Consider the following 115,343-nt stretch of genomic DNA (forward strand, 5'->3'; position numbering starts at 1 on the left):
CGGCCGCGCCCGCCGGATCTCTGCCCCGTACTTTCGTTCATCATTCAGCTCCGAAGGTGAGAACGAGCTGCGGCCGGGAGGCCGCGGATCCTGCCTCGCTCGACCAGATGCGCAGACTGTCCGTCCCGCCGCTGGTCAGGGCGAGTGAGTAGGAGGAGCCCAGGGCCCCGCCCAGTGCCGGCGCGGAGAGCTCCACCGCGTGGTCGGTGGAGACGGCGGTAGCGCCGGTGATCGTCCCGAGCACGGACGCGGCGAGCGCCGGCCGGGAGTTGTAGGTGACCGTCGACTCGGTCCAGGCACCGGTGACCGGCACCACGTCGTGGCTTTCGGCGGAGCCCGCCGTCGGATCCGACGACGTACGGAACTGGAGACGGGCAGCTTTGAGGACCTGCCCGGCCGGGGCGGCGGGCAGCGGGAAGCGCAGATAGCTCAGATAGGCCGTCGTGCCCCGGGACGCCAGTTGCTGGTCGTTGTAGTTCGTGTTCGCCGCCACGCTGTTGACGTAGGCGTCCTCCTCGGGCAGGACGCTCACCGTGGTGTCGCCCGGCGGGGCCGGCTCCTGGGCCAGTTCGTGGTGGGCGGCCACCTGGGCGGCGGTCAGCGCCGAGGGGTAGATCGCCGTCTCGTCGACCTGGCCGGCGAAGTAGGTGCCGGACGGGCGGTTCGGCCAGGCGTTGTTCATCGCGTCCCCGCCGACCCGCCAGTACCCGTTGTACGAGCGGTTGCCGGCCGTGGCGTTGGAGCCGACCCGCACCCCGTCCACGTACAGGGCCATGCCGCCCGGCCCCTGCGTGGCGACGGCGTGGTGCCACTGACCGTCGTTGTAGCTCCCCGAACTGGTCAGGGTGGGGCGGCTGTTGGTGCTGCCCGCCTGGACGCCGAAGGCGAGGCGGCCATTGTTCGTGAGGTAGAGCAGCTTGTCGGAGATCGAGCTCGTATGGCCCTGGGCGGTACCGATGTTGTTGCCGAACCCGACGATCCGCCCGCCGCTCGTCGACGTCGTACGGAACCAGGTCTCGATGGAGTACGGGGTGGGCGAGGTGTAGCGGTGCAGCCGGTCGCTGTACACGTACTCGTCGCTGCCGTTCAGCGCGAGCGCGGCCGATCCCGCGACCGCCGAGGGCGTGCTCCGGTACGTGGGGGTGTTCACGTACACCCCGCCGTTGTCGCTGTCGGAGGCGTCGGCGGCGAACGCCCCGCCGGGCTCGTCGTAGCGCCAGTACAGATCCGCCCCGTCGGCCAGCACCCGCTCCCGGTAGGGGGAGGCGGAGGACGCCGCCGTCACGGAGACGGCGGGGGACTGGGCGCTGGTGTTGCCCGCGCCGTCGGTCGCCGAGACCCGGTAGGAGTACGTCCGGCCGGCGACCACGTTCCGGTCGGTGAAGGTCAGCTGCGGACGGCTGAAGAAGAGCGACGAGCCGGTCGTGGTGTGCACCGGCGTCGAGCCGCCGTCGCGGTACACCCGGTACGTCAGCAGGCTGTCGTCCAGGTCCAGCGAGGTGCGCCAGCTCACCCGCACCTCACCGGCGCGCGGCGCGGACGCGGACACGGCGGGCAGGCTCGGGGAACCGGTGTCCGGGGTGTTCGCGAAGCGGGTCAGCGCCTGCTGCTGCACACCGTTGACGGTGGTGAACTCCCCGCCCACCCACAGGAAGTCGCGGCCACCGCGTGAGGAGATCGTCAGGGCGCGCGGACCGACCGGCTCCCCGATCCCGTCGTTGGTGTCGGGCAGCCAGCCCAGCAGGTCCGGATCGTCCACCCGCTGGGCGGTGAGGTGCTTGCGCGTCTGGTTGGGGAAGCCGCCCATCGTCGAGCAGTCGTGCACATGGCTGGCCGCGTAGAGCACCTCCTTGTACACGCGCAGCGCCTGCGTCGCCCCCTGGCAGGTGTCCCGCCAGCGCTGGCCGAAGCCGTCCAGCTCCATCGCGAGCCGGCCGTCGAAGGAGTTCCCGCCCCGGCCCTCACCGGCGGCGTACCAGCCGCCGGACGCGGAGTCCGTGACGATGTCCTTGATGACGGCGGTGGACGGGATGAAGTTGTTCGGATAGCCGCGCGTCACGGCCCCGGTGGTGGCCGCGGTCACCGCGAGGGCGTGCGAGTTCGCCCCGCCCACGGTGAAGAAGTCGCCGCCGATCAGCACCGATTCCCCGTCCGGCGTCACCCGCACGGTCCGGCCCGGGTCGTCCGCGTCCGGATTCCACCCGGTCACCGCACCGGCCGGGGTCACCGCGCCGAAGAACCGCCGGGTCGTCCCGTTGATCGACTGGAAGTCGCCGCCCGCGTACACCGTGCCGTTCGCCGCCACATCGAGCGCGCGCACCGTCGCGGAGAAGTTCGGCGAGAACCCCGCCCGCCGGGTGCAGGTGGCGGTGTCGACGGCGACCAGCCCGTTGGCGCTCGTCCCGTTGACCGCGTTGAAGTAACCACCCACGTACAGCGTGGACTTGTCCGGGGAGACGGCCAGCGCCCGCACGGTCGCGGTGCCGCTGCTCCGGGTGAAGGAGAGCGAACAGGCGGTCGGCACCCCGGTCTCGGCGTTGAACGCGGCGAAGTTGACGGTGGACGCGGAGCCGCCTCCCGACGGGGTGCCCGCCGGGCGGACGGAGGAGAACGTGCCGCCCGCGAAGACGACCCCGTTCGCCTCCGCCAGCGACCACACGATCCCGTTGGTCTGGTACGTGGGCAGATGGTCGGCGGTGAAGCCGACGGGATCGGTGAGTGCCGCGGCCGGGGGCGCGGCGGCCACCGGGGCGAGCACCCCGGCGGCCAGCGCGAGGGCCGCGACGGTCGCGATGCGCGCGCGACGGCCCGGCCTCTTCATCTGTCCACCCGAACGGCGGCCCCGGTCAGCTGGTCGTCCAGCTGCCGGATGTCGGCGTCGACCATGATCCGGGCCAGCTCCCGCGACTTCACCTCGGGCTTCCAGCCCAGCAGCTCCTCGGCCTTGGAGGCATCGCCGATCAACGCGTCGACCTCGCTGGGGCGTTCGTACTTCGGGTCGTACCGCACATGCTCGCGCCAGTCGAGGCCCGCGTGCTCGAAGGCGAACTCCAGGAACTGCCGGACGCTGACACCCTCGCCGGTGGCGACCACATAGTCGTCGGGGGTGTCGCACTGCAGCATGCGCCACATGGCGTCCACATACTCCGGTGCGTACCCCCAGTCCCGGACCGCGTCCAGATTGCCCAGGTGCAGCCGGTCCTGCAGCCCGGCCTTGATCCGGGCGACGCCCCGGGTGATCTTCCGGGTCACGAAGGTCTCGCCCCGGCGCGGCGACTCATGGTTGAAGAGGATCCCGTTCACCGCGAACATGCCGTACGCCTCGCGGTAGTTGACCGTGGCCCAGTAGGAGTAGACCTTCGCCACGCTGTACGGGCTGCGCGGGTGGAACGGGGTCTTCTCGTTCTGCGGGGGCGGGCTGGCGCCGAACATCTCCGAGGACGAGGCCTGGTAGATCCGGGTCCGGATGCCGCTGGCCCGGACCGCCTCCAGGAGCCGGATGGTGCCGAGCCCCGTGACGTCACCGGTGTACAGCGGGGCGTCGAAGGACACCCGCACATGCGACTGCGCGCCCAGGTTGTAGACCTCGTCGGGCTGGATGTCGTGCAGCAGGTTCACCAGCGCGACACCGTCGGACAGGTCCGCGTGATGCAGGACGAAGGAGCGCTCCGGCTCCTCGGGACCCTGGTAGATGTGGTCGATCCGCTCGGTGTTGAAGCTCGACGAACGCCGTATGAGCCCGTGCACCGTGTATCCCTTGTCGAGCAACAACTCCGCCAGATACGAACCGTCCTGGCCGGTCACTCCGGTGATGAGCGCGGTCTTCGCCACGATTCCCCCTTCTCTGCTGATCGCCTCGACGGCGACGTTCACCGACATATCGGAATTGGAGCGTTCTGCGGCAAAACATCACCGCAGTCCCTTTCTGCTGGCACAATCCGAGCCATGACGACCGAACTCCCCGTCCCGCCCCAGGAATCCGCCCGTTCCCTACTGCGGCCCGGCTCCCGCATATTCGTCGCGGGACACCGCGGCCTCGTCGGCTCGGCGGTGGCCCGCCGCCTCGCCGACGACGGCCACGAGGTGCTCACCCGCGGCCGCGACCTCCTCGATCTGCGCGACGCCGCGCGGACCGGGACGTATCTGAAGGAGGTCCGCCCGGACGCCGTGGTGCTGGCCGCCGCCAAGGTCGGCGGGATCATGGCCAACAGCACGTATCCCGTGCAGTTCCTGGAGGACAACCTGCGCATCCAGCTCAGCGTGATCGCCGGCGCGCACGCGGCCGGGACCGAGCGGCTGCTCTTCCTCGGCTCGTCGTGCATCTACCCCCGGCTCGCACCCCAGCCGATCCGCGAGGACGCGCTGCTCACCGGCGAACTGGAGCCCACCAACGAGGCGTACGCGCTGGCCAAGATCGCCGGCATCGTCCAGACCCAGTCCTACCGGCGGCAGTACGGCGCCTCCTACATCAGCGCCATGCCCACCAATCTCTACGGGCCCGGCGACAACTTCGACCTGGAGACCTCGCACGTCCTGCCCGCGCTGATCCGCCGCTTCCACGAGGCGAGGCGGGACGGGTCCCCCGAGGTGACTCTGTGGGGATCCGGGGCTCCGCGCCGTGAGTTCCTCCATGTCGACGACCTCGCCGCCGCCTGCGTCACCCTGCTGGAGGCCTACGACGGCGACGAACCCGTCAACATCGGCTGCGGCGAGGACCTCACCATCCGCGAACTCGCCGAAACAGTAAGGGAAGTGACGGGCTATCCGGGAAACATCGGCTGGGACACGTCGAAGCCCGACGGGACGCCCCGCAAGCTGCTCGACGTGACCCGCCTCTCCTCCCTCGGCTTCACACCGCGGATCCCGCTGCGCGACGGCATCGCCCGCACCTATGCCTGGTGGCTCGGGCAACTCCCGCCCGGACAGTGACCGTTCGCCGCCGCCGGGAGACCTCTCGCGGCGGCGCACCGGTGATCCTCCTCGCATCCGCACGCCCGCCGCCCCTCAGTACGCCCCGCGGCCGTCGGCGACGGCGCGCACAGTGCGGGCGAGGAGTCCCATGTCGGCGGCCACCGACCAGTTGTCGACGTACCACAGGTCGAGCGAGACGGTCTCCTGCCAGCTCAGATCGGAGCGGCCGCTCACCTGCCACAGGCCCGTGAGCCCCGGTTTCACGGCGAGCCGGCGGTGCTCCCGCTCGTCGTAGCGCGAGGCCTCCTCCGGCAGCGGCGGACGCGGCCCCACCAGCGACATATGGCCCAGCAACACATTGACCAACTGCGGGAGTTCATCGACCGAGGTGCGCCGCAGCAGCCGCCCGACCGGGGTCACCCGAGGATCGCTGCGCATCTTGAACAGCGGGCCGTCGACCTCGTTGACCTGGGCGAGCTGCGCCTTGAGCTCCTCCGCGTCCGCCACCATCGTGCGGAACTTCCACATGGTGAACGGCCGGTTGTGCTGCCCCTGGCGGACCTGCCGGTGGAAGACCGGGCCCCGTGAGGACATCCGGACGCTCAGCGCCACCGCCAGTAACAGCGGTGCCAGCGCCAGCAGTCCGAACAGGGCGCCCGCACGGTCCAGCACGCTCTTCAGCACCGACTGCGGGCCCCCGCGCAACGGCGGTGCGACGTGCAGCAGGGTCAGCCCGGCCGCGGTGACGGGACGCACCCGCTCGGCCGCCACCCCGGACAGCTCCGAGACCACGGACAGGGCGACGCCCCCGTCGTGCAGTCCCCAGCCGAGCCGCCGCAGCCGGTCGCCGGTCAGCTGGGGTCCGGGAGCCACCAGTACCAGGTCCGCCGCATGGGCGTAGACCCCGCCGAGCACCGTGCTCACGTCGTCGTCGGCCGGGCAGGACGCGAGGCGCCCCGGCACCTGCACCCCGTCGAGCTCCAGCCGCGCGGTGCCCACCGGAATGGCGGCGACCACCCGATAGTCGTGATCCGTACGGGAGTTGAGCAGCTCGGCCGCCCGGTCCACGCCCGCCGCCTCACCCACCAGCAGCACCTGGCGGACCCGGTCACCCCGCCGCAGCCCCGCGACCACGGTGGCGACGAGCAGCCCGGGCGCGACGGCGACGACGGCCGTGGCCGGGTCCACCGGGCTCCCCGCCGCCGTGTGCAGCACGGCCAGCAGCCCGATGAGCACGAGCCAGTCCCCGACGGCTCCGACCGCACCGCCCGGCTCGGTGTCCGGCCGGTCCGTGTACCGCCCCCGGGCCCCGCGCAGCCCGGCCCACATCAGCCCCGCCACCACGGCGGCCGCCACCGGACGGGGCTGGTCGCCCGCGCGCAGCAGCAGCCAGGCCGGACCGGCCAGGGCCAGCAGGTCGGTCAGTGCGGCGAGGGCCGGGCCGGGCGCCCGCTTCCGCCGGGCCGGTGCCCGGTCGGCCGGGTCGCGCTGTGCTGTCGGGGCCCGCCACAGCTGTTCCAGGGCCGCCGTGCGATTCCGGGAGGCGGCGGTGCGGGGGCGCGGCGCGCCCCGGAGCCCCACCGGCCCGGATAGGTCGGTATCAGGTATTTCGACATGCCCCATGAACCCCCCAGTCACAGTCGCACCCCCACAAACGGGACGCATCCGTCGATCCCATGGACTGACGGATGCGCCCTCGCTCGGTGCACGATATCCACACACGTGCCATTTCGCTGGAGTTCTCGTGAAGTTCAGACGGCTCGGTCCAGACACCTCCGATCGGCCGGAACCATGCGATGTCGCCTTGTGTGTACGGATGTTGATGGAGCGGCAGATGGGTAAGCGCTTGTGCCGGCCGGTGGCGACGCGCGGCCCGCGGTGGCCCAGGCTCCGGTGCGCCGCCCCGGGAACGTGCGAACCCCCTGGCGGGCGTGTGCCCGGCCAGGGGGTTCGCACGATCCCCGCCGTGTCCGGGCGGGGCGGTGAGGGTCGCTGCGGGGTTGCTACGGAGTCAGAACGCGCCCTCCGTGCGCCTCCTCGCACGCCGGTGGACCAGCAGCCCGGCGCCAACGAGCGCCGCTGCTGCGAGAGTTACCGACATCACAGTGGCCCCGGTGGCGGCCAGGCTGCCGCCGCCGGATGTGGGGGTGGCACCGGTGCCGCCCGCGACGCCACCGCCGACGGCGGAGCCGGATCCGCCGACCGCGGAGCCGGAGCCGGAGCCGGAGCCGCCGGCCGTACCGGTGGAGCCGGAGCCGCCGCTCGACTGCGTACCGCTGTCACCGCCGCCACCTGTTGAGTCGTCACCTCCCGTGTTGCCACCGCCGTTCGAGGCATCTCCGGTGCCGCCGGTGTCGCCGGTGTCGCCGCCCGTGTCCCCGCCGCCCGTGGCCGCGCCGACGGAGAGTGTCACGGCGGTGGTCCGGGTGGTGCCGACGTCGTTGCGGAACTCGGCGCGGTAGCGGTAGCCGTCCTGTGCCGTCCGCGCGGTGAACACGAGGGCGGGCCCGTCCGCGCCCTCGACGTCCTTCCAGGTCTGCGAGTCGTCGGTGCTGACCTGCCACCGGACCGTGGGCTCCGGGGTGCCCTCCGCCTCGGCGGTGAGGGTGACCTCCTCGCCGTCCTTCGCCGTGACGTCGGCGGGCGCGCGGGTCACCAGGGGCGAGACCTGCCGGACCAGTTTGGTGATCTTCCCCTCGGCGGGGCTGGTCACGAAGACCGTGGCGCCGCCCAGCTCGACGGCGAGCGAGGCCGCGCCGGACTGCGAGTGGTTGCCGGGCAGCGACACGTCCTTCGCGGCCACGGCGAAGTCCTCGCTGCCGTACACGGTCAGCGTGCCGTTGTTGTCGTTGGCCGGGTCGGAGAGGTTTCCGCCGTCCTGCCAGACGACGAAGGCCAGGCCGCTCCGCGGGTCGAACGCGGCGTCGCGGGCCAGGTCCTCGCCGACGAGCGTCCTGACCAGCGTGCCCGCGGCGTCGAAGACCAGCACGGACCGGTTGACCCCGACCCACACCGCGCCGGTGGCCGGGTCGGTCTCGGTGAATCCGGCCGTCCCCTGCGCACCGGGCAGCTCGAAGGAGCCGGTGACCTCGAACGACGCGAGGTCGACCCGGTGCAGTTTCCCGGCCGCGAAGTCGCTGTACCAGAGCGCGCCCCGCTCGGGATCGGCGGCGAACTGCGTGCCGCCCGGCAGGGTGAGACTCCGGGTGGCCTCGCCGGTCGCCCGCTCGATCTCGGAGAGCTTCGCGCCCTGGGCGACCAGCACCGTCTCCGGAGTCGTACCGGGGGCGATGTCGGTGATCGTGGACCCGGCGAGCCAGACGCCCGAGGCCGCCTCGTCACCCGCCTTGGCGCTCCCGACGCCCCGCAGCGGGTAGTTGTAGACGACGCCGTCGCCCGGCAGCGGCCCCGAGATGCGGGCGGCCGTCGAGGCGCGCAGCTCGCCGGTGGAGCCGGGAGCCAGGCTGACCCAGCTCTCGGGCGTCCCGTCCTCGGGGTTCAGCACATACAGCCCGCGCTCGTCGACGTCGGCCGTGTCGGGGAGGTTGTCCGCCCCGACGTACAGCTTCTTCGATTCGGGGTGCAGCAGCAGGTCCAGCGGCTTGCCGGCCGAGGTGAAGTCGGCGGCGGCCTGGTAGGAGACGGTCCCCGCGGGCACGTCGACGCCCTCGCCGCCCGGTTCGCCGGGCTCCTGGCCCGCGAAGGCGACGGGTATGCGGACGTCCTGCGCACGGTCGCCGGCCGCGCGGTGGTCGGCGCGGGTGACGACGGAGCAGGACACCTCGGCGCAGTCGAGGCCGTCGCCCTTCGCGGTGACCTCGATCTCCACGTCGAACGTTCCGCCGGGCCCGAAGGCCAGCGCGAGATCGCCCTCGTACGGGTCGCCCGGGGGCACGATCCACTGCGAGGTCTTCGAACCGCCGCTCATGTCCGCGCCGCCGAGGCAGGGGGAGGGCACCCGGTTGTCGCCGTTGTCCTTGCAGAGGGCGACGTAGATGCCGGTGGTGAGCCCGTACCCCTCGCCGGTGACCCGGACCTTCTCCCCGGCCGGGTCGAGTCCGGTGGTGGCCGAGACCGTGAGCTTCTGTCCCTGCGGACCGGTGGCGGTCCTCGGGGTGCCGGCGTCGGCGCTGACCGCCGCGCCCGCGGGGATCGCCGCGAGCAGCAGGGCGGCGACGGCGGCCGTACCCGCCCGGCGTCTCAGTGTGCCGCGGCCGCTCGGCGGGGTGCCGGGAGCGGTGCCCGGAGTGGATGTCATGTGATTCCTCGTCACGACGCGTGGGAGCCCGGCCCCGGCACGAGCTGCCGGGACCGGGCGAATGGCTGGGCTGCTGAACGGAGTTGCGTGGTGCTACACGAAGTCGATGGGAGCGTGGACGTCGTACGCGCGGTTGTTGGTGTCGGTGTGGTCGGCGCGGGTCACGACGGCGCACTCGACGGTGTCGCCGCAGACGTTGCCGCCGCCGAGATCGGCCTTGACGTGTATCTGGACGCTGAAGGTGCCGCCCGCGCCGAAGGGCGAGGTGTTGGGGAGGCCGCCGCCCAGGTCGGACACCCAGTGCGAGGCGCCGGTGGTGCCGGACTCGTCCTGGCCGCCGAGACACGGCGAGGGCTTGTTGTCGCCCTGCGCCCCGTCCACCACGCACAGGCTCACGTACACACCCCGGGCGGTGTTGTAACCGCTGCCGGTGACGGTGATGTTCGCGCCCCCGGCGGCCGCGGTGTCGGGCGCGGTGAGCGACAGGTTGTAGGTGGTACCCCCGTCGGTGACCGTACGGGTACCGGTCGCGGCGGCGGCGGGGGAGGCGAAGGTCACGGCCAGCGCGGCGGCGGCGAACGCGGCGAGGCCCGTGCGGGCGACGGTACGGGTGGAGGGAACAGCACTCATGAGATGAGCACCTTTCTCGGCATCGGTAACCAGAACCACGGACACCCAGTCGACTTAGGTAAGGCACACCTAAGTCGATGTCTGTTGGGTTGTCAACAAAGTGGCCGGTCCCGGCCGCAGGGCGGTGGGAGTCAGCCGGATCCGGCCGGAACGGTCAGCCGGATCCGGCGGGAGGGAGGGCCTGCTCGGTCCAGATGGTCTTCCCGGTCGGGGTGTACCGCGTGCCCCACCGCTGGACGAGCTGCGCCACGATGAACAGGCCGCGCCCGCCCTCGTCGTCCTCCGCGCTGTGCCGCAGATGCGGAGAGGTGTGGCCGGTGTCCGCGACCTCGCACACCAGGGTGCGGTCCCGGATGAGGCGCAGTCCCAGGGGCCCGCCCCCGTACCGGACCGCGTTGGTGACCAGCTCGCTCACGACCAGCTCGGTCGCGAACGACAGCTCCTCCAGGCCCCAGGCCGTCAGTTGCCCGGTGGCCAGCTCGCGGGCCCGGCCCACCGACACCGGTTCGGCGGTCAGCTCCCAGTCGGCCACCCGTTCCGCGTCCAGCTCGCGGGTGCGGACCAGGAGCAGGGCCGTGTCGTCGGCGCTGGTGCCGCCGGGCACCAGCTCGGACACCGCCCGGTCGCACAGCTCCTCCAACGACGCGGAACGGTCCCCGAGCACCCGGCCCAGCGCGTCGAGGCCCTGGCCGATGTCGTGGTCCCGGGCCTCGACCAGACCGTCGGTGAACAGCGCCAGCAGGCTGTCCACCGGCAGGTCGATCTCCATCGACTCGAACGGCAGACCGCCCAGCCCCAGCGGCGGCCCGGCGGGCAGGTCCGGGAACGACACCCGGCCGCCGGGATCGACGATCGCCGGCGGCAGATGCCCGGCCCGGGCCATGACGCAGCGCCGGGAGACCGGGTCGTAGACCGCGTACAGACAGGTCGCCCCGGTGGTCACGTCGTACGTCTCGACGGCCCCGCCGTGGACGTCCGACCGCTCCTCCGCGGGCTGCCCCACCAGGTCGTCCAGCCGGGTCAGCAGCTCGTCGGGGGCCATGTCGAGCTGGGCGAAGGCCCGGACGGAGGTGCGGAGCCGGCCCATGGTGGCGGCCGCCTGGAGCCCGTGCCCGACCACGTCCCCCACGACGAGCCCGACCCGGGTCCCGGACAGCGGGATCACGTCGAACCAGTCCCCGCCGACGCCGGTCACATCGTCCGCCGGCAGATAGCGGTAGGCGGTCTCGACCGCGGACTGCGGCGGCAGGTGATGGGGCAGCAACTGCCGCTGGAGGGCGAGGGAAGCGGTGCGCTCGCGGGTGTAGCGGCGCGCGTTGTCGATGCAGACCGCGGCCCGGGCCGCCAGCTCGTCGGCCAGGGCGACCTCGCCGTTGTCGAACGTGTTCGCCCTGTCGGGGGCGAGCGCCCGGGCCGGGGCTTCGGGGCCCACGCCGCGGTCGAAGGTGACGAGCCCGAGGATGCCGCCCCCGGCCCGCAGCGGGACGACGAGGGCGCCCTCGTCGAGCACGAGCCCGCCGGAGGAGAGGCTGCGGTGCTGCGGGGAGCCGGGCGGATAGACGACCGGCGGATACGGCCCCCGGGGCCCGCCGGGGTTCCCGGAGCCCTGAGCCGTCACGGGGAGGCCCACTCCGGGGGTGTCCGCACCCGGCGGACCGGTCTCCGGGAGGCCGGGGTCCGGGGCGCGGGCCCCCGGTTCCGAGCGTTCCGCGACCCGCAGCAGGGACATGTCCGCCGGGCTGCCCACCGCCGCCGTCTCCCCGGTCACCGCCGCCCGGGTCACATCCACCCGGACGGTGGTGGCGAAGTCCGGCACGGCGACCTCGGCGATCTCCTCGGCGGTGGTGGCCACGTCCAGGACCGTGCCGATCCTGCGGCCCGCCTCGACGAGGAGGGTCAGCCGCTCCTGGACCCGGTAGCGGTCGGTGATGTCGAAGGCGTCCTCGCACACGCCGAACACATGCCCGTGGGCGTCCTCCAGCCGGTAGTAGGCGCAGGACCACAGGTGGTCACGCCCCGGGTCGCTGGGCGGCTGCCCCCGGAAGTGCAGGTCGAGGATCGGCTCCCCGGTGTCGAGCACCTGGTGCATGACGCCGTCGAGCGTCTGTGGGTAGCCGGGGTTGACGAAGGTGCCCCCGGAATACAGCTCGTCGGCCCGCTTGCCCCGGAACGCGGCCAGTGGCTGCCCGATCTCCCGTTCGAAAGCGGTGTTGCTCCAGGTCAGCCGCAGGTCGGTGTCGTAGATGGCCAGGCCGACGGGCGACTTGGTGGCCACCCCCTGGAGCAGGGCGAGCCGCGACTCCCAGTCCCGCAGCGCCCCCACCTCGGCCGCCACCAGGATCCGGTCCGGAGCGCCCGGCGCCGCGCCGTCCGCGCTCCCGCCCGGCAGCGGGCAGGTCGCCGTCGCCACCAGCAGCTCGCGGCCGTCCCGGGCGCGGGCCAGGTGGATCGCGTTGCCGACGAGGGACGGCGGCCCGAGGCCGGGACCCGTGGTTCCGGCGGCACCGGCTGCTCCGCCCGGTACGCCGGCCGGAGCTGCGCCCGGTACTCCGGCCGGGGGAGTGCCGCCTACCGGGTGGACCGAGAGGAACGCGCTCAGGGGCCGCCCCAGGACATCGGCGGGACGGTAGCCGAGGAGCTCGGCGGCCGCGGGGCTCCAGCCGATGACGGTGCTCTCGGCGTCCAGGACCACCGTGGCCGCCCTGGTGATGTCCAGGGGGCCACGGAAATCGGCGCTCTCCGCCGCACTCGCCGCGCTCACGGCGCGACCCCGGCCCGGTTCATTACCCTCAGAATCCGCCCTGCCCGGGACCGGCACAACCGCGGTGACCCGGGCCGGGCCCGCCGGGCATCGGGGTCAGCGCACCCCGTCGGGCCGGAACTGCACGCTGACGCGCGGCCCGACGCCCCGCGCGGTCTTGGGGATCGCGTGCTCCCAGGTGCGCTGGCAACTGCCGCCCATGACGATCAGGTCGCCGTGGCCGAGCGGCCTGCGGACGGGGGCGGGGCCGGGGCGGCGCGGCCGCAGCGCGAGGTGCCGGGGAGCGCCCAGCGAGAGGATCGCGACCATGGTGTCCTCGGTGCTTCCCCGGCCGATGGTGTCCCCGTGCCAGGCGACCCCGTCCCGCCCGTCCCGGTAGAAGCACAGCCCCGCCGTGGTGAACGGTTCGCCCAGCTCGGCCGCGTAATGCTCGCCGAGCTCGGTACGGGCGGCCTCCAGGGCCGGATGCGGCAGGGGATCGTGGCGGCCGAAGAAGGCCAGCAGCCGGGGGACGGCCACCACGCGCTCGTACATGACGCGCTGCTCGGCCCGCCAGGCGACGTCGCGTACCAGCGTCTCGAACAGCGTGTCCGCGCCCCGGAGCCACTGCGGCAGTACGTCGATCCAGGCCCCGTGCCCCAGATCGGTACGCCGCAGTCCGCTCAGGGGGCGGGTGCCGACCTCGGTCTCCTGGTCGAAGAGGGAGCTCTGCAGGTGTACGGCCATGGGGAGAGCGTAACGCTATTCGAGCATGTGTACGAATAGTCAGGCGGTGACGGGGAGAGGGCCTTCCTTGATCAGATCGGCGCACTTCTCGCCGATCATCATCGTGGTGATGCACGGATTGACCGTCGGCAGGAACGGCATGACGGACGCGTCGGCCACCCGCAGCCCCCGGACCCCCTTGACCCGCAGCTGCGGGTCGAGCGGCGAATCCACGTCCTCCACCGGGCCCATCCGGACGGTCCCGGCCGGGTGGTACACGGTGTTGTGCGTCTCACGGATGTAGTCGAACAGCTCCGCGTCCGTGGTCGTGCCGGGCCCCGGAGCCAGTTCCGTACCCACCCAGTCCGCCATCCGGGGCTGCGCCGCGATCTCCCGCGCCAGCCGCAGCCCGTACGTCATCACCCGTACGTCGTGCTCGTCGGTGAAGTAGCGCGGATCGACCCGGGGCTTGTCCCGGAAGTCCCGGGTCCGCAGCCGCACCGTGCCCCGGGACCGGGCGCGGGTGACGTTCGGGGTCAGGCAGAACGCGTTGTCCGAGGTCGGGTAGCCGCGCCGGTAGGTGTTCAGGTCGAACGGCACCGAGCCGTAGTGGAACATCAGGTCCGGCCGGTCGAGCCCCGGCTCGGTGTCCGCGAAGATCCCGATCTCCCACCACTGGGTGGAGGTGGTGACCATGGGCCGCTTCGCCTCCCACATGATCACGCCCTCCGGGTGGTCCTGGAGGTGCGAGCCGACCCCGGGGGAGTCCACCCGTACGTCCACCCCGGTGTCCCGCAGATGCCCGGCCGGGCCGATGCCGGACAGCATCAGGAGCTTCGGGGAGTCGATCGCGCCGCAGGAGACGATCACCTCGCGCCGCGCGTGCACCGCCCCGCTGTGGACGGTGTCGGGCTCCAGGTACTCCACCCCGGAGCACCGGTCCCCGTCGAACAGCAGCCGCTTCGCCTGGAGCCCCGTCCGTACCTCCAGGTTGGGCCGCTTTCCCAGCACCGGGTGCAGATACGACACCGAGGCCGAGGAACGGGTGCCGTCCTCGCGGGCGTTGATCTGGAACCAGTGCGCGCCCCGGATCACCGTGGAGCCCGTGTTGAACGGCACGGTGGGGATGCCCGCCGCCGCGCAGGCCTCCAGCAGAGCCGTACCGCACGGGTCGCGGGGCGGCACGGTCCGGATGGTGACCGGACCGGAGCGGCCGTGGTGGTCGCCGGGCGCGTCGTTCGTCTCCAGCCGCTGGTAGAGCGGGAAGCAGTCCGCCGCGCTCCACCCGGTGCAGCCCAGCGCGCCCCACTCGTCGAGGTCCTCGGCGGGGGCCCAGAAGGCGATGCACGAGTTGTGCGAGGAGCAGCCGCCGAGCACCTTGGCGCGGGCGTGCCGCATGAAGCTGTTGCCGCTCTCCTGCGGCTCCACCGGATAGTCCCAGTCGTAACCGGACTCCAGCAGCGCCATCCACCGCTCCAGCCGCAGGATGCTGTCGTCCCCGACATCCGAGGGACCCGCCTCCAGTACGCAGACGGTGACGGAGGGATCCTCGGTGAGCCGGGCGGCGATGACCGCACCGGCCGTACCGCCGCCGACGACGACGTAATCGAACACGGGTGCAGGGCTTGATGCGGGCATCGGGTCTCCAGAATTCGACCGGCCGACGGGAACGGGGGAGGAGCGGTGGGGCGTCCCGGGCCCCGTACCGCTGTCCGGATTCACTCGAACCACCGCTGGGGAACCGCCGCGACATTGCGCCAGATGTGCTTGGCCTCCTGATACTCCGCGAGACCGGCCGGACCCAGCTCGCGGCCGAAGCCGGACTGCTTCATGCCGCCCCACTCCGCCTGCGGTACGTAGGGGTGGAAGTCGTTGATCCACACGGTGCCCGCGCGCAGCCGCGAGGCCACCCGGTGGGCGCGCCCGCCGTCCTGCGTCCAGACCGCCCCCGCCAGCCCGTACACGGTGTCGTTGGCCAGCCGGACCGCGTCGTCCTCGTCCCGGAACCGCTCGACCGTGAGCACCGGACCGAACGACTCGTCCCGCACCACGGACATCGAGGTGGCGCACTCGTCCAGCACGGTGGGCAGGTAGTAGAAGCCGCCCGCCAGCGCCGGATCGTCGGGCCGCGCGCCCCCGCAGCGCAGCACCGCGCCCTCGGCGATGCCCTCGGCCACATACGCCTCGACCTTGTCCCGGTGCGCGGCGGAGATCAGCGGCCCGCTGCGCGCGTCCTCGTCGAACGGCCCGCCGAGCCTGATCCGGCGGGCCCGCGCCACCAGCTCGTCGGTGAACCGGTCGTGCAGCTCGTCCTGTACGAGGAGCCGCGCCCCGGCGGAGCAGACCTGCCCCGCGTGCAGGAAGACCGCCGTCAGCGCGTAGTCGACGGCGGTGTCGAAGTCGGCGTCGGCGAAGACGATGTTGGGATTCTTGCCGCCCAGCTCCAGGGCGACCTTCTTCACGGTGGGCGCGGCGGCGGCCATGATGCGCCGCCCGGTGACGAGCCCCCCGGTGAACGACACCATGTCCACGCGCGGATCCTCGGTCAGCGGTGCGCCCACGACACCCCCCGCCCCGAGCACCAGATTGGCCACCCCGTCCGGCAGCCCGGCCTCGGCCAGCAGCCCCATGAGCAGGATGGCGGTGTGCGGGGTCAGCTCACTCGGCTTGAGGACGAACGTGTTGCCGGCCGCGAGCGCCGGGCCGACCTTCCAGGCGGTCTGGAGCAGCGGATAGTTCCATGGCGTGATGAGCGTGCACACTCCGACGGGCTCGTGGACGATACGGCTGTCCGTGTCCGCGTTCCCGGTGTCGACGACCCGGTCGGTGCCCCCGGCGCCGGCGAGGCTGCCGAAGTACCGGAAGCAGTTCGCGATGTCGTCCATGTCGTAGGCGCTCTCGACCAGCCGCTTCCCCGTGTCCAGCGACTCGGCCCGCGCGAAGACGTCCTTGTCCCGCTCCAGCAGCTCCGCCACCCGCAGCAGCAACCGCCCCCGCTCGGCGGCGGGCGTCCCCGGCCAGGCCCCGTGGTCGAAGGCCCGCCGGGCCGCGGCGACGGCAGCGGCGGCGTCCTCGGCCCCGCCCTCGTCGACCGTGGCCACCAGCGTGCCGTCGGCCGGACAGCGGATCTCCCGCGTCCGCCCCTCGGCGGCAGCGGTCCACTGGCCATCGATGAACAGCTCCGGCATGGGTTCCTCCTGTACGGGGCTGGGGCGGACGCCCCGCCGGATGCGGGCCCCGGCGGTGACCGGCTCCCAGCGTGGCGACGTCAGCACAGACAGTAAGGGGGGCCGGTCGGGTACGCAGCGCGGGCGGGGCCGACCGGAGCACACGGTGGCGGGGGCCGGGAGCCGAGGGGCGCACCCGTTCGCCGCCGGATGCCCTGGCCCACAGGCCGGGCGCTCCTCCTCGATAGGATCCCGTCCGGGCCCTGACCGCAGGTCACGGGCCGGTCAACAGGCCCTGATACAGGGTGATTTCGCCCGGTCGCGCCGTCGCGGCAACAGCGTGCGACGCAACGGCGACCGGTACACCGAGTGAGTGGAGCGCCAGTCATGCGTGGAGGCAGCATCGCCGTGGTCGGCGGCAGCATAGCGGGGTGTGCCGCGGCCCTGGCCGCGTCGCGCGGGGGAGCCGAAAGGGTCACCGTCCTCGAGCGTGCCGATGCCCGGCTCCGTGACCGAGGGGTGGGGATCGCCCTCCACAGCGACCGGTACGACGAGCTGCGGGAAGCCGGGTACGTCGCGCCGGAGATGCCGTGGGCGCCGCTGACCCGGCGGGTGTGGAGCGTACGGGACGGCGAGGCCGAGCACGGCAGGGCCGTCGGCGAGCAGCCGTTCCCCTTCCGCGCCTACAGCTGGGGCTCCCTGTGGAGCGAGCTGCGCCGCCGGGTGCCCGAGGGGGTCTCCTACCGGTCCGGGGCGGTGGTCGCCGGGGTGGAGCCGGACGCCGACGGGGTGACGCTCCGGCTCGCGGACGGGCAGCGGGAGCACTTCGACGTCGTGATCGGGGCGGACGGATACCGCTCCGTCGTCCGCGAGGCCATGTTCCCCGGCGCGGACGCCACGTACGCCGGATACATCGGCTGGCGCGGCACGTCGCCGGACGTCGCGGACCTCCCGTCGGACGGCGAGGACGCGCACAACATCGTCTTCCCCGGCGGCCATTGCATGATCTACCGCATCCCGGACGGCGTGGGCGGGCACCTGCTCAACTGGGTGCTCTACACCGCGCCTCCGCGGACGGACGGCCTCCACCCCGACCTCCGGACGCCCACCTCCCTCCCGCCGGGCCGGCTCAACTCCGAGCTCACCGCGCGTCTGCGGGCCCTGGTCGCCGACAACTTCCCGCCGTACTGGGCCGCCAGGGTGCTCCGGACCCCCGCCGAGACCACCTTCATCCAGCCCATCTACGACCTGGAGGTGCCGCACTACACCTCGGGCCGGATGGTGCTCGTCGGCGACGCCGCCAGCGTCGCCCGGCCGCACATCGGTGGCGGCAGCGTGAAGGCGCTCCAGGACGCCACCGCCCTGGAGGCCGCCTGGAAGGCCGGGAGCAGCTGGAAGGAGGTCCTGGAGCGTTACGACGCCGGGCGCGGGCCCGTCGGGTCCGCCATGGTCGCGCTCGCCCGCCGGATGGGCGGCGCGCAGGTCGAGAACACACCGGACTGGTCCGCCATGGGGCAGCCCGAGTTCGATGCGTGGTGGCAGGACCAGAACAAGGGCTCCGACCGGCGCAGCGGCTTCGGCGGCCACAGCATGAAGGCCGGGTAGGGGGCGGGCAGGGGCCGGGCGCCGCGGATTTTTTCCGCTCGCGCCTCAGGCCGCCGTCGCCGTCGCCGTCAGCTCCAGCGCCGCGTGCAGCGCGGTGGCGTCGGCGCGGGCTTCCTCCCCGGTCATGCGCAGCGTCATCCGCCCCGAGGTGAGCACCGTGAGCGCCCGGGCGGACTCGACGGCCTGCGCCGGGCTGGGGGACACCAGCAGTACGGCGATGCCCTCGTCCGCCAGCGTGGCCACCAACTCGTGTACCTGGCGCACGAGTACGGGCGCGAGTCCCTCGGTCGGCTCGTCGAGCAGCAGCACCCGGGGCGAGCCGAGGAGTGCGCGGGCCAGCGCCAGCATCTGCTGTTCGCCGCCGGACAGATCCGTACCCCGGTTGCCCCGCCGCTCGCCCAGCCGGGGCAGCAGTTCCAGAACGCGCGCGGGGGTCCACACGCTGGGGCGCGTCGTGTCCCCGCGGCGCGGCGGACGGTAGGAGAGCCGCAGATGCTCGTCGACGGTGAGCCCGGCGAACACCCGACGGCCCTGCGGTACGAGCCCGATCCCGGCGCGGGCGATCCGGTGCGCGGGCCGGCCCGTCACATCGCGGCCGTCCAGGGTGACGGTTCCGGCGCTCGGGCGCATCAGCCCGGCGACGGTGTGGACGAGGGTGGTCTTGCCGGCGCCGTTGTGGCCGACGAGGGCGTGGACCGTGCCGGCGGGCACCGACAGGTCGAGGCCGTGGAGGACGGTGCCGCCGTGGTAGCCCGCGGTCAGGCCGGTGAGTTCGAGCATCGGGGGCCGGTCATCCTCTCGCTTCGGTGACGGACGCCGCTTCGGCGGCGGACCGGGCGGGCCCGTGGTACGCGTCGCGGACCTCGGGATGCGCCAGCACTTCCTGGGTCGGGCCGGTGAGCAGCACCTTCCCGGCAGCCAACACCGTTACGGTCGCGGCGAGTTGCGCGACCACCTCGACATGGTGCTCGACCAGGATGACCGCGACGCTTGCCGGCAGACCGCCGAGGATGCCGAGCAGCCGGCCGATGTCGCCGTCGGTCAGTCCGGCCGCGGGTTCGTCCAGGAGCAGCAGCCGGGGGTTGCCCGCCAGCGCGGCGGCGAGGTCGAGCATGCGGCGCTGCCCGTGCGAGAGCGTGGCGGCCGGCCGATGGGCGAGGTCCGCGAGGCCGACGGTCTCCAGATGACGGCCCGCGGACTCGGTGTGCAGCCGGTAGCGGGACGGGCGGCGCCAGGCCCCGCGGCGCTTCGGGTGGTGCGGCCAGCCGGCCAGGACGATGTTGTCCAGCACCGACAACTCGGCTATCACCGACGGCTGCTGGAAGCTGCGGGCGATGCCGAGACGGCTCCGCCTGGCCGTGGACGTACGGGTGATGTCGGTGCCGTCCAGGACGATCGTGCCGTGGTCGGGCCGGTCCGTGCCCGCGATGAGGTTGAGCAGGGTGGTCTTGCCCGCGCCGTTGGGGCCGATGACGGCGTGCCGGGCGCCCGCCGGGAGCCGCAGGCCGACGTCGTCGACGGCGGTGAGCGTGCCGTATCTGCGGGTGAGCCGGGTGAGGTCCAGGACGGGGGGCGTCGCCTCCGGTGCCGATGCCGGTGCCGATGCCGGTTCCGGGGCCGCGGGGGTCGGTGCGGGTGTCATGGGGAGACCTTCCCGGTGGGGGCCGAGGCGGGAGCGGGCGGCGGATGATCCTCGCTCCGGGGAGCGTCGGAGGACGGCCCGCCCCCGCCGCCGGATCCGCCGCCGCGCAGACCCGCCAGCCCGCGCGGCAGCAGGTACACGGTGGCGACGAACAGCACGCCGAGCAGCAGCGGACCGTGGCCGGGCCAGGAACCGGCGACCCAGTCCCGGGTGGCGACGATGAGCCCGGCGCCCAGCAGCGCCCCGACCACGGACGTCGTACCGCCGATGACCACCGCCAGCAGGGCGAACGCGGCGATCTCGAACCCGACGTCGGCGGGGGAGAGGTACTGCTGGACGGTCACCATCAGCGAACCGCCCACACCGGCCAGCGCGCCCGCGCAGACATGGGCCACCAGCAGGTACCGCCCCACCGGATGGCCGGAGGCGCGCATCCGCGCCTCCGCGCCCCGGGTGCCGGTCAGCAGCTTCCCCGCCGGGGAGCGCAGGACGAGCAGGGTGACAGCGACGGCGACGGCGGCGACGACGAGCGCGTAGGTGTAGAGCTCGCTCTCCTCCAGCATCCCCTCCCCGCCCCACAGCGCCTGCGTGGCCGGGAAACCGACGAGACCGTCGGCGCCGCCGGTGACGGACTTGAGCTGGTTGACGACCGCCCCGGTCAGCTCGCCGACGGCGAGCGTGATCATCAGGACGGTGGTGCCGCGGGCCCGGATCACCGCGGGCCCCACCACCGCGGCGAAGACCGCGGCGGCGAGCGCCGAGAGGACGATCTGGACGGGGCCCACGGTCCAGCCCGCGTCCGCGAGGTTCGCGGTGGCGTACGCGCCCACGGCGAACGGAGCGGTCTGCCCGAGGGTGGGCAGTCCGGCGTAGCCGGTGAGGATGGTGACGCTGACCGCGAGCAGCCCGAGGGCCAGTGCGGAGCCGGCCAGCGAGATGCTGTACGCGTCGAGCAGGGCCGGCAGGGCGATCAGCACCACGAGCAGGACGAGCAGCGGAGCCGCCTGCCGCCACGCGGACCCGCCCGGCAGCCGGCCGGTCCACGCCGGCAGGAGGCTCCTGCCCGCGCGGGGCACGGCGACGGCCCGGTCCGCATCCGGCGCCCCGCCCACCTTGACGGCCCCCGACACCTCCGCTGCCGGTCCCGGTCCCGTTCGCGCCGCCCCGCGCGGCCGGCGTCGCAGGCGGCCGGCGAGGTGGCTCCGGAGCCGGGCGACCGGATCCGGAGCAGGGCCCTCGGGGCCGTGCGCCGTCGCCGGTTCCGCGAAGCGGGAGCGCAGCACCAGCACCGCGGCCATCGCGGCGAAGAGCAGATACGGCGCCAGCTCGGGCGCCACCGAGACGCCCAGCGTCTGCACCTCGCCCACGGCGATCGCCGCGAAGAAGGTCGCCCACAGCGAGCGCAGCCCGCCGAGCACGACCACCACGAGCGACAGCATCAGCACGGTCTCGGACGTACCGGGCCCGGGGCCGATGATCGGCGCCCCGAGCACGCCCGCCGCCCCGGCCAGCGCACCCGCCGCCGCGAGGACGCCGGTGTGCACCGCCCGGGGACTGTGGCCGGTGGCCGCGAGCATCTGCGGATCGTCGGCGGCGGCCCGTACCGCCGCACCCATCCGGGTCCGGGTCAGCACCCAGGTCCCGAACGCCGCGAGCAGCACGGCCATCACGATGAAGCAGAGCCGGTAGGCGGGGTAGCGGTGCCCCAGCAGCGTCACCGAGGAGTCGAGCGCCTCGGGTACGCGTACGGGTAGTTCGTCCGCCCCGAAGAACTGGATGAGCAGATCCCCGCCGATCAGGGCGAGCCCGAACGTCAGCAGTGCCTGCGCCAGATGCCCACGCCGGGCGAGCGGAGCCGTCGCTGCGGACAGCCCCGCCCCGGCGACGCACGCCGCCGCGGTCCCGGCGGCCAGCCCGAGGGCGAGCCCGCCCCAGGTCCCGTCGCTCAGCTCGGCCCCCGTATAGGCGCCGATCGCGTACAGCGTGCCGTGCGACAGATTCAGCACACCCGCCGTGCCGAAGGCGAGACTCAGACCGGCGGCGACCACGAACAGCAGCAGCCCGAAGGCCACTCCGTCCACCGCCGGAATGAGGTGGGCATCCAGAAGATCCATGTCAGCTGCCGAGCGTCGCCAGGTCCTGGACCATGACGTTGGCCAACTGGGAGCCGTCCGGCCGCACCTGGCGCAGGTACCACGTCTGCACCGGCGAGTGCGCCTTGTCGCCGAACTCCCAGGCGCCGCGCGGGCTGTCGATCTGGCCGAGACCCGCGATGGCCTTGTTGATGGTCTGCGACGTCACGTCGCCGTCCTTCGCCGCGTCGGCGATCGCCTTGTCCAGCACGGCGGCCGCGTCGTACGACGCCATCGCGTAGGTGGTGGGCTGGGTGTCGTGCTCCGCCGTCCAGTCGGCGGCGAACGTACGGTTCGCCTCGTTGTCGAGGTCGGCCGCGTAGTTCAGGACGGAGTAGATGTCCTTCGCCGCGGGGCCCTGGGCCTGGAGAACGCTGCCCTCGGTGACGAAGGCCGTGTACAGCGGCAGATCGGCGATGTCCGACTGGGCGTACTGCTTGGCGAAGTCGATCGCGGCCTTGCCGGCGTAGAAGCAGTACACCGCCTTGGCGTCCGTCTTGGCGATCTCCGCGAAGTACGGCATGAAGTTGGTCGTCTTCGGGAACGGCGTCCAGGTGGTCTTGCCGTCCGGATTGGCGAGCTTGCCCTTCACCCGCTTGAACTCGTCGGTGAATCCGCGCAGTTCGTCGTGACCGCCCTGGTAGTCGGGGCCGATCGCGTAGACCGGCCCGTCGACCTTCTCCTTGATGTACGGGGCGATGGCCTTGCCCGGTTCGTCGGAGAGGAAGCTCGTCGTCCAGACGTACTCGATGTCCTTGACCGGAGGCCGGGCGTTCGACCCCAGGAAGGGGATCTTGGCCTGCTGGATCAACGGCAGCACCGCGTTGACCGAGCCGCCGCCGACGAGCCCCGTCAACACGTCGACCTTGTCCTTCTTGACCAGCTTGGTGGCCGCGGGCACGGCGGTCGGCGGGCCGTCGCCCTCGTCCGCCACGATGAGCTCGACCTTGCGGCCGCCCAGCTTGTTGTCGTGGGTGTCCAGATACAGCTTGAAGCCGTCCCGCAGCTCCGTGCCGACCGGCTCGTAGGTGCCCGACAGGGAGGCCACGAGACCGATCTTCACGGTGTCGTCGCCGGCGCCGCTGTCGCCGCTGCACCCGGTGACGGCCGCCAGGCCGAGGGCGAGGACGGCAGCGCCGGCCGGCCGGAATCTGCTGCGGCAGGGACGGGACGGTGCGAAGAAGAACATGAGGGCTCTCATCAGGGGTGGAGGGGAGGAACGGGGATGGCGGGAGCGCCGGCCGGTGCGGCCGGGCCGGGGATCAGCGCGGCGGCTGCGGGATCGAGTCGCGGACCTGGGGGGACAGCGAGTCGCCGACCTGGTTGATCAGTTCGGACATCATGTAGCTGACCTCACCGATGTCCGCGTCCCTGGTGGTGGTCACGAGCAGCGAGGCGCCGCTGGAGACGGCCATCGAGAACATGTAGCCGCCCTCCATCGCGGTGAGGCTGTGCTCCACGGGGTCGGTGTTGGTCAACTGGGCGGCTGCGGACAGCAGGTTGACGACGCCGGACGCGATGGCGGCCAGCCGCTCGGCGTCGTCGCGTTCCACGCCGGTGTATGCCAGCGCGAGTCCGTCCACGGACACGGCTATCGCCTGGGTGACTTCGGGGAGGCGCCCGGCGAAATCGCTCAGGATCCAGCTCAGGTCGGAGGAGGTGGTCATTTCTCGGTCCGTTCGGTGTTGTCGTCCGGGGCGGAACGCCCCCGGTGGTTCGTGCTCCGGTTGATCCCCTGGGCGTAGGCCGCCAGCACGTCGGAGACCTGCCGGGAGTCCCGGCGGCGGGGCGACGGCCGCGGGGCACCGGCGCCGGGGCGCTGTTCGGCGCCGTCCCGCTTGCCCGCGGCGGGCCACTGCTGAGGTGCTCTGCGCTGCCGCAGGGGCAGCCCTGACGAACTGACCCCGGCGACCTGCGGCGCGGGCTCGTCGTGCACGGGATGCGGCGCGGGCGCGCTGTCGAGCCCCCGCTCACGCTCACGCCCCCGCTCACGTTCATGTTCATGTACGGGAGCGGGTGCAGGTGCGGGTGCCGGTGCGGTGTCGTGCCCCCGCTCACGCGTGCCGACCTCCGCACCGACCCGGGCGCTCCCGCGCTCGGGCCGCGCGCCCGATCCGGCCGGCTGCAGGCGGCCCCCCGGCCCCGGCGGGGTGATCGGCCGGGGCGCCTCGTAGCCGACATCGTTGCCGACCGCGTCGGCGGGCCCGCCCGGCCGCGGCTGCCCCTGGTCCTCCCGCAGGTTCAACGCCAGCACCTTCGCGGGCAGCGTGACCTCGGCGATGGTGCCGGGGCCCGAGGAGTCGCGCAGTTCGACCACGATGCCGTGGCGTGCGGCGAGCCGCGCCACCACATGCAGACCCATGGACCGTACGTCGCCGATGCCCGCCTGCGGTTCGAGCAGCGCGGCGTTGTGGACCGCGCGGCGTTCCGCCGTGATGCCCACTCCCTCGTCGACGATCTGCACGACGGCCCGGTCCCACAGCCGCCAGACGGCGACCCCGACCTGCTTGTCCGGGGGCGAGTACCGGGTCGCGTTGTCGAGCAGTTCCGCCAGGATGTGCGCCACGTCGTGCACGGCGCGGGCGGTGATGCCGATCCCCGCCTCGATCACGCCGAGCGAGACGCGGTCGAACCGCTCGATCTGCTGGGCGGCGGCCACGATGACGGTGGAGCACCCGACGTCGGCGGAGCGCACCCGGGCGTTTCCGTAACCACCCAGCACCAGAAGGTTGTTGGTGTTGCGCTCCATGCGGACGGCGAGGTGGTCGAGAGCGAAGAGGGTCTTCATCCGTACGGGGTCGGCCTCGTCGCGCTGCACGGTGTCCAGCTCGGACACCATGACGGCGGTCAACCGGGCTCCCCGGCGGGCGACACCGACCAGCGTCTCGGCCAACTGCTCGTGAACATACGCCTGTTGAGCGGCGAGCCGGACGGCCTCGTGGTGGACGGCGTTGAACGCCTCACCGACCTCGCCGATCTCGTCCTCGCCCGTGGTCCTGACCGGGTCGCCGGTCCGCCGGGCCACCTCCTCGGGCGTCGCGCCGCGCAGTGCGCCGGGCTGGGACAGCTCGCTCATCACGGCGGGCAGCCCGGAGTGGGCGACCTCGTGCGCGGCGTTGCGCAGATCGCGCAGCCGCCGGATCATGACGCGCCCCAGGCGGATCGCGACGACGACGACGCCGACCAGGGTCAGCACCACCAGGGCGACCTCCGCGCCGGCCGTCCACATGAGCGTCGTACGGACGTCGGAGACCTCGGCGAGGACAGCGGCGTCGACCCGCTTCTCCACCGAACGCAGTAGCTCCTGGCGGTCGTTGGCGGCCTTCTGCCATGCCTCCGGCGTGACCGTGATGCTCTTGCCGGCGTCCGTGCGTCCGATCTCGTCCTCGAGTCGTCGGGCCTCCAGCGCCTTCGCCCCGGAGAGGGTGCGCTCCAGCCAGGTCCGCCATTCGCCCGGCCCGAGGTCGAACATGACGCCGACCGACCTGGTGTAACCCATCCGGCCGGCGTCGAAGGTCCGCTGCGAGGCGGTGGTGAAACCGCCCGCGGCCTGTGCCCTCGCCACGGTGACCTGCTGTTGGGCGGTGTGCTCGGCGGCCTCGGTCAGGGCGGCGGCGGCGCGGATCCGATCCGCGATGTCGGCGTCGACGCCGTCGGCCTGCGCGATGCCGTCGCGGTAGCTGTTGAGGTCGGCGATCACGATCCGATAGCCGAAGGCGAGGGCGGAGACGGTGCTGCTGCCCGAGCGCACCTGGGCGCGCAGCCCGGGCATCTCCTCGATGAAGCGCTCGATCCGGTCCAGGGCGCCCTGTGCGCTGCCGGGTACGGAGGAGAGCCCCTTGGTCCGGGCGCGGAACCCGGCGATGCTCTCGTCGGTGGCCTTGGCGCGTAACCGGAACGCTTCCGCGTCTCCCTGTTCGGAGATCAGAGCGGTGGCCGCCGCCCGCTCACGCTGCAATCGGTGGGCCAACTCGCTCGCTCCGTCGGCGGCGTCGACCATCGAGGTCAGCCGGTCGGCCTGGAGCGCCTGGTTCGTCGCGGGTGCGAGGGCGAGAACCGAGAAGGCGACGGCCACGGTGAGCGGTGCGGTGACGAGAAGTACGAGGCGACGATTGATTTTCACTGCGCGGCTCCGTCGCCGGAACCGGGCTCGAATATCGGTGACACGCGGATACCTGTTAACGGGTTGTGGGGGGTGTCGGTGAGGGCGTGCTGCTATGGGAAACGATGCTGGTGGGGCAGAAGAGGCCCCAGGGGCGCGCGGCATGATCCTATGCCGTAGTGCGCCCCTCCGGATGGGTGAATCTCCGAAAAATCTGCGCACCGATCGCACAGAGGTGATCTGGCCTCGATCACAAGTGCACGGAAAGCGACGGTTATTGAGCGAGCGTGACGAGGGCGGCCACCGACTGCATGTGGGCGGCCGCCCTGTGCGCACCGGGGCCCCGGGAGCCCCGGGACCCCGGATTCGTCACCGCAGCGCCTCCATCCACGCCTCGACCTCGTCCGCACCGCGCGGCAGGCCCGACGACAGACACTCCGCACCGTCGGCCGTGATGACGAAGTCGTCCTCGATCCGCACGCCGATACCGCGCAGCTCCTCGGGGATCGTCAGGTCGTCGGGCTGGAAGTACAGCCCGGGCTCGACGGTGAGCACATGGCCCTCCTCCAGCACGCCGCCAACGTACGTCTCGCTGCGGGCGGCCGCGCAGTCGTGGCAGTCCAGGCCGAGCATGTGGCCCGTACCGCAGACCGTGTACCGGCGGTACAGGTCGGCCTCGTGCGGGATCGACCCGCCACCGGGCCGCAGGCCCCAGGTGTCGAGCCCCTCGGCGATGACGCGCGTCGCGGCGTCGTGGAAGGCGCCGTACGGAGCACCGGGCCGCAGGGCGGCGATGCCCGCCGACTGGGCGGCGAACACCAGCTCGTACACGCGGCGTTGGACATCCGTGAAGCGTCCGCCGACCGGCAGCGTCCGGGTGACGTCCCCGGTGTAGAACGAGTCGGCCTCGACGCCCGCGTCCAGCAGGAGCAGCTCCCCTTCCCGGACCGGGCCGTCGTTGTGCATCCAGTGCAGTACACACGCGTGCGCGCCGGCCGCCGCGATGGTCTCGAACCCCAGGCCGTAACCCTCCAGCCGGGCCCGCCGGTTGAAGGTGCCCTCCACCCAGCGCTCGCCCCGGGCGAGGCGGGTGGCGTGGGGCAGTTCGCCGACGACGTCGTGGAAGCCGGCGACCGTGTGCCCCACGGCGGCGCGGAGTTGCTCGATCTCCCACTCGTCCTTGACCAGGCGCAACTCCGACAGAAAGGCGAGCAGTTCGGCGTCGGCCGGTGCGGACGGCGGGACCAGTGCGTCGATGAGCGCGTCCTCGCCGCGCACCACCCGGGTCGGGACGGTGCCGCCGAGCGCCCGCTCCACGCCGTCCCGGGCGACCGCCTCGATACCGAGGGCGTCGGCGGTCTCCCGGAGTGTCCGGCGCCGGCCGACCCAGAACTCACCGTGCTGCCGGTCGCTGTAGAACTCCGCCCCGGACGGACCGGCGTCGCGCGGTGACCGCGGCCGGGTGAACAGGGTGACCTCGTGCCCGCTGCCGGTGGGCTCGAAGACGAGCACGCTGTCCGGCACCGCCGACGTCCCCTGCTCGGCGGTGAGATGGATGAACGCGGAATGCGGCCGGAAGACGTAGTCGAAGTCGTTGCTGCGGGTCTTCAGCCCGCCCGCCGGGACGACGATCCGCTCGCCGGGGAACCGCTCGGACACCGCCGCACGCCGCTTGGCCGCACACGCGGCCCCGGAGACGGGCGGAAGTCGCCTCTCCGTGTCCGCCCACCCCTGCCGAAAGACCTCGGCCACGGCGGCCGACGCCTGACGATCGTGACTCCGCGCTCCGCGAGTGCCGTCCTGCTGTTCCATCACATCCATCACATACCTTCCCGTCGTCCGGTGGTCCGTGCCATCCGGTGGTCCGTCCGCGTCATCCGGTGGTCAGCCACGCAGCCGGGCCATCCACGCCTCCACTTCGTCGGCCGCCCGGGGAAGGGCGGCCGAGAGGTTCTCGTTGCCCTCCTCGGTGACCAGGAAGTCGTCCTCGATCCGTACGCCGATGCCACGGAGCTCCTCGGGCACGGTCAGGTCGTCCGACTGGAAGTACAGACCCGGCTCCACGGTGAGCACCATGCCCGCCTCCAGCGTGCCGTCCACGTACAGCTCGGTGCGGGCCTTCGCGCAGTCGTGGACGGCCAGGCCGAGCATGTGACCCGTACCGGCCAGCGTCCAGCGGCGCTGCAGCCCGAGTTCGTAGGCCTCGTCCACCGACCGCTCGCCGAACAGGCCCCAGGAGGCGAGGTGTTCGGTCAGAACCCGCTGGGCCGCGTGGTGGAAGTCCCGGTACTTGGCGCCGGGCCTCACCGCGGCGATACCGGCCGACTGCGCCTCGTACACCGCGTCGTACACCCGGCGCTGGACCGGCGTGAAGCGGCCGTCGACCGGCAGGGTGCGGGTGACATCGGCGGTGTAGAGGTTGCGGCTCTCCACTCCGGCGTCGACCAGCAGCAGTTCGCCCGGCCGGGTCTCGCCGTCGTTGCGGACCCAGTGCAAGGTCGTGGCGTGCGGTCCCGCGGCGCAGACCGACGCGTAGCCGACGTCGTTGCCCTCGATCCGCGCACGCATCCAGAACGTGCCCTCGATGACCCGCTCCGGGGTCGGTGTGTCCGTGCCGAGGACGCGTACGACGTCCTCGAAGCCACGCGCGGTCGCCCGGCAGGCGTCACGCAGGTCGGCGATCTCGAACGCGTCCTTGAGCAGCCGCATTTCGGACAGAGCGACGCGGAACCCGGTGTCGCGTTCGGCGGTCACCCTGTCGTCCAGGGCGGCGTCGACGCCCGCGTCGTAGCCGCGCAGCAGACGGACCGGGCCGGTGGCCGCGGCGAGCCGTCCGGTCAGCGTGCGGACATCGCGGCAGGGCAGGCCGAGGAGCTGTTCGTTCTCGGTGAGGCTGTTGCGACGGCCGTCCCAGAGCTCACCGTGGTAGTCGCGCCAGAACTCCCCGTTCTCGCGGTCGGACCGGGGGCGCAGATAGGCGATCGCCCGGTGCCCGCCGTCCTGACCGGGCTCCAGGACCAGCACGGAGTCCGGCGACCGGTCGCCCGTCAGATAGGCGTAGTCGGAGGACGGCCGGAACGGGTAGTCCGTGTCGTTGGCGCGGACCTTCGGGTTGCCGGCGGGGATCACCAGCAGTTCACCGGGGAAGAGGGCGGAGAGCGCCGCCCTGCGGCGTGCGGTGTACGCCGCCTGCGCGACGGGCTCGAGGTCGCGGCGCTCGGTGTCCGCCCAGCCCTGCTTCATGTTCTCGGCGAGCTCGGTGCTCACGTCCCCGTAGAGGCCGTTCTTCCGCGTCCTGTTCTCGTCCGACTCACCCGACTCACCCGACTCATCAGCCACGACCGCCTCCTGATGTGAATGCGTCACGCTCGTCCCTCCTCGATCGCGGACAGCTTGAGCCTGCAATGTACGGTGTGACATTTTACAAAACAAGGTGCCGACCGGTGGGAAGCCGATGGCCAGGGGCAGCCCGCCGGGTCTGTACCCCGCGCCCACCACGTAGAATCCGCGAAATGAGTGTGCGTCGCCGAGCTACCCCTGGCCGCCCGCGAACCAAACCCGCCGAGGAGCGGCGCGCCGACCTCATGGACGCGGCCGAGAGGGTGTTCGTCGAGCGGGGCATCGACGTTGCCCGGATCGATGAGATCACCGAGAGCGCGGGTGTTTCGATCGGCACCTTCTATCTGCACTTCAGCTCCAAGCGCGACCTCATGCTCGCCGTGCGGGCCCGTTTCATCGACCGGCTGGTCGAGCGCCAGAACGCGGCGGTGCGGAGCTTGCCCGCCGATGACTGGGTCGGACGCCTGGACGCCTGGCTCAGCGACGCGGTCCGCGTCTATGTGGAACATGCCGAACTGCACGATGTGCTGTACGGCCACACGCCGATCAACGCCACGACGGAGATCCAGGTCAGCCCGGAGAACGCGCATGTCGAAGCGTTCCGGCGACTCATCACCGAGCGTCCGGACCCGCCGGCCGACGCCCCGAACCCCGCCATGGCCGCGAATCTGATCTACAGCGCCTGGTACGGCGCCACCCATGCGCTGCTGCATCACGAAGCCGAGGACATCGACCGGCTGGCCGACGAGCTCATCGCCGACATCACCGACCTCGCCCATCGCTATCTGCGCGCCGAGGCCTGAACCGTACTGCCGTACTGCCGACGACCCCCGGTGTGCGGATCGCCGGCAGCGGAGCGGTGCGGTGACGCGGATCTCCGGTCAGCCGTTCACCTCGGCGATACGCCAGTGACGTGCCCGCTCGTACTGTGAGCTCAGCCGCGCGAACGTCCCACCCGTGAGCAGCAGTTCCTCACGCGTGCCGGACTCCACGACCCGGCCGGCGTCGAGCGCGACCACACGATCCGCGGCGGCCAGAGTGGCGGGGCGATGGGCGATCACGATCACCGTACGGTCGGGGTCGCCGCCGAGGTTGGCGATGGCCCGGGTGATCGCGGCCTCGTTCTCCGGGTCGAGTGCGGAGCTCGCCTCGTCGACGAGGACGATGCGCGCCCGCTTGAGCATCGCCCGGGCGATCGCGACGCGCTGACGTTCGCCGCCCGACAGCTGCGCGCCGCCCTCGCCCACACGGGTCGCCCAGCCGGCGGGCAGACGCTCGATCACCTCGTCGAGCCGCGCCGCGGTGGCCGCCTCCTTCAGCTCGTCCCAGGTCGCATCGGGGCGCGCCAGGCGCAGGTTGTCCTCGATGGTGTCGTCGAAGAGATAGACGTCCTGGAAGACGATGGCGATCTCGTCGAGCAGGGTGGCCGGGTCGAGTTCGCGCACATCGACGCCACCGACGCGCAGCTCTCCCGAGTCGATGTCGAAGAACCGGGCGATGAGCCGGGTCGCCGTCGTCTTCCCGGACCCCGACGGTCCGACCAGGGCGGTGGTGGTGCCCGGCCGGCAGTGCAGGGACACCTCCTTGAGGGCGGGGGTGTCGCCGCCCGGGTAGGTGAAGGTGACGTTCGCGAACTCGACGCCGGCCTCGGCGATCCGGCGCACCGGCTCGGCCGGAACCGGCAGCGCGGGGGTGGACAGGAGCTCCTCGATCCGCGCGATCTGGTTGCGCAACGCGCGCAGGGCGCCGATGAGTTCGATGAGGTTGCCGAGCGGCTCCAGGAAACGGGCGGCCAGCACGAGCAGCACGATCGCCCTGGCGGCGTCGATACGTCCGCCGAGCATGAGCTCGGCGGTCAGCGCGAGCACCGCGACGAACCCGGCCATGATCACACCGGTGTAGACGAAGAACGGCTGCCGCGCGCGGCGCATGCCCTCCCGGTAGGTCTCGCGGTGGTCCTCCAGCGCGGCGCGCATCCGGGGCGTGCCCGCGGCATGACCGGCGGCACGCAGCACCGGCTGGGCCTGGCCGAGCTCGATCGCCCGGCCGGCGACCCCGGCCGCCGCCCGCTCCAGCTCGATCTCGGCGATCTCGGAGATCCGCGCGGCCCGTTGCAGGGCGATGTAGGCGACCAACGCGATCGCGCACAGCAGCAGCGCCATCCGCCAGTCGACCGTGAACGTCACGACGACGACCGTCGCGGGCAGCAGGGTCGAGGTGATCACGGGGCCGCCGATGGTCACCGCCAGATGCGCGGCGCTGCCCACGTCCGCGGTCACCCCGCGTGCGAGCCGGGCCTTGTGCTCGGCGGTGAACCAGCCCAGCGTCAGCGTGCTCACATGGCGCATCAACCGCCGCCGCAGCTGCGCCGCGAGCGCGCCCGCCGCCGCGAAGCCCACCGGGGTGGCGACGATGCTCAGCACCGCGTACAGCACCGCGCCGGCCGCGCCGAGCACCAGCCACGGTGTGGCCGCTCCGACGTCCGGTTCGGGGCGCACGACGGCGTCCAGGATCGGGATCAGCAGCGCCAGCAGCAGACCCTGAAGGACGGCCTGCCCCGCGGTGAGCAGCCACAGCCGGGCCAGCAGCTTCGGGTTGGGCCAGAGCCGGTAAAGGCGGCGGATCACGCGAGCACCCCTTCCTGTGCCGCCCACATCCGGGCGTACAGCCCGTCGCGCGCGAGCAGTTCTCCGTGGCGGCCCTGTTCGACCAGGCGTCCGTTCTCCAGTACGAGGATCTGGGCGGCGCCCGCGATGGTGTGCAGCCGGTGGGCGATCACGATCACCGTCTTGCCCACCGCGAGGTTGGCCAGCGCCTCCTGGACCGCCGACTCGCTGTCGGCGTCCAGCGCGGCTGTCGCCTCGTCCAGGACGACGATCGGCGCCCCGGAGAGGATCGCCCGGGCGATCGTCAGCCGCTGGCGTTCACCGCCGGACAGGCTGCCGCCGCCCGCGTCGAGCAGCGTGTCGTAGCCGTCGGGCATGCTCTCGATCACCTCGTGGATGTGCGCCGCCTCCGCTGCCGCGCGGACTTCGGCGTCGCTCGCTCCTGGCCGGCCGATGCGGATGTTCTCCGCCACGCTGTCCCGCAGCAGGGCGACGTCCTGGAAGACCAGGGACATCGACGCCAGCAGCTTCGCGGACGGGATCGAGCGCACGTCCACCCCGCCGATCCTGAGCGACCCCTGCGTCACCTCGTAGAAGCGCGGCAGCAGGCTGGCGAGCGTCGTCTTGCCGGCGCCCGACGGGCCCACGATCGCGGTCACCCGGCCCGGCGGACAGACGGCGCTGATCTCCTCGACCGCGTTGGTCACCCCGTCGTAGGAGAAGGAGACCCGGTCGAACTCGACGCCGTGGCCACCGGGCAGCCGCGGGTGCTCGGGCTCGGGCAGCGGCGTACGGGCCAGCAGCCGCTCGATGTTGGCCGCGCCCATCCGGCCCTTGCGCACCCCCTGGGCGGCGGTCACGGCGGGAAGGATGGAGTTGGGCAGTCCGATGGCGACCACCAGGAACGCCACCAGGTCCGCGACGCCGAGCGACCCGCTGTCGACGAGGAACAGGCCGGCGGCCGCCACGGCGGTCAGGACGGCCATCTCCGAGCCGAACAGCCGCGAGGCCGCGGAGCTGTGGCGCACCTCGGCGACCCAGGCCGCGAACGCCTGGGTGTGCTCGTCCACGGCGTCGTCGAAGCGGCGCAGCACCCGGCCCCCGGTGCCGAACGTCTTCACCACCTGGATTCCGTCGGCGTACTCGACGCCGGCGGCGCTGATCCGCGCGTCGGCGGCGACCAGCCGGTTCATATGGGTCGTCATGGACCGCATCGAGATACGGAAGAAGATCCCCATCAGGAGCAGTACGCCCAGCACGACGAACGCCATGCGCACGTCGACGAGGAGCAGATAGCCCGTCGCGACGACCATCACGGTGGTCGCCCCGACCAACTGCCCCAGGGCGTGCGCGATGACCTCGTGCATCTCCTCCAGGTCACCCGTCATCGCTCGCTTGACCTTGCCCGAGCCCGCGGCGCGGAACCAGCCGAGCGGCAGTCTGCCCAGGTGCGTCACGATCTGCACGCGCAGGTCATGCAGGATCGCCGCGTCCGCGTAGTGCCCCACCCGGGAGGACTGGACGAACAGGACGAGCCAGGCGCCCCCGCCCGCGGCGCCGATGCCGACCCAGGTCCAGATGGCGGTGTGCGACTCCGCGGGGTTGTCGAGCATGAGCCGGGCGATCTCGGCAACCGCGATGTAGGGCACGATGCCCGCCGCCGCACTCAGGCTCGACAGAACCGCGCAGATGACGAGTTGGGTCCGGATCGGAGCGAGCAGGCGCAGTAACGCGCCGGGTCCCGCCAGCCCCGGAGTCTGCGATGTCGAAGGTTTCATTAGGGTACCCTAACATGGCGACTGAGGCTCATTCAATAATGTGCACAGTGTCCGGAGACACCCCTCATGACCGTCACCGAAGGGAACGCCTCTTCATGTTCCAGCCGCACTTCGACCACCCGTCGGCCGGCCGCGGACCACGTGCCGCTCCGCACCGGACCCGGGCCGCGTTCAGCGCCCTCGTCGCGCTCACGGCGCTCGGAGCGACCGCGTGCTCAGGCGCCGACACGGGCCCGCGCAAGGAGAGCGGGGCGAGCGGAATCACCTTCGAGTCCTGTAGTCGCACCGTCGAGCTCGACCGGGCCCCGAAGCGCGTGGCGATCACCACGGACGCCATCGCCGACACTCTGTTCGCGCTGGACGTCGGCGACCGGATCGTCGCCAAGACCCGCGGTGAGTCCGCCCCCGCGCCCGAGCTGAAGGAGCGCCTCGCGATGCTGCCGAGCCTCGGGACGCGCAATCCGAGCGTCGAGGCACTGATCGCGGCCGAGCCCGATCTCCTGATCACCGATCAGGTCGAGAAGGTCTCCGGCAAGCTGGGCAGTCCGAGCATCGCCGAGCTGAAGAAGCTGGGCATCGCCACCTATGTGGTCGGCGGCGGCTGTGCGGCGGACCTGAGCGCGGATACCTCCGGGCTCGACGCGCTCGACGCCGACATCGGCCGGCTCGGCACGGTCTTCGGCGTGGAGGCGCGCGCGAAGGCGTTGCGGGACGAGCTGCGCGGCAGCCTCGACGACGTACGCCGGCGGACCGCGCAGCAGCCCAGGAGCGAGGTCGCCGAGATCTCCCAGGTCGCCGGTCAGCTCTATGTGACCACCGGAGGCCTCGCCAACGACGTGCTCGAACGGGCGGGCGGGAAGAACGTCTTCGCCGATCTGCCGGGGCAGTTCGCCCCGGTCAGCGCCGAACAGATCGTCGCCCGCAACCCCCGGGCCATCATCGTCGACAACTTCACGGCGACGACGAAGGGCCGCAACGACGCGGTCGCGTTCCTGAACCGCACGTTCCCCACCGTGGACGCGGTCAAGGAGGGCCGGGTCCTCGTGATCGACGCGGCCAGGACCGGGGCGCGCGGCAGTACGCGGCCGGTGGCGGGCGTCACCGAGATAGCGAGCTTCCTGCACCCGAGCACGTCCCGCTCCCAGTGAGGTCCGCGATGCACAAGCAATCACCCGCCCCCACCGTCACCGGTGACGCAGGGCCCTCGCGGGGCGGCAGCCGGCCAACTCCACGGCGCGGCGGCCGGTCCGTCTCCCTCCTCGTCGTCGCACCGCTGCTGTCCGCCCTCCTCCTCGTCACGGTCTGCGTGGCCGTGTCGGTGGGATCCGTCGGTGTGCGGCTGGAGACCGTCACCGAGGTCATCGGCGGCCACCTGATCGGCACCGGGACCTCCGCGAGTGTCATGGACGACCAGATCGTGTGGAACCTGCGGCTGCCGCGTGTGCTGCTGGCCGCCGCCGTCGGCGCCGGGCTCGCCGTCGTCGGTGTCACGCTGCAGGCGACCGTCCGCAATCCGCTCGCCGACCCCTATGTGCTCGGCGTCTCCGCCGGCGCCGGGCTGATGGCCTCCGTCGCGATCACCCTCGGGTCGGCGGCGGTGGCCGGTCTGTCGACATCGGCCGCGGCCTTCGTCGGAGCGCTCGTCGCGATGACCGCGGTGCTCGCCCTCTCGCGCCGCGCCGGCCGGGTCATCCCGAGCCGGCTGATCCTCGCCGGGGTGACGCTCTCCTATCTGTTCAGCGGCGCCACCAGCTTCGTCATCTTCCGCAGCGGCAACGCGGACGCCGCGCACTCGGTGCTGTTCTGGCTGCTGGGCTCCCTGTCGGAGTCGTCGTGGACCAACCTGGCGCTGCCCGCCGCGGCCGTGCTGGTCGTCGGCGTCCACCTGATGCTGCGGACCCGGACACTCAACGCACTCGCGGCCGGTGACGACGCGGCGCTCTCGCTCGGGGTCTCCGTGCACCGCGTCCGCATCCGCCTCCTGGTCACCGCCTCCCTCCTGACCGGCGTCCTGGTCGCCGTGTCCGGCGGAATCGGCTTCGTGGGACTGATCGTTCCCCATCTCGTACGCCTGGTCGTCGGCCCGGACCACCGCCGGCTGCTCCCCATCGCCATGCTGGTCGGCGCGATCTACCTCGTCGTCGTCGATGTGCTCTGCCGTGTTCTCGTCCGCCCCGAGGAACTGCCCGTCGGCATCGTCACCGCCGTGCTCGGCGCGCCGGTCTTCCTGTGGCTGCTGCGACGCTCGGAGGCGTCATGAGACTTTCCCTGTCCGGCGTCGGCGTCCGGATCGGTTCCGTCCCGATCGTCGCCGACTGCGATCTCACCGTCGAGGACGGCGAACGCGTCGGCCTCGTCGGCCCCAACGGCAGCGGCAAGACCACGCTGTTGCGTACGGTCTACCGCGCGCTCGACCCGTTCGCCGGCCGCGTCGCGCTCTCCGGCGACGACGTGACGACGCTCGGCCAGCGCGAGGTCGCCCGGCGTGCCGCGCTCGTCGCCCAGGACAGCACTCCGAACTTCGACTTCACCGTGGAGGAGGTCGTGGCCATGGGGCGCGGACCGTGGCTGCGGACCTTCGAGTCGACCATCGGCCGTGGGGACGGGCCGATCACCGCCGCGCTGGAACGGGTCCGCCTGGCGGACCACCGCAGCCGCAGGCTCTCCACCCTGTCCGGCGGCGAGCGGCAGCGGGCCCTGGTGGCCCGCGCGCTCGCGCAGGAAAGCCCGCTGCTTCTCCTCGACGAACCGACCAACCATCTCGATGTGTACGCGGCGCTCGAACTCCTGGAGCTCGTACGCGATCTGGGGCGGGCGACGCTGTGTGTGCTGCACGACCTCAACCTCGCGGCCACCTACTGCGACCGGCTCTACGTCCTGCACCGCGGGCGGATCGTCGCGGGCGGCCCGCCCGCGGAGGTCCTCACCCCCGAGCTGGTCCGGACCGTCTTCGGAGTCACCTGCACGCATCTGACCCATCCGGCCACCGGCGGCCTGCTCCTCGCGTTCTCACCGCGGCGGGCCGCTCCTCGGCGCGACGCGGCCGACGGCCCGGTCGCGCGGTGATCCGGTGCCTGTCGCTCAGGTACGGTCGCGCGGGCCGTAGACGGCTGCCGGCCGGCTGGCGCTGAGCGCCCAGTACCGGTCTCCGTAGCTGAAGTGCCACCATTTCCCTGATGATTAGATGTGTTCAAGCATCAGGGAAGGGGCGAGTGTGAGTGAGTGGCGTGTGGTGTGGGTGCCTGACCCGGGCCGGTGGGGGACGCTTCCTGAAGCGGGAGGGTTGGGGGTCAAGGACCTTCCGGTGGCGGTCGAGCGGATCGGTTTGATGCCGGGTGATCCTGTCTTCATCGCTCCAGATTTCACCATCGACTGCGACCTGTTGGAGTTCGTTCTCTCAAAGCACTTCCGCTTCCTTGCACGGGAGACGAAGCGGAACTACGCCACGGACGTTCGGATCCTCCTGACCTTCCTGTCTTCGCGCGGGATCGACTGGCGCCGGGCCTCCGAGCAGGACCTGCTGAACTACAGGACCTGGCGCTGTGATGCTCCACAGAATCCCGAGCGAATCGGCGGGTCGAAATGGAACCGTGAGGCCGCCGCCTTCACCCGTCTGTTCAAGTGGGCGAGGGTGAGCCCGCGGCCGGTGGACGCGTCCCGGCGGGAGGACCGTGCCGCTGACTCGGTCAGTGCTCGGGTGTCGTGGCTGACACCGCGCACGTGGAGCTTGTGGTCGGACGTCGGCCTGCGCGGTCACGGCCGGGACGGGGTGCCGAGTTGGGGATGGGATGCGCGGACCGAGGCCCGTAACACCTCGTTTGTGCAGTTCATCTTGAGTTCGGGGCTTCGGCGGCAGGAAGGGGGGTCCCTCCTGGCGTTCGAGCTGCCCGCTCAGCGGTTGCAGCACGGGCGCTACCAGCACGGCCAGCTCGCCGGGGCAGTGACCCGATCGAAGAACGGCCGTACCTTCTACACCTCGCTGGATGCCCTGCGACAGGTCGAAACCTATGTGCAGTCGGAGCGCGCTTGGGCGGTGAAGCGCGCTCAGCAGATGGGCCGCTACGAGCGGGTTGAGCAGATGCGCCTGGTCACGAAGGTGACCCGCGGCCGGGCACCGAGAGTCTTCTGGGTCGACCGGGATGGTGTCGAGGGCCATCAGTACTTGACTCATCTGGGCTGGCGGGAACGGCAGTGGCTGTTCATCGAGGGCCCGGAGGGGCCGGAACCTGCGTGGCTGTGGCTGACCGAGCAGGGCTTGCCGATGCTTCCCGACCGTTGGAACACGGTGTTCACCACGGCGAACCTGCGCTGCGAAGAGGTTCTGTTGACCCCCGCCGAGCGGGAGGTGAGCCGGAACCTCCGAGCCGCAGAGGTCCGGGGCCGGACGCCTTACGCGACCCCGCACTCCACGCGTCACTCCTTCGCGCTGTACATGCTCATCGTGCTGAACCAGCTGATGGAGGCACGCTTCGGATTGACCGCGGCGGATCGCCGGGATTTCGCGATGCTGTTCGGTGATCCCTGGTGGCTGGTCAAGACCCTCCTCGGGCACGCGGACGTTGAGACGACCAAGCGTCATTACCTGGCTCCCGTCGCGCACCTGCAGCTGGAGTCGATCCTGGCGACGGCCGAGGCCGACGAATCCGACCGCAAGGTCGAGGACATCGACGGCGTGTTCGCGCGACTCGCGAAGGAGTCGGCCGGGATCCAGGACATCGACGTCATCGTCGACCGGCTGCCGGTGGCCGGCCGATGAGCCGCCGCGGGCGTCGGGCGGTCCTGCCGCCGACCGACTTCACCACTGAACCAGCGCTCGCCGCAGACGGACTGGTGGTCACCATCGTCAACAAGGCTGGCCACAGGAAGGACTTCATCTTCTCCGACCTGCCCGTCCCGGAGCCGATGCAGCGCTCTCTGGCAACGGTGTTCGCTGCCCAGCGGGCGAAGTGGACCAGCCACTACAGCGCCACAGCTGCCTGGAACCGGCTGAAGGTGTTCGCCGAGTTCATCTCCGGTCTCGACACCCCTCCCGAGGATCTGACCGGCCTGGATGCGGCGACGCTCAAGCGCTGGCGGCTGCGGAACATCAGCACGAACACTGGGCGCACCACGCTGCGGGTGGTCCATCGGATGCTCCGCAGCGACCCTCGGTTGAGCGAAGGGCCGGTCGCGGAGGAGCTGGCCCGTCGCGTTCCCGCACCGAAGCCTGTCAGGAAGTCCTACGACGAGGCGGAACGTGATCACGTACTGCTGGCAGCAGGCCGTCAGTTCCGGGCCGCCTGGCTCAGGATCCGGGAGAACACCGATCTGTTGGAGCAGTGGAGGACGGGGGCCCTGGCCGACGGTAGTCGTGACTGGCGACTCGGGGAAGCCCTGGACCATGTCGCTCGCGTCGGAGACGTACCACGTACGCAGTTGCCGAGCGGTAGGCAGGCCATCACCAACCGCGGATTGCTCGGCGGCCGCGACAGCGAGCACACATGGGGCCGGCTGTTCTTGACCCCGTCGGAGCTAACGGCCTTGGCCGTCCTGCTGACCGACCGCTTCGGCTGGAATCTCTCCGTCTATGACCGTATGCCGGCCCCGACCAGGGCTCCGTCGGTCGCGGAGACCATGAACGTGACCTACCAAGTACAGGTCGAGAAGCGCCGGGCCGGCAACGGCCGCTGGTTCTCCACGGAGAACATCACCGACTCCGGGGCCGACTCGCCAGGTCGATTGATCACGCAGGCACTGCAGGCCACGCTTCATGGACGACTTCTGGCTGCGCAACTTGCTCCGGGAACAGACCTGTTGATGACAGCCCGCGCGGTTCGTCAGAAGGGCGGCCGCAGAGACATGGACCGTCCTCCGATTGTCGGCCCGCTCGTTTTCGGTGTCTCGGGTGTTGACGGGAAGTCCTGGGCCAGTGAACACAAGCTGAGCGGCTCGCCCTTCCGCCAGATCCGACGCACGACGGTGACCCGTGAGGGCAAGCCTCTTCAGCACACTCAGGGAACCCACGAGAGCGTGTACGTGCTGCCCGACCAGAAGGTCCGGCAAGCCTCGCAGCAGAGCTTCGAGGAGGGCGCTCTCGAAGCTCTCGACCAAGCGAAGAAGATCTTCTTCGGCGGCCATCTCACTCAGAAGCAGGACCCGGCCCATGGGCAGACCGCGACCGCGAATTGCGCGGACGAGACCACCACCGCGTGGCCTGCCCCGGGCGGCGGTTGCGGAGCCGACTTCCTGCTCTGCCTCGCCTGCCCCAACGCACACGTCCACCCAGGTCACCACCCCCGCCTCGCCCTCCTTCACGAACACATCCAGGGCCTGCGGTCGGCGATGCCTGAACACAGATGGCACCAGCGCTGGTACGAGCACTGGCAGCGGCTCGACGACCTGGCGGAGATGGTTGGCCGCCCGTCCTGGGCTGCCGCTCGAGTGCGGGCCAGCGACACCGATCGCACCCTGGTCGATCTCCTGATGAAGGGACAACTTGCCTCATGAGCCTCCCTCTTGCCTCGGAGAGCGACCCTTATCTGCTGTCGATCCCCACCCCGGACAGCCCGGTCGTCCTTCCTCGGTGGATCAGCTCCGGAAACGCCAACCCCAACGGTCGTTACCAGGAGCCGGTCTGGCCGCTCGGGCCGCTCATCGACCGTCCAGGCGCCAGCCTGATCAAGATCCACTGGAGGAACTGCCCTGATTCGATGACGGGGCAGATCAAGCAGGTGACCTGGATTCTGTTGAACGGCCAGCTGCGACCCACCTACCTCCGGAGCCGAGGGATTCGGGCCCGTGCCAGAGGCTCCGCCAATGAGATGCGGGAAACCTGCTACGAGTGGATGCGGCTCGGCCGCTGGCTGTACACCGCTGGCGTCAAAGATCTGCGTGGCTGCACCGACGACCACTGGACTGCATACGTCACGGACCGCTTCCGCACCAATCCGACCCGGCACCACGCTGAGGAAGCTCTGAGTCGCCTCACCGATCTGTGGGCATTCGACCAGCTCTGCACTCAGCCCATCGGCGTCACGCAACCACCTTGGGAACGGGAAGGCGTCGACGACTATCTGCCATCCTCCACCCCGCAGGACACCGGCGAGAACACAACCGAGCCGCTGGATCCAAGCGTGGTGGGCCCGCTACTGATGTGGGCGATCCGCATGGTCGACGACCTCGCGAACGACATCCTGGCCGCCTGGGTGGAATGGCGCCGCATGCAGCAGTTGGCCATCACCAACCCGAGCTCGCCCGCAGGACTGGCCGCGCTTGATGACTACCTCTTGCCCCGACTCGCCGCGGGCACGGGCCTGCCGACCACCGAGTGGCGCGGCAAGGCTGTCCTGGCCGCTACATTCATCGCGGCCACCGTCGGCTGCAGCGTCAACCAGGTCAGTGGCTTTCGACAACGCCATGAGCTCAGCACGCTGCAGCCAGGTCCCTGCCCGCTCCCGGTAGCCGTGACCGGGCAGATCAACGGCAGGCCCTGGCGCGAGCACCTCGACTTCAACGAGGTCTCGACCTTGATGAGGCAGTTGGCCACCGCCGCGATGATCGTCTGCCTCTATCTGACCGGTATGCGACCGCAGGAAGTACAAGGTCTGCGGTCCGGCTGCTGCCCCGACCCCGAGGACGGCAGCCGCCACCTCATCCGCAGTCACCACTACAAGAACGTCACCAACGACGACGGCCAGCACGTCTCGGCCGGCGAGGAACGGGAGTTCCCCTGGGTCGCCATCACCCCGGTCGTCCGCGCGATCCGAGTCCTTGAACGCATGGTCCCCGAGGGCGAACTGCTCTTCAGTTCCGCCCATCACGATTTTGCCCGCGGCCGCCAGCGCGGTGGCGCCTTGAAGAACAGCAGCATGAACCAGCGGATCGAGGACTTCATCGCCTGGATCAACCGGGAGACCGAATCCCATGGATTGCAGGACCAAGGCGTCCCCCAGGACCCTCACGGCACCATCGGGCTCGGACGGTTCCGCCGCACCCTGGCGTGGCACATCGCCCGCAGACCGGGCGGGCTCGTCGCGCTCGCGATCCAGTACGGCCACATGCGTACCGTCCTCAACGCCCGTACGTCCAGCGGCTACGGCAGCCGAAGCCGCCGCGGCATCCACAGCGTCCTCGACGTCGAGACCGCCCTGGCCGCTGCTGACACCGCCGCGCGGCTGCGGGACCGTCTCGCCGCCGGCGAGAAGATTTCCGGGCCTGCCGCCCGACGAGCCCTCACTGCCGCGGTCCAGGCGCCACGATTCGAGGGCCGTACCGTCACCCAGAAGTTCGCCAAACAGGCCGCCGACTACCTGGCCCGCGACGGCCTGGTCCTCTTCGACAACCCGGACGCTTCGCTGATCTGCGTCTTCAAGCGCGACAACGCGCTCTGCGAACCAGGCACCGACGCAACCGCCCCGAACCAGTTCGACTGCCGCCCCGGATGCGGGAACGCCGTCCGCCTCGACAGCCACGCAAACGAGCTGCTGCAAGAGACCAACCGCATGAACCAACTCGCGGCCCACGCCCCTCAGCCGCTGGCCAGGCGCCTGCGCATCGCCGCTGAGCAATACCGTGCCACCGCTGACACCCACCACGCCACCGCCCAACCTGCCGAGGACCTGTCGTGACCGAGCAATCCACCGACGAGCGGACACGCATCCGTGCCGCCATGGACCGGCTACTCACCGGCCAGCCCACAGCCTCCGACGGCGCACTGACCGTCGTCGCTCTCGCGGCCGAGGCCGGTGTTCACCGCATGGCCCTCCAGAAGCGCCATGCGGACCTGAAGGCCGAGTTCTACGAACGCGTCCGCACCGAGACGAAGCAACCCCCGGAATCGGAAAAGCGGCTCCGCAAGACCGTGTCCGACCTGAAGGAAACCGTTGCCGCGCAGAAGGCCGAAATCATCGCGCTCCGGCACCAAGTCACTCAACTCGCCCTCGCGAACGCCGTCCTCACCCATCAAGGCAGGAGAGCAGGGAAGCCCCCGGAAGAGGTGCCGGACAATGTCGTTCCCCTCCATACGACGGGAGGGTGACCACCTGCCCTATCCGGCCTGCCGGATGGCCATCCACAGCGGTACCCACTCTCCCTTCGGGGCACCATCGTGCCGAAGCCGATGTTCACGAGAGCGGGAGGTATCCCGCCCCTGGCAGGCGTGGCTTGTGGAGCCAGGCTCCGTTGGTGAGGGGCCCGGGGCCGGTGGCTTGATCGGCCGACGAGTCTTGATCGCTGCCGGTCCTGTTGATTAGCTGGCGACATGACTGATCTTGGACCTGTCGCCTGGCCACCTGCCCCGATCAGGACCGAGAGGCTCGTGCTTCGTGAGCCCGAGGCCCGGGACCGTGCGGCGTTCATCGAGCTGCTTGCCTCGCCAGAGGTGCACACCTACCTCGGCGGCCCCCGCCCGCGTGACGAGCTTGAGCGCGAGATGCCCGGGATACCCGAGCGGTGGCCCGGGAGTTTCGTCGTTGATCTCGACGGAGCGATGATCGGCCAGATCCTGCTCAGGAGAGCACCGGAGCACAGTCGCCCGGCTGCCGCGGGGAAGGTCGATCTCGGCTACATGCTCCTGCCTCGAGCGTGGGGATTCGGGTATGCCGCCGAGGCGTGCGCGGCGGCCCTCGACTGGTTCGACGGCGTCCTTCCCGGCGAGCCGGTGGTGCTCCACACCCAGACCGCCAACGTCGGCTCGATGCGCCTCGCGGCAAAGCTGGGGTTCACCGAGGTAGAGCGGTTCCATGCCTGGGACGCCGAGCAGTGGCTCGGCGTGCGGTCCCCGATCAGTCAGTCCCATTGAGTTCGTGCCCTACAGAACGGATCCACAACTCAACAGCCCTACCGGCACCGAACTTGGCGCTGTTGAAATTCGTGCACATCTCACCAGACGAAGACGACCGGGCGCCGCTCGAAGCGCTGCCTACGGAGACCTCAAGCCTGAACACATGAACTTGACAGGGAACACCATTCCGTCGGGTAGTTGACGAAGCCGGCCGTCGACATGGCGTGGCAGAGGGTGTCACGGTGTGCGCGAGCGGTCCCGCGGATCGACTCCGCGTGGGTATAGCAGGCGCCGTCGCTCTCCTCCGGGGACGCGTTCATCCTCGTTCCCATGTCCACCTCCTGACCGTTCAGGTCGGCGAGGGTGAGGTCCACGGCCGCTCCGGCGCTGTGCGGTGCGATCCGCGGTGGGGAGACGTAGCGGCTCGCGGCCTCGTAAATGAGGCTGTCGCTCCAGTCGGGGTTCGCCCGGCCCAGCTCGGTGGCGTATTCCTGGAAGTAGGCGCGCTGGAGAGCGGGAGGCCGGTAGCCCTCGACGATGAGCAGGCGAAGCCCCGACGGCAGGACCTGCTGGGCCCGCTGGAGGCGGTCGACGAGGCCGTGTCGCAGGTGCGCGTAGTGGCCATCCGGGTCGTGCTTGCGGCCATCGACGAGGAACAGGCCGGACGCCCGGGTGTCGACGAGCTCCTCGCCACAGTCCTGGACGGGTATTGCGGCGACTCGGGGGTCGGACATCAGTACGGTCTTCAATGGCGTCTCCTCAGGGATGAGCGGGCGCTCCGGCGGCCGGCTTCCCGCAAGCGGCGGCGGCGCCGCCGAAGAACACCAGGGCGACGATGCCGAGTGCCACCGACAGGCGAAGGGGAGGTCGGGGCTCTCCACCCGCACCTTCTTCTCCGGGACTGTTCATGGACGCGTACCTGTCGTCCTTCCTGCGGTGTGGCGGCCACCGATCGTAACCAGTGGCCGCCACACCGCAGGACGGCGGAGCGGGATGCCGCACCGGGACGGAGACTCCCGGCCCCGGGCGGGACGTCGCTCCGGAGAATTCCGGGACGAGCGGCCCTGCGGTCCGGCCCGCTCAGATGTCCCGGAAGAGACCAGCCAGCGCGGTGACCAGCCCCGATGAGGGGCCGTTGGCGCCGACCTGCGCAAATGGTGAAGAAAGTTCGACCTGCGGCTTCTGTAGCGGGGTGGTTTCTCGTCCTGTTTCTCCGCGTCTAGGTGCACCTTGCCGAGTGGCTGACGAACGTATTGATCTGAGGTCATGTGGACGGCGCCCTGGATGGAGGTCTGGGCGCCGGTCGAGACCGGAGGGGCCCGAGGAGTTCTGTGTGGCCCCGTCTACCGACTGCCATGGCCGAGCATGACCGGAACGGCTGAATCTCCCGCCGATGCCAGCACCGCGGCGCCGACCAGACCGGCGTCGGGCCCCAGTTCGGCGGGCACGACGCGCAGCTCCTTCAGGAACGGCATCGCCGCGTAGCGTCGAAGGTGGCGAGCGAGCGGTTCGAAGAACACCTCGCCAGCCTGGGCGACACCGCCCCCGACGACGGCGATGTCGATCTCGATCAGCGCCGCCGTGGCGGCAATGCCCGCTGCCAGTGCCCGGGTCGCCCGGTCGAAAGCGTCGATGGCGGCTGCTTCGCCGGCTTGAGCCGACGCCGCAACTCCTGCGGTGTCCGCTGTCAGAGGTGCTTGCCAGCCGAGGGCAAGCGCGTGGCGGGTGATGGCCGTGCCGCTGGCGATGGCTTCCAGGCAGCCTCTCGCTCCGCAGAGGCATGCTTCACCGTCGAAGTCGATGCTGATGTGGCCGAGGTGACCGGCGTTGCCCGTGAGCCCGTGGTGCACGCTGCCGTTGAGTACCAGGCCGGCACCTACACCCGTCGACACCACAAGGCACAGGGCGTTCCTGTGTCCGCGTGCCGCGCCGTGACGGTGCTCGGCAGCGGTCATCGCCACTGCGTCACCCGCCAGCGTTACTTGCCGTTGGCCCACATCTGGATGCCTCGCGACGGATTCGGCGAGGGGAAAGTTCCTCCAGGCGGGAATGTTGACAGGACTCACGGTCCCGTGTGCCAGGTCGATCGGCCCCGCGCTACCGATGCCCACGGCCCCAACCCTCTCCCACAGAGGGCTGGCGGCCAGGGAGCCCAGCACGTCGTAGACCGCACCGAGGAGTACGTCGGCGGATCCCCGAGCCGGGGTGGTGCGGCGTGCACGGTGAATCAGAACGCCATCCTGGTCGACCAGGGCGCCGGCAATTTTGGTTCCGCCGATATCGAGAGCGGCGATCAGGCCAGCGTTCGGGAGTGGAATCTTCGACTGTCGACTACTCACAGTAATACCCCTCTGTTTAGGTGCGTCATGTGTGACTCGGTGAGCGCGCCACATCACATCACCGTCTGACAACGTTGTCCAGATGTCGCCGAAGTGGCGCCGGCCGGTGAGTTCAAGAGGCGATTGATTTAGTCAAGGTTTAGTAAAGTTGCTGTTCAGCGCCTTGTCGAGGCGCTGAAATCCGGGTGGACCGGTCTATGGACATTGCCTCCGGGTTACGTCTACGTTGAGCGCTCATCAGGCCCCGGGCGGCTGGAGTCCCGGCGGCTCCCCTCAGGGCTTGGTGCCGGTAGTCGTGCAGCGAGGGGTGGAGGAAATGCGCAGAGCAGGTGTGGTTCTGGTGGCAGCGATCTTGGTTGCCGTCACGGCGTGTAGTGGCCAGGAGGATGCGGCGAGTGGCGAGATCGCGGCTCCGCCGAGCGATCCCGCGAAGGTGTCGGGCGGCATCACGGTCCTGACGAACAGGACGGACCAGATCGCTGACGGCTCGTTGAAGAAGTACGCGGCCGAGTTCAACAAGATCTACCCGGGCGTGAAGGTCAAGTTCGAAGGGCTGACCGACTACGAGGGCGAGACCAAGATCCGGATGAACACCGAGAACTACGGTGACGTCCTCCTGATCCCCAACTCCCTCTCCGTCGAGCAGTACCCCAACTTCTTTGCCCCGCTCGGCAGTTCCATCAAGCTGTCGGCGGCTTTCGACTACACCGACCACGCGACGGTGGGTGGCAAGGTCTACGGCCTGGCCAACATCGGGGTGGCGAACGGGTTCGTCTACAACAAGGCGGTCTGGGAGAAGGCCGGCATCAAGGACTGGCCCGCCACGCCCGAGGAGTTCGTCGCGGACCTGGCGACGATCAAGGCGAAGACGGACGCCGTCCCGTACTACACGAACTACAAGGACGGCTGGCCCCTCACCAACTGGACCAACGCCATCGGCTCACCCTCCTGTGACTCCGGTTCCTACGACTCCCTGGCGAAGACCAAGGAGCCCTGGAGCAGCGGATCGGATCTCTACGAGATCGACAAGCTCCTCTATACGGTCGTCGAGAAGAAGCTGTCGGAGCCCGACCCGACCACCACCAACTGGGAAGACTCCAAGGCGCAGATCGGATCCGGCAAGATCGCATCGATGTGGCTGGGGTCCTGGGCGATCTCCCAGATGCGGGCGGGAGCGGAGGCTGCCGGGAAGAACCCCGACGACATCGCGTTCATGCCGTTCCCGGCGAAGCGTGACGGGGCGTACTGCTCCGTGCTGCGCCCTGACTACCAGTACGCGGTCAACGCGCACTCCGAGAACAAGGAAGCGGCGCGGGCGTGGCTCGACTGGTACATCACCAAGTCGGGCCAGGCCGCGAGCGAAGGGTCCATCTCCTCGGTCAAGGGCGCTCCGCTGCCGGACACGCTCAAGGCGTTCTCCGACAACGATGTCACGATGATCCCGCAGCGCCAGGAGAACATCGTCGACGTCAACAAGATCGACAAGGCGTCCGAGATCGGCATCACCGCGCAGGGCTACCGGCAGAAGCTGGTCGACGTCGCCCGGGGCGCGGCTGACGGGGACATGGGCAGCTACTTCGGTGAGCTGAACGGCAAGTGGGCCGAGGCACAGCAGGCCCTCGGCGGCTGACCACGTGGCGGCACGGTGAGACCCCGAGCAGGACAGACGTGCTCCGAGCCGACCGGGGAGGGCTCCGTATGAGCAGCTCGCCGTGCCGCCCCTCCCCAGATCCGCCCCGACCGGGAACCCACCACGAGGAACCATGAGATGACCGTTGCCCACAAGCCCCGTACCGGGGGGCCGGCCGCCGGCCGGCGGAGTCCCCTGCCGCCGGAGTCCGCACACGGCCGGCCACGCGCCGGCAGGCGGCGCACGATCACAGCCCTGACCCCCTGGCTCTTCCTGGCCGCACCCCTGACGCTGCTGCTGATGTTCACGTTCCTGCCGGTGGCCGACATGATCGGTTACAGCTTCACCGACTGGGACGGCATCAGCCCCTCGCGCTCCTTCGTGGGCGGGGAGAACTACACCGACCTGGTGACGCGGCCCGCGCGGTTCGAGGTGTTCCTCGTCAGCGGGTTCTACCTGGTGGCCTCGTTCCTCCAGATCGCGCTCGCGCTGTACTTCGCGACGGTCCTGAGTTTCAACACCCGGTTCCGCAACCTGTTCAAGGGCCTGCTGTTCTTCCCCTACTTGATCAACGGGGTGGCGGTCGGATTCGTGTTCCTGTACTTCTTCCAGCCCGACGGCACTCTCGACACGCTGCTGCGGCTGATCGGTGCGGAGGGCAAGCACTTGTGGCTGGGGGACCCGGACCTGGCCAACCCTTCGCTCGCGGGGGTGTCGGTGTGGCGCTTCATGGGCCTGAACATGGTGCTGTTCCTCGGTGCGATCCAGTCCATTCCGCCGTACCTGTACGAGGCGGCCGAGCTGGACGGGGCCAACCGCTGGCAGCAGTTCCGGCACATCATCGCCCCCAGCATCAAGCCGATCATCAGCCTGAGCTTCATCCTCGCCGTTTCCGGGTCCCTGGCCGTCTTCGAGATCCCCTACATCATGACCGGTGGCGCCAACGGCACCGAGACGTTCGTCATCCAGACGGTCAAGCTGGCCTTCCAGTTCGACAAGGTCGGCCTGGCCTCGGCGTCCGCCGTCGTCTTGCTGCTCCTGATCCTGCTGGTCACCTGGGTCCAGCGCCGGCTGTTCCCCGAGGAGAGGGTGGAGCTCTCGTGACCACCGACATGTCCGCCCCGGGACGGCGCAGGGTCAGTGCCGGCCGTTCCGTACCGGCCGCGACTGCTGTCGTCCTGAAGTACCTGTCCCTGCTCGTAGCTTCGGCAGTCGTTCTCGTGCCCCTCATCGTCGTTCTGCTGACCTCGCTCAAGACCGAGTCGGAGGTGGCGAGCAGCGGACCGCTGTCTCTGCCCGGGGACTGGTTCAACTACGCCAACTACGCGACCGCCATCGAGCAGGGCGCGATGCTGAGGGCGTTCGGCAACACGACGCTGATCCTCGTGATCTCCACCGTCGGGACGGTGCTGATCGGCTCGATGACCGCCTATGCCATCGACCGCTTCCAGTTCCGACTCAAGAAGCTGGTGATGGGCCTCTTCCTGCTGGCGACGCTGGTTCCCAGCGTGACCACCCAGGTCGCGACGTTCCAGGTGATCGACGATCTCGGCGCGTTCAACAGCCGGTGGGCGCCCATCCTGCTGTACACCGGCACCGACATCGTCTCGATCTACATCTTCCTGCAGTTCATCCGGTCCATACCCGTCTCCCTGGACGAGGCCGCGCGCATCGACGGCGCCAACTCCTGGACGATCTACCGAAAGATCATCCTCCCGATGCTGCGACCGGCCATCGCCACCGTCGTCATCGTCAAGGGCATCGCGATCTACAACGACTTCTACGTGCCCTTCCTTTACATGCCGGACCCCGAACTCGGCACCATATCCACCGCCTTGTTCAGGTTCAAAGGCCCCTTCGGCGCCCACTGGGAGACCATCTCCGCCGGCACGATCGTCGTGATCGTGCCCACCTTGATCGTCTTCCTGGCGTTGCAGCGCTTCATCTACAGCGGATTCGCGGCCGGTTCCACCAAATGACCTGCCCGCCCGCCCTCGCACCCCGCACTACATCTCAAGGAGTACGCATGAAGGTCCGCACGCCGCTGTCCCAGGGCTGGACGCTGCGCCTGAACACCGATCGCGGCATCCCCGAGGACGCGCCCTCGCAGTTGGCCGGAGCCACCGTGCCGGCGCAGGTGCCCGGATGCGTCCACACCGACCTCATGGCGGCGGATCTGCTGGCCGACCCGTATCTCGACCGCAACGAGTCGGAGGCGGCCTGGGTGGGCCGTGCCGACTGGACCTACGCGACCGGACTGCCCCGACGGGACAGCGCCTTCGAGCGGGCCGAGCTGGTCTTCGACGGGCTGGACACGGTCGCCGCCGTCCACGCTGCCGGGCAGTTGCTGGGGCGTACCCGGAACATGCACCGTTCCTACCGGTTCGACGTCACGGACCTGTTGGGCGATGGCCCGGCCCCGCTCGAAGTCACCTTCACCTCCGCGTACACCGAGGCCGAGGCGGTCCGGGAGGCGCTGGGCCAGCGGCCCAACTCCTATCCCGAGCCGTTCAACTATGTACGTAAAATGGCCTGCTCGTTCGGATGGGACTGGGGGCCCACCCTGGTGACGGCCGGCGTGTGGCGTGAGGCGCGCATCGAGCAGTGGTCCACCGCCCGGCTGGCCGACGTCCGTCCGCAGGCCACCGTCGCGGGTGACGGGAGCGGCGTCGTCGAGATCACCGTCGACCTTGACCGCACGACGACCGGCCGGAACCGGCCACTGCGTCTGGTGGCCACGGTCGGAGACAGTTCCTCGGACATCACCGTCGCGCCCGGATCCAGGAGCGCCACGGTTACCGTAGGGACCCCGGACGTGAAGCTGTGGTGGCCGCGCGGCTACGGCGACCAGCCACTGTACGAGTGCACCATCGTGCTGGAGGACGGCGACGACGGTCACGCCCTGGATACGTGGGAGCGACGCATAGGCTTCCGCACGATTGAACTCGACACGTCCCAGGACGCGCACGGAAGCGCCTTCACCCTGGTCGTGAACGGCACTCCGGTCTTCGCCCGAGGAGTGAACTGGATACCCGACGACGTCTTTCCCACCCGCGTGACCGTCGACCGCTACCGCACCCGCCTCACCCAGGCCGCAGACGCGGGAGTGGACCTGGTACGGGTGTGGGGCGGTGGGATCTACGAGGACCGGGCCTTCTACGACGCCTGTGACGAACTGGGCCTGATGGTCTGGCAGGACTTCCTCTTCGCCTGCGCCGCCTACCCTGAGGAGCAGCCACTGCGCTCCGAGATCGAGGCCGAGGCCCGGGAGAACGTGTCCCGGCTGATGTCCCACCCCTCGCTGGTGCTGTGGAACGGCAACAACGAGAACCTCTGGGGCTTCGCCGACTGGGATTGGGAGCAGGAGCTCGCCGGAGCGTCCTGGGGGGAGGGCTACTACCTGGGCCTGCTTCCCCGCATCGTGGCGCAGACGGACCCGACGCGGCCCTACTGGGCGGGTAGCCCCTGGTCCGGGTCGTGGAACCACACTCCGAACGATCCCGACCACGGCACCACCCACTCGTGGGAGGTGTGGAACCGCCGTGACTACAGCGACTACCTCAACACGGTGCCCCGCTTCATGGCGGAGTTCGGCTGGCAGGCCCCGCCGGCCCACGCGACTCTGGAACGCGCCCTGTCCGAGAGGCCGCTGACCGCCGATTCGCCCGCCATGCTGCACCACCAGAAGGCGGAGGACGGCAACGGCAAGCTGAACCGAGGGCTCGACCACCACTTCGCCCCGCCGGCCGACTTCGACACCTGGCACTACCTGACCCAACTGAACCAGGCGCGTGCGGTCGCCACCGGGGTGGAGCACTGGCGCTCCCACTGGCCCCGATGCGCCGGCACGGTGCTGTGGCAGCTCAACGACTGCTGGCCGGTGACCTCCTGGGCGGCGATCGACGGTGACGCCCGGCTCAAGCCGCTGTACTTCGAGATGCGCCGTCTGTACGCCGACCGGTTGCTGACACTCCAGCTCCGGGACGACGCGCTGGTCGTCGCGGGCTGCAACCAGGGCGCCGCCACGTGGGACACCACCGTCACGGTCCGGCGGATGGACGCGGACGGAACGCTGCTGGCAAGCGCCGAGGTCACGCTCAAGGCCGCGGGTAACAGCGTGGCCCTGGAAGGGCTGCCCCGTACGGTCACCGAGTTCGGCGACGCGCGCCGGGAGTTCCTCGTCGCCGATGCGGACGGCTCGCGCGCCGTGCACTTCGCCTGCGCCGACCGTGAGTTCGCCTATCCGGCCGCCTCCTACGACGTCCGGGTGAGCGAGGAGAGCGGAAACGGTGTCGCGGTCACGGTCACCGCCACCGGGTTGGTACGGGACCTGGTGCTGCAGGCGGACCGGCTGGCCCCGGACGCAGGCACCGATCACGGGCGGGTCACCCTGCTGCCCGGCGAGACTTTCACCTGGCATGTCACCGGCTGGGAGCACCCCACCACGGAGGTCGCGGGCGGCGCGCTGTTCTGCGTCAACGGGACGGCCGGCCGTGAGTGAGACACCTGTACGCCGGTCCGGGCGCGTCACCATCAATGATGTGGCCGCCCGGGCCGGGGTGTCGCGAGGAGCGGTGTCCCTGGCGTTCAACAACCGGCCCGGTGTCTCGGAAGCCACGCGTGAACGCATCATGGAGGCGGTCACCGAGCTGGGCTGGGTGCCGAGCCAGACCGCGATCAAGCTGTCCGGATCCGCTACCGGAGCCGCGGACACCGTCGGCCTGGTCATCGCCCGGCCGGCGCGGCAGCTCGGGCTGGAGCCCTTCTACATGGAGTTCATCTCCGGGGCCGAGTCCGTCCTCGAGGAACACCGGTGCTCCCTGCTCCTGCACCTGGTGCGCGACGTCACTCAGGAGATAGCCGTCCACCGCGAGTGGTGGCAGTCCCGCCGGATCGCCGGGTCCATCCTGGTCGACATCCAGCAGAACGATCCCCGGGTCACCGAACTGGCGGCGATCGGGTTGCCGGCCGTCGCGGTCGGCCACCCCTCGCTGACCGGCGGGTTCACCTCGGTGTGGACCGATGACGAGGCCGCCGTGCATGAGGCGGTGCGCTACCTCGCTGCCCTCGGGCACCGACGGATCGCGCGCGTGGGCGGCCATCCGTCGCTCGGCCACACCATCATCCGCACCGCCGCGCTCAACTCGATCGTGGCCGAACTCGGACTGGAGCCGGCCCGCAGCGTCACCACCGACTACTCGGGGGAGCAGGGCGCCCGGGCGACCCGATCGCTGCTGGCCTCCCCGCACCGCCCCACAGCCATCGTCTACGACAACGACATCATGGCCGTCGCGGGTCTGTCCGTCGCCGCCGAGATGGGGCTGGACGTACCGAGGGACGTCAGCCTGATCGCCTGGGACGACTCGCAACTGTGCCAGCTCACGCATCCCACCCTCTCGGCCATGAGCCATGACGTGTTCGGCTTCGGCGCCGACGTGACCCGTCGGCTGTTCGACGTCGTCCACCGTCGCGATCTGTCGTCCGGCCCGGCCGCTCCGCCGGTACTGCTGCCCCGCGGCAGCAGCGCGCCCCCGCGGCGACCCAACGACTGACGACAGCCAAGGCAGCGCCCGGGCCGGAGACCACCTCCGGACCGGGCCGGCTTGCCGCCGCCTCCCAGCCCCCCTGAGCCGAAAGGCAGGTTCGCCATGCCCCGACACCGCCGAAGAACCCTTGCCGCCCTCCTGACGGTCGGTGCTCTCGTCACCGCCGCCGTCGCATCGTCCCCCGCCACTGCTGATCCGCCGACCCGGACCGCAGACACCTTCGTGGAGCGCGAGGGGACCACACTGACACTGCAGGGGGAGCCGTTCCGTTTCGCGGGCACCAACCTGTACTGGCTCGGCCTGGACGAGAACGTGGGCGGGGTCGACCACCCCACCTACTTCCGTATCGACGACGCGCTCAAGACGGCACGGGTCATGAACGCCACCGTGGTCCGCTCACACACGCTCGGCACATCGCTGGGCTGTGTCCCCTGTATCCAGCCGGAACCCGGTGAGTTCAACGAGGACGCGTTCGCTCCCATCGATTACGCCATCGCGCGGGCCCGTGCCTACGGACTGCGGCTGATCGTCCCGCTCACTGACCAGTGGGACTACTACCACGGCGGTTACCCCACCATGGCGAAATGGCTTGGGCTCCAGGACCCGGAAGACTTCTACGCGGACCCCCGAGCCAAGGCCGCGTACAAGGAGTACAGCCGGCAGGTACTCAACCACCGCAACCCGTATACCGGCCTGCGCTACAAAGACGACCCCACCATCATGTCGTGGGAGCTCGGCAACGAACTGAACGGCATGACCCGTGACTGGGTCGACGAGATGGGGGCGTACCTAGGGAAGCTGGCACCTCGGCAACTCATCTCCGCCGGACGCCAGCAGGGAGTCGACACCTCAGCTCTCGCGTCGCCCGAGGTCGATATCGTCGATGTCCACTACTACCCGTCCTCGGCCGTCACCATGGCCGCGGACGCAGCGCGCGTCACCGGCCGGGGCAAGGTCTACATAGCCGGGGAGCACGGCTCCGACAGCCTCACCGCCGCCGACGCACTCACCCTCGCGGACGACCCGAACGTCACTGGTGTGCTCTCCTGGTCCCTGTTCGGCCACGCCGACGACCACGGATACGTCCAGCACGACGACGGCTTCACGCTGCACTACCCGGGCGACACCGCCGCGATGCGCACCGACGTCCTCGCCAACGCGGCGCTCGCCAGGATGATCGGCGGGGAACGGCGCCTGCCCGCCCTCCCCGTCACCCCACCGCTGATCACTTCGGTCACCAAGCGGTCCGGTATCAACGAAATAGCCTGGCGCGGCACCGCCGGCGCCCACACCTACCGTGTCCAGCGCTCCGTGCGCGGTGCAAACGGCCCGTGGACAACACTCACCACGACCCCGGTAGGCGATATCGACACGCCGTGGCTCGACGCCACGACTCCACGGACCCAGGCGTCGTACCGGGTGAGCGCACTCGACCGGGCCGGACGCACCCTCGCCACATCTGTGCCCCTGGGCGCCGGTCCGAGCCAGGACGTCGAGGTGGACACACTCCAGAGCTGGGCACGCATGTCGGCGCACAGCGACAGTCTGCAACGCGAACCCGACGGCGACGGCGTTCGTATCGCGCCCCGGCCCCGCGCCACGGCACACGCCGCATGGAAGGTGGTACGTGCCGAGGCGTTCACCGCACGGTTCGCCAACCGCGCGGGCACAGCCCTGCCGACCGTGCAGGTCACCCGGGACGGAACGACCTGGAAGCAGGTCAAACCCGTCCGGTCCACCACCGGCGGCACCACGACACTGCGGATCGAGCCCCCACGCGGCACCGAGGGTGTACGGCTGGTCTGGGCGGCGGCACCCCGCCCGGCACCCCTGAGCGGCATCACCCTCGTCCGGGAGGCCGCGTCCGTCGCCACCGCCCCACCTGGCGCGTTCCGGCAGAATCCAGGCGACGGCGCGACCGGGGTGCCCGTCGGCGACCCCTTGACCTGGACCGCCTCCGAGAACGCCGCGCACTACGCGGTGGTCCTCTCGACCGAGGCGGATCTGTCCGACCCGGTCATCGATGTCACCGGCCTGCGGACCACCAGCTACCGTCCGCCCGTCAACCTTCGCCCCAACACCACCTATCACCTCCGGGTCACCGCCGTGAACGGCGCCGGTTCCCGGAGCGCCGAAGGCGCTCCCGTCTCCTTCACCACCGGTGCGCTGACCGTCGATGACTTCGAGGGATACCCGGACGGCGCGGCACTGTCCGCGGCCTACGTCCGCAACCCCGGTGGCGGCCCGGTGGCCCTGTCCCTCGACAGCCAGCACGCCGACGGGGAAGGCCACGCCCTGCGCGCCGCTCACGACCCCGGGTCCCCCGGCTACGCGGGCATCATCCGCACTCTGCCCACCGCACAGGACTGGGGCGGCGCGCGCAACCTGCGTCTGTGGGCACGGCCGGACGGCACCGACGGCCGGAGCCTGACCGTCCAGTTCGTCGCCGCCGGTATCTACTGGGAGAAAGAGGTGCCCCTCACCGGCACCGACAGCACGACGATCGACATCCCCCTCGCGGACTTCACCAACCCGCCCTGGGCGACAAAGGGCCCTCTCGACCTGACCCACATCACACAACTGTCCTTCTACTTCAACGGACAGGCCGGCACGACCTGGATCGACTCCATCACGGCCACCGACTGAACCGGTCGACCTGCCGGGCACAACAACCCTGACCCGTGCCCGGCACCCGTGCGCCGCCCTCCCCCGACGAGGGTGGCGCACCCCCCAGCCCCCCCCCCCCCCCCCCCGCGGGCCCCCGGGCCCCCCCCCCCCCCCCCCCCCCCCCCCCGGAGGGGCGGCCCCGAGGGGGACCCACCCCACCCCGCCCACCCACTCACCGGGTCCCCCGGCGGGCCAAACCCCCCCCCCCCCGGCGCCGGCCCCCGGGCCCCCCCCCCCCCCCCGGGGGGGGCCCCACCCCCATGCCCCCGCCCCCTCTCCCCGGAGGACCTCGTGACCGCACCCTCCCTCCTCAGCCCCGCAGTGCGTAACTACCCCTGGGGCTCACGCACCGCGATCCCCGCTCTTCTAGGGCAGCAGCCCGACGGCGAACCGCAGGCCGAACTCTGGTTCGGCGCACACCGCGCCGCCCCATCGCTTCTTCCCGACCGGCCCGGCAGCCCGGACCTGGCAGCCGCCATCACCGCCGACCCGGTCAGGGAGCTGGGGGAGGCGAGCCTGGCCGCTCACGGCCCCGAACTCCCCTTCCTGCTCAAGTTGCTCGCAGCCGAGCGGGCACTGTCGCTGCAGGTGCACCCCACACGCCGGCAGGCGCAGAACGGCCATGACCGAGAGGAAGCGGCGGGAGTGCCGCTCGACGCCCCGCACCGCGCCTTCAAGGACCGCAACCCCAAGCCGGAACTGCTGTGCGCACTCGAGCCGTTCGAGGCGCTCTGCGGCTTCCGGGAGCCGGCCCGCACAGCCGAGCTGCTCGATGCGCTGGCGGTGCCCGAACTCCGCCGCTGGTCAGCCGTTCTTCGTTCGCGGCCTGCGCGCGAAGCCCTCAGCCGCACGCTGCGCGCGGCCCTGTGCGCTCGCGAGCGGCTCGTGCACACCGTGTCCGCAGCCCTGCCCCGGCTGACCGCGTCCCCAGGCCCTTGGAGCAACGCCGGCGCCGCATACACAGCCGTCGCGGAGGACTACCCCGGCGACCCCGGGATTCTCGCAGCACTGCTCCTCAACCACGTCCGTCTCGACGCAGGAGAGGCCCTGTACCTGGGGGCAGGCGTGCCGCATGCCTATCTGCGGGGGGCCGGCGTGGAGATCATGGCCAACTCGGACAACGTGCTGCGCTGCGGCCTGACCGACAAGCACGTCGACATCACGCAGCTGGCCGACATCGTGGACTGCGTTCCGATGGGGCCCGCGATCATGCGGCCCACTCCCACCGGGTTGGCCGGGGAGAGCCAATTCTGTTCTCCGACAGAGGAGTTCGTTCTCTCACGTCTGGAAACCGGAACCGGAGCCGTGAGCGTGACCGATTTCGGGCCCCAGGTGCTGCTCTGCCTCGTCGGCCACGTCCGCCTGACGCCGGGTCCGCCCCTTTCCCGGGGCGCGGCCGCGTTCGTGCCCGCGGGAAGCCCGTGCGAGGTGACCGGCGCGGGGGCGGTGCTCTACCGCGCCCGAGTACCCCTGCGCGCCGCTCCATGAGGCTCGCGACCAGAGTGTGGGGCACCGGCCCCCGCACAGCCGTCCTCGTGCACGGCATCATGACGGACTCACACACGTGGAACCGTGTCGCACCGCCTGTCGCAGACCGCGGTTACCGCGTCATCGCCGTCGACCTGCGTGGTCACGGCGCAAGTGGCCACGGCGCGCCCTACACGCCCGCCGTCCTGGCCGCCGACCTACTCGAAACCGTGCCTCCGGCCCCCGACCTCGGCATCGGCCACTCACTCGGCTCAGCCGCACTGCTGCTTGCCCTGCCCCGATTGCGCTGTGCCCGCGCCATCCACTGCGACCCCGCGTGGGTGAACCGACCCCGGGACCTGGCCGCCCTGCGCGCCGTGAAGTACGCCACCTGGCGGGAGCTGAGGGCCGAGCACCCGCTTTGGCATGACGAGGACATCACCGCCGAGCACCGGGCGCTGACGACGTGGGACCCAGACTCCGTCGACGCCCTGGCCCACCTGCCCGGCCTGCCCACCGCCGCCCCGGCCGTGCCTTCCCTGGTACTGCTCGCCGACCCCAGCGAACGGATTCCACCGGCCCCGGCCGCGACACTGCGCAGCCGGGGCTGGCACACGCGGACGGTGGACGGCGCGGGACACACCGTCCACCGTGACGACCCCACCGGCTTCCTGTACGGGCTGTCCGGATGGCTGTGACCACACCCGACCACTCAGGGGAGGTTGACTTCACCCTGGTTCAGAACGCGGGGATGGAAGTACGCCGCTTGGATCTCGGCGTTGGTATTGTTCCCCCGCAGATGTTCGGACCACATCATGAACCATGCCCACTGCGGCTGACTCTGCAGCATCGCGGCGGTCGGCATCTTGCCGATCTCCCCGATGGCCATGGGCTTCGTCCCGGCGATGTTCCTCATCTGCTGGTAATCGGCGGAACTGGGGTGACTCTTGTACCAGACGTCGAGCGACACGACATCGGCGTACTGATTTCCGGGGTAGTAATTACTCCACCCGCCGGCCGGGTTGTCCTGCACGTTCCACACCCAGATGAGGTTGTCCAGGCCCTTCGTTCCCGTGAGGTAGTCGCGCGTGATCTGGAAGAGCCGAGCACTTCCGTTGGTTCCCGGCCGGTTTCCCCACCAGTTCCACGATTCGTTCATCTCGTGGAACGGTCGGAAGAGCACCGGGACTCCCGCATTCTTCAACTGCTGGAGGTAGGGGACGACCTCGTCCAGACGGCGCTTCCAGGCGTTGTTCAAAGCGCTGCCGTCGGTGAGGATCTGCGAGAATTGCGCGTTCGATATGTTCGACTTCACACCGCCCTCGAACGCGCAGGTGCTTCCACCGGTCGGCGGACAGACGTGCCAGGTCAGGGAGACCAGCGACCCGTTGGCCCACTCGGTCTTCGCCTGATCGACCACGCGTTGGCGGTTCGCCACGTCCGCGGCGTTGAACATCAGGTCCCCGCCCCACAGGCCCGGGTACTGACCGGTGACGTCCTTGACCTGCTGCGTGTACTGCCCGGGAGCCGAAGCGGGCTCCTTGTTGTGCTGTCCGGAAACGATGCTGGTTCCGGAGATGGAGCGCAGATAGTTCACCACGTTCTGCTTGGGGGTCGCGGGAAAGGCCTGCGCGGAATCCGCCGTCGGCCAAACGAATGCTGCCGTGAATACGGCTGCGGCTGTCAAAGCGGAGGTGGCGAAACGTCGTGTCTTTCTCACTGGCATCCCTGCTTTCGTGACGGAGCGGAAATGCTCGACGTCATGAAGGTGGCGGAACCTGCAGTTCTCGTCAACGGTTCGCGTCGCCTCTCATTGCAAGCCGACAACATAATTTACTTAACGTTTCCTAAACGCGTCGCATATTTCGCCGCTTGTCCTCTATGTGGGCTCCGCGTCACGGCGTGAACGTGTGCCGCCATGCATGCTGTCCGTCGGGCACGGAGACTCATCCTCGTCTGCCGTCGCCACCTTCTCGCTCCTGAGACCTGTTCCGAGACCCAGCACATGAAGAGCGCGGCACTCAGAGGCCTTCGCTCGCGGTTCAAAGCCTCACGCACTTGCCCGGGCCGGCGGGAGACACCTTCCCGCCGGGCGGAGGAGGGGCGGCGAGTTGCAGATCACGTCCGCCGGTGCGGTCGGCGTGGCCCGACCTGCATCGGATTTTTGCGAGGCCTATTCGGCGGCAACCTTCCGTAAGGGGTGACGGGTAATCAGCTTTTCCTGGCGTCCAGTCAGTCATTCAAGATCATCTTGCACACGCGTTGCACAAGGTGCTGAAAAGCAACAGTGATCAGCGAAGGGCTACGGAGGCAAGTATTCGCAGGTCAGATGGCATGCTGCGGTGTCGTGCCCCTTGCCGCCAAGGAGCACGACACCCCGCCCGTCAGATGTCCCGGAAGATCTCGATCTGCGCGCCCACCGAGTTGAGCCGCTCGGCCAGATCCTCGTAACCCCGGTTGATCACATAGACGTTGCGGAGTACGGAGGTGCCTTCCGCCGCCATCATGGCCAGCAGCACCACCACGGCGGGCCGCAGTGCGGGCGGGCACATCATCTCGGCGGCGCGCCAGCGGGTCGGGCCCTCGACCAGGACCCGGTGGGGGTCGAGGAGTTGGAGGCGGCCGCCGAGGCGGTTGAGGTCGGTGAGGTAGATCGCGCGGTTGTCGTAGACCCAGTCGTGGATCAGGGTCTGGCCGTGCGCGGCGGCCGCGATCGCCGCGAAGAACGGGACGTTGTCGATGTTGAGGCCGGGGAACGGCATCGGGTGGATCTTGTCGATCGGGGCCTCCAGCTTGGAGGGCCGCACGGTCAGGTCCACCAGGCGGGTGCGTGCGTTGTCGGCGGCGTACTCCGGGGTGCGGTCGCAGTCGACGCCCATCTCCTCCAGGACCGCGAGTTCGATCTCCAGGAACTCGATCGGCACCCGGCGGATGGTGAGTTCGGACTCGGTCACCACCGCGGCGGCCAGCAGGCTCATCGCCTCGACCGGGTCCTCGGACGGGGAGTAGTCCACGTCCACGTCGATTTGCGGGACCCCGTGCACGGTGAGCGTGGTCGTGCCGACCCCGTCGACCCGTACGCCCAGCGCCTCCAGGAAGAAGCACAGGTCCTGGACCATGTAGTTGGACGAGGCGTTGCGGATGACGGTCGTGCCGTCGTGGCGGGCGGCGGCCAGCAGGGCGTTCTCGGTGACGGTGTCGCCGCGCTCGGTCAGCACGATGGGGCGGCCGGGGGAGACGGAGCGGTCCACCTGTGCGTGGTACAGGCCTTCCGTGGCGGCGATCTCCAGGCCGAACCGGCGCAGCGCGATCATGTGCGGCTCGATCGTGCGGGTGCCCAGGTCGCAGCCGCCCGCGTACGGCAGGGTGAACTGCTCCATCCGGTGCAGCAGCGGGCCCAGGAACATGATGATCGAGCGGGTGCGGCGCGCGGCGTCGGCGTCGATCGCCTCCAGGTCCAGCTGCGCGGGCGGCACGATCTCCAGGTCCACGCCGTCGTTGACCCAGCGGGTGCGCACCCCGATGGAGTTCAGCACCTCCAGGAGCCGGAACACCTCTTCGATCCTGGCCACCCGGCGCAGGACCGTACGGCCCTTGTTGAGGAGCGAGGCGCACAGCAGCGCGACGCAGGCGTTCTTGCTGGTCTTGACGTCGATGGCCCCGGAGAGCCGGCGGCCGCCGACGACCCGAAGATGCATGGGCCCGGCGTAACCGAGCGACACGATCTCGCTGTCGAGGGCTTCTCCGATGCGGGCGATCATCTCAAGGCTGATGTTCTGGTTGCCGCGCTCGATGCGGTTGACGGCGCTCTGGCTCGTGGCGAGCGCCTCGGCCAGCTGGGACTGTGTCCAGCCCCGATGCTGACGGGCGTCACGGATGAGCTTGCCGATGCGTACGAGGTAGTCATCTGACATGGCGGCAGGTTATCTCAGATATGAGATGAGGATGATGTGGGGGTGTGCCGTTCGAGTGACGGGTGTGTACCGGCTCCGCGTACGCCCGGTCCCTCCCATCGTTCCCCGCGCGGGGGTGAAGTGCGCGCCCTGTGCGCCCGTACGGGGTCGTGGGGCGACGCCGTACGCCTCGGCCCTCAGCCCGCTCTGCCGTGCCGGCGTGCGGTGGCGCGTTTCCGGTGGGCGAGGGCGAGCTTGACCGGGACGAGAGCGAGCCAGCACCACATCGCCGCGACGGGGGAGACGAGGTAGGCGACCGGCACCGTCGCGGCGAAGAGCGCCGCGGTCGAGGCCAGGTCGGCGGTGACCGCCCGGCCCACGTCGCCCCGGGCGGCATCCGGCGTGCTCCCGGCCGCCCTCCTGCCGGTCAGGAACATCGCCAGCTCCAGCAGGTTCGTGACGGCGACCATGCCCCCGTACACGGCCACGGTCAGCGGGCGCTCGGCGTACTCGGAGAGCAGCGCGGTCGGGAACGGCACAAGAGCGATGGCGCCGAGCCACATCAGCGCGAACCACAGCGACACGCCCTCGAAGCGCGGGACCAGGCGCACGATCAACCGGTGGTCGCGCCAGAACCCGGCCAGGATCGTGAAGCTCAGGGCGTACGCGCCGAGGTCCGGCAGCGCCTGCCGCACCGCATCGGTGAACTCGTCCTTGTCCAGGCCCGGTTCGATGTGGAGGTCCAGGACCAACAGGGTCATCGCGATGGCGAAGATCCCGTCGGACAAGGCCGTCAGGCGGTCCGCGCTCTTCTCGTCGGCCTGCTCGGCGGCGGCTCGGTCACTGATCATCCGCCTCAGGGTGAGGGGGAGAGGCGGCTCATGCCGTCATTACGCCGATGGGGGGCCTGCCGGGCCGTCGGGGGCCGGGGCGTCGAGCACGGCGGCCACGGCTTCGATCTCGACGAGCTGGTCCGCGTAGCCGAGCACGGTGACGCCCATCAGGGTGCTGGGCACGTCGTGGTCGCCGAAGGCGTCCCGGACCACCTCCCAGGCGGCCACGAGATCCTCCTGCCGGGCCGACGCCACGAGGACCCGCGTGCTGATGACGTCCTCGATCGAAGCGCCCGCGTCGGCGAGCGCGGTCCGCAGGTTCTCCACCGCCTTCGCCGCCTGGCCCGCGTAGTCCCCGACGGCCACGGTGTCGCCGTGCTCGTCGAGCGGGCACGAACCGGCGAGGAAGATCAGCCGCGACCCGGCGGGCGCCGTGGCGGCATAGGCGTACTCGGCCACGTCGGAGAGGGTGCGGGAACGGATCAGCGAAACGGCGCTGGTGCGGGTCACGGTGGGTGCGTCTCCTGGGGCTGGTGCGCGTCCTGGGTGTGCTGCGGGTGCTTCGGTCCTGCGGCGCGCCATCCTTTCAGCGTGCTCCGCGTCCCGCCCCTCCTTTTCCGGTCCTTTTCCGGCGGCTCCGGGAGAACCGCCGGGCCCCTGCCCGGGCATCGCCCCGCGGTGAGAAAAAGCCGGAGACTCGGCGAAGGGCGCGCCACTAGGGTGGTCCGATGCCGTCGATCAAGCAGGTACAGATCACCTTCGACTGCGCGTCACCCACGCGCGTCGCCCACTTCTGGTGCGAGGTACTGGGGTACGTCCTCCCGCCCCCGCCGGAGGGGTTCGCCACCTGGGGCGACTACCAACTCTCGTTGCCGCCCGAGAAGCGGGATGCGGGAGCCGTCTGCCAGGACCCCTCGGGTGTGGGCCCGCGGATGTACTTCCAGCGCGTTCCCGAAGGCAAGGTCGTCAAGAACCGTGTGCACCTCGATGTGCGGGTCGGTACCGGGCTCGTGGGCGAGGAGCGCCTCGCCGCGCTCGAGGCCGAGTGTGCGCGACTGCTGCCGCTCGGCGCGGCGCGGGTGGAACTGCTGCTCGCCGACGAGGAGAACGAGTCCTGCCTCGTGATGCAGGACGTCGAGGGCAACGAGTTCTGCCTCGACTGAGCCGGGCAGCCGGGCAGCCGGGCAGGGTGTTTCCGGAGTGATCCGGGCGGGGGCGGACGTGCTCAGCCGGCGTCGGGAAGCTGCCGGGCGAAGCGGCGGACGGCGTCGGTGAAGGCGTCCGGGGCGTCGAAGTTCGCGAGATGCCCTGCCCGCGGGATCAATTCGACACGGGCGTGCGGATGCGCGCGGGCGAAGTCCGCCTCGCCGGACCGGAAGGTGCTGTCCTTCTCACCGTTGAGGATCAGCGCCGGAGCCGCCACATGGCGCATCGCGCCCGCGTCGAAGCGGCCCAGTACCTCGCCCCAGGCGGCGGGCAGGGTGTGGAAGGCGTAGCCGGACCGGATGGTCGCCTCCACCACGTCGCGCGGGTACTGCCGTAGCAGCAGCCAGTCGTTCCACCGGGTCAGCCGGTCCGCCGACAGGCGGGGGACCAGCCCGGCGATCCACCGGTACGGCGTCGTCCAGGGGCCGCGGGTGGAGGCGCTGGCGCCCGCGAGGACCAGTCCGCGCAGGTGCTCCGGACGGCGTCGCGCGAACTCCAGCGCCACGTATCCGCCGAGCGAGTGCCCGACGACCAGGGCCGGACCGCGGCCGAGCGAGTCCACCGCGCGGGCGATGACCTCGGTCGCGGCGTCCAGGCTCCAGGGCTGGGCCGAGCGTGCTCCGTGGCCCGGCAGGTCGATGGCGGCCACCGGGAATTCCGCCCGGAGCGCGGCGAGCTGCGTGCTCCACTGCCCGGCACTGAAACGTGTCCCGTGCACGAAGACGATGGGTGGTGCGTCCGCTGTCGTCATCGATCCCCCCGGTGATGCGCTGCTGTCCTTCGACAGCGAAGCTGGTCGTCGCCGTGCTGGGTGGCCCGGTGTCACATGGGTAGCGAGAACAGCCGTACCGGCCCCGAGGGCCGGCGGGCATCGTCACGCAGGGGCGTCACCATGGTCCGCAGCGGCATGGTCACCGGACGGCCTTCGGGTTGCTCGACGAGAACGTCCTCTTCGAGCGGGTGCCATCCGAGGCGCTGGTAGAGCGGCACGAGGGGAGGCCGGCAGAACAGGAGTGCGTGCTGGGGACCCATCGTGCGGGCGTGCTCCAGGGCGGCTGTGACGACGAGCCGAGCCAGGCCCTGACCCTGCAGGCCGGGTGCGACGGCCACTCCACCGACGCCCACCACCTCGGCCTCGGTGTCGCCGATCGCGACAGGCAGTCGCAGCAGGCCGGCGTGTGCCACGAGCCGGTCTTTGTGTCTGATGCCGAAGTGTTCTTCTTTCGGCAGCCAGGTCAGACCGGTCGAGGCGACACCGAAGGGATCATCGCCGTTGCCGAGGATCTCCTGCTGGTCCGCCTTCGTGTACCGCGGGAGCCGCACCACCGTCGGTGCCGCAGCGGATCGATTGCCAGACATTCCCACATGATGATCTCTCCCCCGGGCACTGCCAAGCCGTTTCTCCGCCGACATCGGGCGCTCTTCTCGACGGGGTTCGCCGACAAACGCCTCGACGGGATGACAGCGGTCACAGGACACCTGGGCATGACCGAGCGGCGGCTATGTACTAGAGTTATCTCGACATCGAGATATCTGCCGAGGCGCACCGCAGCCGCCGCCCGGTAAGGGTTACCTAACTAATCCTTACCTTAGCGGATGGTCGGGGCCGTAGACGGCAAAACGCGGCGCCGACTGCCAATGAGGCGCGGCGCGGAGATACGCGCACATTGAAGAAGGAGACTGTCGTGTCGGCGAACAGCTTCGACGCCCGCAGCACGCTGCGCGTGGGCGACGAGTCGTACGAGATCTTCAAGCTGGACAAGGTAGAGGGCTCCGCGCGCCTCCCGTACAGCCTGAAGGTCCTGCTGGAGAACCTGCTCCGCACCGAGGACGGCGCGAACATCACCGCCGACCACATCCGGGCCATCGGCGGCTGGGACTCCCAGGCGCAGCCCAGCCAGGAGATCCAGTTCACGCCGGCCCGCGTGATCATGCAGGACTTCACCGGCGTGCCGTGTGTCGTGGACCTCGCCACCATGCGTGAGGCCGTCAAGGAGCTCGGCGGGGACCCGGCGAAGATCAACCCGCTGGCCCCGGCCGAGCTGGTCATCGACCACTCCGTCATCGCCGACAAGTTCGGCACCAAGGAAGCCTTCGGCCAGAACGTCGAGCTGGAGTACGGCCGCAACAAGGAGCGCTACCAGTTCCTGCGCTGGGGCCAGACCGCCTTCGACGAGTTCAAGGTCGTCCCCCCGGGCACCGGCATCGTCCACCAGGTGAACATCGAGCACCTGGCGCGTACGGTCATGGTCCGCAACGGCCAGGCGTACCCCGACACGCTCGTCGGCACCGACTCGCACACCACCATGGTCAACGGCCTCGGCGTGCTGGGCTGGGGCGTCGGCGGCATCGAGGCCGAGGCCGCGATGCTCGGCCAGCCGGTCTCCATGCTCATCCCGCGCGTCGTCGGCTTCAAGCTGACCGGCGAGCTCCCGGCCGGCACCACCGCCACCGACCTCGTGCTGACCATCACCGAGATGCTCCGCAAGCACGGCGTCGTCGGCAAGTTCGTCGAGTTCTACGGTGAGGGCGTCGCCGCCACCTCGCTCGCCAACCGCGCCACCATCGGCAACATGTCGCCGGAGTTCGGCTCCACCGCCGCGATCTTCCCGATCGACGACGAGACGCTGAAGTACCTGCGCCTGACCGGCCGTGACGAGCAGCAGGTCGCGCTCGTCGAGGCGTACGCCAAGGAGCAGGGCCTCTGGCTGGACCCGGCCGCCGAGCCGGACTTCTCCGAGAAGCTGGAGCTCGACCTCGCCACGGTCGTCCCCTCCATCGCCGGCCCGAAGCGCCCGCAGGACCGCATCGTCCTCGCGAACGCCAAGGAGCAGTTCGCCCGCGACGTCCGCAACTACGTCACCGACGACGAGGAGGCGGGCAAGGAGTCCTTCCCGGCCTCCGACTCCCCGGCGTCCTCCAACGGCGTACCGACCAAGCCGACCACCGTCACGGCCCCCGACGGTTCGACGTACGAGATCGACCACGGCGCCGTCACCGTCGCCGCGATCACCTCCTGCACCAACACCTCGAACCCCTACGTCATGGTCGCCGCCGCGCTCGTGGCGAAGAAGGCCGTCGAGAAGGGCCTGACCCGCAAGCCGTGGGTCAAGACCACCCTCGCCCCGGGCTCGAAGGTCGTCACCGACTACTTCGACAAGGCGGGCCTGACCCCGTACCTCGACAAGGTCGGCTTCAACCTCGTCGGCTACGGCTGCACCACCTGCATCGGCAACTCCGGCCCGCTGCCGGAGGAGGTCTCCAAGGCGGTCAACGAGAACGACCTCGCGGTCACCTCGGTGCTCTCCGGCAACCGTAACTTCGAGGGCCGGATCAACCCCGACGTCAAGATGAACTACCTGGCGTCCCCGCCGCTGGTCGTCGCGTACGCCATCGCCGGTTCGATGAAGGTCGACATCACCAAGGACGCCCTCGGCGTCGACCAGGACGGCAAGCCGGTCTACCTGACCGACATCTGGCCCTCCGAGGCCGAGGTCAACGACGTCGTGGCGAACGCCATCGGCGAGGACATGTTCAACAAGTCCTACCAGGACGTCTTCGCGGGCGACGCCCAGTGGCAGGCGCTGTCGATCCCGACCGGCAACACCTTCGAGTGGGACGCCGAGTCCACCTACGTGCGCAAGCCCCCGTACTTCGAGGGCATGACGATGGAGACGACCCCGGTCGAGGACATCACCGGCGCCCGGGTGCTCGCCAAGCTCGGCGACTCGGTCACCACCGACCACATCTCCCCGGCCGGCGCCATCAAGGCCGACACCCCGGCCGGCAAGTACCTCAGCGAGCACGGCATCGAGCGCCGTGACTTCAACTCCTACGGCTCGCGCCGCGGTAACCACGAGGTCATGATCCGCGGCACGTTCGCCAACATCCGCCTGCGCAACCAGATCGCGCCGGGCACCGAGGGCGGCTACACCCGCGACTTCACCAAGGACGACGCCCCGGTGTCGTTCATCTACGACGCCTCGCAGAACTACCAGGCGGCCGGCACCCCCCTCGCGATCCTCGCGGGCAAGGAGTACGGCTCCGGTTCGTCCCGCGACTGGGCCGCCAAGGGCACCGCGCTCCTCGGCGTCAAGGCCGTCATCGCCGAGTCCTACGAGCGCATCCACCGCTCGAACCTCATCGGCATGGGCGTCCTCCCGCTCCAGTTCCCCGAGGGCCAGACCGCCGAGACCCTCGGCCTCACCGGCGAGGAGGCCTTCTCCTTCACCGGCGTCACCGAGCTGAACAACGGCACGACCCCGCGCACGGTCAAGGTCACCACCGATACCGGTGTGGAGTTCGACGGCGTCGTCCGTATCGACACCCCCGGCGAGGCGGACTACTACCGCAACGGCGGCATCCTGCAGTACGTGCTCCGCAGCCTGATCCGCAAGTAGGCACACGGCACGCAGTAAGTGAGGGCCGCACCCCGTTGTGTACCGGGGTGCGGCCCTCGTGCGTCGTCAGGTGTCTGTTCAGTACTGGTACTGCTGCTGCGGCGGCTGCTGCTTCTTGCCGATCAGGTGGGCCACGGCGAAGGCGCCCCCCGCGGCCACGGCAAGGCCCAGGAGGGCGACGCCGCCGTTGAGGCGGTGCCACCAGAATTTGTGCGGGGCCATGGGCTCGTTCTCCAGCACCAGTTCGAGCAGGTCGATGCCGCCGGCGTCGAGCAGGGTGAACACATAGCCGTTGGCGACGCCGAAGTACGCGGCCAGCGTGGCCAGGACGGCGGCCCAGACGTGCGGTCCGGCCGCCCGGCCGCCGGTGCGGCCCACCACCGCTCCCACGCCCACCGCGAGCGCGGCCGCGAGGACCAGGTAGCTCGCCTGGAGGCCCACGCGTGACAGGTCCTTGTGGGTGGCCAGCAGGATGCCCGAGTAGACCAGCCCGATTCCCGCCGCGACGAGCAGCCCGAGGAAGAAGGCCTTGCCCGTCTTCGCGCCGCCGGAGGGCCGGAAGCCCGGTTGGTACGGGGAGGGGTAGCCGGGCTGCATGGGCTGCATCGGCTGCTGGGGAGGGTAGGGGGCCGGGTAGCCGTACCCCGGCTGCTGCTGCGGCGGCACGGGCTGACCGTACGGGTTGTTCTGCGGCTGCTGTGGCTGCCAGGGCTGGCTCATGGCGTCGTGTCCCCCGATGGTGAAAACGTTTCCCACGCGTGAGTGCGCGAGCGGCCCAAAATACCAACACCGGGGATCCCGCCACCTCGGAGCCCGCCACATGAGTGGCTGGGACTCCGGTGGCCGGATCCGGTAGCCTGCCCCGGACCCTTCGCCTTTCAAGGAACGGTCCGCACCAACTGAGCCAGCTACGCATTCTGTTTTCGGGGGATCATCACATGCGTGTTCGTCGCGCCGTCGGCGCAGCCACTCTCGCTCTCGCAGCCATCACCACGCTCGCCGGCTGCACCGACAATCCGAGCGACAAGGCCTTCGGCGGTCTGGGCGACGTGTCCGCGCCGCCGACCATGCCGAATCCGTCGTTCACCCTGCGGCCGAGCGGACTGCCCGACGTCCCGGGCGCCTCGTCGGGCGGCTCGGGCGGCTCCGGCGGGCTCACCTCGGGCGGCACCTCCGGCGGCACATCGGGCGGCACTTCCAGCGGCACCACCGGCGGGCTCTCCTCCGGTGGCAGCGGCAGCGGTGGCAGCGCTCCGACGTCGCGGCCGCAGTACAACGCGCCCGCGAACAGCGAGGTGATCGGCGAGAACTGCAGTTTCCAGCGCTCCGCCGGACGGATCAGCTACGACGTCGACATCCAGAACGCGTCCACCGAGTTCGCCTACCGGTACACCTTCACGGTGCAGTTCAAGGTCGGCAAGTACGCCAACTCCACGGTCGCGAGCAAGAGCATCAGCTCCCAGTACAAGACGGTGACGGTCGCTCCGGGCGGCGACCGGTCCATCTCGGTGCACGCCTCGCACAGCACCAACGAACGGCTCGTCTACTCGTGCCAGGTGATCTCGGCCCGGAAGTCCCCGGCGTCGTAACGCAAGAGGAACAAGGGGAACAAGACGAAGGGGCGGGAGTGGTCCAGCCACTCCCGCCCCTTCGTCGCCCCGCACCTGCTGTGCGGACGGATCAGCTACGGATCAGCTACGGATCAGCTCAGGAGCTCGACCTCCGCGAGCGTCGCCGAACCCGTCAGCACCAGCCGGTACTTCGCGTACGAGCCGGGCTTGTCCACCGAGAACACCCGGGTCTGCTTGTCCCAGGCGAACGACTGGCCGGAGCGGCGGTCGATGTCCTTCCACTTCTTGCCGTCGGCCGAGCCCTGGAGCGTCCAGCCCGTCGGCGCCTTGTCGGCCGCCGCCGAGGTCAGCGTGTACTGGATGCCCTTCGTCGCCGAGGTCACCGGCAGCTCCACCGACTCCACCGTCGCCGAGGTGGCCGAGGTGTCGTCGAAGAGCGCGCCGTCACCCTTGAGCGCGTCGCCCTTGGGCGTCGGGACCTTGTCGTCCTTCTGTACGGAGACCGGGGCCGCGTCCTTCCCCGTGCCCCAGGCCGAGGGCTTCGGGCCCATGTCGAACTCCAGCGTGCCGCCCTTGGCCAGCACGTCGTGCGGGAGCGCTGTGGAGGTCCACTTCTTGCCGTTGACCTTCACGCCCTGCACGTAGATGTTCGTCTCGCTGTTCTTCGGCGCCTTCACGACCAGCTTGCGGCCGTTGTCCATGCGGACGGTCACCTTCTTGAAGAGCGGCGAGCCGATCGCGTACTCCCCGCTGCCCATCACCAGCGGGTAGAAGCCGAGCGAGGAGAAGAGGAACCACGCCGACTGCTCGCCGTTGTCCTCGTCGCCGTGGATGCCCTGCCCGATCTCACTGCCGATGTACAGCCGGCTCAGGACCTCGCGGACCTTCTCCTGCGTCTTGTACGGCTGCGAGGCCGCGTTGTACATGTACGTGGCGTGGTGGGCGACCTGGTTGCTGTGCCCGTACTGGCCCATCCGCACATCACGTGCCTCGGTCATCTCGTGGATGACCCCGCCGTAGCTGCCGACGAACTCCGGGCCCGCCGTCTCCGGCGTCGAGAAGTACGTGTCCAGCTTCTTGCCGAGCCCGTCGCGGCCGCCGTACAGATTGGCCAGGCCCCGGCTGTCCTGCGGGGCGGTGAAGGCGTAGCCCCAGCCGTTGGTCTCGGTGTAGTCGTAGCCCCAGACGCGGGGGTCGTACTCGCCGGAGGGCAGGCGCCAGTCGCCGTTCGGCTTCTTGCCCTGGAAGAACCCGGCCTTGTCGTCGAAGAGCTTCACGTACTTCTGCGCCCGGTTCATGAAGTACTCGGACTCTTCCTTGTACCGCGCCTTCTTCGTCTTCTTGTACAGCTCCTGACCCATGCGGGCGATGCCGTAGTCGTTGACGTAACCCTCCAGGGACCAGGACAGGCCCTCGTGGGTGGCGGTGTTCGCGTAGCCGGTGAAGACCGAGGTCTCCAGTCCCTTGCGGCCGACGCCCGAGGACGGCGGGGCCACGGTGGCGTTCTTGAGCGCCGCGTCGTACGCCGCCTCGGCGTCGAACTTCACGCCCTTGACGTACGCGTCGGCGAACGCCACGTCCGAGCTGGTGCCGGTCATCAGGTCCGCGTAGCCGGGGGAGGACCAGCGCGAGGTCCAGCCGCCGTCCTTGTAGTGCTGGACGAACCCGTCCACCAGCTCGCCGGCCTTCTTCGGGGAGAAGAAGGAGTAGGCGGGCCAGGTCGTGCGGTAGGTGTCCCAGAAGCCGTTGTTGACGTACACCTTCCCGTCGACGATCTTCGCGCCGGTCCGCGTCGGGGTGTCCTCGCCGACCGCCTTGGAGAAGGGGCTGGCGTACCTGTTCTTGCCCTTCACCTTCTCGTGGCCGGAGTTCGGGTAGAGGTAGAGCCGGTACAGGCTGGAGTAGAGCGTCGTCAGCTGGTCCGCGTTCGCGCCCTCGACCTCGATCGTCCCGAGGATGTCGTCCCAGGCGCTCTGCGCCGTGCGCCGCACCTTGTCGAAGGAGGCGGACTCCGGGATCTCCGTGGCCAGGTTCTGCTTCGCCTGGTCGACGCCGATCAGCGAGGTGGCCAGCCGCAGGTTGACCGTGCGGTCCTTGCCCGCATCGAAGCGGAAGAAGCCGGTGACGTCGTCGCCCCCGCCGCCCTTCAGCTTGCCGCTGTCGGTGACCGGCGCGTCGAAGACGCCGTACACGAACATCCGGGTCGCGCCGGTGGACAGGCCGCTCTTGACGTCCGTGTAACCGGAGAAGGAGCGGTTCTTCGGGTCCAGCGTGATGCCGCCGTCGTTCGAGACGTTGTCGAAGACCAGGCTCGCGTCCTTGCCCGGGTAGGTGAACCGCATCCGGGCCGCGTGGTCGGTCGGCGTCATCTCGGCCTTGAGGCCGTTCTCGAACGTGACGCCGTAGTAGTGCGGCGTCGCCGTCTCGTTCTCGTGCCGGAACGGCAGCGCGCGCTTCGTACGGGACGCGTCCGGGGTGCCGCTCGCGGCCGACGGCATCACCTGGAAGGTCTGCCGGTCGCCCATCCACGGGCTCGGCTCATGGCTGGCGCCGAAGGCCTGGAGCGTGGGGAGGTTGTCCTCGTTGTTGCCCCGGTGGTAGTCGTACAGCCAGCTGGTGGTGCCCGCGTTGGTGACCGGCGTCCAGAAGTTGAAGCCGTGCGGGACGGCCGTGGCCGGAATGTTGTTGCCGCGCGAGAAACCGCCGCTGGAGTTCGTGCCGCGGGTCGTCAGGGCGTAGTCCGACAGATGCGCCTTGCGCTTCTCGGGCTTCTTCGGGGCGATCGTGATGTCGTCGATCCAGCCCTGGAACTTCGCCGGGCCCTTGGGGGAGTCGTACGCCACCAGGATCCGGTCGACCGTCTTGCCCGCGGCGACCGTGCCCAGGCGGGCGGCGACCTTGTTCCACTGGTTGACGTAGAGGCGCTTGGCGTCCGCCTGGCCCTGCGGGGTCAGCAGGCCGCCGTGGCTGTCGGTGGCCTTCAGGTCGCTCAGGTACGTGCCGTCGGTGAAGGCCAGGTCCACCGCGACATGGGTGGCCGGGTAGTTCAGGTCCGTCTCGCCCATCTGCGGGTAGACGAGATAGGACAGCTCGGTGTCCTTGGTGACGGCCGTGTTCACATCGAAGATCTTGTTGTACGAGTAGGCGCGTCCGTCGGGCGTGTGCGTACCCGCGTAACGCAGTGCCTTCTTTCCGGTGAATCCCGCGCCCGACTTCGCGGTGGGGGAGCCGGAGGGGCCGCGGTCGGGCTGGCTGCGCATCTCGTCGGGCACCGGCGCGGAGGTGTCACCGTTCGAGAACTGAACGTCGGCGAGCTGGAGCGCGTCCGCCGCACCGTTGTTCTTGGTGATCTCCAGCCGGAAGTGCCGGTAGGCGGTGGCGGCCTCGAAGTCGTACGTCTTCGTCTCGTGCCGCTCGGCGAAGGTCTCGCCGCTGCGGGTGTCGAGGTCGGTCCACTCCTTGCCGTCCGCCGAGCCCTTGAGCGTCCAGTCCTTCGGGTCGCGCTCGGCGTGGTCGTTGGCCGAAGTGAGGGCGTACGTCACGACCTTGACGGGTTCGTCCAGATCGAACTCCACCCAGCCGGTGGGCTGGAAGGCGAGCCACTTGGAGCCCGGCTCGACATCGACGAGGTTCTCCTTGACCTCGCCGCCGGCGGTGTTCTCGGCGCTCGCGCGGAGCTCCGTGACCCGGTCGGTGACATTGCCCGGGATGCCGGAGGAGAAGCCGCCGTCGACGCCGGAGGAGCGCTTCTCGCCGTCGGGGCCCTCCTCGACGGTGCTGCGCCAGTCCGGCTGCTTCTCGTCCGCCTCGAAGGAGGAGCTGAACGTCCGCTCGCCGGAGGGCTTCCGGTCCGGCGAGGCGGGCTGGGCGGTGGCGACCGCGGGGGCGATCACCACCAGGGCGAGGGATGCCGCCAGGGCGGCTGCTGTGGGGGTCCGTCTCCGGCGGGGGGCCGGGCGGGGGACCGCGTGAGGGGCCTTGTCGGAGCCGTGGTTGAGGCCGCGTGGTGGCTGCATGCCGAGCCGTTCCTCCCCGGGAAAATGCATGGACAACGTTGTCATAGCGGGATGCAAGGACCAGTAGGGATCCAAGTGACAGGACGTGTCAAGGGTGTTGTCGCGGGGCCCGTCGGCGAATCGGCCGGAATGGGGAAATAGCCGCCGCGGGAGGAGGGCGTGAGGTGCCGAGGTATCCGTGAGGTCTCAACTCGGGAAAGACTGCCGCCCAAACCTGCTTTCGATCTTGCTCAGTTGGCGACAAGTGGACTATACCTGTCGGCATCTGCACGGCCGTTTCACGCGGACGTGCGCACGGGGGAAACAGGGACGGTTGCGAGGACGCCGGGGGTGTCCTCGCTGTACGGTTCCCCGAAATCCCCACTGCACCGGCGTGTCCGGTACATCTGCATATCTGCACGACCCAAGCGCAACTGACCGCGGTGGCGGGACCCTTCGCCTGAGGCGAATTTTCGACGGGTGACCGGTACACCGCCTGAGTCCTGGAGAAGGCGAGGACTTGAGCATGGGATCCACCTCCGCCCACAACAATGAGGGCCTTGGCCGTCGCGATCTGATCAAGCGTTCTGCCGCACTCGGCCTGATCGCTGTTCCGACGATGAGCTTCCTGTCCGCCTGCGCGAGCGGCGACAGCAGCAGCGACGACAAGGTCGAAAAGGGCGAAAAGACCGAGAAGAACCCGCTGGCCGTCAACGGCAGCGCACCGCTGGAGATCGTCATCTTCGACGGTGGCTTCGGCACCAAGTACGCCGAGGACGCCAAGGCCGTCTACGAGAAGACCTACACCGGCGCGAAGGTCAAGTTCTCCGCGACGCAGAAGATCCAGTCGGTTCTTCAGCCGCGGTTCAACGGTGGCACCCCGCCGGACCTGATCGACAACTCCGGCGCCCAGCAGATGGACATGGGCGTCCTGGTCGGCAAGAAGCAGCTCACCGACCTGACCCCGCTGCTCGACGCCCCCTCCATCGACGACCCCGCCAAGAAGGTCCGCGACACCCTGCGGCCGGGCATCATCGAGATGGGCCAGTTCGACGGCGACCCGGTCTGGATCATGTACTACGCGTACACGGTCTACGGCGTCTGGTACTCGGAGACCGCGCTGGAGAAGCTCGACTCCGCGTACCCGGAGACCTGGGACGACATGCTCGCGCTCTGCGCGAAGGCGAAGAAGGAGGGCATCGCCGGCTGGACGTACCCCGGCAAGCACCCGTACTACCTCCCCTTCTCGCTGTACCCCTTCATCGCCAAGATCGGCGGTGTCGAGGTCCTCGACGCGATCGACAACCTGGAGCCGAAGGCCTGGGAGCACCCCGCGGTCAAGGCGGCCTTCGAGGCGTACTACGAGCTCGTCGCCAAGGACTACATCCTCAAGGGCACCCCGGGCCTGGACCACCGCGGTTCCCAGGGCGCGTGGGCCCGCGGCAAGGCGCTGTTCATCCCGAACGGCTCCTGGGTCGAGAACGAGGAAGCGGCGATCATCCCCAAGGACTTCAAGCTGGCCGTGGGCGCGCCCTCCAGCCTCGACTCCTCGGACAAGATGCCCTTCGGCACCCTCTGGGCGTCCGGCGGCGAGCCGTTCATCGTCCCGAGCAAGGCGAAGAACCCCGAGGGCGGCATGGAGCAGCTGCGCATCATGCTCAGCGAGGCCTCCTCCAAGTCCTTCACCACGAGCACCAAGTCGCTCTCCGCCTTCAACGGCGGCACGGACGGCATCGAGCTCTCCGACGGCCTGAAGTCCGGTGTCGCCGCGCTGGAGAAGGCCGGCACCAACGTGGTCAACCCGCGTCTGCAGGACTGGTACGTGAAGCTCCAGAAGGAGCAGATCGGTGTCGCCGCGCTCGGCGAGATGATGGCCGGCCGCGCCAAGCCGGCCGAGACCATCAAGAAGATCCAGGCTTTCGCCGACGCGACCGCCAAGGACCAGTCCATCAAGCACTTCAAGCACCAGTGACCACGCGTCACCAGCGGCGGGCAGCAGGGGAAGGTCGGAGTCGGTAACGATGCAACACGGTAAATACCGGTTCATAGTCGGGTTCTTGGTGGTCCCGATGGCGTTGTACGTCATCTTCGTCATCTGGCCCTTCATCCAGTCCATCTACTACTCGTTCACGGACTGGACGGGGTTGAGTCCCGACTTCAAGATGGTCGGGTTCGACAACTACACCAAGATGCTCGACGACGACGTCTTCTGGAAATCGCTGCAGCACAGTGTGCTGCTGGCGGTTCTGCTGCCGCTGGTGACGCTGGGCCTCGCGCTCTTCTTCGCCTTCATGCTCAACGTGGGCGGGCGGCGCCGCAAGGGCGCCGCCATCGCCGGCGTACGGGGCTCGGGCTTCTACAAGATCGCGTACTTCTTCCCGCAGGTGCTCTCGATCGCCATCGTGGCCATCCTGTTCCAGTTCGCCTTCGACCCGGCCCAGGGCATGATCAACGGCACGCTCAAGGCCGTGGGCTTCGACGACGTACCGGACTGGCTGGGAGACCCGAACCTGGCCCTGTGGGTCATCATGGCGGTCCTCGTCTGGTGCACGACCGGCTTCTTCGTGGTGCTGTTCTCCGCGGGCATGGCCTCCATCCCCAAGGACTTCTACGAAGCCGCCCTGCTGGACGGGGCGAGCCGCTTCACGACCTTCTTCCGGATCACGCTGCCCCTGCTGTGGGACACGGTCCAGTCCGGCTGGGTCTACATGGGCATCCTGGCGCTCGGCGCCGAGGGCTTCGCCATCGTCCACATCATGAGTGTCGGTCCCGGCGGGCCCGACTACTCGACCACCGTCCTGCCGCTGTACGTCTACCAGTCGGCGTTCCGTGACGGACAGGCGGGCTACGCGACCACGATCGGTGTCGCCCTGCTCATCGTGACCCTGGCGTTCGCCGCCATCGTCATGCGGGTGGGCCGGCGCGAGCGGCTGGAGTTCTGATGAAGACCACTGACACCCCTCCCTCCGACGCCCCGGGGCCCGTGTCCGACGCGTCCGGGGTTCCGGCCCAGCGCACCGGACCGGTGGGCAAGAGCCCGGCGGCCCCCGAGAAGAAGAGTGAGGGCCACGTCCTCAACGTCTTCTCGCACGGCATGCTCGTGCTGTGGGCGATCATGGTCGTGCTGCCGCTGTTCTGGGCGGTGATGTCCTCGTTCAAGACCGACTCGGACATCTTCAACACGCCGTGGTCGCTGCCCAGTTCGCTGAACTTCGACAGCTGGGGCCGGGCCTGGAGCCAGGCCCACATGAGCGAGTACTTCCTCAACACCATCCTGGTGGTGGGCGGATCGCTCGTCGGCACCCTGGTCCTCGGGTCCATGGCCGCCTATGTGCTCGCCCGTTTCGAGTTCCCGGGCAACCGCTTCATTTACTTCTTGTTCGTCGGCGGCATGAGCTTCCCGATCATGCTGGCGCTGGTCCCGCTGTTCTACGTCATGGACAACATGGGGCTGCTGAACACGATCCACGGCCTGATCCTCGTGTACATCGCGTACTCGCTGCCGTTCACCGTGTTCTTCCTGACCTCGTTCTTCCGTACGCTGCCGACCTCCGTGGCGGAGGCGTCGATCATCGACGGGGCCTCGCACACCCGGACGTTCTTCCAGGTCATGCTGCCGATGGCCAAGCCCGGCCTCATCAGCGTCGGGATCTTCAACTTCCTGGGGCAGTGGAACCAGTACATGCTGCCGACGGTGCTGAACACCGACCCGGAGAAGCGGGTGCTGGCCCAGGGCCTGGTGGAGCTGGCCTCCAGCCAGGGCTACAAGGGCGACTACTCCGGCCTCTTCGCCGGCCTGGTCATCGCGATGCTGCCGGTGCTGGCGGCGTACATCATCTTCCAGCGCCAGGTCGTCTCCGGTCTGACGGCGGGCGCCCTGAAGTAGGTCACGTATCCACAACGAACCGGTGCCCCGGCGGAGCCATCCGCCGGGGCACCGGTTCGTTGTGGGGTGCGCGGGTGCTCAGGTCTTGACGGGAGGTACCCCCAAACGGTCAGCTTAGAGTTCACATGTTGGAGGAAGCCGGGGTCTCATCGCTGCGGCCCCGGCCGGGGCGGTCTTCAGGACCGCCCGCCAAGGGCAGGAGTGGATGAGTCGATGGAGACTCCCGGGTCGCAGACATCGCTGCACAGGGCCAATCTGGAGCGGGTCGTACGCGCCGTACGGATGGCGGGATCGCTCACCCAGGCGGAGATCGCCCGGAGCACCGGGCTCTCCGCAGCCACGGTCTCCAATATCGTCCGGGAGCTGAAGGACGGCGGGACGGTCGAGGTCACCCCCACCTCGGCGGGCGGCCGCCGGGCCCGCAGCGTCTCGCTCAGCGGTGACGCGGGCATCGTCATCGGCGTCGACTTCGGCCATACCCATCTGCGCGTCGCCGTCGGCAACCTCGCCCACCAGGTGCTCGCCGAGGAGGCCGAGCCGCTGGACGTCGACGCCTCCTCCGCCGAAGGCTTCGACCGGGCGGAAGTGCTGGTCAAGCGGCTGATCGAGGCCACCGGGATCGGCCCGGACAAGGTGATCGGCATCGGGCTCGGCGTGCCGGGCCCCATCGACGTCGAGTCCGGAACGCTGGGCTCCACCTCGATCCTGCCGGGCTGGACGGGCATCAACCCCAGCGAGGAGCTCTCCGGCCGCCTCGGCGTGCCCGTGTACGTCGACAACGACGCCAATCTCGGGGCGCTGGGTGAGCTGGTCTGGGGGAGCGGGAGGGGCGTCAAGGACCTCGCGTACATCAAGGTGGCCAGCGGCGTCGGTGCCGGTCTGGTGATCGACGGGACCATCTACCGGGGCCCCGGCGGCACGGCCGGCGAGATCGGGCACATCACGCTCGACGAGTCGGGCCCGGTCTGCCGCTGCGGCAACCGCGGCTGCCTGGAGACCTTCACCGCCGCCCGCTATGTCCTGCCGCTGCTCCAGCCCAGCCACGGCCCCGGACTCACCATGGAGCGGGTGGTCCAGCTGGCCCGGGAGGGCGATCCGGGCTGCCGCCGGGTGATCGGTGACGTGGGCCGCCACATAGGCAGCGGCGTGGCCAACCTGTGCAATCTGCTCAACCCCAGCCGCGTCGTGCTGGGCGGCTCGCTGGCGGAGGCGGGGGAGCTGGTCCTGGGGCCCATACGGGACTCCGTGTCGCGTTACGCGATCCCCAGTGCCGCCCGGCAGCTCTCGGTGCTGCCCGGGGCGCTCGGCGGCCGTGCCGAGGTGCTGGGGGCGCTCGCCCTGGTGCTGAGCGAGATGGGGGATTCAACCCTTTTGGAGAGCACCCTCCCCGCAGCCACTCCTGCCTTCACTTAGATAACGAATGGCACCGTTGTCATCTCGTTAAGGATTTACTCCTTGACGCTGGCCCTGGGGCCGAGTTGACTTCCAGCCACCTCGGCCGCAACGTCGCGGCCTCGTCAGGGAGGTTCGAGAATGAACACGCGTATGCGTCGTGCCGCCGTTGCCGTTGCCGCCACCACGATGGCGATCTCGCTGGCCGCTTGCGGGAGCGCCAAGGAGTCCGGCGACAAGGCCGATCAGGGCTCGGAGAAGAAGGGCGACGACCTGAAGATAGGTCTGCTCCTCCCCGAGAACCAGACGGCCCGTTACGAGAAGTTCGACCGGCCGATCATCGAGAAGAAGATCAGCGAGCTCACCGGTGGCAAGGCGGAGGTCGTCTACGCCAACGCCAAGCAGGACGCGACCACCCAGTCGCAGCAGGTCGACACCATGATCACCAACAAGGTCGACGCGCTCATCGTCGGCGCGGTGGACGCCAAGGCGATCGCGAACAGCGTCAAGAAGGCCAAGAACGAGGGCATTCCGGTCGTCGCGTTCGACCGCCTCGCCGAGGGCCCCATCGACGCCTACACCTCCTTCGACAACGAAGAGGTCGGCCGGGCCCAGGGCACCGCCCTGCTGGAGGCCCTGGGCGACAAGGCCGACGGCGGCACGATCGTGATGATGAACGGCGCGATCACCGACCCGAACGCCAAGCTCTTCAAGAAGGGCGCCAAGTCGGTTCTCGACGGCAAGGTGAAGTACGGCAAGGAGTACGACACCAAGGAGTGGAAGCCGGAGAACGCCAACGCCAACATGGAAGCGGCGATCACCGCACTCGGCAAGGACAAGATCGACGGCGTCTACTCCGCCAACGACGGCATGGCGGGCGGCATCATCACCGCCCTGAAGGCCGCCGGTCTGCCGAAGCTCCCCCCGGTCACCGGCCAGGACGCCGAACTGGCGGGCGTGCAGCGCATCGTCACCGGTGAGCAGTTCATGAGCGTCTACAAGTCCTACCCCGCGGAAGGCATCGTCGCCGCCGAGATGGCCGTCGCCCTCGCCAAGGGCGAGAAGCTCGACTCCATCGCCACCTCCAAGGTCGACAACGCCAGCCAGAAGGACATCCCGACGGTGCTCGTCCCGGTCATCTCGCTGACCAAGGACAACATCAAGGACACCGTCATCAAGGACGGCATCTGGACGCTGGAAGAGATCTGCGCCGGCAAGTACCAGACCGCCTGCGACAAGATCGGCCTGAAGTAGGACACCGGGACCCGGCCCGCCCCCCGGCCGCCGGGTCCCGCCCGCCGTGACGCCCCCCGCGCCCCGCGCGAGGGCGAAGCGGCGCCACCGACCGCGCACGCGACGCCGTACACCGGCCCGCACGCGCCACGCAGCCTGTCCGGCGTCCCGCACACCAACCGTCCCGCTACCGGGCGGGGCGCCGGACGGAACGCTCCCACCTCATCTGTTCTCTGTGCTCGACACCGCCGCGCCTTCCCCCGGGTGCGGCATCCCCGCCGGTCAGGCGGCGAAGGAGATGGTTCATGTGTCCGCTACGCCCGTGTTGGCGTTGCGAGGGGTCTCCAAGCGATTCGGTGCCGTCCAGGTACTCACCGATGTAGAGCTTGAGGTCCACGCCGGCGAGGTGGTCGCCCTGGTGGGCGACAACGGCGCCGGTAAATCAACGCTGGTCAAGACGATCGCCGGAGTGCACCCCATCGATGACGGTGTCATCGAGTGGGAGGGCAGGGCCGTGCAGATCGACAAGCCGCACGACGCCCAGAACCTCGGCGTCGCGACCGTCTATCAGGACCTCGCGCTGTGCGACAACATCGATGTCGTCGGCAACCTCTACCTCGGCCGGGAGCTGCGCAGGTTCGGCATCCTGGACGAGGTCGAGATGGAGCGCCGCTCCCGCGAGCTGCTGTCCACGCTCTCCATCCGGATCCCGAGCGTCCGCATCCCGATCGCCTCGCTCTCCGGCGGCCAGCGCCAGACCGTGGCCATCGCCCGGTCGATGCTCGGCGAGCCCCGCCTCGTCATCCTCGACGAGCCCACCGCGGCCCTCGGCGTCGAGCAGACCGCCCAGGTCCTCGACCTCGTCGAGCGGCTGCGCGAGCGCGGCCACGCGGTCATCCTCATCAGCCACAACATGGCCGATGTGAAGGCCGTCGCCGACAAGGTCGCCGTGCTCCGGCTGGGCCGGAACAACGGCGTCTTCGATGTGAAGACCACCTCCCAGGAAGAGATCATCTCCGCCATCACGGGCGCCACGGACAACGCCGTGACCCGACGTGCGGCGCGCAACGCGGAGGTTTCCAAGTGACCACCGACGAGACCACCAACCCGGTGGACAAGACCGGCACCTCCCTGGACAAGGGCGGCTCCACGGCCGACACGCCTCCGGTCGGCAACCCGGACGCGGCCGAGGGCGCCGCCACGGTCGTCGACCCCCGCCTGCTCATCCGTGAGCAGGGCTTCGGCGGCTACATCACCGAGTTCAAGCGCAAGATCAGCGGCGGCGACCTGGGCTCGATCCCGGTGATCGTCGGCCTCGCGATCATCGCCATCGTCTTCCAGAGCATGAACTCCGAGTTCCTCTCCGCGAAGAACATCAGCGACATCGCCACCACGATGGTCGCCACCGGCATGATGGCCGTGGGCATCATCTTCGTCCTGCTGCTCGGCGAGATCGACCTCTCGGTCGGCTCCGTCTCCGGCGTCTCCGGCGCCCTCGTCGCGGTGCTCAGCGTCACCCAGGGCATGAACGAATGGCTGGCGATCCTCGTCGCCATCGTCAGCGGCGCGGTGATGGGCGCGATCCACGGCTTCTTCTTCGCCCGGATCGGGGCGCCCGCCTTCGCCGTCACCCTGGCCGGCCTGCTGTTCTGGCTCGGCTTCATGCTCCAGCTGCTCGGCGACTCCGGCACGATCAACCTGGACGGCGACGGGGTGGTCGGCAAGCTGACCACGTACTACTTCAGCGACGTCGCCGCCGGTTACGGGCTCGCCGCGATCGCGGTCATCGGCTACTTCGCCGCGGCCTTCCTGGACACCCGCCGCCGCGAGGCGGCCGGCATCCCGGCCCGCCCGCTCGCCGACATCGCCGTGCGCACCGCCGTCATCGCGGTGTTCGCCTTCGCCGCCGCGTACATGTTCAACCAGTACCGCGGCCTGCCGCTCGCCCTGGTCCTCTTCCTGATCGTCCTGGTCGGCACGGACTTCCTGCTCCGCCGCACGGCCTACGGGCGGAAGATCTTCGCGCTCGGCGGCAGCGTCGAGGCCTCCCGGCGTGCCGGTATCAACGTCACCGCGATCCGGATCTCCGTCTTCTCCATCGCGGGGACCTTCGCGGCCATCGGCGGCCTGTTCTGGGCCTCCAAGATCGCGGCGGCCAACCAGGGCTCCGGCACCGGCGACCTTCTGATGAACGTCATCGCGGCGGCCGTCATCGGCGGCACCAGCCTCTTCGGCGGCCGCGGCCGCACCTGGAACGCCCTGCTCGGCGTCATGGTGATCGTCTCGATCCAGTACGGGCTGTCGCTGGAAGGCATCGCCACGCCGATCCAGTACATGGTCACGGGCGCTGTGCTTCTCGCCACGGTCGTCATCGACTCCATCACCCGTAAGACCCAGAAGACCGCGGGCCGCGCCTGACCGCGGAACCGCGCAGGTGCCCGGTGCCCCACAGGGGTGCCGGGCACCTGCGCGTCCCGGCCGACCGCATTCGAACACAGGCTCCCGCTGCCCAGGCCCGGCGGTGGAACATTAGACTCATCGGATCGGCACGCTCGATCAGCTCAAACGCAAGGAGGCACGGGTGGATCTGCTGACCCGCATCAAGGGACCGCGCGACCTGGACCGGCTCAGCCTCGGTGAGCTGGAGGAGCTCGCGGAGGAGATCCGCACCTTCCTCGTGGACGCGGTGTCCAAGACCGGCGGACACCTCGGCCCCAACCTGGGCGTCGTCGAGCTCACCATCGCCCTGCACCGGGTATTCGAGTCGCCCAAGGACAAGGTGCTGTGGGACACCGGCCACCAGGCCTACGTCCACAAGCTGCTCACCGGCCGCCAGGACTTCTCCCGGCTCAAGAGCAAGGGCGGCCTCTCCGGCTACCCCTCCCGAGCCGAGTCCGACCACGACATCATCGAGAACAGCCACGCCTCCGGGGTCCTCGGCTGGGCCGACGGCCTCGCCAAGGCGAACGAGGTCCTCGCCAAGGACGACCACGTCGTCGCGGTCATCGGCGACGGCGCGCTCACCGGCGGCATGGCCTGGGAGGCGCTGAACAACATCGCCGCCGCCAAGGACCGCCCGCTCGTCATCGTCGTCAACGACAACGAGCGCTCCTACGCCCCGACCATCGGCGGCCTGGCCAACCACCTCGCCACGCTCCGTACGACCGACGGTTACGAGCGGTTCCTGGCCCGCGGCAAGGACATCCTGGAGCGCACGCCCGTCGTCGGCCGCCCGCTGTACGAGACCCTGCACGGCGCCAAGAAGGGCCTCAAGGACTTCATCGCCCCGCAGGGCATGTTCGAGGACCTCGGCCTGAAGTACGTCGGCCCGATCGACGGCCACGACATCGAGGCCCTGGAATCCGCGCTCCAGCGCGCCAAACGCTTCCGCGGCCCGGTCATCGTCCACTGCCTCACCGAGAAGGGCCGCGGCTACACCCCCGCCCTCCAGGACGAGGCCGACCGTTTCCACGCGGTGGGCAAGATCCACCCGGACACCGGCCTGCCGATCTCCACCTCCGGACTCGACTGGACCTCGGTCTTCGGCGAGGAGATGCTCAAGCTCGGCCAGGAGCGCGAGGACATCGTCGCGATCACCGCGGCCATGCTCCAGCCCGTCGGCCTCGGCAAGTTCGAGGCCGCCTTCCCGGACCGGATCTACGACGTCGGCATCGCCGAGCAGCACGGCGCGGTCTCCGCGGCCGGCCTCGCCACCGGCGGCCTCCACCCGGTCTTCGCGGTCTACGCCACCTTCCTCAACCGCGCCTTCGACCAGGTCCTGATGGACGTCGCCCTGCACAAGTGCGGCGTCACCTTCGTCCTGGACCGGGCCGGCGTCACCGGCACGGACGGCGCCTCGCACAACGGCATGTGGGACATGTCGATCCTCCAGTGCGTGCCCACCCTCCGGATCGCCGCCCCGCGCGACGCCGACCAGGTCCGCGCCCAGCTGCGCGAGGCCGTCGCCGTCGACGACGCGCCCACCGTGGTCCGCTTCTCCAAGGGCGCGGTCGGCCCCGCCGTCAAGGCGGTCGGCAAGGCCGGCGGCATGGACATCCTGCGCGAGCCGAAGGCCGCCCGGCCGGACGTGCTGATCGTCTCCGTCGGCGCGCTCGCCCCGATGTGCCTGGAGATCGCCGACCTGCTGGACGCCCAGGGCATCTCCAGCACCGTCGTCGACCCCCGCTGGGTCAAGCCCGTCGACGAGGCGCTCGCCCCGCTCGCCGAGCGCCACCGCGTCGTCGTCACGGTCGAGGACAACAGCCGCGCCGGAGGCGTCGGCTCCGCCATCGCCCAGACCCTGCGCGACGCCGGGGTCGACGTACCGCTGCGCGACTTCGGCATCCCGCCGGTCTTCCTCGACCACGCCTCGCGCGGTGAGGTCATGGCCGAGATCGGCCTGACCGCGCCGGACATCGCCCGGCAGGTCACCGGCCTGGTCGCCAAGCTCGACGGCCGCTTCGAGAGCCGCGCGGTCGAGCCCGCCCGCGACTGACCCGCGAGCACCTCTCCGTACGGCCGACGGGCCGGGAGAACCGCCCCTGTACGGGTGGTTCTCCCGGCCCGTTCGCGTGAAACGGGCCGGATGGCGCGTTCCCGTGCCGAACCGGTCCGAATCATGGCGTTCACAACGAATGCGTGGAGGTAACGCAGGTGAGCGCGCAGGTCACACCACCCCGCGGAAACGGCATGCTCCGCACCAAGTCCGTCGAACAGTCGATCCTTGACACCGAGGAGCCGGAACACGCGCTCAAGAAGTCCCTCTCCGCCCTGGACCTGACGGTCTTCGGCGTCGGCGTCATCATCGGCACCGGCATCTTCGTCCTCACCGGCCAGGTCGCCAAGGAGACGGCGGGCCCCGCCACCGCCATCGCGTTCGCCGTGGCGGGCGTCGTCTGCGCGCTGGCCGCCCTCTGCTACGCCGAGTTCGCCTCCACCGTCCCGGTGGCCGGCTCCGCGTACACCTTCGCGTACGCCGCGCTGGGCGAACTGGTGGCCTGGATCATCGGCTGGGACCTGGTGCTGGAGTTCGCGCTGGGCACCGCGGTGGTCGCGGTCGGCTGGTCCGGCTACGTCCGCTCACTGATGGACAACGTCGACTGGACGATGCCCGAAGTGCTCTCGGGACCGGATGTGGCGGAAGGATTCGGCTTCGACATCCTGGCCTTCGCCCTGGTGCTCGTGCTGACCGTCATCCTGGTCGTCGGCATGAAGCTGTCCGCCCGGGTCACCTCGGTCGTGGTGGCGATCAAGGTCGGCGTGGTCCTCATGGTGATCATCGCGGGTCTGTTCTTCATCAAGGCCGAGAACTACAAGCCCTTCATCCCCCCGGCCGAGCAGCAGCCCGCCGGCTCGGGCTGGGACGCGCCGCTCGTGCAGCTGATGTTCGGCTACGAGCCCACGAACTTCGGCGTGATGGGCATCTTCACCGCCGCCTCCATCGTCTTCTTCGCTTTCATCGGCTTCGATGTGGTGGCCACCGCCGCCGAGGAGACCAAGCTGCCCCAGCGCGACATGCCGCGCGGCATCCTCGGCTCGCTCATCATCTGCACGGTGCTCTACGTGGCGGTCTCGATCGTCGTCACCGGCATGCAGCACTACAGCGAACTCTCCGTCAGCGCCCCGCTCGCCGACGCCTTCAAGGCCACCGGGCACCCCTTCTACGCCGGTCTGATCAGCTTCGGCGCGGCGGTCGGCCTCACCACGGTCTGCATGATCCTGCTGCTCGGCCAGACCCGGGTCTTCTTCGCGATGAGCCGCGACGGACTGCTCCCGCGCTTCTTCTCCAAGACCCACCCGCGCTTCCGCACCCCGTACCGCCCGACGATCCTGCTCGGCGTGCTGATCGCGATCATCGCCGGGTTCACGAGCATCGAGGAGCTGGCCACCCTGGTGAACATCGGCACGCTCTTCGCGTTCGTCATCGTCGCCCTCGGTGTCCTGGTCCTGCGCCGCACCCGGCCGGATCTGCCCCGCGCGTTCCGTACCCCGTGGGTGCCGGTGCTCCCGATCGTCTCGGTGGCCGCCTCGGTCTGGCTGATGCTCAACCTGCCGGTGGAGACCTGGGTGCGGTTCGGCGCCTGGATGGTGCTCGGGGTGGTCATCTACTTCGTGTACGGGCGCTCCCACAGCCGTATGGCCAAGCAGGGACGCTAGGGCGCGTCCGGCGGCAGCGGCCGTACCGTACGGGGTCCCACGCACCGGGCCCCGTACGCCTCGACCCGCTGCCGCAGTCCGCGGTCGGCGGTGACGACGACGCAGCCCCGGTCCGGGGAGGCCCCGGCCGCCAGCTCGGCGATCAGGTCGTCGCCGCTGCCGGGGGCCGAGTCGACCCGGACCCCGGCCACGGAGGCGACGCCCCGGGCGGCCCCTTCGACCACGAGCACCAGCTCGACGGGGCCCGGCAGCCCGGGCAGCCCGGCCGCCGCGTACGGGACCAGCGAGTCCCGCAGCCGGACCGCCGCCCCGCGCCGGTCCCGCCACCACCCGTCGGGCACGGAACCGACCACATTGGCCGCGTCCACGATCACCAGCACCGCATCGTCCTCACTCATCCCGGCAGGGTGTCACAGGCGCGGTGCGACGGGCCGTCAGCCGCCGGTGGCGGGGGACTTCTTCGCTTCCTCGGGGATCGTGGCGTCCTCGCGGATCGCCTTCCACAGCCGGCCCGCCCGCGGCTCGGACGCGACCACACGGTTCGGGTCGATCCTGTCGTACGCCACCGGCAGCATGATCGTCTCCATCGAGGCCGGGTCGACGCCCTTCATCGAGCGGGCGAACTCCGCCAGCGAGGTGAGCGAGGCGAGCCCGGAGTCGGTGGTGAGCGCCTTGGTGGCGGATTCGGCGATCCGGTAGGAGTTCGCCGGACTGCCCAGCAGGTCCTGGGACGTGACCTCGCTCAGCAGGGCCAGCAGGAACTGCTGCTGGAGCCCGATGCGGCCGAGGTCGCTGCCGTCGCCGATGCCGTGCCGGGTGCGGACGTACGCCAGGGACTCGGTGCCGTCCAGCTTCTGCGGGCCGGCGCTGAGGCGCAGCCCCGACGCCTTGTCGTCGATGTCCCGCGGTACGTCGACGGTGACGCCGCCGATGGCGTCGACCAGGTCCTTGAACCCGGCGAAGTCGATCTCCAGGTAGTGGTCGATGCGGACGCCGGACATCTTCTCCACCGTCTTCACCACACAGGCCGGACCGGCCTGCGCGTAGACGGAGTTGAACATGACGCGTTCCTCGGCGGACACGGTGGATCCGTTGCCGCCGTCGCATGCGGGCCGGGTCACCAGGGTGTCGCGGGGGATGGAGACGGCGACGGCCTTCGACCGGCCCTCGGGTATGTGCACCACCATCGCGGTGTCGGAGCGGGCGCCGCCGACGGCCCCGCCGCCGCCCAGCTCCCGGTTCTCCGCCCCGGCGCGCGAGTCCGAGCCGAGGACCAGCAGGTTCTGCCCGCTGGTGGGCAGCTTCTCCGGGCGGTCCTCGCCGAGCGCCCTGTCGATGTCGACGGCCTTGATGTTCCCGTCGAGCCGGCTGTAGAGCCAGTAGGCGGTGGAGCCGGCGGCGAGCAGCAGGACGAGCAGGACACCGAGCGCGATCTTGAGGCCTCGGCGGCGCCTGCGGGGCCCGGCCGGGCGTCGGGAGGTGCGGGAGCCCGGTGTCGTCTCGTCGTCGCTCAAGGTGCTCGCGTCCTCACATCTCAGTGCCCGGCGGCAGGGGGAACCCGTTCGGACACGTCGACGGAGAGGTCGCCGTCCTCGGTCCAGAACAGCGTGGCGAACAGCTCGTGCTCCGCCGACCGGGGCGACGGGGCGATCCGCACCGGTGCGCGGCCGGTGACATCGACCTTCTCGGAGCGGCGGTGGCCCAGGCGAACCTCCTGGGTGACCCCTTCGAAGCTCACCGACAGATAGAGGTCCCAGATTCCCGGGGGGACCGGCCAGCCGCTGGACGTCTGGCGGAAGTTCACCCGGGAGGAGAAGCGGCCCATCGCACGGGGCTTCCCCTTGGCGTTGAACAGCTCCTCGTCACGACGGGCCGTCACGGAGAACCGCTCCTCCGCACCGCTGCCCCGCTCGCGCAGGACGACCTTCGTGGCCCGGTCCCGGGTGGAGAGCTGCTCGAAGAAGGCGTGGCCCTCCAGCAGGAGTATCGATCCGTTCCAGCCGACCGAACCCAGCTCCTGCGTCACCGTCATGCGGTCGGTGATGTCGAAGAGGTCGTCGGGAAGCGCCGGGCCGGGGTCCCTGAAGAACGGCAGGGTGGTGAACACCCGGCCGTTCTCGACGGTCTTGCGCGGGGCGGCCTTCTCCTTGTCCGCCCGATAGGCGGCCATCGTCCGTGCCTCGGCGAACCGGCCCGCCGACAGCAGCGCGAACTGGACGGCCAGCGGCCGGGGCAGAAGGGCCAGCGCCCCGTCGGTGAGATGGCTGTCCAGGACCTTCCTGGCCTCCTGCGACACCCGCTCCCGCTCGTCATCGCTCAGGGGAGCCGACAGCACGGCCCCGGTGGCATCGGCGAGCTCGCGCTCCAGGTGCCGGGAGAGGAGGTGGTCCCGCCGGGCGCCTTCGGGAGCCAGGGACTCCGCGTGCCGCATCAGCCGGTCGGCCAGCGCCGGCCGGTCGGCGACCGGCACGTCCACGACCGGTCGGGCACCGTTGACCAGACAGGGCGGACCGGCCACCACGGAGATGCTGTCGGCCGCCACCAGCGCGCTCGCGGTGAACGCCATCTCGTCGCCCGTACTCCCCGTGTACGGGAAATCCAGCGCACGGCGTCGCAACAGCTCGGTCCGGAACAGCTTGTCGGCGGTGAGCGACCAGTAGAGCCGGGAGCTCCACAGGTCCGCGTGCGCCTGGCTCTCGCGGAACAGGCGCGCGGGCGCGGGGTCCGGGCTCGGCCCTTCCGCCGCTCCCACCACCACATCGGCCTCGTCGGCGTCGGCCGCCGAGACCAGACGCTCCAGGGCGTCCACGGCCAGCCGGTCGGACCCGTCCAGGAAGATGACGTAACGCCCGGCGGCCCGGGACACGGACCACTCCCGGACCGGTGAGGGGCGCCGCCCGCCCCGGGCCCGGCCGGTGAGGCGGTTCACCAGGGAGGGCTCGTCGCCGACCGGGACCACCTCCATGCGGTCCTGGCCGATCGACTGCGCCTGAAGAGAGCCGAAGCAGGCGTCGAGAGCGTCCGCCGGCTGCCGGCGGAGCCGGACGACGACGGTGACGTCGCGCAGGTCCGAGGGGCGTACGGGATCCGTGGTGTGCATGGGCCTATCGGTCCTTCGGGGGCAGGTGGGGCTGCCGGGGCCAGGGCATGTCGCCGGTGATCTCGGGCCACTCCCAGGGCTCGAAGCCGGTGGCGGACGGGTGTTCCGGGAAGATCCCGGGTGTGGCGCCCAGGTCACCGACGAAGACGTTCACCGCGGCGGTGATCTTCGTCGAATCCCCGGTGGCCACCGTGTACTCGATCCGGTCGTAGCCGGTGAACCCGGGGGAGGGCTGGTAGGTCAGCTTTCCTCCGGCGGTGAGTTCGGCGCTGCCGTGGAGCGGCTGGGTGACCGCGATGGCCGAACTGCCGGACGGCGCCTGTGCGAGCACGTCCACCTCGGCCGCCGCGCCGGACGCCGTCACCACCCGCAGTCCGGGCAGCGTGTGCGTGCGCACGAGCACGGCGTGCCCGGTGAGCTTGCCGGTGCGCGCCACCGCACGCCCCGGGCCCTCCGGCGCGCCGACCATGATCCGCGGCCGCAGCCGCGGGCCCTTCTTGGGCTCCTTGACCCGTAGGGTCAGGACACCGGTCCCCACCTCGCCCGCATCCGCGCGCACCCGGTACCAGCGTTGCCGGGGGAAGTGCTCCAGCCCCTGGGAGGAGAGGATCTCCGCCGCTTCGAGGAGCGAACTCTCCAGCACATAGGCGTATCCGTACGAACCGCGCTCGTCGGGCGCGACGGACAGGCTCAGCTCGATGACGTCACCGGGTGCGGCGCCCACGTCCGGAGCCACCGAGCTGTGCAGGGACGCGACGACCGCGCCCTCGGCGGGATCCGCGTTCAGCGCACGGCCCTGGCACAACAGGTGATTCATGAACCGGACTCCTGTACGGGCGGGAGGGACACGCGCTCCTTGGTGAGGCGGGCGTAGGTGGCGTCGTCCAGCCAGCCCAGCTCGTCGTACGAGAACCCGCGCCGGTCGAGACCGGTGACCCATGAGGCCGGCACCACCTGCTGGAGCAACAGACTGCGGGCCACGTAACGGGCGCACTCGATGGCGCCCTCGGGCCGCAGATGAACGTTGTCCGCGTCCTGGACGATCTCCTGGAGAGGCTCGCCGGGGCGCAGATAGGTGAAGGCGCCGGTGGAGCCCTCCGGACCCAGCTCCTGCCACCAGGCGACGCTCTGTCCGTAGAGGTCGACGACCGGCAGGTGCTCCTCCCGCGCGAGCTGTCGCATGGCGGCCGGGTAGTCGCCCAGGAACCGCGACACATTCCCGTGCCGGTCGACGCGCCGCCGCTCGAACGGCAGGAGGACCACCGGGTGCCCGCCGGCCGCCCGGGCCCCGGTGGCGTACGCCCGCATCTGGTCCAGGAACGAGCCGAACGGCTCGGTGTGCAGCCCGGCGTCGGGCTTCCAGTCGATCTGCCCGAACCCGAAGAGCAGGTAGTCCCCGGGCGCCATGGCGTCCAGAATCCACTGGAGCCGGCCGCGCTCCCGGAAGCTCTTGGAACTGGCCCTGGCACGGGAGCAGTTGACCACTTCCACGTCCTCGGTGAGGAACAGCGGAAGCGCCTGCGCCCAGCCGGCCATCGGCAGGTGACTCACCGGGCGGGTGACCGCCGTGGAGTCACCGGCCACGAAGATCCTGGCCGGGCGCCGGCCGGACGGGGTCGGGTCGCTCGGGGTCACACCGGCTGCGCCCCTTCCTGCTCCCGTATCCGCTGCGGGGGGACGCCCTGCAGCTCCGGGGTGATGAGGGGGAAGGCCTGGAGCCCGCGGCGGTAGAGGTCGTTCGCGGCCTCGTTGAAACGGACGGTCGAGGGGGGCGTGTCCGTGCCGAGGAGATACTCCTTGAGCTGCTCCCGCTGCGGTGCCATCACGTCCACGGCCGGGTCGAGCGTCGCTGCCAGCGCCGCCTCCAGGCCCTGGCACTCGGTGTCCAGGAGATACGAGGCGGAGGCGGTGCGCTGCTCGTTCCGGAACTCCTCGTCCGGGAGGCCTTCCAGATTGAAGATGGCGTACGGCTTCCTGGTCGCCACGAAGTCCGAGACCACGCTCGACATATCGCCGATGAGCAGGTCGGAGTGGTTGAAGCAGTCGTACAGGGTGGGAATCTTGCCCGTCACCACATGGTGGGCGTCGGCCGGCAGCGAATCCCAGTAGAGCTCGCCCGCCCGCGTCTGCAGCTCACGGATCCGCGTGGTCCGCTCCGCCTCGGAGAGGTCGGCGAAGGGCGCGCGGTCGCCGCGGTTCCTCAGGTCGGCCAGCTGCTGGTTGATGTCGGCCAGGCCCTGCACGGCGGCGCTCGCATCGAGGGCCTTCCGCCCGAAGCGCCGCTCGTTGTCCTCCTCGAGCAGGGCGATGACGCGCTGGTGCGCCTCCGCGGCCTGGGGGGAGCGGGTGCCGGTCAGCGGGTGCGGCTTGTAGATGATCCGGAGCCGGCGCTCGTGGCCGAGCAGCGTCCGGACGAGACGTTCACCGGAGGGGATCACCGAGGTGTAGCAGGCGTCGTCCGACCAGCCCTCCCAGGTGGGGGCGTAGATGACGGTCGGGACGCTGTCCCGGACGGAGCCCGTCCACGGGACCAGGGAGGTCAGCTGCGGGCGGCCGACCTCGACGATCTGCTGGTCGGTCACGGCGTGCCGAATGCGCTCGTAGCGGTCGCGCCCGGCCCGTCCGGCCACCCAGATCTCGTCGAAGACCTTGCTGACGCGGTTGCTGCTGGCGAGCTTGTCGCTGTCGCCGTGGCCGATGAAGACGTGCTGGACATCGTGGCGCTGGAGCATGTGCACGTTCTTCCCGGCGTTCCCGGGGTAGAGCGATACGCGCAACTCGGGCATTTCAATGCGTGCCAGGTACTCGGCCTTGGGCACGCAGACGATCGGTACGGAGGTGGCGTCGAGGTGGCGCAGGGTGGCCCGCTCGCGCAGGACGAGGACCGGCCGCAGATCGAGGGATTCCAGGGACTCCAGCCACATGTTCACCTGGTACATGAAGTCCCGGGATATCGCGGCGAAGGTGAAGTACAGCGCGACCTGCGGGCGGTACTGCGCGAGTTGCCGGTTCAGCTCGTCGATGGCCGCGTCGGGCGTGGGCAGCCGCAGCGCCCTCTTCGCTCCGGGCAGCAGGACGAGGACGGCGAGGACGGCGAGGCCGACCGAGACGCCGAATCCGGCGGTGGCGTAGAGGAGGTCGTCGGTGGCGATCGTCGCGAGCACGCCGGCGACCAGCGGAACGTCCAGGTGCAGCATCTTGCGGATGTGCTTGTTGGTCAGGAAGCGGTGCGGCGGGCGGCCGATCTCCAGCGCGTCCATGTCCAGACCCCGCGCGGTGAAGGGCAGGGCCGCACGCCGGGAGGAGACCCGCTTCTGGACGGCGCTGTAGAAGACCTGGATCACGAAGAGCGCCAGCAGCCCCACCGAGGCCAGCTGCGCGACGAGCGGGTCGAGACCGCTGACCGAACCGCACAGGGCGAGCAGCATCAGCTGACGTACCAGGAAGCGGATGGTGAGTCCGAACCGCGAGTTCCTCAGCCGGTTCAGGGCCGGGTACTTGGCGGTGTGCATGAGCAGGTCGGCCGCGTAACTGACGGCCAGCGCGGCCGCGAAGACGGGCAGGGAGGCCATCACGACCGCCGCGGTCATGGCGACGTAGCTGAGTACCAGAGCAGCGGTGACCAGAATCCCCAGTGCAGCCTGACGTGTTGGCTTGCCCATGTACGGTCGGCCTTCCTTCGATGTTCATCTTGTACGACGCATGGCGAAGAGGCTCGCCAGGAGCAGGTGAATGCCGTGCGGCCGGGTCGGGGGCGGTCCGACGCTCGAAAGGAACGTCGACGCAGTCGGAGCATTCGTTCGGATTTTAGACTTGGATGACCGGTTGGGTGAACTCAACCGGGTGAATTATCAAACATTCGGCGGTGAGATGCTGAACAGTTATGTTCATATCCGGACTGCATGGCACATGAAGTGACCTTGATCACGCCACGACATGGCTACGGCCCCGCGGAGCGAACTCCGCGGGGCCGTAGCCATGGATCAGAAACGCACACAACTGCTCAGGCGCCCCTGAGGGCAGTGGGTCAGGCCGGAACGCTCGCCACGCCCTGAGCGAGGAACGGCTTGCCGTTCACCCGCTGGGAGACGCCCTCACGGTCCAGGTACGGCGTGATGCCGCCCAGGTGGAAGGGCCAGCCCGCACCGGTGATCAGGCACAGGTCGATGTCCTGGGCCTCGGCGACGACGCCCTCGTCCAGCATCAGGCCGATCTCCTGCGCCACCGCGTCGAGCACACGGTCGCGGGTCTGCTCCTCGGTGAGGACGGTGTCGCCCTGCTTGAGGAGGGCGGCGACCTCGGGGTCGAGGACCGGAGCGCCGGAGTCGTAGACGTAGAAGCCGCGCTTGCCGGCCTTGACGACCGCCGCGAGGTTCTGCGAGACGGTGAAGCGCTCCGGGAAGGAACGGTTCAGGGTCTCGGAGACATGCAGACCGATGGCCGGGCCGACCAGCTCCAGGAGCACCAGCGGGGACATCGGCAGGCCGAGCGGCTCGACGGCCTTCTCCGCGACCTCGACCGGGGTGCCCTCGTCGATGACGTTCTGGATCTCGCCCATGAAGCGGGTGAGGATGCGGTTGACGACGAACGCCGGGGCGTCCTTCACCAGGACCGCGGTCTTCTTCAGCTTGCGGGCCACACCGAACGCCGTCGCCAGCGAGGCGTCGTCGGTCTGCTCGCCGCGCACGATCTCCAGCAGCGGGAGGATCGCGACCGGGTTGAAGAAGTGGAAGCCGACGACCCGCTCCGGGTTCTTCAGCTTCGACGCCATCTCGGTCACCGACAGCGAGGAGGTGTTGGTGGCGAGGATCGCGTGCGCCGGGGCGACCGCCTCGACCTCCGCGAACACCTGCTGCTTGACGCCGATCTCCTCGAAGACGGCCTCGATGATGAAGTCCGCGTCCGCGAAGCCCTCGGCCTTGTCGAGGACACCGGAGACCAGGCCCTTGAGGCGGTTGGCCTTGTCCTGGTTGATGCGGCCCTTGCCGAGCAGCTTCTCGATCTCGGCGTGGACGTAGCCCACACCCTTGTCGACGCGCTCCTGGTCGATGTCCGTGAGGACGACCGGGACCTCCAGGCGGCGCAGGAACAGCAGCGCCAACTGCGAGGCCATCAGGCCCGCGCCGACGACGCCGACCTTGGTGACCGGGCGGGCCAGGTTCTTGTCCGGCGCGCCGGCCGGGCGCTTGGCGCGCTTCTGGACCAGGTTGAAGGCGTAGATGCCGCTGCGCAGCTCGCCGCCCATGATCAGGTCCGCCAGCGCCTGGTCCTCGGCGTCGAAGCCGGCGCTCAGGTCGCCGTCCTTCGCCGCCGCGATGATGTCCAGCGCGCGGTACGCGGCCGGGGCCGCACCGTGCACCTTGGAGTCCGCGATGGCCCGGCCGCGGGCGACGGCCGCGTCCCAGGCCTCGCCGCGGTCGACTTCGGCGCGCTCGACGGCGACCGTGCCCTTGAGCACGTTCGCGGTCCAGATCAGCGACTGCTCCAGGAAGTCCGCACCCTCGAACAGCGCGTCCGCGATGCCGAGTTCGAAGACCTGCTTGCCCTTGAGCTGACGGTTCTGGTTCAGCGAGTTCTCGATGATCACCGAGACCGCGCGGTCCGCGCCGATCAGGTTCGGGAGCAGCGCACAGCCGCCCCAGCCGGGAACCAGACCGAGGAAGACCTCGGGCAGCGAGAACGCCGGGAGCGCCGTGGAGACGGTGCGGTAGGTGCAGTGCAGACCGACCTCGACACCGCCGCCCATGGCCGCGCCGTTGTAGTACGCGAAGGTGGGGACCGCGAGACCGGAGAGGCGGCGGAAGACGTCGTGGCCGCCCTTGCCGATGGCCAGCGCGTCCTCGTGACGGCTCAGCAGCTCGACGCCCTTGAGGTCGGCGCCGACCGCGAAGATGAACGGCTTGCCGGTGATGCCGACACCGGTGATGGTGCCCTCGGCGGCTTCCTTCTCGACCTGGTCGATCGCGGCGTTCAGGTTCGCCAGCGACTGCGGTCCGAAGGTGGTCGGCTTGGTGTGGTCCAGGCCGTTGTCCAGCGTGATGAGCGCGAACCGTCCGGCGCCGGCCGGAAGGTCCAGGTGACGTACGTGCGCCTGCGTGACGACCTCGCCGGGGAACAGCTCGGCCGCACCCTTCAGAAGCTCAGTGGTGGAGCTCACTTGTTGCCTCCGTCAGCGTTGAAGTGCGGGTTCTCCCAGACGACCGTGGCGCCCATGCCGAAGCCGACGCACATGGTGGTCAGGCCGTAGCGGACCTCGGGCTGCTCCTCGAACTGCCGGGCCAGCTGCGTCATGAGCCGGACACCGGAGGAGGCCAGCGGGTGGCCGTAGGCGATCGCGCCGCCGTACTGGTTGACCCGGGCGTCGTCGTCGGCGATGCCGTAGTGCTCCAGGAAGGCGAGCACCTGCACGGCGAACGCCTCGTTGACCTCGAAGAGGCCGATGTCCTCGATGGACAGACCGGCCTGGGCCAGCGCCTTCTCCGTCGCCGGGATCGGACCGTAGCCCATGACCTCCGGCTCGACGCCCGCGAAGGCGTAGGAGACCAGGCGCATCTTGACCGGGAGGCCCAGCTCGTTGGCGACGTCCTCGGCGGCGAGCAGCGAGGCGGTCGCGCCGTCGTTGAGACCCGCGGCGTTACCGGCCGTCACGCGGCCGTGGGCGCGGAACGGGGTCTTGAGGCCCGCGAGGGACTCCATGGTGGTGCCCGGACGCATCGGCTCGTCGGCGGTGACCAGGCCCCAGCCCGTCTCACCGGCCTCGGCGTTGGTGCGGCGCACCGAGACCGGTACGAGGTCCTGCTGGATCTTGCCGTTGGCGTACGCCTTGGCGGCCTTCTCCTGCGAGCGCACCGCGTAGGCGTCGGCGCGCTCCTTGGTGATCGTGGGGTAGCGGTCGTGCAGATTCTCCGCCGTCATGCCCATGAACAGGGCGGACTCGTCGACCAGCTTCTCCGACACGAAGCGCGGGTTCGGGTCGACGCCCTCGCCCATCGGGTGGCGGCCCATGTGCTCGACGCCACCGGCCACGACGACGTCGTACGCGCCGAAGGCGATGGAGCCGGCCGTCGAGGTGACGGCGGTCAGCGCGCCCGCGCACATGCGGTCGATCGAGTAGCCGGGGACGGACTGCGGCAGACCGGCCAGGATTCCGGCGGTACGGCCCAGCGTGAGGCCCTGGTCCCCGATCTGCGTGGTCGCGGCGATGGCGACCTCGTCGATCTTCTTGGGGTCCAGGTCCGGGTTGCGGCGCAGCAGCTCCCGGATGGCCTTCACGACGAGGTCGTCGGCGCGGGTCTCGTGGTAGATGCCCTTGGGGCCCGCTTTGCCGAACGGGGTGCGGACGCCGTCGACGAAGACGACGTCCCGGATGGTACGAGGCACGGTGGCTCTCCTCCAGGGTGCGGGATGGCACTGCTGCGGGGCACGCCACGGGGACGCGCCGCCTGCCCATCATGCTACTTGCGGGTAACCAGACTGCCCACCCCCCACGGCCGGAGCGTCGAAGGTCACACCGGTCCGACGGGCGGCACAGGCCTTCCCGGGCGCCCCAGCCGTACGTTCCCGACACCGCCGCTCACCGCATGGACGCCGCGATCGGCCCCGAGGACCGGACCACCTCCGCCACGAAGCGGCCCCGGCCGACCCCCAGCCGCCGCAGCGCGGGACCGTGGTCCACGGCCACCACCACCGACGCCGCGGCCAGGGCGGCCCGCCACCCGGAGGTCACCAGGACCCGCACCGGCGGCGGCAGCGGGCGCAGTGCCCGGCGCAGCCGGTGACAGTGGAAGGGCACATGCCGCTCCTCGTCCGCCAGGATCCGCGCCGCCACCTCCCGCGTCAGTGCGTCCTCGCCGCCGTCCCGCAGGGCCCGGTAGTACCGCAGCGCGACCGTCTCCGCGATCATCAGGACCAGCAGTTCGAGGCGGAGTCCCAGCGCTCGGCGCAGCGTCACGAAGATCCGGTCGCTCCAGTGCGAGGCGATCACCGGCGCCCCGCCCGAGGCGAGCAGGAGCGCCAACAACCTGGCGTGATTTCGCTCCTCCGCGACGAACATCCGCACCGCCGACGCGTACGCTGCGTCACCGGCCGCCTCCGCTTTGGTGATCAGCTCGGCTCCGTCGCCGTCCTCGCCGACCTGGAAGCGCTGCACACTGCGCCGGATCGCGGGGTGCGGCTCCACCCCGGTCCGCCAGTCCGGATCGCCCCGCTCCGCGCGCTCCAGCCGCGCGGCCTCGAACGCGCGGATCCAGTCGCCGTACGCCGCGCTGTCCGTGCCCCTGCCCGCGTCCCTGCCCGTGTCCATGCTCGTCCCCCGTAGCCCCGCCGATTCCTGTGGTTCCCGCCGGAAAGTCAAACACCCCCCGGCCGACGGCCGGGGGGTGTTCGGGGGTGCGTACGGCTCAGGCGCCGGCGGCCAGCGCCCGGACCAGGAGCGGGGCGACCTGCTGGATCTGCCAGTTCCGCGCCCCGTATCCGGCGAGGGTGTCCTCGACGGCGCCCGGGGTCGGGTTGGCCGGCGGCTCCCAGCAGACCCGGCGCACGGTGTCCGGGGTGATCAGGTTCTCCTGGGGCATGTGCAGGCGTTCGGCCAGCTCGGAGACGGCGGTGCGGGCGGCCGAGAGCCGGGCGGCGGCGGCCGGGTCCTTGTCGGCCCAGGAGCGCGGCGGAGGCGGTCCGGCCGGCTGCTGACCGGGCTGCGGCAGCTCCACCTCGGGCAGCGCCCTGGCCCGGTCCACGGCCGCCTGCCACTGCTCCAGCTGACGGCGTCCCATGCGGTGGCCGAATCCGGGCAGCGCGGTGAGGGCCTGCACATCGAGCGGCAGCGCGAGCGCGGCCTCGACGATCGCGGCGTCGCCGAGCACCTTGCCCGGTGAGACGTCACGGCGCTGGGCGACCTGGTCACGGGTGGTCCACAGCTCCCGGACGACGGCCATCTGACGGCGGCGGCGCACCTTGTGCATGCCCGAGGTGCGGCGCCAGGGGTCCTTGCGGGGCGGTGCGGGCGGCGCGGAGGCGATGGCGTCGAACTCCTCCCGCGCCCACTCCAACTTGCCCTGCCGGTCCAGCTCCTCCTCCAGCGCGTCGCGCAGGTCGATCAGGAGCTCCACGTCGAGCGCGGCGTAGCGCAGCCAGGGCTCGGGCAGCGGGCGGGTGGACCAGTCGACCGCGGAGTGGCCCTTCTCCAGGGCGTACCCGAGGACGTTCTCCACCATCGCGCCGAGGCCGACGCGCGGGAAGCCCGCGAGCCGTCCGGCCAGCTCGGTGTCGAACAGGGAGGTGGGCGTCATGCCTATGTCCCGCAGGCACGGCAGGTCCTGGGTGGCGGCGTGCAGGATCCACTCGGTGCCGCTCAGCGCGGAGCCGAGGCCCGAGAGGTCGGGGCAGCCGACCGGGTCGACGAGGGCGCTGCCGGCGCCCTCGCGGCGCAGCTGTACGAGGTAGGCGCGCTGGCCGTAGCGGTACCCCGAGGCGCGCTCGGCGTCGACGGCCACCGGGCCGGTGCCCGCGGCGAAGGCAGCGATGACCTCGGCGAGGGCATCGTCGGACGTCACCACCGGGGGAATGCCCTCGCCGGGTTCGAGCAAGGGGATCGGCGCCGGGGCGACGTCGTCCGGGGGAGCGCCCCCGGTGGTTCGCAGTGAAGTGTCTGCTGCGGTCTCTTGGGCGTCGGTCACGTGTCAAGGGTATCTGTGTATGCACGGAGCCCGTCGACGGAACGTTCCGTCGACGGGCGGCCATGCACGTATTCCAGCCGGAGACGCATCGGTGCACGTCCCGGCGGGGTGCGGTCAGTGGATGATGCCCGTCCGCAGGGCGACCGCGACCATTCCGGCACGGTCGCCCGTGCCGAGCTTGCGGGCGATGCGGGCGAGGTGGGACTTGACGGTCAGGGCGGAGAGGCCCATCGAGACGCCGATGGCCTTGTTGGACTGGCCTTCGGCGACCAGGCGGAGCACCTCCACCTCACGTCCGGACAGTTCGCGGTAGCCGCCCGGGTGGCTCGGGGAACCGGGAGGCCTGCGGTGCATACGGGCGGCGTTGGCGCCGATGGGGGCGACGCCGGGGCGGGTGGGGTGGCCGATGTTGGTTCGGGTGCCGGTGACGACGTAGCCCTTCACGCCGCCCGCGAGGGCGTTGCGAACGGCGCCGATGTCGTCGGCGGCGGAGAGGGCGAGACCGTTGGGCCAGCCTGCGGCACGGGTCTCGGACAGCAGGGTCAGCCCGGAACCGTCGGGCAGGTGGACGTCGGCAATGCAGATGTCGCGCGGGTTGCCGACGCGGGGGCGTGCCTCCGCGATGGACGACGCTTCGATGACGTCACGTACTCCGAGGGCCCACAGATGGCGGGTGACGGTGGAACGGACGCGCGGGTCGGCCACGACGACCATGGCCGTCGGCTTGTTCGGGCGGTAGGCGACCAGGCTTGCGGGCTGCTCAAGGAGAACGGACACCAGGCCTCCTGGGGGGAGTGGCGGGACGGGCCGGCTCGGGGGATGAAGCCGGGGGGCGAACCGTGCTTGAAGGGTCATTGACCTCTTCGGCAGCGGGCCCGTCCTCCTTTAGGGGAAGATCACGATTTGGTGAGTAACAATTCGGGCAAATAGGACGCGCGATCGATTGTACGAAAAGAGAGCCGGTGCTTGTGCGATACGGGTGACGGAGTGTTACTAAACCTGCGGCCCGCGCCGCTGCGGCAGCGTCACCACCGCCGCGTCCGCCGGATCCGACGGCGGCAGTCCCGCGATCTGGCACAGCAGATCGCCCCAGGCCATCAGGTGCGACGCCGCGTCCGGCACCCCGCCCCGCCCCTCGCGCGGCGTCCACGAGGCGCGGATCTCGATCTGGGTCGCCGGACGGCGCTCGGACAGCGCACCGAAGTAGTGCGATCCGGCGCGTGTCACCGTTCCGCCGGCCTCTCCGTACGACAGCCCCCGCGCGTCCAGCGCACCCGTCAGCCAGGACCAGCACACCTCCGGGAGCAGCGGGTCCGCCGCCATCTCCGGCTCCAGCTCCGCCCGGACCAGCGTCACCAGCCGGAACGCGCCCTGCCAGGCGTCGTGCCCCGCCGGATCGTGCAGCAGGACCAGCCTGCCGTCCGCGAGATCGTCCTCGCCGTCCACCACCGCCGCCTCCAGGGCGTACGCGTGCGGCGCGAGGCGCTGGGGCGGCCTGGTCACCTCCACCTCCAGCTCCGGGCGGAGGCGTGCGGAGCGCAGCGCTTCGACCGCCGCCTGGAACGCGGGCGGTACGGAAGGACCCTCCGCGCGTTCCTTGCTTTCAACGCCGTCGGAATGATCGGAAAATTGTCCCTGAGCCGGAGCCATGCGGGGAAGAGTAGGCGGAAGGCGGGCCTCGCGCAGGGAGAGACACCCGTGCGGGGCCGGGCTCCTTCGGCCCGCGTGCGAAGATTCTGTGCGTGAGTGCCAACGACAGCCCTTCGGGCCAGCAGACGACGACCTCCGCCAGCCTCGACGCGGTCCGCCACGCCACCCACGACTCGGCGTTCCTCCGGGCCTGCCGCCGTGAACCCGTCACCCACACACCGGTCTGGTTCATGCGTCAGGCGGGGCGCTCGCTGCCCGAGTACCTGAAGGTCCGCGAGGGCATCGCGATGCTCGACTCCTGCATGATGCCGGAGCTGGTCGCCGAGATCACCCTGCAGCCCGTGCGCCGCCACAAGGTCGACGCCGCGATCTACTTCAGCGACATCGTCGTGCCGCTCAAGGCCATCGGCATCGACCTCGACATCAAGCCCGGCGTCGGCCCGGTCATCGCCGAACCGATCCGCACCCGCGCCGACCTGGCCCGGCTGCGCGACCTCACCCCCGAGGACGTCCCGTACGTCACCGAGGCCATCGGGATGCTCACCGCCGAGCTGGGGGCCACCCCGCTCATCGGCTTCGCCGGGGCCCCCTTCACCCTGGCCAGCTACCTCGTCGAGGGCGGCCCCTCGCGCAACCACGAGCGCACCAAGGCCATGATGTACGGCGACCCGCAGCTCTGGGCCGACCTCGTGGACCGGCTCGCCGAGATCACCGGCGCCTTCCTCAAGGTGCAGATCGAAGCCGGCGCCTCCGCCGTCCAGCTCTTCGACTCCTGGGTCGGCGCACTGGCCCCCGCCGACTACCGCCGCGCCGTGCTGCCCGCCTCCGCGAAGGTCTTCGACGCCGTCGCCCCGTACGGCGTCCCCCGCATCCACTTCGGCGTCGGCACCGGCGAACTCCTCGGCCTGATGGGCGAGGCCGGCGCGGACGTCGTCGGCGTCGACTGGCGGGTCCCGCTGGACGAGGCCGCCCGCCGCGTCGGCCCCGGCAAGGCGCTCCAGGGCAACCTCGACCCGGCCGTGCTCTACGCGCCGACCCCGGCCGTCGAGGAGAAGACCCGCGAGGTGCTGGACGCCGCAGCCGGTCTGGAGGGCCACATCTTCAACCTGGGCCACGGCGTCATGCCGACCATGGACCCGGACGCGCTCACCCGGCTCGTGAGTTACGTGCACGAGCAGACCGCGCGCTGAACGACCGGTCGTACCGGGGGCCGGCCCGAAGAACCGGCCCCCGGGGCCTCAGCTCCCCGCGCCCCGCACCGCCGCCACCGTCTTGCGCGCGGCGACCAGCACCGGGTCCCAGACCGGCGAGAACGGCGGGGCGTAGCCCAGGTCGAGCGCCGTCATCTGCTCCACCGTCATCCCGGCCGTCAGCGCCACCGCCGCCACGTCCACCCGCTTCGCCGCCCCCTCGCGGCCGACGATCTGCACCCCGAGCAGCCGGCCCGTGCGGTGCTCCGCGATCATCTTCACCGTCATCGGCTTCGCCCCCGGGTAGTAGCCCGCCCGCTGCGTCGACTCGATGGTCGCCGTGACATAGCGCAGCCCGACCGCACGGGCGTCCTTCTCCCGCAGCCCGGTCCGGGCGATCTCCAGGTCGCAGACCTTGCTCACCGCCGTACCGACCACACCCGGGAACGTGCCGTAGCCGCCCCCGACGTTGGAACCGATCACCTGGCCGTGCTTGTTGGCGTGGGTGCCCAGCGCGATGTGCCGGGTGCGGCCCGCCACCAGGTCCAGGACCTCCACGCAGTCGCCGCCCGCCCAGATGTTGTCGTGGCCCACCACCCGCATCGACAGGTCCGTGAGCAGTCCGCGGTGCGGCCCGACCGGCAGCCCGGCCTCGCGCGCCAGCTCCGTCTCCGGCTCCACGCCGATGCCGAGGACCACCACGTCCGCCGGATACGTCCCCGCGTCCGTCGCCACCTCGCTCACCCGCCCGTCCGGACCGGTCAGGATCTCGGTGACCGCGGCCCCGTTGACCGTGGTGATGCCAAGACCGTCCATCGCGTCATGGACCAGCCGCCCCATGTCCGGGTCGAGCGTCGCCATCGGCTGCTCGCCCCGGTTCAGGACGGTCACCTCGAAGCCCCGCTTGAGCATCGCCTCGGCCATCTCGACGCCGATGTACCCCGCGCCCACCACGACCGCCCGGCGCCTCTCCCTGCCGCCCAGGGCGTCCAGCGAGTCCAGCAGCGCCTGCCCGTCGTCCAGGGTCTGCACGCCGTGCACCCCGGCCGCGTCCATGCCGGGCAGCGCCGGGCGCACCGGACGGGCCCCGGTGGCGATCACCAGCTTGTCGAAGCCCGTCCAGTACGTCCGCCCGCTCTCCCGGTCCAGCGCTTTCACCCGCCGCCCGGCCACGTCCAGCTCGGTCACCTCGGTCCGCATCCGCAGATCGATGTCCCGCTCCCGGTGCTCCTCGGGGGTGCGGGCGATCAGGTCGTCGCGGGTCCCGACGTCGCCGCTCACCCAGTACGGGATGCCGCAGGCGGAGTACGAGGTGAAGTGGCCGCGCTCGAAGGCGACGATCTCCAGCGCGTCCGTCCCCTTCAGTCTGCGCGCCTGTGACGCGGCGGACATGCCCGCCGCGTCACCGCCGATGACCACCAGTCGCTCCGCTGCCATGCCGGGTCCCTTTCGCCGTACCAGCCGTCAGGGAGCCCACGCTACGGCGCTCAGGGCGCCGGAGTGCCCTCCGCCTCCGCCTCGGGCCGGGGCGCCGCCGGGGCCCTGCGGGCCGCCCGCCGGGCGTGCAGCACCCGCCAGACCAGCAGCGCCAGGACCCCGGTGACCAGGAACGGGAACGCGGCCCCGAACGCCACCGCGATCCACCGCAGCACCGTCACGAACGCGTCCCAGCCGCCGCCCAGCGCGTCCAGGAACCCCGGGTCGTCCTCCTTCTCCCCGTCGTCGCCCGGGGCGTCCGGCGGGGTCAGGTCCAGGGTGATCGTCGCCAGCGAGGTGCGGTCCTTCAGGCTCGCCTGCTGGGCCAGCAGCGACTCCAGGTCGGACTGACGGCTGCTCAGCTCACCCTCCAGGGCGACCACATCGCTGATCCGCTCCGCCTTGTCCATCAGCTCCCGCACCCGCGCCACGCTCGCGCGCTGCGTGGCGATCCGGCTGTCCACATCGACCACCTGGTCGGTGACGTCCTTCGCGTTGGAGGTGCGCGAGAGCAGCTTCCCGGAACCGGAGAGTTCCCGCAGCACCTCCTGGAACCGGTCCTGCGGCACCCGCAGCACCAGGTGCGAGGTCTCGTACGTGTCGTCGAGCCGCTCGGTGTTCTCCGTCGCCACCAGGCCGCCCGCGCCCTCCGCGGTGGCGCGCGCGGCGGCGACGGACTTCGGCACGCTCTTCACCTCGACGGACAGGGTCGCCGTGCGGATGACATGGGTGCCCGCGGCCCCGGGCTTCGGTGCCGCCTTGTTCCCCGCCGCCTTCCCGTCCGGCTGCTTCTCGGCGGAGGAGGCGGCGGGCCCGTCCTCGTTCGTGAACCCCTCACGCGGGGCGGCCTTCCCGTCCGCCGCCTTCGCGCCGCTGTCCGAGGCGTCGCCCGCCGCGCAGCCGCCGACGGCGAGCAGGAGGCCGAGCGCCCCGGCCACGAGCACCGCACGCATGCGGGCGAAGGATCGATCGGTACTGCCGGTCCTATCCATAGCTTCCATAACGGGTCCCCCCAGGACGGTGGTTGATGGTGCCGGTTCGACGTGGCGGCTCCGGAACCGGTTGCCGGTGGGCGGTTTCGAAGTGGTCACGGTCAGCGCTCGGTGCGGGTTTGAGAGAGTGGACCCATGCAGCGTTCTCAACAGCGTGCGGAAACGCCCCCGGGCCACGTCGTCGTCATCGGCGGCGGCATCGCCGGCCTGGCCGCCGCCCACCGCCTGGTCGCCACCGGACTGCGGGTCACCCTCCTGGAGGCGACGGACCGGCTCGGCGGCAAGCTCATGACCGGCGAGATCGCGGGCGTCCAGGTCGACCTGGGGGCCGAGTCGATGCTCGCCCGGCGCCCCGAAGCGGTCGCCCTGGCCCAGGAGGTGGGCCTCGCCGACCGGCTCCAGCCGCCCGCCACCGCCACCGCCGCGCTCTGGACCCGCGACGCGCTGCGCCCCATGCCCAAGGGCCACGTCATGGGCGTCCCCGGCGACCCGGCGGTGCTCGGCGAGGTGCTGTCACCCGAGGGCCTGGCCCGGATCGCCGAGGAGCGCGATCTCACCCCGACCCCCGTCGGCGACGACGTCGCCGTCGGCGCGTACGTCGCCGACCGGCTCGGCCGCGAGGTCGTGGACCGGCTGGTGGAGCCCCTCCTCGGCGGGGTCTACGCCGGCGACGCCTACCGGATCTCCATGCGCGCCGCCGTCCCCCAGCTCTTCGAAGCGGTGAAGGAAGGCGGCCCGCTGCTGGCGGCCGTGGGCCGCATCCAGGAGCGCGCGGCGGCCCGGCAGCAGACCGGGCCCGTCTTCCAGGGCATCGAGGGCGGCATCGGCACCCTCCCGGACGCCGTCGGCGACGCCGTACGGGCCGGGGGCGGCGAGATCCTCACCGAGACCCCCGTCCTGGGCCTGACCCGTACGGAAACGGGCTGGGCCGTCCGCACCGACACCCGGACCATCACCGCCGACGGCATCGTCCTGGCCACCCCCGCCTGGTCCGCCGGCACCCTGCTGGCCGCCGAGTCCCCGGCCGCATCCGCCGAGCTGTCCGGCGTCGAGTACGCCTCGATGGCCCTGGTCACCCTGGCCTTCCGGCGGGCCGACATCGAGGCGTACGAGACCCTGCGCGGCCGCTCCGGCTTCCTCGTACCGCCGGTCGACGGCCACACGATCAAGGCGTCCACCTTCTCCAGCAACAAATGGCAGTGGGTGGCCGACGCGGCCCCCGACCTGTTCGTGCTGCGCACGTCCGTCGGCCGGTACGGCGAGGAGGACCACCTGCACCGCGAGGACGAGGAACTCGTCTCCGTCTCCCTGCGCGACCTCGCCGCGGCCACCGGCCTCACCGCCCGGCCCGTCGACACCGAGGTCACCCGCTGGATCGGCGGCCTGCCGCAGTATCCGGTCGGCCACCACACCCGGGTCGCCCGGATCCGCGACGAGGTCGCCAAGCTCCCCGCGCTGCGGGTCTGCGGGGCCGTCTACGACGGCGTCGGCATCCCCGCCTGCATCGCGAGCGCCCACCGGGCGGCCGACGAGATCACCAGGGAGATCATCGCCACGCCGACCCTGGTTCGGGGCACGGGGAGCGAGGCGGGACAATAGCCGTATGAGTGCTCCTGAGACTGTGACATCAAGCAAGAGTCCGAACGCCGGCAAGAAGGCCAAGGACCTCAACGAGGTCATCCGCTACACCCTGTGGTCGGTCTTCAAACTGCGCGATGTCCTCCCGCTGGACCGCGCGGGATACGCCGACGAGGTCCAGGAGCTGTTCGACCAGCTCGCGGCCAAGGACATCACCGTCCGCGGCACCTACGACGTGTCCGGTCTGCGGGCCGACGCCGACCTCATGATCTGGTGGCACGCCGAGACCTCGGACGAGCTCCAGGAGGCGTACAACCTCTTCAGGCGCACCAAGCTCGGCCGCGCGGTCGACCCGGTCTGGTCGAACATGGCGCTGCACCGGCCGGCCGAGTTCAACAAGTCGCACGTCCCGGCGTTCCTCGCCGACGAGACGCCGCGCGACTACATCAGCGTCTACCCCTTCGTCCGGTCCTACGACTGGTACCTGCTGCCCGACGAGGACCGCCGCCGCATGCTCGCGGACCACGGCAAGATGGCCCGGGGCTACCCGGACGTCCGCGCCAACACCGTCGCCTCGTTCTCGCTGGGCGACTACGAGTGGGTCCTCGCCTTCGAGGCGGACGAGCTGTACCGCATCGTCGACCTGATGCGTCACCTGCGCGCCTCCGAGGCACGTCTCCACGTGCGCGAGGAGGTCCCGTTCTACACGGGCCGCAGGAAGAGCGTCGCAGACCTGGTGGCCGGGCTCGCATAACCAGCGAGTCCCGCACCACCCCAACCCGGAAGATCAGAAGGGCGGGCACCGGGCACCGACCGTGCCGTCCGCCTCTCCAGCGACACCGGGTTCGGCTTCGGGGGCCGTCGCACCATCACGGTGCGGCGGCCCCCGCTCCGTACGCCCGCCGACCGCCCCGTCAGTCCAGCGACACCGGGTTCGGCTCCGGATGCGCGGCGCAGTCCGCACCCCGCCCCGGGGTCTCACCGGTCAGCAGATACCGGCGCAGATGGTCGTCCACGCAGGTGTTCCCGGCCCCGCCGATGCCATGCGTCCCGGCGTCCCGCTCGGTGACCAGCGACGATCCGGGCAGCCGCTTCCGCAGCTCCAGCGCCCCCTTGTACGGGGTCGCCGCGTCCCGCTCCGCCGCCAGGATCAGCACCGGCGGCAGCTCGCCCCACTTGGTCCCCACCTCCATCGGCCGCTGCCGGGGCGCGGGCCAGAACGCGCACGGCAGGTTGGTGAAGGCGTTGTCCCAGGTCTCGAAGGGCGCGACGCGCGCCAGGTCCGTATGGTCGCGGTCCCACACCTCGAAGTCCTCGGGCCACGGCGCGTCGTTGCACTCGACCGCCGTGTACACCGCCTGGGCGTTCTCGTTGTCCTTGGCCGCCACCGCGCGCGGGGAGGCCTGCGCGACCAGCGGCTCCGGATTGCCGCGCACGTACTCCGACAGCGCCGTCGCCCGCATCGCCCAGTAGTCGTCGTAATAACCGGCCCCCAGGAACGCCGAGTGCAGCTGTCCCGGCCCGACCTTGCCGCCCGCGGGCTTCATCGCCAGCTCGGCGCGCACCGCGTCGTAGTGCCGCTGCACCGACTCGGGCGTGGTCCCCAGGTGGTAGACGTCGTCGTGCTTGGCCACCCAGTGGCGGAAGTCCGCCCAGCGCGCCTCGAAGGCCAGCGACTGGCCCATGTTGGAGCGGTACCAGATCTGCTCCGGGGACGGATCGACCACCGAGTCGAAGACCATGCGCCGTACGTGGGAGGGGAACAGCGTCGCGTACAGCGCGCCGAAGTACGTCCCGTAGGACGCCCCCATGAACGTCAGCCGGCTCTCGCCGAGCGCGGCCCGCAGGACGTCCAGATCACGGGCGTTGTTCAGCGAGGTGTAGTGCCGCAGCGTCTCGCCCGCGTGCTCCGCGCAGCCCTGCGCGTACGCCTTCGCGCGGGCGACGCGCCGCTCCTTGTACTCCCGCGTCGGGTGCGTCGGCGCGTCCGTCGGGCCCTTCGTGTACGCGGCGGGGTCCTGGCAGGTCAGCGGGGCGGAGGAGCCGTTCACCCCGCGCGGGGTGTAGCCGACCAGGTCGTACGCCTCGGCGATCTCCTTCCACTCCGGCATCTCCCCGGCCAGCGGGAACGTGATGCTGGACGCGCCGGGGCCGCCCGGGTTGTAGACGAACGCGCCCTGCCGCTCCTTCGCCGGGCCGGTGGCGGGGGTGCGGCTGACGGTCAGTTCGAGCTGCCGCCCGTCCGGCTCGGCGTAGTCGAGGGGCACCTTCACCGTGCCGCACTTCAGGGAGTCCGGGAGCATCTCGTCCTCCGGGCAGGAGACGAAGTCGATCCCGGCGGCCGTGGCCCGGGCGGCGGCGATCGCGGTGCCCCGCGCCTCGGCGGAGCCCGGCCGATCCCAGGCCCCGGCCGGAGCGACGGCCAGGGCGGACAGGACCAGGGAGCCGATCGATGTGTACAGCGCAGCTGTTCTCACGCGCGGTGCCTCTCTGCGGATGCGGAGAGGGATGGTCGGGCGGCCGGGCGGTGATGTCCAGCACCGCCCCCGCATGTCCCCGGGATTGACCCCGATGGGCGGTCAGAAAGCCTGCCCCGGAAAGGAGTTCAGGAACTGCCGCCGCCGCAGCTGGACCCGCCGCCCCCTCCTCCGCAGCTGGAGCCCCCCGAGCTTCCGCAGCTCGAACCGCTGCTGCCCCCGCACCCGGAACTGCAACTGGAGCCGCCCCCGCCGGACCCTCCGCAACTGGAGCCGCCGCAGCTGGAGTCGCCGGGACCGGATCCGGCGCACCAGACCGTCGTCACGGCGACGGCGGTGACGCCCGCCGTCGTACCCCCGGCGACATACGCCGACGACCGCCCGCGCGGACCGCTCAGCCGGGCCGCCGCGGCCAGTTGGGCCTGGAGCACCGTGTCGGGCAGGGCGCGGAGCCCCAGCGTGGCGACGAGATGGGCGGGGGTCACCACATGGGCGTAGGCGGTCCGGAACTCCAGGGCGGCCCGGTGGCCCGCCTTCGTGATGCGGTGGGAGGCGGCGGCGACGATCAGCCCGCTGAATCCGCCGATCAGGACCGGCGGCAGCATCATCAGGACGAACGGGAACGGGCTGTCCTCGGTGGCGAACTGGACGAACGTCAGCACCACGCTCAGCGGCAGGGCGGCGATGCACGCCAGCCCCTGGATCATCGCCCACCGCCGCAGCGGCCGGCTCTCCACGGGCGACACGAGCAGCCCGCGCGCGGCGAGCCCGTCACCGATCTCCTGGACCGCGGGGTGCCGCATCACCGCCTCCCGCAGAACGTGCAGAGCACCGTTCGGCGCGGCGGCCAGCTCCTGGAACACCGCGCGTTCCACCGGGTCGTTCGCCTGCGCCCGCTGGACGCCGACGATGCCGGGCCCGCCGACGACCAGCCGGCCGTCCGCGTGCAGGGCGCTCAGCGCGGTGTCCACGACCCTGGCCGGGCCGCCGTTCAGGAACGCGGCCTCGTACAGATCGTGGAGGGCGACGCCGGGGGCCGGGCGGGGGCGGCGGGCCCGCCCGCTCACGGCCTTGACGACGAGTGCCACCGAGGAGACGGCGACCACGACGGTCACCAGCAGAGCCAGCACGTACACAGCGGATCACTTTCCCACGAGGGCGGCCCGGGCCGCCCGGACCAGTCGGGTGGCACGGCGCGGCGGCCGGGCGCCCGACCGGTCCTGCCACCAGTACGTCAGCCGGCGCCGCGCCGCCGGATCGGCGGGACCGCCCGCGATGAGCACGTGCTCCGCGAAGTCCAGGGCGTCGCGCCGGTACCCGCCGGACATCGGCCGGCTCCCGGCGTACGCGAGGAACGCGGCCCGGTAGCCGTCGCCGAGGATCTCCGGCAGCTCCGGCGCGACCTTGGCGACGACGTCCGCGCGCTTGGCGGCCAGCGCCCGGCTCTGCACCCGCAGCCGCCGGGGGTCGAAGCCCTCGGGGGCCGGGGTCCCCGCCACCAGCGCGGAGAGCAGCGCGGTCTGCGCGACGGCGGTACGGTCACGGGTCCCGGCGGGCACGGGGGCGGGGGTGCTCGTGAGTTCACGGGCTTCGGCCGAAACGGCTTCGGCGACGTCTGTACGTTCACCGGCCACGGCGACGCCCGTACGCTCACCGGCTGCGGCCGTCGCGGGAACGGTCGCCGCCCGTCGCAGCGTCGCCCGGATCGCGTCCAGTTCGCCCGCCAGCTCCCCGGCCGGCGGGAACGCGTCGTCCCGCTCCAGCAGCACGCCCGGCGGGTCGACCCGGGAGCGCAGCTCGGCCAGCACCTCCAGGACGGGAGCGGTCACCGGGTGCGCGTGCGTGTCGTGCCAGACGCCGTTCCGCTCGACCCCGCCCGCCACATGGACGTACGCGATGGCCTCCACCGGCAGCTCGTCCAGCGCCTTCGCCGGATCCTGGCCGAGGTTGACGTGATTGGTGTGCAGATTGGCCACGTCGATCAGCAGCCGTACGCCGGTCCGCTCGACCAGCTCCGCCAGGAACTGCCCCTCGGTCAGCTCCTCGTCCGGCCAGGTGATCAGCGCCGCGATGTTCTCCAGGGCGAGCGGCACCGGCAGCGAGTCCTGCGCGATCCGCACGTTCTCGCACAGCACGTCCAGCGCGTCCCAGGTGCGCGGCACCGGCAGCAGATGCCCCGCCTCCAGCCTCGGCGACGCGGTCAGCGGCCCCCCGGCCCGTACGAAAGCGATGTGCTCGGTCACCAGCGGCGTCCCCAGCAGCTCGGCGCGCGCCGCGAGAGAGGCGAGGCGACCGGGGTCGGGCCGGTCCGCGCCGCCGAGCCCCAGCGCCACCCCGTGCGGTACGACGGTCACGCCGCGCTCCCGGAGCCGTAGCAGGGAGTCCGGGAGATGGTCGGCGCAGAGGTTCTCCGCGACCGCCTCGACCCAGTCGATCCCCGCCAGCGCCTCCACCTCGTCCGCGATCTCCGGCCGCCAGCCGATGCCGATGCCCAGTTCCATGGTGTCCCCCCTGCTCACCTCGTTCTGTTCAGGGGTCATGGCCCCGTCGAGCGGCGATGAACCCGACAAGGGGGACGTTCAGAGCTGGATTTGAGGTTCCGGGAGCACGGTCCTCGTTATGGCATCGGCATCATCGTGGGCGGCACCGGGCGCGAGGTGAACGACTGGTCGCCGGTCGGGGTCGCCGGCACCGGGGCCAGCGGGGCCTGCCCGTCCTGGGGCATCGACGGGCCCGAGGGGCTGGCCGTCGACCCGCTCGCCGCCTCGCGCGCCAGGGCGTCGAAGTCGACGAACCCGGTGGCCTCCAGCATGGTGATGTGATCCAGCACCGTCTGGTTGGCGTCGCTCGCGAGCTGCCGGATCAGCGTGTTGCGGGTGGTGTGACGGACCTGGCCGATCAGCCCGAAGACCTTGCCGTGGGCGGCCCGCAGGATATTGGCGAACTTCCGCTCGTACTCCTCGCCGCTCGCCGCCGTCAGCTCCCGCAGCCACCCCTGCTGCTGGGCGGTCGGCTGGTTGGGCAGCTCCACCCCGAGCTTCGCCGCCACGTCCCGGGCCCGCCGGTCCAGGTCCGCGTGCCCGACGACCAGGTGGTCCCCGGCGGCCTTCGTCGCCTCGCTGGGCGCCCGTTCGATCGCCTGCTGCCCGGCGGGCAGCTCCCACAGTCCGGCGAGCCGCACCTTGACCAGGAAGTCCCGGTCGGTCGCGGAGAGCGGGCCCCACTGGGTGGCGACGCTGGAGGCGTTGAGGTTCGCCTCGCCGGTGCCCGAACGGTCCGCGTAGGACCAGACGGGGAACGCGAGCGCGCCGAGCGTGGCGACCAGTGCCGCGATGATGAGGGCCGTTCCGTTGATGCGTCGCAACAAGGTGTCTCCCGGGCAGAGGCGTGACAGCGTCGGACAGGCGTCAAATCAACCGCCAACCGACTGGCTGTGCAGGCTACTTGGCGGTAATGCCGAAAGGGCAGTACCGGGAGATACGGAGAAGGGACCGGAAACGTTCAGCGCGCGGGCGATCCCTTCGCGGACGCCGTCCCGCTCAGCGGCGCAGCGCCGGATGGTCGGCGACCACCGTGCAGGACCCCGGGGCGATCTCGGTGAACCCCGCGTCGCGCACCACCGGCAGCCCGCTCACCGTCAGCTCCCGCCAGCGCTCCGCACCGGGGGTGGCGACGGAGAGCGGGAACCCGGCCTCGCGCCAGGCCTTGCGCTCGGTGTCGGACAGCTCCCACCAGGCGAGCTGCGCCCCGTGCCCGGCCTGGGCCATCGTCTTGCCCGCCGACATGTCCACCTCGGGGTTCAGCCACAGCACCGGGCCCGACAGATCGGGGGCGGCGGGCGGCTCCGGGTCCTCCAGGTCGGTGCCCGACACCTGGAGCTTGGCCAGCTCCTTGGGCCAGCCGTCCAGCGGGATCGGCGGGAACACCCGTACCTCCGCGCCGTCCTCGCCCGTCACCGTGATGCCGTCCAGCGCCGCGGCCTTGCGCCACTCCGCACCGCGCGCCCGGCGCACGACCTTGCGGATCCGGGCGTCCTGCCAGTCCCGCATCGCCGGAGCCCACTCGCCGTCGCCGAGGGACCGCTCGTCGGAGAGGATCGTCAGCACCGCACGGGCGGCGGTCCGCAGCGCGTCGGTGCGGGCGGGCGGGTCCGTCTTCTCCAGGTGGAGCACCAGCGGCAGCACGAACTGCGGCGCCTGGTCGCGGTCGGTCGGACCGTCGTGGAACGGGCTTTCGGAGACAGGGGTGTCGTTGCTGGTCACCGTCCCAGTCTGCCAGGCCGGCCGGGTCACCTTCTTGGCGGAACGACAGGGTCCGGGTGAGGATGCTCCGCATGAAGAGCGATCTCTTTTCCAGCGAGCACATGGCCCAGCCGGCCACCGCCCCCGGCATGACCCTGCAGAACTCCAAATCGATCAAGTACGCCGTCAACGGGGAGATGCACGCCCGGCAGGGCTCGATGATCGCCTTCCGCGGCAACCTCCAGTTCGAGCGCAAGGGCCAGGGCATCGGCGGTCTGCTCAAGCGCGCGGTCACCGGCGAGGGCCTCGCGCTGATGGCGGTCCGCGGCCAGGGCGAGGCATGGTTCGCGCACGAGGCGGCGAACTGTTTCATCGTGGAGATGGACCAGGGCGACTCCATCACCATCAACGGCCGCAACGTCCTGTGCTTCGACCCCACGCTCTCCTACGAGATCAAGACGGTGAAGGGCGCCGGAATGATCGGCGGCGGCCTCTTCAACAGCGTCTTCACGGGTTACGGCAAGCTCGGCCTGATGTGCGAGGGCAGCCCGATCGTGATCCCCGTGACGGCCGCTCAGCCGGTGTACGTGGACACGGACGCGATCGTCGGCTGGAGCCAGCAGCTCACGACCAGCCTGCACCGCTCCCAGAGCGTCGGCTCGATGGTGCGCGGCGGATCCGGCGAGGCGGTTCAGCTGATGCTCCAGGGCGAGGGCTTCGTCATCGTGCGGCCCAGCGAGGCCCGGCCCGAGAAGACCTCCAACTGACCTTGAACCTCCGGGGAGTGGGCCACCGGCACGGCCTCCGCGGCGCGTGGGTGCTGCGCGGGGTCGACCTCACGCTGCCCGCACGGGGCCTCGTCCGGGTCGAGGGGGCCAACGGTGCGGGCAAGTCGACCCTGCTGCGCCTGCTCGCCGGGATCGACGCCCCCGCCGAGGGACGGATCACCGGCCGCCCGGCCCGCACGGCGTACGTCCCCGAGCGCTTCCCGGCGGCGCTGCCCCTGACCGCCACCGGCTACCTCGTCCACCTCGGCCGGATCCACGGACTGCGGACCGCCGAGGCGAAGCGGCGGGCGGGGGAGTGGCTGACCCGGTTCGGGGCGGCCGACCACGCCCGTACCCCGCTCGCCGAACTCTCCAAGGGCACCAGCCAGAAGGTCGCCGTCGCCCAGGCGCTGCTGGCCGCACCCGACCTGCTGGTCCTGGACGAGGCCTGGACCGGGCTCGACACCGCCGCCCGCGCCGAGCTCGACCGCGCGGTGGCCGAACGCGTGGCGGCCGGCGCCACGGTCGTCTTCGTCGACCACGACCCGCGACGCCTCGCCGGGGCGGCCGACCTCACCCTGCGGACCGGCGGCGGCGGGGTGCGCACGGCCCCGGCTGCCGCGGCAACCGCACGCACCACCGGCCCCCGCGTCCTGATCGAGGCCGAGGGCCCGCCCGGCGCGACGCTGCCCGACGACCTGCCGGGCGACCCGGTCCGGGAGCGGGGGAGCGGAACCGGCCTCCTACGCCTTACCGTTCCCGAGCCGTACTCCGACGCACTCCTGGCGGCACTGCTCACGGCCCGCCCGCCCTGGCACATCCGCACGGTGGCCGCCGTCGACGCGCCCGTGCGGGCAAGCGCACCCGGGTCACCCGAGGAACCCGATCCGGCCGAATCACCCGAGATATTCGAGGTGTCCGAGGTGTCCGAGGTGTCCGAAGCACCATGACCGCCCTCCTCCGCTACCAGACCGCCCTGCTCGTCCGCTCCCAGCGCTGGCTGGCGCCCCTCCTGCTGTACGCGGCCGTCCTCGCCGTGGGCGTGCAGAGCGGGCAGCCCGTGCTGGGGTCGCTCGGCGTCGCGGCCGCCGCCCTGCTGCCCGTGACCGCGTGGGCCGTGCGGCTCTGCGTCGACCAGGAGCCGCCCGCCGCCCGGACGGTCGCCTCGGCAGCCGCGGGGCCCCGGCGGGTCCATCTGGCCGCGCTGCTCACCGCCACGGGCTGTGCGGCGGTGCTCGCCGCGGTGGCCACCGCCGTCGTCCTGCTCGTCAGCGGCCCGGTCACCGACGACGGCGCCCGTGCCGTGTCCCGGCCGTCCGCCGCGCTCGCCGGGCTGCTCGCCGCCCTGTGCTGCGTGCTGCTGGGCGCGGCCGTGGGGGCGCTCAGCACCCGTCCGGTCCTGGGCCGCCGGGGCTGGTCCGTCGCGGCGGCCGTGCTCGGGTCGGTCCTCGCACTCGTGACCACCGGATCCCCGGCGCGCCACGCGGTCACCGCCCTGGTCACGGGATCGCGGACCGGGACGTTCCAGCCGCCCGTCCTGCCGCTGCTCGGGGCGGCGGTCCTCGCCTCGGCGACCGCGCTTCTCGTCTGCCGGCTCGCCGCCCGGCGCGGGTGAGTAGGCTCGTGGACGTGGACACGGACGACACGGACGACACGTACTGCGAGGCCCCGGGCCCGGCCGCGGAGGCCGCACGGCCCGCGCCCGCCGGAGCCGCCGAGGGCCCTCCGTACGCCGAGTGCGTGCTGTGCCGCGAGCCGACCGAGTACCCGGAGTCGACGAAGGGCGCCACGCTCTGCCCGGTCTGCGCCTGGCAGGAGGCGGGCCGCACGGCCTGCTCCGGCTAGTCCCGGCCGTTCAGCGCACCCGGAAGACCGGTCCGCGCGGCGTGAACGGCAGGCCCGCGCCCTCCGGGATCAGGTAGGCGTGCTCGCGGCGGACCCGCAGGACATCGCACCAGCCGTCGGTGATCACCAGGACGGGGGCCGTCGGCGGGAAGTCGTCGGCCCGCTGCAGCAGGTCGATGCCGGGTTGCAGGACCGTGCCGCCGCGCCCCCTGACCCGTACCCGCCCGGCGATCTCCGTCGGCGCCAGATACCCGGCGTCGTAGGCGGCGGCATCGCAGAACACCACGCGGGCGGCCGGCACGTCGCGGGCCTCGGCGTAGGAGGCGATCGCGCCCAGTGCCTTGGCGAGCAGCGGGCCGGACATCGAGCCCGAGGTGTCCAGGACGACGCCGAAGGTGCAGCGGGCGACCTCCTCGGGCGGGAAGGAGCGGCCCGCGCGCGGGATGTCGGGGGTCGAGGCCTGGCGCCGGGCGGGCCGGGAGTAGCTGCGTACCGGCTCGGGCCGGGGCACGAACTCGTCGAACCAGCGGGCCAGCCGGGCATCCCAGGGGACGGGCGGGTGGGCGAGTGCGCGGATCTCCTGGACCAGTCCGGCCGGGAGCAGGCCGCGCTGCCGGTCGGTGTGCAGCTGGTGGCCCTGGACGAGGGCGCGCCGGTAGAACGCGTCGAGGTCGACGGGGTCGGCCGTCCGGCCGGGCAGCGGTTCGCCCAGGATGTCGCCGGTGCCCTTGCCGCGCAGGGTC

Annotated in this window: 88 protein-coding genes (2 of these 88 running past the window's edge); 38 read left to right on the forward strand and 50 right to left on the reverse strand. The window is 70.7% G+C overall.

Features of this window, described 5'->3' with window-relative positions; all coding sequences use genetic code 11:
- The 3 genes in view from ACIQPT_RS02885 to gmd are tightly spaced (each overlapping or abutting the next) and all read right to left on the reverse strand, a layout consistent with a single transcriptional unit that may run on beyond the window.
- Positions 1 to 44, reverse strand: the 5' portion of a protein-coding gene (locus tag ACIQPT_RS02885) for a LamG-like jellyroll fold domain-containing protein (protein ID WP_401151983.1). Its footprint begins 2,209 nt before the window's first position; only the first 44 of its 2,253 coding nucleotides appear in the window; it begins with the start codon at positions 42 to 44; the stop codon falls past the left edge of the window.
- Positions 41 to 2,821 carry a DNRLRE domain-containing protein gene (locus ACIQPT_RS02890; RefSeq protein WP_401151985.1) on the reverse strand — a complete coding sequence of 927 codons (2,781 nt, stop codon included), beginning with the start codon at positions 2,819 to 2,821 and terminating at the stop codon, positions 41 to 43. Before ACIQPT_RS02890 ends, ACIQPT_RS02885 begins: the two co-directional genes overlap by 4 nt.
- Positions 2,818 to 3,831: a GDP-mannose 4,6-dehydratase gene (gene gmd / locus ACIQPT_RS02895; RefSeq protein ID WP_401152541.1), complete on the reverse strand. Its 1,014-nt coding sequence runs from the start codon at positions 3,829 to 3,831 to the stop codon at positions 2,818 to 2,820. Before gmd ends, ACIQPT_RS02890 begins: the two co-directional genes overlap by 4 nt.
- A 114-nt stretch (positions 3,832 to 3,945) precedes the next feature.
- Between gmd and ACIQPT_RS02900 the strand changes: the two genes are divergently transcribed.
- A complete protein-coding gene (locus ACIQPT_RS02900) occupies positions 3,946 to 4,929 on the forward strand; it encodes a GDP-L-fucose synthase family protein (protein ID WP_401151988.1) in 984 nt (327 codons plus the stop codon).
- Positions 4,930 to 5,004: 75 nt separating this feature from the next.
- On the opposite strand, the gene ACIQPT_RS02905 is transcribed toward ACIQPT_RS02900, so the two are convergent.
- The 7 genes from ACIQPT_RS02905 to ACIQPT_RS02935 form a co-directional block, all read right to left on the reverse strand.
- Positions 5,005 to 6,534 (reverse strand): exopolysaccharide biosynthesis polyprenyl glycosylphosphotransferase, encoded by a 1,530-nt coding sequence (locus ACIQPT_RS02905; protein ID WP_401151991.1) that lies wholly within the window; start codon positions 6,532 to 6,534, stop codon positions 5,005 to 5,007.
- 388 nt (positions 6,535 to 6,922) lie between these two features.
- On the reverse strand, positions 6,923 to 9,169 hold the full coding sequence (locus ACIQPT_RS02910) for a hypothetical protein (protein ID WP_401151994.1): 2,247 nt from the start codon (positions 9,167 to 9,169) through the stop codon (positions 6,923 to 6,925).
- A gap of 93 nt (positions 9,170 to 9,262) precedes the next feature.
- The gene (locus ACIQPT_RS02915) at positions 9,263 to 9,799 is read right to left on the reverse strand and encodes a hypothetical protein (RefSeq protein ID WP_401151997.1); all 537 of its coding nucleotides are present in this window, start codon (positions 9,797 to 9,799) and stop codon (positions 9,263 to 9,265) included.
- A 154-nt stretch (positions 9,800 to 9,953) separates the two neighbouring features.
- Complete coding sequence (locus tag ACIQPT_RS02920) at positions 9,954 to 12,560, reverse strand: SpoIIE family protein phosphatase (protein WP_401152000.1); 2,607 nt, start codon at positions 12,558 to 12,560, stop codon at positions 9,954 to 9,956.
- 96 nt (positions 12,561 to 12,656) lie between these two features.
- Positions 12,657 to 13,286, reverse strand: a complete 630-nt coding sequence (locus ACIQPT_RS02925) for an alpha-ketoglutarate-dependent dioxygenase AlkB (protein WP_401152002.1) — start codon at positions 13,284 to 13,286, stop codon at positions 12,657 to 12,659.
- A 39-nt stretch (positions 13,287 to 13,325) separates the two neighbouring features.
- Positions 13,326 to 14,903 carry a GMC family oxidoreductase gene (locus ACIQPT_RS02930; protein WP_401152004.1) on the reverse strand — a complete coding sequence of 526 codons (1,578 nt, stop codon included), beginning with the start codon at positions 14,901 to 14,903 and terminating at the stop codon, positions 13,326 to 13,328.
- Between the two features lie 80 nt (positions 14,904 to 14,983).
- Entirely contained in the window at positions 14,984 to 16,453 is a 1,470-nt protein-coding gene (locus tag ACIQPT_RS02935; protein ID WP_401152006.1) for an aldehyde dehydrogenase family protein, read from the reverse strand.
- 366 nt (positions 16,454 to 16,819) lie between these two features.
- On the opposite strand from ACIQPT_RS02935, the gene ACIQPT_RS02940 reads away from it, so the two are divergent.
- On the forward strand, positions 16,820 to 18,037 hold the full coding sequence (locus ACIQPT_RS02940) for an FAD-dependent monooxygenase (protein WP_401152009.1): 1,218 nt from the start codon (positions 16,820 to 16,822) through the stop codon (positions 18,035 to 18,037).
- Positions 18,038 to 18,082: 45 nt separating this feature from the next.
- Here the strand turns inward: ACIQPT_RS02940 and ACIQPT_RS02945 are convergent, their stop codons facing one another.
- From ACIQPT_RS02945 to ACIQPT_RS02980, 8 genes are all read right to left on the reverse strand, one after another.
- Positions 18,083 to 18,817 carry an ABC transporter ATP-binding protein gene (locus tag ACIQPT_RS02945; protein ID WP_401152011.1) on the reverse strand — a complete coding sequence of 245 codons (735 nt, stop codon included), beginning with the start codon at positions 18,815 to 18,817 and terminating at the stop codon, positions 18,083 to 18,085.
- A 10-nt stretch (positions 18,818 to 18,827) separates the two neighbouring features.
- On the reverse strand, positions 18,828 to 19,679 hold the full coding sequence (locus tag ACIQPT_RS02950; RefSeq protein WP_401152014.1) for an ABC transporter ATP-binding protein: 852 nt from the start codon (positions 19,677 to 19,679) through the stop codon (positions 18,828 to 18,830).
- Entirely contained in the window at positions 19,676 to 21,793 is a 2,118-nt protein-coding gene (locus tag ACIQPT_RS02955) for a branched-chain amino acid ABC transporter permease (RefSeq protein WP_401152017.1), read from the reverse strand. The genes ACIQPT_RS02950 and ACIQPT_RS02955 overlap by 4 nt, the downstream gene beginning before the upstream one ends.
- 1 nt (position 21,794) lies before the next feature.
- Complete coding sequence (locus ACIQPT_RS02960) at positions 21,795 to 23,000, reverse strand: ABC transporter substrate-binding protein (RefSeq protein ID WP_401152019.1); 1,206 nt, start codon at positions 22,998 to 23,000, stop codon at positions 21,795 to 21,797.
- 73 nt (positions 23,001 to 23,073) lie between these two features.
- Complete coding sequence (locus tag ACIQPT_RS02965) at positions 23,074 to 23,478, reverse strand: roadblock/LC7 domain-containing protein (protein ID WP_401152021.1); 405 nt, start codon at positions 23,476 to 23,478, stop codon at positions 23,074 to 23,076.
- Positions 23,475 to 25,934, reverse strand: coding sequence for a nitrate- and nitrite sensing domain-containing protein (locus tag ACIQPT_RS02970; RefSeq protein WP_401152024.1), 2,460 nt, complete (start codon positions 25,932 to 25,934; stop codon positions 23,475 to 23,477). The genes ACIQPT_RS02965 and ACIQPT_RS02970 overlap by 4 nt, the downstream gene beginning before the upstream one ends.
- A 348-nt stretch (positions 25,935 to 26,282) precedes the next feature.
- The gene (locus tag ACIQPT_RS02975; protein ID WP_401152027.1) at positions 26,283 to 27,725 is read right to left on the reverse strand and encodes an aminopeptidase P family protein; all 1,443 of its coding nucleotides are present in this window, start codon (positions 27,723 to 27,725) and stop codon (positions 26,283 to 26,285) included.
- Positions 27,726 to 27,797: 72 nt separating this feature from the next.
- Positions 27,798 to 29,333, reverse strand: a complete 1,536-nt coding sequence (locus ACIQPT_RS02980) for an aminopeptidase P family protein (RefSeq protein WP_401152029.1) — start codon at positions 29,331 to 29,333, stop codon at positions 27,798 to 27,800.
- Between the two features lie 92 nt (positions 29,334 to 29,425).
- Between ACIQPT_RS02980 and ACIQPT_RS02985 the strand changes: the two genes are divergently transcribed.
- Positions 29,426 to 30,055: a TetR/AcrR family transcriptional regulator gene (locus tag ACIQPT_RS02985; RefSeq protein WP_401152032.1), complete on the forward strand. Its 630-nt coding sequence runs from the start codon at positions 29,426 to 29,428 to the stop codon at positions 30,053 to 30,055.
- Between the two features lie 78 nt (positions 30,056 to 30,133).
- Here the strand turns inward: ACIQPT_RS02985 and ACIQPT_RS02990 are convergent, their stop codons facing one another.
- Together ACIQPT_RS02990 and ACIQPT_RS02995 are read right to left on the reverse strand one after the other, a co-directional pair.
- Positions 30,134 to 31,879, reverse strand: coding sequence for an ABC transporter ATP-binding protein (locus ACIQPT_RS02990; RefSeq protein ID WP_401152035.1), 1,746 nt, complete (start codon positions 31,877 to 31,879; stop codon positions 30,134 to 30,136).
- On the reverse strand, positions 31,876 to 33,636 hold the full coding sequence (locus tag ACIQPT_RS02995; RefSeq protein ID WP_401152038.1) for an ABC transporter ATP-binding protein: 1,761 nt from the start codon (positions 33,634 to 33,636) through the stop codon (positions 31,876 to 31,878). The genes ACIQPT_RS02990 and ACIQPT_RS02995 overlap by 4 nt, the downstream gene beginning before the upstream one ends.
- A 95-nt stretch (positions 33,637 to 33,731) precedes the next feature.
- Here ACIQPT_RS02995 and ACIQPT_RS03000 point away from each other — a divergent pair, with 95 nt between their 5' ends.
- From ACIQPT_RS03000 to ACIQPT_RS03035, 8 genes are all read left to right on the forward strand, one after another.
- The gene (locus ACIQPT_RS03000) at positions 33,732 to 34,784 is read left to right on the forward strand and encodes an ABC transporter substrate-binding protein (RefSeq protein WP_401152041.1); all 1,053 of its coding nucleotides are present in this window, start codon (positions 33,732 to 33,734) and stop codon (positions 34,782 to 34,784) included.
- An 8-nt stretch (positions 34,785 to 34,792) separates the two neighbouring features.
- Positions 34,793 to 35,896, forward strand: a complete 1,104-nt coding sequence (locus ACIQPT_RS03005; protein WP_401152042.1) for a FecCD family ABC transporter permease — start codon at positions 34,793 to 34,795, stop codon at positions 35,894 to 35,896.
- A complete protein-coding gene (locus tag ACIQPT_RS03010) occupies positions 35,893 to 36,702 on the forward strand; it encodes an ABC transporter ATP-binding protein (protein ID WP_401152044.1) in 810 nt (269 codons plus the stop codon). Before ACIQPT_RS03005 ends, ACIQPT_RS03010 begins: the two co-directional genes overlap by 4 nt.
- Before the next feature lie 118 nt (positions 36,703 to 36,820).
- Positions 36,821 to 38,392 carry a site-specific integrase gene (locus tag ACIQPT_RS03015; RefSeq protein WP_401152046.1) on the forward strand — a complete coding sequence of 524 codons (1,572 nt, stop codon included), beginning with the start codon at positions 36,821 to 36,823 and terminating at the stop codon, positions 38,390 to 38,392.
- A complete protein-coding gene (locus ACIQPT_RS03020) occupies positions 38,389 to 40,122 on the forward strand; it encodes a hypothetical protein (RefSeq protein ID WP_401152049.1) in 1,734 nt (577 codons plus the stop codon). The genes ACIQPT_RS03015 and ACIQPT_RS03020 overlap by 4 nt, the downstream gene beginning before the upstream one ends.
- Positions 40,119 to 42,242 (forward strand): integrase, encoded by a 2,124-nt coding sequence (locus ACIQPT_RS03025; RefSeq protein WP_401152051.1) that lies wholly within the window; start codon positions 40,119 to 40,121, stop codon positions 42,240 to 42,242. Before ACIQPT_RS03020 ends, ACIQPT_RS03025 begins: the two co-directional genes overlap by 4 nt.
- Positions 42,239 to 42,652 carry a hypothetical protein gene (locus ACIQPT_RS03030; protein ID WP_401152054.1) on the forward strand — a complete coding sequence of 138 codons (414 nt, stop codon included), beginning with the start codon at positions 42,239 to 42,241 and terminating at the stop codon, positions 42,650 to 42,652. The genes ACIQPT_RS03025 and ACIQPT_RS03030 overlap by 4 nt, the downstream gene beginning before the upstream one ends.
- Before the next feature lie 222 nt (positions 42,653 to 42,874).
- Positions 42,875 to 43,414 carry a GNAT family N-acetyltransferase gene (locus ACIQPT_RS03035; RefSeq protein ID WP_401152056.1) on the forward strand — a complete coding sequence of 180 codons (540 nt, stop codon included), beginning with the start codon at positions 42,875 to 42,877 and terminating at the stop codon, positions 43,412 to 43,414.
- 131 nt (positions 43,415 to 43,545) lie between these two features.
- On the opposite strand, the gene ACIQPT_RS03040 is transcribed toward ACIQPT_RS03035, so the two are convergent.
- Entirely contained in the window at positions 43,546 to 44,130 is a 585-nt protein-coding gene (locus ACIQPT_RS03040; protein WP_401152059.1) for a M15 family metallopeptidase, read from the reverse strand.
- 609 nt (positions 44,131 to 44,739) lie between these two features.
- Positions 44,740 to 45,735, reverse strand: coding sequence for an ROK family protein (locus tag ACIQPT_RS03045; protein ID WP_244203609.1), 996 nt, complete (start codon positions 45,733 to 45,735; stop codon positions 44,740 to 44,742).
- Positions 45,736 to 46,051: 316 nt separating this feature from the next.
- Here ACIQPT_RS03045 and ACIQPT_RS03050 point away from each other — a divergent pair, with 316 nt between their 5' ends.
- The 8 genes from ACIQPT_RS03050 to ACIQPT_RS03085 all read left to right on the forward strand — a co-directional run bounded on the left by ACIQPT_RS03050 (position 46,052) and on the right by ACIQPT_RS03085 (position 57,743).
- The gene (locus ACIQPT_RS03050) at positions 46,052 to 47,365 is read left to right on the forward strand and encodes an ABC transporter substrate-binding protein (RefSeq protein WP_026241908.1); all 1,314 of its coding nucleotides are present in this window, start codon (positions 46,052 to 46,054) and stop codon (positions 47,363 to 47,365) included.
- A 138-nt stretch (positions 47,366 to 47,503) separates the two neighbouring features.
- Positions 47,504 to 48,469 (forward strand): carbohydrate ABC transporter permease, encoded by a 966-nt coding sequence (locus ACIQPT_RS03055; protein WP_018514467.1) that lies wholly within the window; start codon positions 47,504 to 47,506, stop codon positions 48,467 to 48,469.
- Between the two features lie 8 nt (positions 48,470 to 48,477).
- Positions 48,478 to 49,344, forward strand: a complete 867-nt coding sequence (locus tag ACIQPT_RS03060; protein ID WP_043186120.1) for a carbohydrate ABC transporter permease — start codon at positions 48,478 to 48,480, stop codon at positions 49,342 to 49,344.
- Positions 49,345 to 49,391: 47 nt separating this feature from the next.
- Complete coding sequence (locus ACIQPT_RS03065; protein ID WP_200696769.1) at positions 49,392 to 51,866, forward strand: glycoside hydrolase family 2 protein; 2,475 nt, start codon at positions 49,392 to 49,394, stop codon at positions 51,864 to 51,866.
- Entirely contained in the window at positions 51,859 to 52,917 is a 1,059-nt protein-coding gene (locus ACIQPT_RS03070; protein ID WP_026241909.1) for a LacI family DNA-binding transcriptional regulator, read from the forward strand. The genes ACIQPT_RS03065 and ACIQPT_RS03070 overlap by 8 nt, the downstream gene beginning before the upstream one ends.
- Before the next feature lie 96 nt (positions 52,918 to 53,013).
- Positions 53,014 to 55,557: a carbohydrate binding domain-containing protein gene (locus ACIQPT_RS03075; RefSeq protein ID WP_078846044.1), complete on the forward strand. Its 2,544-nt coding sequence runs from the start codon at positions 53,014 to 53,016 to the stop codon at positions 55,555 to 55,557.
- Positions 55,558 to 55,869: 312 nt separating this feature from the next.
- Entirely contained in the window at positions 55,870 to 57,066 is a 1,197-nt protein-coding gene (gene manA, locus ACIQPT_RS03080; protein WP_026241910.1) for a mannose-6-phosphate isomerase, class I, read from the forward strand.
- Positions 57,063 to 57,743 carry an alpha/beta fold hydrolase gene (locus ACIQPT_RS03085; RefSeq protein ID WP_030631739.1) on the forward strand — a complete coding sequence of 227 codons (681 nt, stop codon included), beginning with the start codon at positions 57,063 to 57,065 and terminating at the stop codon, positions 57,741 to 57,743. The genes manA and ACIQPT_RS03085 overlap by 4 nt, the downstream gene beginning before the upstream one ends.
- Before the next feature lie 14 nt (positions 57,744 to 57,757).
- Here the strand turns inward: ACIQPT_RS03085 and ACIQPT_RS03090 are convergent, their stop codons facing one another.
- The 4 genes from ACIQPT_RS03090 to ACIQPT_RS03105 form a co-directional block, all read right to left on the reverse strand.
- Positions 57,758 to 58,771 carry a glycosyl hydrolase gene (locus tag ACIQPT_RS03090; protein ID WP_069737865.1) on the reverse strand — a complete coding sequence of 338 codons (1,014 nt, stop codon included), beginning with the start codon at positions 58,769 to 58,771 and terminating at the stop codon, positions 57,758 to 57,760.
- A 658-nt stretch (positions 58,772 to 59,429) separates the two neighbouring features.
- Positions 59,430 to 60,959, reverse strand: a complete 1,530-nt coding sequence (locus ACIQPT_RS03095; RefSeq protein ID WP_401152065.1) for a helix-turn-helix domain-containing protein — start codon at positions 60,957 to 60,959, stop codon at positions 59,430 to 59,432.
- Positions 60,960 to 61,135: 176 nt separating this feature from the next.
- A complete protein-coding gene (locus ACIQPT_RS03100) occupies positions 61,136 to 61,789 on the reverse strand; it encodes a TMEM175 family protein (protein WP_401152067.1) in 654 nt (217 codons plus the stop codon).
- A gap of 39 nt (positions 61,790 to 61,828) precedes the next feature.
- Positions 61,829 to 62,281, reverse strand: coding sequence for a RidA family protein (locus tag ACIQPT_RS03105; protein ID WP_401152069.1), 453 nt, complete (start codon positions 62,279 to 62,281; stop codon positions 61,829 to 61,831).
- A 218-nt stretch (positions 62,282 to 62,499) separates the two neighbouring features.
- Between ACIQPT_RS03105 and ACIQPT_RS03110 the strand changes: the two genes are divergently transcribed.
- Positions 62,500 to 62,934 (forward strand): VOC family protein, encoded by a 435-nt coding sequence (locus ACIQPT_RS03110; RefSeq protein ID WP_401152071.1) that lies wholly within the window; start codon positions 62,500 to 62,502, stop codon positions 62,932 to 62,934.
- A gap of 62 nt (positions 62,935 to 62,996) precedes the next feature.
- Here ACIQPT_RS03110 and ACIQPT_RS03115 read toward each other — a convergent pair whose 3' ends face one another.
- Together ACIQPT_RS03115 and ACIQPT_RS03120 are read right to left on the reverse strand one after the other, a co-directional pair.
- Complete coding sequence (locus tag ACIQPT_RS03115; protein WP_401152073.1) at positions 62,997 to 63,728, reverse strand: alpha/beta fold hydrolase; 732 nt, start codon at positions 63,726 to 63,728, stop codon at positions 62,997 to 62,999.
- A 71-nt stretch (positions 63,729 to 63,799) separates the two neighbouring features.
- Positions 63,800 to 64,336 (reverse strand): GNAT family N-acetyltransferase, encoded by a 537-nt coding sequence (locus tag ACIQPT_RS03120; RefSeq protein WP_401152075.1) that lies wholly within the window; start codon positions 64,334 to 64,336, stop codon positions 63,800 to 63,802.
- Between the two features lie 326 nt (positions 64,337 to 64,662).
- On the opposite strand from ACIQPT_RS03120, the gene acnA reads away from it, so the two are divergent.
- Positions 64,663 to 67,377 (forward strand): aconitate hydratase AcnA, encoded by a 2,715-nt coding sequence (acnA, locus tag ACIQPT_RS03125; RefSeq protein ID WP_401152078.1) that lies wholly within the window; start codon positions 64,663 to 64,665, stop codon positions 67,375 to 67,377.
- A 78-nt stretch (positions 67,378 to 67,455) separates the two neighbouring features.
- On the opposite strand, the gene ACIQPT_RS03130 is transcribed toward acnA, so the two are convergent.
- Positions 67,456 to 68,097 carry a hypothetical protein gene (locus ACIQPT_RS03130; RefSeq protein ID WP_401152081.1) on the reverse strand — a complete coding sequence of 214 codons (642 nt, stop codon included), beginning with the start codon at positions 68,095 to 68,097 and terminating at the stop codon, positions 67,456 to 67,458.
- Positions 68,098 to 68,315: 218 nt separating this feature from the next.
- Here ACIQPT_RS03130 and ACIQPT_RS03135 point away from each other — a divergent pair, with 218 nt between their 5' ends.
- On the forward strand, positions 68,316 to 68,966 hold the full coding sequence (locus ACIQPT_RS03135; RefSeq protein WP_401152084.1) for a hypothetical protein: 651 nt from the start codon (positions 68,316 to 68,318) through the stop codon (positions 68,964 to 68,966).
- A 113-nt stretch (positions 68,967 to 69,079) separates the two neighbouring features.
- On the opposite strand, the gene ACIQPT_RS03140 is transcribed toward ACIQPT_RS03135, so the two are convergent.
- On the reverse strand, positions 69,080 to 72,964 hold the full coding sequence (locus tag ACIQPT_RS03140; RefSeq protein ID WP_401152087.1) for a GH92 family glycosyl hydrolase: 3,885 nt from the start codon (positions 72,962 to 72,964) through the stop codon (positions 69,080 to 69,082).
- A gap of 505 nt (positions 72,965 to 73,469) precedes the next feature.
- On the opposite strand from ACIQPT_RS03140, the gene ngcE reads away from it, so the two are divergent.
- The 9 genes from ngcE to ACIQPT_RS03185 all read left to right on the forward strand — a co-directional run bounded on the left by ngcE (position 73,470) and on the right by ACIQPT_RS03185 (position 85,610).
- A complete protein-coding gene (gene ngcE / locus ACIQPT_RS03145) occupies positions 73,470 to 74,915 on the forward strand; it encodes an N-acetylglucosamine/diacetylchitobiose ABC transporter substrate-binding protein (protein ID WP_401152090.1) in 1,446 nt (481 codons plus the stop codon).
- A gap of 49 nt (positions 74,916 to 74,964) precedes the next feature.
- Entirely contained in the window at positions 74,965 to 75,885 is a 921-nt protein-coding gene (locus ACIQPT_RS03150; protein ID WP_401152092.1) for a carbohydrate ABC transporter permease, read from the forward strand.
- Positions 75,885 to 76,829 carry a carbohydrate ABC transporter permease gene (locus ACIQPT_RS03155; protein ID WP_401152095.1) on the forward strand — a complete coding sequence of 315 codons (945 nt, stop codon included), beginning with the start codon at positions 75,885 to 75,887 and terminating at the stop codon, positions 76,827 to 76,829. The genes ACIQPT_RS03150 and ACIQPT_RS03155 overlap by 1 nt, the downstream gene beginning before the upstream one ends.
- A 213-nt stretch (positions 76,830 to 77,042) precedes the next feature.
- Positions 77,043 to 78,242 (forward strand): ROK family transcriptional regulator, encoded by a 1,200-nt coding sequence (locus ACIQPT_RS03160; protein WP_103536139.1) that lies wholly within the window; start codon positions 77,043 to 77,045, stop codon positions 78,240 to 78,242.
- A gap of 120 nt (positions 78,243 to 78,362) precedes the next feature.
- On the forward strand, positions 78,363 to 79,475 hold the full coding sequence (locus ACIQPT_RS03165) for a sugar ABC transporter substrate-binding protein (RefSeq protein WP_401152097.1): 1,113 nt from the start codon (positions 78,363 to 78,365) through the stop codon (positions 79,473 to 79,475).
- A gap of 277 nt (positions 79,476 to 79,752) precedes the next feature.
- The gene (locus ACIQPT_RS03170; RefSeq protein WP_401152098.1) at positions 79,753 to 80,541 is read left to right on the forward strand and encodes an ATP-binding cassette domain-containing protein; all 789 of its coding nucleotides are present in this window, start codon (positions 79,753 to 79,755) and stop codon (positions 80,539 to 80,541) included.
- The gene (locus tag ACIQPT_RS03175) at positions 80,538 to 81,872 is read left to right on the forward strand and encodes a sugar ABC transporter permease (RefSeq protein WP_401152101.1); all 1,335 of its coding nucleotides are present in this window, start codon (positions 80,538 to 80,540) and stop codon (positions 81,870 to 81,872) included. The genes ACIQPT_RS03170 and ACIQPT_RS03175 overlap by 4 nt, the downstream gene beginning before the upstream one ends.
- Positions 81,873 to 82,035: 163 nt before the next feature.
- Complete coding sequence (dxs, locus tag ACIQPT_RS03180; RefSeq protein WP_401152104.1) at positions 82,036 to 83,949, forward strand: 1-deoxy-D-xylulose-5-phosphate synthase; 1,914 nt, start codon at positions 82,036 to 82,038, stop codon at positions 83,947 to 83,949.
- A 194-nt stretch (positions 83,950 to 84,143) separates the two neighbouring features.
- On the forward strand, positions 84,144 to 85,610 hold the full coding sequence (locus ACIQPT_RS03185) for an amino acid permease (RefSeq protein WP_401152544.1): 1,467 nt from the start codon (positions 84,144 to 84,146) through the stop codon (positions 85,608 to 85,610).
- On the opposite strand, the gene ACIQPT_RS03190 is transcribed toward ACIQPT_RS03185, so the two are convergent.
- The 12 genes from ACIQPT_RS03190 to ACIQPT_RS03245 all read right to left on the reverse strand — a co-directional run bounded on the left by ACIQPT_RS03190 (position 85,607) and on the right by ACIQPT_RS03245 (position 100,034).
- On the reverse strand, positions 85,607 to 86,008 hold the full coding sequence (locus tag ACIQPT_RS03190; RefSeq protein WP_401152107.1) for an NTP pyrophosphohydrolase: 402 nt from the start codon (positions 86,006 to 86,008) through the stop codon (positions 85,607 to 85,609). The genes ACIQPT_RS03185 and ACIQPT_RS03190 overlap by 4 nt on opposite strands.
- A gap of 36 nt (positions 86,009 to 86,044) precedes the next feature.
- Positions 86,045 to 87,124 carry an LCP family protein gene (locus tag ACIQPT_RS03195; RefSeq protein WP_401152110.1) on the reverse strand — a complete coding sequence of 360 codons (1,080 nt, stop codon included), beginning with the start codon at positions 87,122 to 87,124 and terminating at the stop codon, positions 86,045 to 86,047.
- Between the two features lie 20 nt (positions 87,125 to 87,144).
- Positions 87,145 to 88,710 (reverse strand): glycosyltransferase, encoded by a 1,566-nt coding sequence (locus tag ACIQPT_RS03200; RefSeq protein WP_401152112.1) that lies wholly within the window; start codon positions 88,708 to 88,710, stop codon positions 87,145 to 87,147.
- 4 nt (positions 88,711 to 88,714) lie between these two features.
- On the reverse strand, positions 88,715 to 89,527 hold the full coding sequence (locus ACIQPT_RS03205; RefSeq protein ID WP_401152115.1) for an Ig-like domain-containing protein: 813 nt from the start codon (positions 89,525 to 89,527) through the stop codon (positions 88,715 to 88,717).
- A complete protein-coding gene (locus tag ACIQPT_RS03210; RefSeq protein WP_401152118.1) occupies positions 89,524 to 90,345 on the reverse strand; it encodes a rhamnogalacturonan acetylesterase in 822 nt (273 codons plus the stop codon). The genes ACIQPT_RS03205 and ACIQPT_RS03210 overlap by 4 nt, the downstream gene beginning before the upstream one ends.
- The gene (locus ACIQPT_RS03215) at positions 90,342 to 92,372 is read right to left on the reverse strand and encodes a hypothetical protein (protein ID WP_401152121.1); all 2,031 of its coding nucleotides are present in this window, start codon (positions 92,370 to 92,372) and stop codon (positions 90,342 to 90,344) included. Before ACIQPT_RS03215 ends, ACIQPT_RS03210 begins: the two co-directional genes overlap by 4 nt.
- Before the next feature lie 365 nt (positions 92,373 to 92,737).
- Positions 92,738 to 94,867, reverse strand: coding sequence for a 3-hydroxyacyl-CoA dehydrogenase NAD-binding domain-containing protein (locus ACIQPT_RS03220; RefSeq protein ID WP_401152123.1), 2,130 nt, complete (start codon positions 94,865 to 94,867; stop codon positions 92,738 to 92,740).
- Positions 94,864 to 96,090, reverse strand: coding sequence for a thiolase family protein (locus ACIQPT_RS03225; RefSeq protein ID WP_401152125.1), 1,227 nt, complete (start codon positions 96,088 to 96,090; stop codon positions 94,864 to 94,866). Before ACIQPT_RS03225 ends, ACIQPT_RS03220 begins: the two co-directional genes overlap by 4 nt.
- A gap of 193 nt (positions 96,091 to 96,283) precedes the next feature.
- Positions 96,284 to 97,012 carry a ferritin-like domain-containing protein gene (locus ACIQPT_RS03230; protein WP_401152128.1) on the reverse strand — a complete coding sequence of 243 codons (729 nt, stop codon included), beginning with the start codon at positions 97,010 to 97,012 and terminating at the stop codon, positions 96,284 to 96,286.
- A gap of 97 nt (positions 97,013 to 97,109) precedes the next feature.
- A complete protein-coding gene (locus ACIQPT_RS03235) occupies positions 97,110 to 98,384 on the reverse strand; it encodes an HRDC domain-containing protein (protein WP_401152130.1) in 1,275 nt (424 codons plus the stop codon).
- Positions 98,385 to 98,498: 114 nt separating this feature from the next.
- Entirely contained in the window at positions 98,499 to 99,161 is a 663-nt protein-coding gene (locus ACIQPT_RS03240) for a response regulator transcription factor (protein WP_003965521.1), read from the reverse strand.
- A gap of 216 nt (positions 99,162 to 99,377) precedes the next feature.
- A complete protein-coding gene (locus ACIQPT_RS03245; protein WP_401152133.1) occupies positions 99,378 to 100,034 on the reverse strand; it encodes a DUF3000 domain-containing protein in 657 nt (218 codons plus the stop codon).
- A 92-nt stretch (positions 100,035 to 100,126) separates the two neighbouring features.
- On the opposite strand from ACIQPT_RS03245, the gene hemE reads away from it, so the two are divergent.
- Positions 100,127 to 101,224: a uroporphyrinogen decarboxylase gene (hemE, locus tag ACIQPT_RS03250; protein ID WP_401152135.1), complete on the forward strand. Its 1,098-nt coding sequence runs from the start codon at positions 100,127 to 100,129 to the stop codon at positions 101,222 to 101,224.
- A gap of 48 nt (positions 101,225 to 101,272) precedes the next feature.
- On the opposite strand, the gene ACIQPT_RS03255 is transcribed toward hemE, so the two are convergent.
- On the reverse strand, positions 101,273 to 102,661 hold the full coding sequence (locus ACIQPT_RS03255) for an FAD-dependent oxidoreductase (protein WP_401152137.1): 1,389 nt from the start codon (positions 102,659 to 102,661) through the stop codon (positions 101,273 to 101,275).
- 50 nt (positions 102,662 to 102,711) lie between these two features.
- Complete coding sequence (locus ACIQPT_RS03260; RefSeq protein ID WP_401152546.1) at positions 102,712 to 103,692, reverse strand: DUF4349 domain-containing protein; 981 nt, start codon at positions 103,690 to 103,692, stop codon at positions 102,712 to 102,714.
- A gap of 135 nt (positions 103,693 to 103,827) precedes the next feature.
- On the opposite strand from ACIQPT_RS03260, the gene hemG reads away from it, so the two are divergent.
- Both hemG and hemQ read left to right on the forward strand, forming a co-directional pair.
- Positions 103,828 to 105,291 (forward strand): protoporphyrinogen oxidase, encoded by a 1,464-nt coding sequence (gene hemG, locus ACIQPT_RS03265; RefSeq protein ID WP_401152140.1) that lies wholly within the window; start codon positions 103,828 to 103,830, stop codon positions 105,289 to 105,291.
- Positions 105,292 to 105,295: 4 nt separating this feature from the next.
- A complete protein-coding gene (gene hemQ, locus ACIQPT_RS03270; RefSeq protein WP_401152141.1) occupies positions 105,296 to 106,024 on the forward strand; it encodes a hydrogen peroxide-dependent heme synthase in 729 nt (242 codons plus the stop codon).
- 160 nt (positions 106,025 to 106,184) lie between these two features.
- On the opposite strand, the gene ACIQPT_RS03275 is transcribed toward hemQ, so the two are convergent.
- The 5 genes from ACIQPT_RS03275 to ACIQPT_RS03295 all read right to left on the reverse strand — a co-directional run bounded on the left by ACIQPT_RS03275 (position 106,185) and on the right by ACIQPT_RS03295 (position 112,009).
- Positions 106,185 to 107,747 carry an alpha/beta hydrolase gene (locus tag ACIQPT_RS03275; RefSeq protein WP_401152144.1) on the reverse strand — a complete coding sequence of 521 codons (1,563 nt, stop codon included), beginning with the start codon at positions 107,745 to 107,747 and terminating at the stop codon, positions 106,185 to 106,187.
- A gap of 128 nt (positions 107,748 to 107,875) precedes the next feature.
- Complete coding sequence (locus ACIQPT_RS03280; RefSeq protein ID WP_401152146.1) at positions 107,876 to 108,883, reverse strand: TIGR04222 domain-containing membrane protein; 1,008 nt, start codon at positions 108,881 to 108,883, stop codon at positions 107,876 to 107,878.
- 6 nt (positions 108,884 to 108,889) lie between these two features.
- Positions 108,890 to 110,248 carry a DUF692 domain-containing protein gene (locus ACIQPT_RS03285; RefSeq protein WP_401152548.1) on the reverse strand — a complete coding sequence of 453 codons (1,359 nt, stop codon included), beginning with the start codon at positions 110,246 to 110,248 and terminating at the stop codon, positions 108,890 to 108,892.
- Positions 110,249 to 110,364: 116 nt separating this feature from the next.
- Entirely contained in the window at positions 110,365 to 111,111 is a 747-nt protein-coding gene (locus ACIQPT_RS03290; protein ID WP_401152550.1) for a DUF4142 domain-containing protein, read from the reverse strand.
- A 175-nt stretch (positions 111,112 to 111,286) separates the two neighbouring features.
- On the reverse strand, positions 111,287 to 112,009 hold the full coding sequence (locus ACIQPT_RS03295; protein WP_401152149.1) for a peptidyl-tRNA hydrolase: 723 nt from the start codon (positions 112,007 to 112,009) through the stop codon (positions 111,287 to 111,289).
- A 71-nt stretch (positions 112,010 to 112,080) separates the two neighbouring features.
- On the opposite strand from ACIQPT_RS03295, the gene ACIQPT_RS03300 reads away from it, so the two are divergent.
- Genes ACIQPT_RS03300 through ACIQPT_RS03315 form a run of 4 tightly spaced genes read left to right on the forward strand, consistent with a single transcriptional unit; the run spans position 112,081 to position 114,600 of the window.
- A complete protein-coding gene (locus ACIQPT_RS03300) occupies positions 112,081 to 112,755 on the forward strand; it encodes an AIM24 family protein (RefSeq protein WP_401152150.1) in 675 nt (224 codons plus the stop codon).
- 2 nt (positions 112,756 to 112,757) lie between these two features.
- Entirely contained in the window at positions 112,758 to 113,705 is a 948-nt protein-coding gene (locus ACIQPT_RS03305) for an ATP-binding cassette domain-containing protein (protein WP_401152153.1), read from the forward strand.
- Positions 113,702 to 114,370 (forward strand): ABC transporter, encoded by a 669-nt coding sequence (locus tag ACIQPT_RS03310; protein ID WP_401152155.1) that lies wholly within the window; start codon positions 113,702 to 113,704, stop codon positions 114,368 to 114,370. The genes ACIQPT_RS03305 and ACIQPT_RS03310 overlap by 4 nt, the downstream gene beginning before the upstream one ends.
- A 14-nt stretch (positions 114,371 to 114,384) precedes the next feature.
- On the forward strand, positions 114,385 to 114,600 hold the full coding sequence (locus ACIQPT_RS03315) for a hypothetical protein (RefSeq protein ID WP_401152158.1): 216 nt from the start codon (positions 114,385 to 114,387) through the stop codon (positions 114,598 to 114,600).
- Between the two features lie 10 nt (positions 114,601 to 114,610).
- On the opposite strand, the gene ACIQPT_RS03320 is transcribed toward ACIQPT_RS03315, so the two are convergent.
- Positions 114,611 to 115,343 carry the 3' portion of a VWA-like domain-containing protein gene (locus ACIQPT_RS03320; RefSeq protein WP_401152161.1) on the reverse strand. Its footprint extends 1,070 nt past the window's final position, so 733 of the gene's 1,803 nt are visible here — the last part of the coding sequence; its start codon lies beyond the right edge, outside the window; the stop codon is at positions 114,611 to 114,613.

Source organism: Streptomyces sp. NPDC091289, assembly GCF_044757365.1.
GTDB lineage: Bacteria > Actinomycetota > Actinomycetes > Streptomycetales > Streptomycetaceae > Streptomyces.

What these genes read in the sequence shown, in the direction of transcription:
- ACIQPT_RS02890 (WP_401151985.1), bottom strand. Translation starts at nt 2,821, where the DNA reads ATGAAGAGGCCGGGCCGTCGCGCGCGCATCGCGACCGTCGCGGCCCTC.
- ACIQPT_RS02900 (WP_401151988.1), top strand. Translation starts at nt 3,946, where the DNA reads ATGACGACCGAACTCCCCGTCCCGCCCCAGGAATCCGCCCGTTCCCTA.
- ACIQPT_RS02905 (WP_401151991.1), bottom strand. Translation starts at nt 6,534, where the DNA reads ATGGGGCATGTCGAAATACCTGATACCGACCTATCCGGGCCGGTGGGG.
- ACIQPT_RS02910 (WP_401151994.1), bottom strand. Translation starts at nt 9,169, where the DNA reads ATGACATCCACTCCGGGCACCGCTCCCGGCACCCCGCCGAGCGGCCGC.
- ACIQPT_RS02915 (WP_401151997.1), bottom strand. Translation starts at nt 9,799, where the DNA reads ATGAGTGCTGTTCCCTCCACCCGTACCGTCGCCCGCACGGGCCTCGCC.
- ACIQPT_RS02925 (WP_401152002.1), bottom strand. Translation starts at nt 13,286, where the DNA reads ATGGCCGTACACCTGCAGAGCTCCCTCTTCGACCAGGAGACCGAGGTC.
- ACIQPT_RS02930 (WP_401152004.1), bottom strand. Translation starts at nt 14,903, where the DNA reads ATGCCCGCATCAAGCCCTGCACCCGTGTTCGATTACGTCGTCGTCGGC.
- ACIQPT_RS02935 (WP_401152006.1), bottom strand. Translation starts at nt 16,453, where the DNA reads ATGCCGGAGCTGTTCATCGATGGCCAGTGGACCGCTGCCGCCGAGGGG.
- ACIQPT_RS02940 (WP_401152009.1), top strand. Translation starts at nt 16,820, where the DNA reads ATGCGTGGAGGCAGCATCGCCGTGGTCGGCGGCAGCATAGCGGGGTGT.
- ACIQPT_RS02945 (WP_401152011.1), bottom strand. Translation starts at nt 18,817, where the DNA reads ATGCTCGAACTCACCGGCCTGACCGCGGGCTACCACGGCGGCACCGTC.
- ACIQPT_RS02950 (WP_401152014.1), bottom strand. Translation starts at nt 19,679, where the DNA reads ATGACACCCGCACCGACCCCCGCGGCCCCGGAACCGGCATCGGCACCG.
- ACIQPT_RS02955 (WP_401152017.1), bottom strand. Translation starts at nt 21,793, where the DNA reads ATGGATCTTCTGGATGCCCACCTCATTCCGGCGGTGGACGGAGTGGCC.
- ACIQPT_RS02960 (WP_401152019.1), bottom strand. Translation starts at nt 23,000, where the DNA reads ATGTTCTTCTTCGCACCGTCCCGTCCCTGCCGCAGCAGATTCCGGCCG.
- ACIQPT_RS02965 (WP_401152021.1), bottom strand. Translation starts at nt 23,478, where the DNA reads ATGACCACCTCCTCCGACCTGAGCTGGATCCTGAGCGATTTCGCCGGG.
- ACIQPT_RS02975 (WP_401152027.1), bottom strand. Translation starts at nt 27,725, where the DNA reads ATGGAACAGCAGGACGGCACTCGCGGAGCGCGGAGTCACGATCGTCAG.
- ACIQPT_RS02980 (WP_401152029.1), bottom strand. Translation starts at nt 29,333, where the DNA reads ATGTCACACCGTACATTGCAGGCTCAAGCTGTCCGCGATCGAGGAGGG.
- ACIQPT_RS02985 (WP_401152032.1), top strand. Translation starts at nt 29,426, where the DNA reads ATGAGTGTGCGTCGCCGAGCTACCCCTGGCCGCCCGCGAACCAAACCC.
- ACIQPT_RS02995 (WP_401152038.1), bottom strand. Translation starts at nt 33,636, where the DNA reads ATGAAACCTTCGACATCGCAGACTCCGGGGCTGGCGGGACCCGGCGCG.
- ACIQPT_RS03000 (WP_401152041.1), top strand. Translation starts at nt 33,732, where the DNA reads ATGTTCCAGCCGCACTTCGACCACCCGTCGGCCGGCCGCGGACCACGT.
- ACIQPT_RS03005 (WP_401152042.1), top strand. Translation starts at nt 34,793, where the DNA reads ATGCACAAGCAATCACCCGCCCCCACCGTCACCGGTGACGCAGGGCCC.
- ACIQPT_RS03010 (WP_401152044.1), top strand. Translation starts at nt 35,893, where the DNA reads ATGAGACTTTCCCTGTCCGGCGTCGGCGTCCGGATCGGTTCCGTCCCG.
- ACIQPT_RS03015 (WP_401152046.1), top strand. Translation starts at nt 36,821, where the DNA reads ATGTGTTCAAGCATCAGGGAAGGGGCGAGTGTGAGTGAGTGGCGTGTG.
- ACIQPT_RS03020 (WP_401152049.1), top strand. Translation starts at nt 38,389, where the DNA reads ATGAGCCGCCGCGGGCGTCGGGCGGTCCTGCCGCCGACCGACTTCACC.
- ACIQPT_RS03025 (WP_401152051.1), top strand. Translation starts at nt 40,119, where the DNA reads ATGAGCCTCCCTCTTGCCTCGGAGAGCGACCCTTATCTGCTGTCGATC.
- ACIQPT_RS03035 (WP_401152056.1), top strand. Translation starts at nt 42,875, where the DNA reads ATGACTGATCTTGGACCTGTCGCCTGGCCACCTGCCCCGATCAGGACC.
- ACIQPT_RS03040 (WP_401152059.1), bottom strand. Translation starts at nt 44,130, where the DNA reads ATGTCCGACCCCCGAGTCGCCGCAATACCCGTCCAGGACTGTGGCGAG.
- ACIQPT_RS03050 (WP_026241908.1), top strand. Translation starts at nt 46,052, where the DNA reads ATGCGCAGAGCAGGTGTGGTTCTGGTGGCAGCGATCTTGGTTGCCGTC.
- ACIQPT_RS03055 (WP_018514467.1), top strand. Translation starts at nt 47,504, where the DNA reads ATGACCGTTGCCCACAAGCCCCGTACCGGGGGGCCGGCCGCCGGCCGG.
- ACIQPT_RS03060 (WP_043186120.1), top strand. Translation starts at nt 48,478, where the DNA reads ATGTCCGCCCCGGGACGGCGCAGGGTCAGTGCCGGCCGTTCCGTACCG.
- ACIQPT_RS03065 (WP_200696769.1), top strand. Translation starts at nt 49,392, where the DNA reads ATGAAGGTCCGCACGCCGCTGTCCCAGGGCTGGACGCTGCGCCTGAAC.
- ACIQPT_RS03075 (WP_078846044.1), top strand. Translation starts at nt 53,014, where the DNA reads ATGCCCCGACACCGCCGAAGAACCCTTGCCGCCCTCCTGACGGTCGGT.
- ACIQPT_RS03085 (WP_030631739.1), top strand. Translation starts at nt 57,063, where the DNA reads ATGAGGCTCGCGACCAGAGTGTGGGGCACCGGCCCCCGCACAGCCGTC.
- ACIQPT_RS03090 (WP_069737865.1), bottom strand. Translation starts at nt 58,771, where the DNA reads ATGCCAGTGAGAAAGACACGACGTTTCGCCACCTCCGCTTTGACAGCC.
- ACIQPT_RS03095 (WP_401152065.1), bottom strand. Translation starts at nt 60,959, where the DNA reads ATGTCAGATGACTACCTCGTACGCATCGGCAAGCTCATCCGTGACGCC.
- ACIQPT_RS03100 (WP_401152067.1), bottom strand. Translation starts at nt 61,789, where the DNA reads ATGATCAGTGACCGAGCCGCCGCCGAGCAGGCCGACGAGAAGAGCGCG.
- ACIQPT_RS03110 (WP_401152071.1), top strand. Translation starts at nt 62,500, where the DNA reads ATGCCGTCGATCAAGCAGGTACAGATCACCTTCGACTGCGCGTCACCC.
- ACIQPT_RS03115 (WP_401152073.1), bottom strand. Translation starts at nt 63,728, where the DNA reads ATGACGACAGCGGACGCACCACCCATCGTCTTCGTGCACGGGACACGT.
- ACIQPT_RS03120 (WP_401152075.1), bottom strand. Translation starts at nt 64,336, where the DNA reads ATGTCTGGCAATCGATCCGCTGCGGCACCGACGGTGGTGCGGCTCCCG.
- ACIQPT_RS03130 (WP_401152081.1), bottom strand. Translation starts at nt 68,097, where the DNA reads ATGAGCCAGCCCTGGCAGCCACAGCAGCCGCAGAACAACCCGTACGGT.
- ACIQPT_RS03135 (WP_401152084.1), top strand. Translation starts at nt 68,316, where the DNA reads ATGCGTGTTCGTCGCGCCGTCGGCGCAGCCACTCTCGCTCTCGCAGCC.
- ACIQPT_RS03140 (WP_401152087.1), bottom strand. Translation starts at nt 72,964, where the DNA reads ATGCAGCCACCACGCGGCCTCAACCACGGCTCCGACAAGGCCCCTCAC.
- ngcE (WP_401152090.1), top strand. Translation starts at nt 73,470, where the DNA reads ATGGGATCCACCTCCGCCCACAACAATGAGGGCCTTGGCCGTCGCGAT.
- ACIQPT_RS03150 (WP_401152092.1), top strand. Translation starts at nt 74,965, where the DNA reads ATGCAACACGGTAAATACCGGTTCATAGTCGGGTTCTTGGTGGTCCCG.
- ACIQPT_RS03155 (WP_401152095.1), top strand. Translation starts at nt 75,885, where the DNA reads ATGAAGACCACTGACACCCCTCCCTCCGACGCCCCGGGGCCCGTGTCC.
- ACIQPT_RS03160 (WP_103536139.1), top strand. Translation starts at nt 77,043, where the DNA reads ATGGAGACTCCCGGGTCGCAGACATCGCTGCACAGGGCCAATCTGGAG.
- ACIQPT_RS03165 (WP_401152097.1), top strand. Translation starts at nt 78,363, where the DNA reads ATGAACACGCGTATGCGTCGTGCCGCCGTTGCCGTTGCCGCCACCACG.
- ACIQPT_RS03170 (WP_401152098.1), top strand. Translation starts at nt 79,753, where the DNA reads ATGGTTCATGTGTCCGCTACGCCCGTGTTGGCGTTGCGAGGGGTCTCC.
- ACIQPT_RS03185 (WP_401152544.1), top strand. Translation starts at nt 84,144, where the DNA reads ATGCTCCGCACCAAGTCCGTCGAACAGTCGATCCTTGACACCGAGGAG.
- ACIQPT_RS03190 (WP_401152107.1), bottom strand. Translation starts at nt 86,008, where the DNA reads ATGAGTGAGGACGATGCGGTGCTGGTGATCGTGGACGCGGCCAATGTG.
- ACIQPT_RS03200 (WP_401152112.1), bottom strand. Translation starts at nt 88,710, where the DNA reads ATGCACACCACGGATCCCGTACGCCCCTCGGACCTGCGCGACGTCACC.
- ACIQPT_RS03205 (WP_401152115.1), bottom strand. Translation starts at nt 89,527, where the DNA reads ATGAATCACCTGTTGTGCCAGGGCCGTGCGCTGAACGCGGATCCCGCC.
- ACIQPT_RS03215 (WP_401152121.1), bottom strand. Translation starts at nt 92,372, where the DNA reads ATGGGCAAGCCAACACGTCAGGCTGCACTGGGGATTCTGGTCACCGCT.
- ACIQPT_RS03230 (WP_401152128.1), bottom strand. Translation starts at nt 97,012, where the DNA reads ATGGACACGGGCAGGGACGCGGGCAGGGGCACGGACAGCGCGGCGTAC.
- ACIQPT_RS03245 (WP_401152133.1), bottom strand. Translation starts at nt 100,034, where the DNA reads ATGGCTCCGGCTCAGGGACAATTTTCCGATCATTCCGACGGCGTTGAA.
- ACIQPT_RS03255 (WP_401152137.1), bottom strand. Translation starts at nt 102,661, where the DNA reads ATGGCAGCGGAGCGACTGGTGGTCATCGGCGGTGACGCGGCGGGCATG.
- ACIQPT_RS03260 (WP_401152546.1), bottom strand. Translation starts at nt 103,692, where the DNA reads ATGGATAGGACCGGCAGTACCGATCGATCCTTCGCCCGCATGCGTGCG.
- hemG (WP_401152140.1), top strand. Translation starts at nt 103,828, where the DNA reads ATGCAGCGTTCTCAACAGCGTGCGGAAACGCCCCCGGGCCACGTCGTC.
- hemQ (WP_401152141.1), top strand. Translation starts at nt 105,296, where the DNA reads ATGAGTGCTCCTGAGACTGTGACATCAAGCAAGAGTCCGAACGCCGGC.
- ACIQPT_RS03285 (WP_401152548.1), bottom strand. Translation starts at nt 110,248, where the DNA reads ATGGAACTGGGCATCGGCATCGGCTGGCGGCCGGAGATCGCGGACGAG.
- ACIQPT_RS03300 (WP_401152150.1), top strand. Translation starts at nt 112,081, where the DNA reads ATGAAGAGCGATCTCTTTTCCAGCGAGCACATGGCCCAGCCGGCCACC.
- ACIQPT_RS03310 (WP_401152155.1), top strand. Translation starts at nt 113,702, where the DNA reads ATGACCGCCCTCCTCCGCTACCAGACCGCCCTGCTCGTCCGCTCCCAG.